This is a genomic window from Stenotrophomonas sp. Iso1 (assembly GCF_027497995.1).
In the GTDB taxonomy this organism is placed as follows: domain Bacteria; phylum Pseudomonadota; class Gammaproteobacteria; order Xanthomonadales; family Xanthomonadaceae; genus Stenotrophomonas.
In genome coordinates, this window is record NZ_JAODBT010000002.1 from 344,914 (window position 1) to 460,256 (window position 115,343).

98 protein-coding genes and 1 pseudogene (2 of these 99 only partly in view) are annotated in these 115,343 nt (G+C 62.5%); 60 read left to right on the forward strand and 39 right to left on the reverse strand.

Annotated elements, in window-relative coordinates; all coding sequences use genetic code 11:
* On the forward strand, positions 1-443 hold the end of the coding sequence (locus tag PAN08_RS10505; protein WP_269791467.1) for an NAD-dependent succinate-semialdehyde dehydrogenase. 925 nt of this gene lie to the left of the window's left edge; only the last 443 of its 1,368 coding nucleotides appear in the window; its start codon lies beyond the left edge, outside the window; the stop codon is at positions 441-443.
* A gap of 149 nt (positions 444-592) precedes the next feature.
* On the opposite strand, the gene PAN08_RS10510 is transcribed toward PAN08_RS10505, so the two are convergent.
* From PAN08_RS10510 to miaB, 9 genes are all read right to left on the reverse strand, one after another.
* Positions 593-1,897, reverse strand: coding sequence for a Xaa-Pro peptidase family protein (locus PAN08_RS10510; RefSeq protein ID WP_269791468.1), 1,305 nt, complete (start codon positions 1,895-1,897; stop codon positions 593-595).
* 45 nt (positions 1,898-1,942) lie between these two features.
* Positions 1,943-2,950 carry a magnesium and cobalt transport protein CorA gene (locus PAN08_RS10515; RefSeq protein WP_269791469.1) on the reverse strand — a complete coding sequence of 336 codons (1,008 nt, stop codon included), beginning with the start codon at positions 2,948-2,950 and terminating at the stop codon, positions 1,943-1,945.
* 15 nt (positions 2,951-2,965) lie between these two features.
* On the reverse strand, positions 2,966-4,141 hold the full coding sequence (locus tag PAN08_RS10520; protein ID WP_269791897.1) for a DUF4105 domain-containing protein: 1,176 nt from the start codon (positions 4,139-4,141) through the stop codon (positions 2,966-2,968).
* Positions 4,142-4,188: 47 nt separating this feature from the next.
* Positions 4,189-5,067, reverse strand: coding sequence for a transporter associated domain-containing protein (locus PAN08_RS10525; RefSeq protein ID WP_269791470.1), 879 nt, complete (start codon positions 5,065-5,067; stop codon positions 4,189-4,191).
* Positions 5,068-5,138: 71 nt separating this feature from the next.
* Positions 5,139-5,720: a hypothetical protein gene (locus tag PAN08_RS10530; RefSeq protein WP_269791898.1), complete on the reverse strand. Its 582-nt coding sequence runs from the start codon at positions 5,718-5,720 to the stop codon at positions 5,139-5,141.
* A 72-nt stretch (positions 5,721-5,792) separates the two neighbouring features.
* Entirely contained in the window at positions 5,793-6,542 is a 750-nt protein-coding gene (locus tag PAN08_RS10535) for a hypothetical protein (protein WP_269791471.1), read from the reverse strand.
* The gene (gene ybeY / locus PAN08_RS10540; RefSeq protein ID WP_269791472.1) at positions 6,532-7,017 is read right to left on the reverse strand and encodes an rRNA maturation RNase YbeY; all 486 of its coding nucleotides are present in this window, start codon (positions 7,015-7,017) and stop codon (positions 6,532-6,534) included. The genes PAN08_RS10535 and ybeY overlap by 11 nt, the downstream gene beginning before the upstream one ends.
* Complete coding sequence (locus PAN08_RS10545; protein ID WP_269791473.1) at positions 7,014-8,000, reverse strand: PhoH family protein; 987 nt, start codon at positions 7,998-8,000, stop codon at positions 7,014-7,016. Before PAN08_RS10545 ends, ybeY begins: the two co-directional genes overlap by 4 nt.
* A 419-nt stretch (positions 8,001-8,419) precedes the next feature.
* Positions 8,420-9,808, reverse strand: a complete 1,389-nt coding sequence (gene miaB, locus PAN08_RS10550; RefSeq protein ID WP_269791899.1) for a tRNA (N6-isopentenyl adenosine(37)-C2)-methylthiotransferase MiaB — start codon at positions 9,806-9,808, stop codon at positions 8,420-8,422.
* Between the two features lie 206 nt (positions 9,809-10,014).
* Here miaB and PAN08_RS10555 point away from each other — a divergent pair, with 206 nt between their 5' ends.
* From PAN08_RS10555 to PAN08_RS10580, 6 genes are all read left to right on the forward strand, one after another.
* Positions 10,015-10,926, forward strand: coding sequence for a transglycosylase SLT domain-containing protein (locus PAN08_RS10555; RefSeq protein ID WP_269791474.1), 912 nt, complete (start codon positions 10,015-10,017; stop codon positions 10,924-10,926).
* A 172-nt stretch (positions 10,927-11,098) separates the two neighbouring features.
* A complete protein-coding gene (petA, locus tag PAN08_RS10560; RefSeq protein ID WP_269791475.1) occupies positions 11,099-11,719 on the forward strand; it encodes a ubiquinol-cytochrome c reductase iron-sulfur subunit in 621 nt (206 codons plus the stop codon).
* Between the two features lie 2 nt (positions 11,720-11,721).
* Positions 11,722-12,981 carry a cytochrome bc complex cytochrome b subunit gene (locus PAN08_RS10565; RefSeq protein ID WP_269791476.1) on the forward strand — a complete coding sequence of 420 codons (1,260 nt, stop codon included), beginning with the start codon at positions 11,722-11,724 and terminating at the stop codon, positions 12,979-12,981.
* Positions 12,982-13,003: 22 nt separating this feature from the next.
* Entirely contained in the window at positions 13,004-13,720 is a 717-nt protein-coding gene (locus tag PAN08_RS10570; protein WP_269791900.1) for a cytochrome c1, read from the forward strand.
* Between the two features lie 138 nt (positions 13,721-13,858).
* Positions 13,859-14,494: a glutathione S-transferase N-terminal domain-containing protein gene (locus tag PAN08_RS10575; protein ID WP_269791477.1), complete on the forward strand. Its 636-nt coding sequence runs from the start codon at positions 13,859-13,861 to the stop codon at positions 14,492-14,494.
* 126 nt (positions 14,495-14,620) lie between these two features.
* Entirely contained in the window at positions 14,621-15,061 is a 441-nt protein-coding gene (locus PAN08_RS10580; RefSeq protein ID WP_269791478.1) for a ClpXP protease specificity-enhancing factor, read from the forward strand.
* A 389-nt stretch (positions 15,062-15,450) separates the two neighbouring features.
* Here PAN08_RS10580 and PAN08_RS10585 read toward each other — a convergent pair whose 3' ends face one another.
* The 4 genes from PAN08_RS10585 to PAN08_RS10600 all read right to left on the reverse strand — a co-directional run bounded on the left by PAN08_RS10585 (position 15,451) and on the right by PAN08_RS10600 (position 18,154).
* The gene (locus tag PAN08_RS10585; protein WP_269791479.1) at positions 15,451-15,801 is read right to left on the reverse strand and encodes a DUF3301 domain-containing protein; all 351 of its coding nucleotides are present in this window, start codon (positions 15,799-15,801) and stop codon (positions 15,451-15,453) included.
* A 118-nt stretch (positions 15,802-15,919) separates the two neighbouring features.
* Positions 15,920-16,912 (reverse strand): DUF2272 domain-containing protein, encoded by a 993-nt coding sequence (locus PAN08_RS10590; protein WP_269791480.1) that lies wholly within the window; start codon positions 16,910-16,912, stop codon positions 15,920-15,922.
* Positions 16,913-17,027: 115 nt separating this feature from the next.
* A complete protein-coding gene (gene nadC / locus PAN08_RS10595) occupies positions 17,028-17,885 on the reverse strand; it encodes a carboxylating nicotinate-nucleotide diphosphorylase (RefSeq protein ID WP_269791481.1) in 858 nt (285 codons plus the stop codon).
* A complete protein-coding gene (locus tag PAN08_RS10600; RefSeq protein WP_269791482.1) occupies positions 17,885-18,154 on the reverse strand; it encodes a Trm112 family protein in 270 nt (89 codons plus the stop codon). Before PAN08_RS10600 ends, nadC begins: the two co-directional genes overlap by 1 nt.
* 59 nt (positions 18,155-18,213) lie before the next feature.
* On the opposite strand from PAN08_RS10600, the gene purE reads away from it, so the two are divergent.
* The 3 genes from purE to PAN08_RS10615 all read left to right on the forward strand — a co-directional run bounded on the left by purE (position 18,214) and on the right by PAN08_RS10615 (position 20,261).
* Positions 18,214-18,717 (forward strand): 5-(carboxyamino)imidazole ribonucleotide mutase, encoded by a 504-nt coding sequence (gene purE / locus PAN08_RS10605; RefSeq protein WP_269791483.1) that lies wholly within the window; start codon positions 18,214-18,216, stop codon positions 18,715-18,717.
* Positions 18,714-19,856, forward strand: coding sequence for a 5-(carboxyamino)imidazole ribonucleotide synthase (locus PAN08_RS10610; RefSeq protein ID WP_269791484.1), 1,143 nt, complete (start codon positions 18,714-18,716; stop codon positions 19,854-19,856). The genes purE and PAN08_RS10610 overlap by 4 nt, the downstream gene beginning before the upstream one ends.
* 69 nt (positions 19,857-19,925) lie before the next feature.
* The gene (locus PAN08_RS10615; protein ID WP_269791485.1) at positions 19,926-20,261 is read left to right on the forward strand and encodes a carboxymuconolactone decarboxylase family protein; all 336 of its coding nucleotides are present in this window, start codon (positions 19,926-19,928) and stop codon (positions 20,259-20,261) included.
* A gap of 84 nt (positions 20,262-20,345) precedes the next feature.
* On the opposite strand, the gene PAN08_RS10620 is transcribed toward PAN08_RS10615, so the two are convergent.
* Entirely contained in the window at positions 20,346-20,924 is a 579-nt protein-coding gene (locus tag PAN08_RS10620) for a superoxide dismutase (RefSeq protein ID WP_269791486.1), read from the reverse strand.
* Between the two features lie 118 nt (positions 20,925-21,042).
* On the opposite strand from PAN08_RS10620, the gene grxD reads away from it, so the two are divergent.
* The 5 genes from grxD (at position 21,043) to ppnN (ending at position 27,712) form a co-directional block, all read left to right on the forward strand.
* The gene (grxD, locus tag PAN08_RS10625) at positions 21,043-21,363 is read left to right on the forward strand and encodes a Grx4 family monothiol glutaredoxin (RefSeq protein WP_057635604.1); all 321 of its coding nucleotides are present in this window, start codon (positions 21,043-21,045) and stop codon (positions 21,361-21,363) included.
* 23 nt (positions 21,364-21,386) lie between these two features.
* Positions 21,387-22,103, forward strand: a complete 717-nt coding sequence (locus tag PAN08_RS10630; protein ID WP_269791487.1) for an SDR family NAD(P)-dependent oxidoreductase — start codon at positions 21,387-21,389, stop codon at positions 22,101-22,103.
* A complete protein-coding gene (locus PAN08_RS10635) occupies positions 22,100-22,693 on the forward strand; it encodes a YhgN family NAAT transporter (RefSeq protein ID WP_269791488.1) in 594 nt (197 codons plus the stop codon). The genes PAN08_RS10630 and PAN08_RS10635 overlap by 4 nt, the downstream gene beginning before the upstream one ends.
* A 240-nt stretch (positions 22,694-22,933) precedes the next feature.
* Complete coding sequence (locus tag PAN08_RS10640) at positions 22,934-26,212, forward strand: TonB-dependent receptor (protein ID WP_269791489.1); 3,279 nt, start codon at positions 22,934-22,936, stop codon at positions 26,210-26,212.
* A 111-nt stretch (positions 26,213-26,323) separates the two neighbouring features.
* Positions 26,324-27,712: a nucleotide 5'-monophosphate nucleosidase PpnN gene (ppnN, locus tag PAN08_RS10645; RefSeq protein ID WP_269791901.1), complete on the forward strand. Its 1,389-nt coding sequence runs from the start codon at positions 26,324-26,326 to the stop codon at positions 27,710-27,712.
* A gap of 222 nt (positions 27,713-27,934) precedes the next feature.
* Here the strand turns inward: ppnN and PAN08_RS10650 are convergent, their stop codons facing one another.
* Positions 27,935-28,954 carry a sensor histidine kinase gene (locus PAN08_RS10650; RefSeq protein WP_269791490.1) on the reverse strand — a complete coding sequence of 340 codons (1,020 nt, stop codon included), beginning with the start codon at positions 28,952-28,954 and terminating at the stop codon, positions 27,935-27,937.
* Between the two features lie 115 nt (positions 28,955-29,069).
* On the opposite strand from PAN08_RS10650, the gene PAN08_RS10655 reads away from it, so the two are divergent.
* The 6 genes from PAN08_RS10655 to PAN08_RS10680 all read left to right on the forward strand — a co-directional run bounded on the left by PAN08_RS10655 (position 29,070) and on the right by PAN08_RS10680 (position 35,645).
* On the forward strand, positions 29,070-29,633 hold the full coding sequence (locus PAN08_RS10655; RefSeq protein WP_269791491.1) for a GspH/FimT family pseudopilin: 564 nt from the start codon (positions 29,070-29,072) through the stop codon (positions 29,631-29,633).
* 1 nt (position 29,634) lies between these two features.
* Entirely contained in the window at positions 29,635-30,084 is a 450-nt protein-coding gene (gene pilV / locus PAN08_RS10660; protein ID WP_269791492.1) for a type IV pilus modification protein PilV, read from the forward strand.
* Complete coding sequence (locus PAN08_RS10665; RefSeq protein ID WP_269791493.1) at positions 30,081-31,100, forward strand: prepilin-type N-terminal cleavage/methylation domain-containing protein; 1,020 nt, start codon at positions 30,081-30,083, stop codon at positions 31,098-31,100. The genes pilV and PAN08_RS10665 overlap by 4 nt, the downstream gene beginning before the upstream one ends.
* Entirely contained in the window at positions 31,097-31,657 is a 561-nt protein-coding gene (locus tag PAN08_RS10670; protein ID WP_269791494.1) for a PilX N-terminal domain-containing pilus assembly protein, read from the forward strand. Before PAN08_RS10665 ends, PAN08_RS10670 begins: the two co-directional genes overlap by 4 nt.
* A gap of 89 nt (positions 31,658-31,746) precedes the next feature.
* Positions 31,747-35,211: a PilC/PilY family type IV pilus protein gene (locus tag PAN08_RS10675; RefSeq protein ID WP_269791495.1), complete on the forward strand. Its 3,465-nt coding sequence runs from the start codon at positions 31,747-31,749 to the stop codon at positions 35,209-35,211.
* Between the two features lie 14 nt (positions 35,212-35,225).
* A complete protein-coding gene (locus tag PAN08_RS10680; protein ID WP_332840100.1) occupies positions 35,226-35,645 on the forward strand; it encodes a type IV pilin protein in 420 nt (139 codons plus the stop codon).
* Between the two features lie 284 nt (positions 35,646-35,929).
* Here PAN08_RS10680 and PAN08_RS10685 read toward each other — a convergent pair whose 3' ends face one another.
* The 3 genes from PAN08_RS10685 to PAN08_RS10695 all read right to left on the reverse strand — a co-directional run bounded on the left by PAN08_RS10685 (position 35,930) and on the right by PAN08_RS10695 (position 40,803).
* Positions 35,930-38,626, reverse strand: a complete 2,697-nt coding sequence (locus PAN08_RS10685; protein ID WP_269791902.1) for a TonB-dependent receptor — start codon at positions 38,624-38,626, stop codon at positions 35,930-35,932.
* 301 nt (positions 38,627-38,927) lie between these two features.
* On the reverse strand, positions 38,928-39,590 hold the full coding sequence (locus tag PAN08_RS10690; protein ID WP_269791497.1) for an energy transducer TonB: 663 nt from the start codon (positions 39,588-39,590) through the stop codon (positions 38,928-38,930).
* Between the two features lie 478 nt (positions 39,591-40,068).
* Positions 40,069-40,803 carry an SIMPL domain-containing protein gene (locus PAN08_RS10695; RefSeq protein ID WP_269791498.1) on the reverse strand — a complete coding sequence of 245 codons (735 nt, stop codon included), beginning with the start codon at positions 40,801-40,803 and terminating at the stop codon, positions 40,069-40,071.
* A gap of 133 nt (positions 40,804-40,936) precedes the next feature.
* On the opposite strand from PAN08_RS10695, the gene PAN08_RS10700 reads away from it, so the two are divergent.
* The 4 genes from PAN08_RS10700 (at position 40,937) to tldD (ending at position 48,475) form a co-directional block, all read left to right on the forward strand.
* The gene (locus PAN08_RS10700) at positions 40,937-41,533 is read left to right on the forward strand and encodes a Maf family nucleotide pyrophosphatase (RefSeq protein ID WP_269791499.1); all 597 of its coding nucleotides are present in this window, start codon (positions 40,937-40,939) and stop codon (positions 41,531-41,533) included.
* Between the two features lie 5 nt (positions 41,534-41,538).
* Complete coding sequence (gene rng, locus PAN08_RS10705) at positions 41,539-43,029, forward strand: ribonuclease G (RefSeq protein ID WP_269791500.1); 1,491 nt, start codon at positions 41,539-41,541, stop codon at positions 43,027-43,029.
* Positions 43,030-43,068: 39 nt separating this feature from the next.
* Positions 43,069-46,893 carry a YhdP family protein gene (locus tag PAN08_RS10710; protein WP_269791501.1) on the forward strand — a complete coding sequence of 1,275 codons (3,825 nt, stop codon included), beginning with the start codon at positions 43,069-43,071 and terminating at the stop codon, positions 46,891-46,893.
* Between the two features lie 136 nt (positions 46,894-47,029).
* Positions 47,030-48,475 carry a metalloprotease TldD gene (tldD, locus tag PAN08_RS10715; RefSeq protein WP_269791502.1) on the forward strand — a complete coding sequence of 482 codons (1,446 nt, stop codon included), beginning with the start codon at positions 47,030-47,032 and terminating at the stop codon, positions 48,473-48,475.
* Positions 48,476-48,605: 130 nt separating this feature from the next.
* On the opposite strand, the gene yjgA is transcribed toward tldD, so the two are convergent.
* Complete coding sequence (gene yjgA / locus PAN08_RS10720) at positions 48,606-49,187, reverse strand: ribosome biogenesis factor YjgA (protein ID WP_269791503.1); 582 nt, start codon at positions 49,185-49,187, stop codon at positions 48,606-48,608.
* Between the two features lie 233 nt (positions 49,188-49,420).
* Between yjgA and pmbA the strand changes: the two genes are divergently transcribed.
* Both pmbA and PAN08_RS10730 read left to right on the forward strand, forming a co-directional pair.
* Complete coding sequence (gene pmbA, locus PAN08_RS10725) at positions 49,421-50,788, forward strand: metalloprotease PmbA (protein ID WP_269791504.1); 1,368 nt, start codon at positions 49,421-49,423, stop codon at positions 50,786-50,788.
* A 107-nt stretch (positions 50,789-50,895) separates the two neighbouring features.
* A complete protein-coding gene (locus tag PAN08_RS10730) occupies positions 50,896-51,267 on the forward strand; it encodes a DUF4870 domain-containing protein (protein ID WP_269791505.1) in 372 nt (123 codons plus the stop codon).
* Positions 51,268-51,362: 95 nt separating this feature from the next.
* On the opposite strand, the gene PAN08_RS10735 is transcribed toward PAN08_RS10730, so the two are convergent.
* From PAN08_RS10735 to PAN08_RS10755, 5 genes are all read right to left on the reverse strand, one after another.
* A complete protein-coding gene (locus PAN08_RS10735) occupies positions 51,363-52,241 on the reverse strand; it encodes a farnesyl diphosphate synthase (protein WP_269791506.1) in 879 nt (292 codons plus the stop codon).
* Entirely contained in the window at positions 52,231-52,491 is a 261-nt protein-coding gene (locus PAN08_RS10740) for an exodeoxyribonuclease VII small subunit (RefSeq protein ID WP_269791507.1), read from the reverse strand. Before PAN08_RS10740 ends, PAN08_RS10735 begins: the two co-directional genes overlap by 11 nt.
* Positions 52,492-52,528: 37 nt before the next feature.
* Positions 52,529-53,821, reverse strand: a complete 1,293-nt coding sequence (tilS, locus tag PAN08_RS10745) for a tRNA lysidine(34) synthetase TilS (protein ID WP_269791508.1) — start codon at positions 53,819-53,821, stop codon at positions 52,529-52,531.
* Positions 53,822-54,074: 253 nt separating this feature from the next.
* A complete protein-coding gene (locus PAN08_RS10750) occupies positions 54,075-54,614 on the reverse strand; it encodes a WG repeat-containing protein (protein WP_269791509.1) in 540 nt (179 codons plus the stop codon).
* Positions 54,611-56,314 carry an alkaline phosphatase gene (locus PAN08_RS10755; RefSeq protein WP_269791510.1) on the reverse strand — a complete coding sequence of 568 codons (1,704 nt, stop codon included), beginning with the start codon at positions 56,312-56,314 and terminating at the stop codon, positions 54,611-54,613. Before PAN08_RS10755 ends, PAN08_RS10750 begins: the two co-directional genes overlap by 4 nt.
* Positions 56,315-56,463: 149 nt before the next feature.
* Between PAN08_RS10755 and PAN08_RS10760 the strand changes: the two genes are divergently transcribed.
* From PAN08_RS10760 to PAN08_RS10790, 7 genes are all read left to right on the forward strand, one after another.
* A complete protein-coding gene (locus PAN08_RS10760) occupies positions 56,464-57,786 on the forward strand; it encodes a dicarboxylate/amino acid:cation symporter (RefSeq protein ID WP_269791511.1) in 1,323 nt (440 codons plus the stop codon).
* Between the two features lie 392 nt (positions 57,787-58,178).
* The gene (locus tag PAN08_RS10765) at positions 58,179-58,715 is read left to right on the forward strand and encodes a hypothetical protein (protein ID WP_269791512.1); all 537 of its coding nucleotides are present in this window, start codon (positions 58,179-58,181) and stop codon (positions 58,713-58,715) included.
* Positions 58,716-58,726: 11 nt separating this feature from the next.
* Positions 58,727-59,350 carry a hypothetical protein gene (locus tag PAN08_RS10770; RefSeq protein ID WP_269791903.1) on the forward strand — a complete coding sequence of 208 codons (624 nt, stop codon included), beginning with the start codon at positions 58,727-58,729 and terminating at the stop codon, positions 59,348-59,350.
* 47 nt (positions 59,351-59,397) lie between these two features.
* A complete protein-coding gene (locus PAN08_RS10775; RefSeq protein ID WP_269791513.1) occupies positions 59,398-60,852 on the forward strand; it encodes an adhesin in 1,455 nt (484 codons plus the stop codon).
* A 150-nt stretch (positions 60,853-61,002) separates the two neighbouring features.
* Positions 61,003-61,704, forward strand: coding sequence for a C39 family peptidase (locus PAN08_RS10780; protein WP_269791514.1), 702 nt, complete (start codon positions 61,003-61,005; stop codon positions 61,702-61,704).
* Between the two features lie 12 nt (positions 61,705-61,716).
* Positions 61,717-62,490: a hypothetical protein gene (locus PAN08_RS10785; RefSeq protein ID WP_269791515.1), complete on the forward strand. Its 774-nt coding sequence runs from the start codon at positions 61,717-61,719 to the stop codon at positions 62,488-62,490.
* 53 nt (positions 62,491-62,543) lie between these two features.
* Complete coding sequence (locus PAN08_RS10790; RefSeq protein ID WP_269791516.1) at positions 62,544-63,869, forward strand: hypothetical protein; 1,326 nt, start codon at positions 62,544-62,546, stop codon at positions 63,867-63,869.
* Between the two features lie 158 nt (positions 63,870-64,027).
* On the opposite strand, the gene PAN08_RS10795 is transcribed toward PAN08_RS10790, so the two are convergent.
* The 3 genes and pseudogenes from PAN08_RS10795 to PAN08_RS10805 all read right to left on the reverse strand — a co-directional run bounded on the left by PAN08_RS10795 (position 64,028) and on the right by PAN08_RS10805 (position 67,006).
* On the reverse strand, positions 64,028-65,368 hold the full coding sequence (locus tag PAN08_RS10795; RefSeq protein WP_269791517.1) for a sigma-54 dependent transcriptional regulator: 1,341 nt from the start codon (positions 65,366-65,368) through the stop codon (positions 64,028-64,030).
* Positions 65,369-65,562: 194 nt separating this feature from the next.
* Complete coding sequence (locus PAN08_RS10800) at positions 65,563-66,309, reverse strand: C40 family peptidase (RefSeq protein ID WP_269791518.1); 747 nt, start codon at positions 66,307-66,309, stop codon at positions 65,563-65,565.
* A 105-nt stretch (positions 66,310-66,414) separates the two neighbouring features.
* Positions 66,415-67,006: pseudogene (locus tag PAN08_RS10805) on the reverse strand (C40 family peptidase).
* A gap of 46 nt (positions 67,007-67,052) precedes the next feature.
* Here PAN08_RS10805 and PAN08_RS10810 point away from each other — a divergent pair.
* The 7 genes from PAN08_RS10810 (at position 67,053) to PAN08_RS10840 (ending at position 73,836) form a co-directional block, all read left to right on the forward strand.
* Positions 67,053-67,532 carry a peptidylprolyl isomerase gene (locus PAN08_RS10810; RefSeq protein WP_269791519.1) on the forward strand — a complete coding sequence of 160 codons (480 nt, stop codon included), beginning with the start codon at positions 67,053-67,055 and terminating at the stop codon, positions 67,530-67,532.
* A 195-nt stretch (positions 67,533-67,727) separates the two neighbouring features.
* Complete coding sequence (locus tag PAN08_RS10815) at positions 67,728-68,924, forward strand: DUF418 domain-containing protein (protein WP_269791520.1); 1,197 nt, start codon at positions 67,728-67,730, stop codon at positions 68,922-68,924.
* A gap of 28 nt (positions 68,925-68,952) precedes the next feature.
* Complete coding sequence (locus tag PAN08_RS10820; RefSeq protein WP_269791521.1) at positions 68,953-70,203, forward strand: FAD-dependent oxidoreductase; 1,251 nt, start codon at positions 68,953-68,955, stop codon at positions 70,201-70,203.
* Positions 70,200-71,552, forward strand: coding sequence for a glutathione-disulfide reductase (gene gorA, locus PAN08_RS10825; protein ID WP_269791522.1), 1,353 nt, complete (start codon positions 70,200-70,202; stop codon positions 71,550-71,552). The genes PAN08_RS10820 and gorA overlap by 4 nt, the downstream gene beginning before the upstream one ends.
* A gap of 299 nt (positions 71,553-71,851) precedes the next feature.
* The gene (locus PAN08_RS10830; RefSeq protein ID WP_269791523.1) at positions 71,852-72,793 is read left to right on the forward strand and encodes a DMT family transporter; all 942 of its coding nucleotides are present in this window, start codon (positions 71,852-71,854) and stop codon (positions 72,791-72,793) included.
* Positions 72,790-73,149 (forward strand): MGMT family protein, encoded by a 360-nt coding sequence (locus tag PAN08_RS10835; protein WP_269791524.1) that lies wholly within the window; start codon positions 72,790-72,792, stop codon positions 73,147-73,149. The genes PAN08_RS10830 and PAN08_RS10835 overlap by 4 nt, the downstream gene beginning before the upstream one ends.
* Positions 73,150-73,191: 42 nt before the next feature.
* Positions 73,192-73,836, forward strand: coding sequence for a rhomboid family intramembrane serine protease (locus PAN08_RS10840; RefSeq protein WP_269791525.1), 645 nt, complete (start codon positions 73,192-73,194; stop codon positions 73,834-73,836).
* Positions 73,837-74,005: 169 nt separating this feature from the next.
* Here PAN08_RS10840 and PAN08_RS10845 read toward each other — a convergent pair whose 3' ends face one another.
* A complete protein-coding gene (locus tag PAN08_RS10845) occupies positions 74,006-76,012 on the reverse strand; it encodes a M13 family metallopeptidase (protein ID WP_269791526.1) in 2,007 nt (668 codons plus the stop codon).
* A gap of 236 nt (positions 76,013-76,248) precedes the next feature.
* A complete protein-coding gene (locus PAN08_RS10850; protein WP_269791904.1) occupies positions 76,249-78,342 on the reverse strand; it encodes a M13-type metalloendopeptidase in 2,094 nt (697 codons plus the stop codon).
* 285 nt (positions 78,343-78,627) lie between these two features.
* Between PAN08_RS10850 and PAN08_RS10855 the strand changes: the two genes are divergently transcribed.
* Entirely contained in the window at positions 78,628-80,229 is a 1,602-nt protein-coding gene (locus PAN08_RS10855; protein WP_269791527.1) for an NAD(P)/FAD-dependent oxidoreductase, read from the forward strand.
* Positions 80,230-80,331: 102 nt separating this feature from the next.
* On the opposite strand, the gene PAN08_RS10860 is transcribed toward PAN08_RS10855, so the two are convergent.
* Positions 80,332-83,208 carry a TonB-dependent receptor gene (locus PAN08_RS10860; protein ID WP_269791528.1) on the reverse strand — a complete coding sequence of 959 codons (2,877 nt, stop codon included), beginning with the start codon at positions 83,206-83,208 and terminating at the stop codon, positions 80,332-80,334.
* Positions 83,209-83,356: 148 nt separating this feature from the next.
* Positions 83,357-85,390 (reverse strand): prolyl oligopeptidase family serine peptidase, encoded by a 2,034-nt coding sequence (locus PAN08_RS10865; protein WP_269791529.1) that lies wholly within the window; start codon positions 85,388-85,390, stop codon positions 83,357-83,359.
* 173 nt (positions 85,391-85,563) lie between these two features.
* Between PAN08_RS10865 and apbC the strand changes: the two genes are divergently transcribed.
* Both apbC and dcd read left to right on the forward strand, forming a co-directional pair.
* Positions 85,564-86,424, forward strand: a complete 861-nt coding sequence (apbC, locus tag PAN08_RS10870; protein WP_269791905.1) for an iron-sulfur cluster carrier protein ApbC — start codon at positions 85,564-85,566, stop codon at positions 86,422-86,424.
* A gap of 163 nt (positions 86,425-86,587) precedes the next feature.
* Entirely contained in the window at positions 86,588-87,160 is a 573-nt protein-coding gene (gene dcd / locus PAN08_RS10875) for a dCTP deaminase (protein ID WP_269791530.1), read from the forward strand.
* A 65-nt stretch (positions 87,161-87,225) separates the two neighbouring features.
* Here the strand turns inward: dcd and PAN08_RS10880 are convergent, their stop codons facing one another.
* From PAN08_RS10880 to PAN08_RS10890, 3 genes are read right to left on the reverse strand one after another with little or no spacing between them, the layout of a single operon-like run.
* Positions 87,226-87,393 (reverse strand): DUF5668 domain-containing protein, encoded by a 168-nt coding sequence (locus PAN08_RS10880; RefSeq protein ID WP_170183049.1) that lies wholly within the window; start codon positions 87,391-87,393, stop codon positions 87,226-87,228.
* A 29-nt stretch (positions 87,394-87,422) separates the two neighbouring features.
* Positions 87,423-87,845, reverse strand: a complete 423-nt coding sequence (locus tag PAN08_RS10885) for an HIT family protein (RefSeq protein WP_269791531.1) — start codon at positions 87,843-87,845, stop codon at positions 87,423-87,425.
* Positions 87,842-88,501, reverse strand: coding sequence for a dienelactone hydrolase family protein (locus tag PAN08_RS10890; RefSeq protein ID WP_269791532.1), 660 nt, complete (start codon positions 88,499-88,501; stop codon positions 87,842-87,844). Before PAN08_RS10890 ends, PAN08_RS10885 begins: the two co-directional genes overlap by 4 nt.
* 383 nt (positions 88,502-88,884) lie before the next feature.
* On the opposite strand from PAN08_RS10890, the gene rimO reads away from it, so the two are divergent.
* Together rimO and PAN08_RS10900 are read left to right on the forward strand one after the other, a co-directional pair.
* The gene (gene rimO / locus PAN08_RS10895) at positions 88,885-90,246 is read left to right on the forward strand and encodes a 30S ribosomal protein S12 methylthiotransferase RimO (protein ID WP_269791533.1); all 1,362 of its coding nucleotides are present in this window, start codon (positions 88,885-88,887) and stop codon (positions 90,244-90,246) included.
* On the forward strand, positions 90,243-91,076 hold the full coding sequence (locus PAN08_RS10900; protein WP_269791534.1) for a DUF3025 domain-containing protein: 834 nt from the start codon (positions 90,243-90,245) through the stop codon (positions 91,074-91,076). Before rimO ends, PAN08_RS10900 begins: the two co-directional genes overlap by 4 nt.
* On the opposite strand, the gene greB is transcribed toward PAN08_RS10900, so the two are convergent.
* Both greB and PAN08_RS10910 read right to left on the reverse strand, forming a co-directional pair.
* Positions 91,077-91,580 (reverse strand): transcription elongation factor GreB, encoded by a 504-nt coding sequence (greB, locus tag PAN08_RS10905; protein WP_269791535.1) that lies wholly within the window; start codon positions 91,578-91,580, stop codon positions 91,077-91,079.
* 4 nt (positions 91,581-91,584) lie between these two features.
* The gene (locus PAN08_RS10910; protein WP_269791536.1) at positions 91,585-93,090 is read right to left on the reverse strand and encodes a helicase HerA-like domain-containing protein; all 1,506 of its coding nucleotides are present in this window, start codon (positions 93,088-93,090) and stop codon (positions 91,585-91,587) included.
* Positions 93,091-93,212: 122 nt separating this feature from the next.
* On the opposite strand from PAN08_RS10910, the gene PAN08_RS10915 reads away from it, so the two are divergent.
* The gene (locus PAN08_RS10915; protein ID WP_269791537.1) at positions 93,213-94,793 is read left to right on the forward strand and encodes a transglycosylase SLT domain-containing protein; all 1,581 of its coding nucleotides are present in this window, start codon (positions 93,213-93,215) and stop codon (positions 94,791-94,793) included.
* Positions 94,794-94,867: 74 nt separating this feature from the next.
* On the opposite strand, the gene asd is transcribed toward PAN08_RS10915, so the two are convergent.
* A complete protein-coding gene (gene asd, locus PAN08_RS10920; protein WP_269791538.1) occupies positions 94,868-95,710 on the reverse strand; it encodes an archaetidylserine decarboxylase in 843 nt (280 codons plus the stop codon).
* Positions 95,707-96,354, reverse strand: coding sequence for an SCO family protein (locus tag PAN08_RS10925; protein WP_269791539.1), 648 nt, complete (start codon positions 96,352-96,354; stop codon positions 95,707-95,709). The genes asd and PAN08_RS10925 overlap by 4 nt, the downstream gene beginning before the upstream one ends.
* Before the next feature lie 224 nt (positions 96,355-96,578).
* Between PAN08_RS10925 and prmB the strand changes: the two genes are divergently transcribed.
* The 13 genes from prmB to PAN08_RS10990 all read left to right on the forward strand — a co-directional run bounded on the left by prmB (position 96,579) and on the right by PAN08_RS10990 (position 115,075).
* Positions 96,579-97,508, forward strand: coding sequence for a 50S ribosomal protein L3 N(5)-glutamine methyltransferase (gene prmB, locus PAN08_RS10930; protein WP_269791540.1), 930 nt, complete (start codon positions 96,579-96,581; stop codon positions 97,506-97,508).
* A gap of 232 nt (positions 97,509-97,740) precedes the next feature.
* Positions 97,741-98,838, forward strand: coding sequence for a chorismate synthase (aroC, locus tag PAN08_RS10935; RefSeq protein ID WP_269791541.1), 1,098 nt, complete (start codon positions 97,741-97,743; stop codon positions 98,836-98,838).
* On the forward strand, positions 98,831-99,883 hold the full coding sequence (locus tag PAN08_RS10940) for a D-glycerate dehydrogenase (protein ID WP_269791542.1): 1,053 nt from the start codon (positions 98,831-98,833) through the stop codon (positions 99,881-99,883). The genes aroC and PAN08_RS10940 overlap by 8 nt, the downstream gene beginning before the upstream one ends.
* A gap of 80 nt (positions 99,884-99,963) precedes the next feature.
* Complete coding sequence (locus tag PAN08_RS10945; protein WP_269791543.1) at positions 99,964-100,989, forward strand: aspartate-semialdehyde dehydrogenase; 1,026 nt, start codon at positions 99,964-99,966, stop codon at positions 100,987-100,989.
* 138 nt (positions 100,990-101,127) lie between these two features.
* Positions 101,128-102,963 (forward strand): FimV/HubP family polar landmark protein, encoded by a 1,836-nt coding sequence (locus tag PAN08_RS10950; protein ID WP_269791544.1) that lies wholly within the window; start codon positions 101,128-101,130, stop codon positions 102,961-102,963.
* Between the two features lie 10 nt (positions 102,964-102,973).
* Complete coding sequence (locus PAN08_RS10955; RefSeq protein WP_269791545.1) at positions 102,974-103,333, forward strand: VOC family protein; 360 nt, start codon at positions 102,974-102,976, stop codon at positions 103,331-103,333.
* Positions 103,334-103,378: 45 nt separating this feature from the next.
* Positions 103,379-104,152: a tRNA pseudouridine(38-40) synthase TruA gene (gene truA / locus PAN08_RS10960; protein ID WP_269791546.1), complete on the forward strand. Its 774-nt coding sequence runs from the start codon at positions 103,379-103,381 to the stop codon at positions 104,150-104,152.
* Complete coding sequence (locus PAN08_RS10965) at positions 104,149-104,820, forward strand: phosphoribosylanthranilate isomerase (protein ID WP_269791547.1); 672 nt, start codon at positions 104,149-104,151, stop codon at positions 104,818-104,820. Before truA ends, PAN08_RS10965 begins: the two co-directional genes overlap by 4 nt.
* A 176-nt stretch (positions 104,821-104,996) precedes the next feature.
* Entirely contained in the window at positions 104,997-105,680 is a 684-nt protein-coding gene (locus PAN08_RS10970) for a hypothetical protein (RefSeq protein ID WP_269791548.1), read from the forward strand.
* Entirely contained in the window at positions 105,680-107,683 is a 2,004-nt protein-coding gene (locus PAN08_RS10975) for a hypothetical protein (protein WP_269791549.1), read from the forward strand. Before PAN08_RS10970 ends, PAN08_RS10975 begins: the two co-directional genes overlap by 1 nt.
* Positions 107,684-107,818: 135 nt before the next feature.
* A complete protein-coding gene (locus PAN08_RS10980; RefSeq protein ID WP_269791550.1) occupies positions 107,819-113,173 on the forward strand; it encodes a DNA repair ATPase in 5,355 nt (1,784 codons plus the stop codon).
* Positions 113,163-113,915 carry a hypothetical protein gene (locus PAN08_RS10985; RefSeq protein ID WP_269791551.1) on the forward strand — a complete coding sequence of 251 codons (753 nt, stop codon included), beginning with the start codon at positions 113,163-113,165 and terminating at the stop codon, positions 113,913-113,915. Before PAN08_RS10980 ends, PAN08_RS10985 begins: the two co-directional genes overlap by 11 nt.
* Positions 113,916-113,980: 65 nt before the next feature.
* The gene (locus tag PAN08_RS10990; protein ID WP_269791552.1) at positions 113,981-115,075 is read left to right on the forward strand and encodes a toxic anion resistance protein; all 1,095 of its coding nucleotides are present in this window, start codon (positions 113,981-113,983) and stop codon (positions 115,073-115,075) included.
* 167 nt (positions 115,076-115,242) lie between these two features.
* Here PAN08_RS10990 and PAN08_RS10995 read toward each other — a convergent pair whose 3' ends face one another.
* A protein-coding gene (locus PAN08_RS10995) for a LysR family transcriptional regulator (RefSeq protein ID WP_269791553.1) crosses the window boundary here: on the reverse strand, positions 115,243-115,343 show its final stretch. 790 nt of this gene lie beyond the right edge of the window; only the last 101 of its 891 coding nucleotides appear in the window; its start codon lies off the right edge, out of view; it ends in the stop codon at positions 115,243-115,245.

Genomic DNA, 115,343 nt, shown 5'->3' on the forward strand with positions numbered 1-115,343 from the left:
ACCTGCGTGATGAACTGCATCGGCAGGTGCAGGAAAGCGTCGCCAAGGGTGCGAAAGTGTTGCTGGGTTGCGAGCCGTTGGCAGGCAGCAATGCTGGCTATCCGGCCTCCATTCTCGACAACGTTGTGCCAGGCATGCCGGCGTACGAACAGGAACTGTTCGGACCGGTGGCGGCGATCCTGCGGGTGAAGGATGAAGCCGAAGCGGTACGAGTGGCCAACGACACCAGTTTTGGCCTTGGTGGCAGCGTATGGAGCAAAGACAGCGCGCGCGGTGAACGTGTCGCTGCTCAGCTGGAATGCGGCGCGGCGTTCGTCAATGCGGTGGTCAAAAGCGATGCGCGGCTACCGTTTGGCGGTACCAAGCGCTCGGGCTTTGGTCGCGAACTGGCCGAGCACGGCATCCATGAGTTCATGAACATCAAGACGATTTACGTGGCTTGATGGGTTGCCCCGTCCCTTGCCCCAGAGGGATAGGGCTCACGCTCACCGCCTGCAATCTTCGCTGCTCTTAAGTGCTTCCGACCGAAGCCCAGCATCGCGATGAATGGTCCCTCAGAAGCGCAGCGTTTCCGCTGCGCTGTGCCGAGCCATCAACCAAACGGCTGATCAATCGACGGGCTTTGCGGCGTCATCAATGCTGCGCCGTCCTCGGTGACGTACAGGATGTCCTCCAGCCGTACGCCGAACTTGTCCGGGATGTAGATGCCCGGTTCGTCGCTGAAGGTCATGCCCGGCTCCAGCAGGTGCGTGTTGCCGCGCACCAGGTAGTCCCACTCATGCATGTCGAGGCCGATGCCGTGGCCCAGGCGATGGCTGAAATAGCGGTAGTCCGGGCCGTAGCCGGCATCGCTGATGACCTTGCGAGCGGCCGCGTCCACCGATTCCATGGTCACGCCGGGGCGGGCGGTCTTCAGTGCGGCGGTCTGCGCCTGTAGCACGATGTCGAAGATGCGGCGGATGTCATCGCTGGGCTGGCCCAGCACCACGGTGCGGGTGATGTCGCTGGTGTAACCGCCGGCGCGGCAGCCGCCGTCAAAGATGATCGGCGTTCCCTCGACCAGATGCTGCGGTTGGTCCGAACCATGCGGTGATGCAGTGTACTTGCCGATGTTGACGCTGGCATCGCCCTGCAGGCCGGTGCGCGCGTAGGCCATGGCAATCAGACCGCTTATGTCCTGCTCGGTCATGCCCGGCTTGAGCGCCTTCCAGACGGCCTCGTACACGGCCAACGTGTTTTCGTTGGCGAGTTTCATCAGCGCCAGTTCGGCGGCGCTTTTAACGCGGCGGCATCCGGCGGTCACCGGCCAGGCGTCAACCGCGCGTGCTTGTGGCAGCGCATCCATGATGCCTTTGGCACGGAAGAACGGAACCGTTTCCTCCATGCCGATCGTGCCGGTGGCATGGCCCATGTCGCGGATGACCTTCGCGACCAATGCATAAGGGTCTTCATCTTCCTGCCAGCCACGGACATCGTTGCCGAGCTTGATCTGCTCCAGCGTGCGGCCACGTTCGAACTCGGGTGTCACGTACACCGGGTCGCCATTGCGCGGCAACAACACGCCGGTGAGGCGCTCGCTGTTCCACCAATGCATGCCGGTGAAATAGGTGAGTGAGCTGCCCGCGCCGATGAACACGACGTCGATGTCGTGCTTGCCCATCAACTGCTGCGCTTTGGCCACACGGGCAACGCGCTCGCTGTTGGTGATCGCTACCACCTGCGATGCCACAGGCTTCAGCGCACGGATCGATTCCGGCAGCGCGGCATCAACGGGAAGCGAAACGGGAGGCGAGGCCGCCTGTGTCAGTTGCGACAACGGCAGTGCGGCGGCACCCAGCACCATCGAATTGCGCAGGAAGTGGCGACGCGTGCTGCTGACAATGGTGTTGCTTCCCATGGAATTCCCTCAACGTCATGGTCGGATGAAACGAACTCGGTGGCGCTACAGCCAGCCGGAGCGCTTGAAGAGCCGGTACAGCACCACGCATATCGCGCCGACGCCGAGCATCAACAGCGGGTAGGCGAAGCGGCCGGCCAGTTCGGGCATATGCGCGAAGTTCATGCCGTACCAGCTGGTGATCAATGTGGGTGCGGCCAACAGCGCCGCCCACGCACCGAGCTGCTTGACGGTTTCGCCCTGTGCCAGCGTCACCAGTGACAGGTTCACGCTCAAGGCGGTGCCCAGCATTTCGCGCAAGGTGTCGATGGCGTCGTTGACGCGCGCTGCATGATCCTGCACATCGCGCAGATACAAACGAACTTCCTCGCTGATCAACTGTGCCTGGGTGCGTTGCAGCTGCGCCAACGAATCCTGCAGCGGTGCCACGGCCAGGCGCATCTTGTTGAGTTCGCGCTTGAGGTCGTACAGGCGGATGACGGTGCGGCGTTTATAGGTGTCGGCGAAGATGTCCTTCTCCAACGTATCCAGCGTGTCGCGGAAGCTGTCGGTGATGGGCGAGTAATTGTCGACCACTGCGTCCAACACCGAGTACAGACAGAACGACGGGCCCATCGCCAACAGCTCCGGTTCCTGCTCAAGCCGGGCACGGACCGGCGCGTAGGACAGCGACGCGCCGTGACGCACCGTTACCAGAAAGCGCGCGCCAAGGAAGGCGTGGGTTTCTCCGTAACGGATGCGTTCGTCCACCACCTGTGCGGTGTGCACCACCACAAACAGCGAGTGCCCGTAGGTTTCGATCTTGGGCCGCTGGTGGGCCTTGCGGGTGTCCTCGATGGCCAGCGGATGCAGGCCAAATTCTTCTTCGACCTTGTCCAGTACGTCATCGCTGGGCTCGTACAGCCCCACCCAGACAAAGCCTTTGGCATCGCTTTGCAGCATGTCGCTGATGCTGTCCAGATCCAGCGCACGGGGCTTGCCGTCTTCGCCGTACCAGGTACAGCTGATGACACAGGCGGGGTTGGTTGGCTGGGGTGTAGTGATGGATTCCATGCCGGGCATCGTGCCTCAGCGTGGACGGGCCGCCAAGCTGCGTTTTGCGAACACCAGCGTCAGCGCCAGATGGATGGGCAACAACAACACGATCCATTGGGTGTTGAACTGTGCCTGCAGCGACAGCCATTGCAGCGGTAGGGACAGCGCGGCCAGCGCCGTCACCAGCCACAACATCACGTTGAACCAACGGCGTGGCTGGCGCCCACGTAGCAGCGTCCACGCACCGGGGACGAGCAGCAACGCCAGTGGGCTAAGCAGCAGCAGATTACGGTTCGCCCATGCCGCGTAGTGCTCGCTGAACCCCCACATATACGTGAGCAACGCGCCAGCGACACCGCAGAACAGCCAGAACGGCAACGCGAAGCCCGCTACCAGACGCGGACGCTGACGCGCGGCGACGATGGCAGCGGCGACTGCCAGCCCGAGCAGCAGCCACGGCCACCAACGGCGCAGGTGTTCTTTGGGTTCCGGCGCGAGGCGCTGCGGCAGCAGCTCCTGCTCGGCTTGCACCAGTGGTCGGCCTTCGCTGTTGCGTGCCTCGCGCAGGCTGTCGGCAAGACGCATCGGTACAAAGGCTTCTTCCCAGCGGGACAGCGGCTGGTCGGTGCTCGGCCCCATGGCAAGGTCGAAGCCCAGCCACATCCACAACGACGGCGAGGCCAGCCGCACCGACTCACTGCGGTAGGTGTTGCCGCGCGAACGGCCGGCCAACTGCGATTGCAGGCTGCCATCCATTGCCTGGTTCAGTGCATCGCGCACCATCGTTGCGCAGTTGGCGGTGAAATAGTCGTAGCGGTAGCGCGCATTCTCAGGCTTGGAACGCTCGGCCAAGCCCTCGGCCAGCGCGCGCGCCTGCGCGTGCGGCAGGTCCAGCCATTGAATGCTGGCGCCACGGCCGGCGTCGCTGTATTGCGCCAGATCCTGCTCCAGTGGCAGCGCCACCAGGTAATACATCATTCGCCCGCGCACGAAGTTGCCGACGAAATCCGGCTCGGACGGATCAAAGAAGCCGAAGTTGTACGAGGTGGCCTGGCCCGTCACCGGGTCGGCCACCACCAGCGCGTCGTGGCCGAAGCGCTCGAAGAAAATCTCACCCGGCTGCATCGTCACCACACCGATGCGCGGAGCAGGCGCTCCGGCATCGGCGGGGACGGGTTGCGCGGCGGCACTGCCGGCGGTCAGCAGCAATAGCAATGCGAACGCGGACAGCAACTGCCGCAGCAACCGGAGAGTGATCAAGCGTCGTCCTGGTCTTCAGAGGGCAATATGGTGACGTGGAACGCCTGCACGCGGCGTGCGTCAGCTCGGGCAACACGGAACACGAAGCGGTCCAGCGCCAGCTCGTCGCCGTTCTCCGGCAGATGGCCGATGGCTTCAGTGATCAGGCCGCCGATGGTGTCGTAGTCGTCATCGGAGAAATCGGCACCGAAACGCTCGTTGAAGTCTCCGATCGTGGTCAGTGCGTCCACCACATAGCGACCATCGGCAAGGATGGCGATCTGCGCGGTGTGGTCTTCGGTCTCATCGTGCTCGTCGTCGATGTCGCCGACGATCTGCTCCAGCACGTCCTCAATGGTGACCACGCCGGCAACGCCGCCGTACTCGTCCACCACGATGGCCATGTGGTTGCGCGAGAGCCGAAACTCCTTGAGCAGCACGTTGAGCTTCTTCGACTCGGGAATCAGCACCGCCGGGCGCAGCAGCTCGCGGATGGTGGCGTGAGTGTTGTCGGCCACCACGCCGCGCAGCAGATCCTTGGCCAGCAGAATGCCGAGGATGTCGTCCTTGTTTTCACCGTGCACCGGGAAGCGCGAATGGCCGGATTCGACCACCTGCTTCATCAGTTCAAGGAAGGGCGACTCCACCTGCAGTGACACCATGTGCGAGCGCGGGATCATCACGTCGCCAACGGTCAGCTCGGCCACCGAAATGGCACCTTCCATCATGCGCAGGGTGTCAGCGGCGATCAGGCCGTCCTGCTGTGCAGTCTGCAGGATCGTCACCAGCTCGTCGCGGGTGTGGGGTTCGTTGGAGAACGCCGAACTCAGGCGCTCCAGCCAACTACGTTTCTTCTCGCCCGTTTCGGGGCTGGTACTACTGTCGTCTTCAGACATCTCTTGGTTTGACGGCACCCGGCAGGCCGGGCGGTGCCGAGAAGTCTAGCAGGATGTTTGCCGCTGGCAGCTCAACGGGCGGGCTTCGCCGGGGCAGGTTTGGCCGCCTCGGCCGGGGCTTCGGGGGAGGGTGCCGCCGGGCTGGTCGGTGCTTCGCCTTCGGCTGGCTGGTCAAGGCTGTAGGTGCAGCCAGCCAGGGTCTTGCCGGGGTGCGATTTGACGTTGGACACGCTCAGGATCACCGACTCGATCAGCGCCTCGCCGGACTTGGCGTCGATGACATCGCGGCTGACCAGCTCGCGCCCGGCCATGAATTTTTCCGGGGCGTCATAACCGACTTCCAGTTCCAGTTCCTTGGCCAGCGGTCGTGGGTCGGGTAGGTCGAACAGGGCAACGATGGTGCCGCCCGCCATGGCGATGTGCTCGGCGCTGCGGCCGAACACGGTAATCGGCGTGTTCAGCATGTACTCGTTCATGAACAGGTTGCCCTGCGGCAACGGGCGCCAGCCAAGGGCGACCGCCTTGAGTGGATCGGCCGCAACCGGCGCCAGCGCCGCGAACTCACTGACACTCTGCCGGCATTCAATCAACGCGGGCAGGTCGATGCTGGACTGGGCCTGGGCGGTGCCGCCGAAAGCGAGCAGCAGGGGCAGGAGAGAAGTAGGGCGCACAAGCGATCCGCGTGAGTTGAACGTGGCCGCCAATGATAGCGGTCGGCCGCTGGCTCAGTGCAGGGAGCGCGGATGCTGTCGGGGGCCGAAGGCACGTTGCAGCAGTTGGCTCACGCCGGACAGGAACGCCAGGATCAGGACCGATCCCAGACTCCAATGCACCACCGTCAACAATCCTTCCAGCCAGTGCAGGGACGGTTGATCAATCCAAGGTTGCAGAGCTTCGTGCAGTTTTGGGGCAAGCAGCAAGAGCACCAGGCTCAGCACGATCAACAGGCGCATCGCGCCGGACGTGGTGCGGAAGAAGGGCAGGGACGAAACTGGCCGGGACAGCAGGCGGAAAGCGATCCAGCGCCACGCGATGGGACCGCTGAGTGCCATTGCAGCTGCGGCGCCAATGAGCAGGGCCATGAGGTTGCCTGTCATCACCGCGCGCTGCAGTTCTGCATCGCGCGAAGCCAATACCCACCACACCGTGACGCAGGTTGCGGTGGCGATGAAAAAGATCACGGTAGCCAGAATGCAGACGACTTCACCGCGCGGCGTATCGAGGCGCGTCTTCAGCGCATGTCGGACGTCTGGCATCAGCCCGACGCCCAACACTACGATGGCACCCAAACCGATGAGCATGCTGACGATGGACACGGCGGGGGCTGGGGAAAGGGAGGCGGTGCTGATCAGGGCGATCAGGGTCAGTGCCAGAAGCAGTAACGTTCGCTTGGGAAGAGTGCTCAATCGCATGATTTTTCCCGTCCCTTGGTTGCGGCCAACTTTACCAATATCTGAACTCGACTCAGCGCTCACCCGCATAAGGATCCGCAATGCCCAGGTCGGCCAGAATTTCGCGTTCCAGCTGTTCCATCGCGTCGGCTTCCTTGTCGTCCTCGTGGTCCCAGCCCAGCAGGTGCAGCACGCCGTGCACGGTGAGGTGGGCGTAGTGGGCGTTGAGCGTCTTGGCCTGTTCTTCGGCCTCGCGTTCGACCACCGGTGCGCAGATCACCAGGTCGCCCAGTAGCGGGAACTTCACGCCCTTGGGCAGGCCTTCTGGCAACTCTGCTGGGAAGCTGAGTACGTTGGTGGCGTAGTCCTTGCCGCGGTAATGGCGGTTGAGTGACTGGCCCTCCTTGGCATCCACCACGCGGATGGCCAGATCGGCCTCGCGGATGCGGCCCTTCAGTGCGGCGGCCACCCATTTGCGGAAGCTCACCGCTGCCGGCAGGCCGGAGCGGGGGAGTGCGTAGCTCACGGCTACATCAAGACGAACGGGGCCCTTGGTCATTCGATTGCTCCAGGTTTGACCTGCTGCAGGTCACGGCGGTCATACGCATTGACGATGCGCGCCACCAGCGGATGGCGGACCACGTCGCGGGCCTCGAAGAAGGTGAAGCTCACGCCTTCCACATCGCGCAACACTTCGATGGCATCGCGCAGGCCGGATTTGATGTGCTTGGGCAGGTCAGTCTGGGTGAGGTCGCCGGTAACCACTGCAGTGGAGCCGAAGCCCAGGCGGGTGAGGAACATCTTCATCTGCTCGATGGTGGTGTTCTGCGCTTCGTCCAGAATCACGAACGCATCGTTTAGCGTGCGCCCGCGCATGTATGCCAGTGGCGCGATTTCGATGACGTTGCGCTCCAGCAGCTTGGCCACTTTTTCCACGCCCATCATTTCGTACAAGGCGTCGTAGAGCGGGCGCAGGTACGGGTCGACCTTCTGGGTCAGGTCGCCGGGCAGAAAGCCCAGCTTCTCGCCGGCTTCAACCGCCGGGCGCACCAGGATCAGGCGCTGCACGCGAGATTCATTCAACGCCTCAATCGCCATTGCCACAGCGAGGAACGTCTTGCCGGTGCCGGCGGGGCCGATACCGAGGTTGATGTCGTGGGTGGCAATCTGGTGCAGATACTTGGATTGGTTGGCGCCACGCCCCCGCACAGTGCCGCGCTTGACCTTGATCGCGATGTCCTGCGCTTCATAGGCGTGGTCGACTACCTGCGCCACGTTGGCCTGGTTCAGCCGCAAGTGAATGCCGTGGTTGTCGAACACGGTGTCCGTGGCCTCGGCATACAACACCTTGATCAGTTTTTCGGCCTCGGCAGCAGTCTTGCCCGGGCCGCTGATCCGGAACACATGGCCACGGTTGGCGATTTCCACGCCCAGCTTGAGTTCGATCTGGCGCAGATGCTCGTCGAACGGGCCGGCCAGGTTGGCCAGTCGCTCGTTGTCGATGGGGTCAAGGGTGAAGTCGCGGTGGGTAGTCGTGGTCATCGTTCAATCGCTGTTGCTGGCGCGGCGCGGCCGCGTTCTGAGCAGGGAAGGGTAGCGCCGTGGGCAGGTATCCACCAGCGTGAGGCCGGGACAGGCAGGTTCTCCACAATCAGTGTGGATGCGAACACGGCGAAGCTGTGGATATCGTGCCGTAGCCCTTGTGCCGCAAGGCTTCAGGCGCATTGGTCAAAAAAGTGCCATGGACAGGTGCGTTGTCCACATCGGATGTGGATCGAACCTGCATGAAGGTGTGGATAACCCTGCGTAGCCCAATGGTGGCGGGGCTTTCGTCTATGTGATGAAAAAATGACCAAGGGGAGGGCCGTCGTATCGATGGCCGGGCTCGGTCTCAGGCTGGGATGCGGTTCCCGCGAGCCAGCCGGCCTTGCGGCCGGCCCTCTCTCATTGTCGTCCGGCGATCAATCCTGGGCGACGATGCGCGCGCGCAGCGAGTTGCTCAGTGCCTCGGTGATGACCACCTCCACGAACTGGCCGATCAGGCGCGGGTTGCCATCGAAGTTCACCGAACGCATGTTCTCGGTCTTGCCGGTCAACTGGTTCGGATCCTTGCGGGACGGGCCTTCGACCAGCACCGTCTGCACCGTGCCGACCATGCGCTCGGAGATGCCCGCGGCATGTTCACTGATACGGGCCTGAAGGCGCGACAACCGGGCGTGCTTGTCGGCATCGCTGAGCGTGTCTTCCAGATCGGCGGCCGGGGTGCCCGGGCGGCGCGAGTAAATGAAAGAGAAGCTCTGGTCGAAGCCCACGTCCTCGATCAGCTTCATGGTCTTGTCGAAGTCGGCATCGGTCTCACCGGGGAAGCCGACGATGAAGTCCGAGCTGATCGAGATGTCCGGGCGCACCGCGCGCAGCTTGCGGATTTTGGCCTTGAATTCCAGCGCGGTGTAGCCGCGCTTCATCGCGCTGAGGATGCGGTCGCTGCCGGCCTGTACCGGCAGGTGCAGGTAGTTGGCCAGTTTCGGCACGTCGCGGTAGGCATCTATCAGCGAATCGCTGAACTCCAGCGGGTGCGAGGTGGTGAAACGGATGCGGCCGATGCCGTCGATTTCGGCCAACGTGCGAATCAGCAGGCCGAGGTCGGCGATCTCGCCGTCGCCATACGGGCCACGGTAGGCATTGACGTTCTGGCCGAGCAGGTTGATCTCACGCACGCCTTGCGAGGCGAGCTGGGCGCATTCGACCACCACGTCCTCGAACGGGCGGCTGACTTCGGTGCCACGGGTATAAGGCACCACGCAGAACGAGCAGTATTTGGAGCAGCCTTCCATGATCGACACAAATGCCGATGCGCCGTCGGCGCGTGGCTCGGGCATGCGGTCGAACTTCTCGATCTCCGGGAAGCTGATGTCCACCTGCGGCTTGTTCTGCTCGCGACGGGCGCGGATCAGCTCCGGTAAACGGTGCAGCGTCTGCGGGCCGAACACCAGGTCCACATAAGGCGCGCGTTTGATGATGGCTTCGCCTTCCTGCGAGGCCACGCAGCCGCCGACACCGATGATGACGTCACGGCCACCGGCCTTCAGCGCCTTCCAGCGGCCGAGCTGGCTGAACACCTTCTCCTGCGCCTTCTCGCGGATGGAGCAGGTGTTGACCAGCACCACGTCGGCTTCTTCGGGGTTGTCGGTCAGCTCCAGCCCCTCGGCCTCGGCCAGCACGTCGGCCATCTTGGTCGAGTCGTACTCGTTCATCTGGCAACCGTGGGTTTTGATGTACAGCTTGCCGCGCACACCGCCGGCAACCTTCGGCTTGACGCCGGGCAGGGGAATCAATTCAGGAGTGGTCATTTCAACAGGCGGCGCGGCAGAGCCGGCCTTGGTCGGCAGGGGAGAGGCTGGCGTCCCGGGCATGGTGCTTATTCCAGACGGGTGGGCGGGCTGGCGACCAGAGGCCGCTAACGAAGCTGGCTATTGTATCGGTCGGGGGCGATGAGCGGCGAAACGGCGGCGTCAAATACTTGGCAAGCCCCGGTGAAGCTGGGAGACTCCCGCCCATGAAGGGGATTTTGGGGATCACCGGCATTCTGATTGCTGCATTGGTCGCCCTGCCGGCCAGTGCCGGCACGCTGTACAAGTGCATTGGCAGCGATGGAATTCCGAATTACGTCAATAAACGCGTCGGCGGCGCCAGCTGCAGCGTGGTCAGCAGCTATCGCCCGTCACCCGGGGCGTCGCATCGTGCGCCCGTGGGTGCGACACCTTCGCCAGCTGTCAGTACACCCGCCAGTTCCGAGGCCCGCCCCACCGCGGTAGCGGCCCAGATTGCCTCACCCGCAATTGCCCCGACACCCGTTCCCACCGCGCCGGCCAGCCGCGCCCAGCGGGTCGTCAGCGGGCAGGTCTACTCTTATATGAAGGACGGCGTGCGCCACTACACCAGCGCCCGTCCTGCGCAGGTGGCCAGCATCGGCAACGTGCGTACCATCAACTACAGCTACATCGAGCGCTGCTTTGCCTGCGGCGTGCAGTCGGGCGTGAACTTCGGTTCGGTGCGGCTCAACACCCAGGCCTACAACACCGAGATCGCCGCTGCCGCTCGTGAGTTTGGTGTGGAAGAGGCCGTGGTCCGCGCCATCATCCATGCCGAGTCAGCCTTCAACCCCACTGCGCTCAGCCGTGCAGGTGCGCAGGGCCTGATGCAGTTGATGCCCGCCACCGCGCGCCGTTTCGGCGTCACTGACGCTTATGACAGCGGCCAGAACATTCGCGGTGGTGTGAAGTACCTGTCCTGGTTGCTGCGCCGTTTCAACGGTGATCTGACCCTTGCTGCAGCCGGGTACAACGCGGGCGAAGGCGCGGTGGATCGGCATGGCGGTGTGCCTCCCTATCGGGAGACCCAGTACTACGTCAGGCGGGTGGCGCAACTGGCCGATCGCTACCGGGGTGAGCAGGCTTCGCGGCAGTAAGCAGGGTGTTCCTGTTGCAACAGGCCGTGACAAATCACGCGGACTGGTGTTTGATCGCGTTGTGCGGGCGTTAAGCGTTCCGCTAAACTCGCGAACGATTTGTTTCATAGCGGGCTGGCCCCCACCAGACTGCTGGCAGCCTTAAGCTACCTAATCAATATCGGAGTGCCGGATGGCAAACGATGGGGTAAACGATCCAGTCAATACCGGCCGTCGTCGGTTCTTGACAGCGACCACCGCGGTGGTCGGAGCAGTTGGCGTCGGCTTCGCAGCAGTACCTTTCATCAAATCGTGGAATCCCAGTGCCCGCGCCAAGCTCGCGGGCGCGCCGGTGACCGCAGACATCAGCGCTCTGCAGGAAGGCCAACGGCTGATCCTGGAATGGCGTGGCCAGCCAATCTGGATCGTCAAACGGTCCAAGGCCATCCTCGACGCGTTGCCAACGTTGGATGGGCGTCTGAAGGATCCCGAATCGGGCAACACGGACCAGCAGCCGGCATACGTGCTCAAAGCCAATCCGGAATATCGCTCGATCAAGCCGGATGTCTCAGTACTGGTCGGCCTGTGTACCCACTTGGGTTGCTCGCCGGAAATGGTCGCCGAAATTCGTCCCGAGCCTTACGACGCGCAATGGAAGGGTGGCTACTTCTGCCCCTGCCACAAGTCGCGCTTCGACATGTCCGGTCGTGTGTTCCAGGACGTGCCAGCGCCGATCAACCTGCTGGTGCCGCCGCACCATTACACGGATGACAACACCATCGTCATCGGCGTCGATCCGCAGGGGGCTGCCTGAGCATGGCCAATATTCTTATCCGCACCGCTACCGGCGTGGCCAATTGGGTCAACGAGCGTGCCCCGGGCCTGATGCCGGTGTATCGCAAGCATGTCAGCGAGTACTACGCGCCGAAGAATTTCAACTTCTGGTACTACTTCGGCTCACTGGCAATGGTGATTCTGGTCAACCAGATTCTCACCGGCATCTTCCTGACGATGCATTTCAAGCCCAGCGCAGCCGAGGCGTTCGCATCGGTTGAATACATCATGCGCGACGTGGAATGGGGCTGGCTGATCCGTTACATGCACAGCACCGGCGCCTCGCTGTTCTTCATCGTGGTGTACCTGCACATGTTCCGCGGGCTCATGTACGGCAGCTACAAGAAGCCACGTGAGCTGGTGTGGATTCTGGGCATGCTGATCTACCTGGTGCTCATGGCCGAAGCCTTCATGGGCTACGTGCTGCCCTGGGGCCAGATGTCGTTCTGGGGTGCCAAGGTCATCATTTCGCTGTTCGGTGCCATTCCGGTGATCGGCAACGGACTGACCGAATGGATCATGGGCGATTACCTGCCCGGCGATGCCACGCTCAACCGCTTCTTTGCACTGCACGTGATCGCACTGCCGCTGGTGTTGCTGCTGCTGGTAGTGCTGCACCTGGGCGCATTGCACGAAGTGGGGTCCAACAACCCGGACGGCGTGGAGATCAAGAAGGGGCCCAAGGGCAACCGCTGGTCGTCGAACGCCCCGGCCGATGGCATCCCGTTCCACCCGTATTACACGGTCAAGGACTTGGTCGGCGTTGGCTTCCTGCTTACGCTCGCCGCTTTCATCATCTTCTTCGCACCGGCCTTTGGTGGCCTGTTCCTGGAGCATGACAACTTCACCGAGGCCAACCGTTTGGTAACGCCGGAGCACATCAAACCGGTCTGGTACTACACGCCGTACTACGCGATGTTGCGTGTGGTACCGAACAAACTCGGTGGCGTGATTGTGATGTTCTCGGCCATCGCCATCCTGTTCCTGGTGCCATGGCTGGACAAGGCCAAGGTCAAGTCGATCCGCTATCGCGGGCCGATCTCCAAGGTGATGCTGGGCATGCTGGTGGTGTGCTTCCTGTGGCTGATGGTGATTGGCTCGGGCCCGGGCACGGCGATCTGGGAAACCTGGGTTGGTCGCGTACTGACCTTCCTGTACTTCGCCTTCTTCATCACCATGCCTGTATGGACCAAACTCGACAGCACCAAGCCGGTACCGGAACGGGTGACGACGCATGACTGACAAGTGGATTGTGCGGCTGGTAATGGCCGTGGCGGTGTTGTTCTGTGCGTCGGCTTCGGCCGCCGAAGGTGGTAGCAAGCTGCAGCAGGCGGGCAACGACCTGGGTGACCAGGCCTCGCTGCAGCGCGGTGCCCAGGCTTACATGAGCTATTGCTCGAGCTGCCATTCGCTGAAGTACCTGCGCTACTCGCGCATGGCCGAGGACCTGGGCCTGAGTGAGGCGCAGGTGATGGAAAACCTCAACTTCACCGGTGCGGCCTTTGGCGAGCAGATCCAGGTGGCGATGCCACATGACGAAGCTACCAAGTGGTTTGGCAAGATGCCCCCCGACCTGAGCTTGATCGCCCGGGTGCGCGGAACCGATTGGATCTACAGTTATCTCAAATCGTTCTATCTGGACGAGTCGCGGCCGCTGGGCTGGAACAACTCCGTGTTCCCCAATGCTTCAATGCCCAACCCACTGTGGGAGCTGCAGGGCATCCAGCACGCCATTCACGGCAAGCCGGAGCAGGAAGGTCTTGAGCCACCGGTGGTGGGCTTCACGATGGGCCAGCCGGGCAATGTTGATGCGCGTGAGTACGACAGGACGGTGCGCGACATCACAAATTTCCTGGAGTATGTCGGTGAACCGGCCGCCTTGAAGCGGCAGAGTCTGGGTGTATGGGTGGTGCTGTTCCTTGCGCTGCTGACCTTCCTGGCTTATTTAGTCAAGGTTGAGTATTGGAAAGACGTTCATTGAGCGGGGCTGGAAGCCGGGTGAACGGGGGCCTTGGCAACCGTGCCTGTCGATTGGCACACTCGCAGGACCGAGGCAACCACAGGCAATGGGCCGGTGGGGCCGCAAGGCTGGCGGATTCCGGCCGTTGGAGAGCCTTTAATGGCGGCGAGTGTGCGTATGCGTAATACCCTGACCCTGTTCTCTGCTACTGACGATGTTCTTTGTCACCGGGTACGGCTGGTGCTGGCAGCCAAGGGCGTGAATTACGACCTGGTGCCGGTTGACGCGCAGAATCCGCCTGAAGATCTGATTGATCTCAATCCGTACCACTCGGTGCCGACGCTGGTTGAGCGCGAGCTGGTGCTGTACGCGGCCTCGGTGGTCAGCGAATACCTGGATGAGCGTTATCCGCACCCGCCGCTGATGCCGGTGGATCCGCTCTCACGTGCGCGTCTGCGCCTGGCGATGCTGCGCATCGAGCACGACTGGGTGCCGCAGGTGCAGGCCATCCAGCTGGGTAACAAGACCCAGGCGGAGGCCGGTCGCAAGCGGTTGAAAGAATTGGTGGCTCAGTCGGTACCGCTGTTCAAGGCCAGTAAGTTCTTTCTCAATCCAGAAATGAGCCTGGCTGACTGTGCGATCGCGCCGATCATCTGGCGCCTGGAATCGCTGGGCATTCCGCTGCCAAAAGATGGCAAGGCCATTGATGATTACGGTAACCGCTTGTTCCGCCACCCTGGCTTCATCCGTAGCCTGACCGACCAGGAAAGGAAGCTGCGCGAGCTGCCGGGCTGACGGAATTTTGTCGCGGTTAACATGGCGGTCAGTGGCATGGAAAAGCATGGATGCCCGCTGTATGTCGGAGCATTGGGCGCCGCCTGAGGGCGGCGTTCGTGCATCAATGCCAAGTACACTTGTCACATGACTGAAGAAATATTCCGTATGAGCAGCCATCGCCCGTACTTGCTGCGGGCATTGGTGGAGTGGATCAACGACAACGGTATGACCCCGCACCTGATGGTCGATGCCGGCGTGCCGGGCGTGCAGGTGCCACCCACTGCGGTCAAGGAAGAGCGCGTTGTGCTCAACATTGCCGAGCGGGCGGTCATGCGCTTGCATATCGACAATGACGCGGTGAGTTTCACTGCGCGCTTTTCTGGAACCAGCTTTCAGGTGCATGTGCCGATTGCGGCTGTGCTGGCCGTGTATGCGCGTGAAACAGGGCAGGGCATGGCATTGCCGGATGATATCCCCGGCACCGAATTGGCTGCCGATGACGATCTGCCACCTGACACCACGCCGCCGGATGCACCCCCGCCGCCGCCGGCAGGTAAGCGCCCGCACCTGCGCGTGGTCAAGTAATCCGCTCACTGCCGCCACCGAAAGGTGGCGGTTCTCGTTGAGCTGGCGTCGCAGCGGAATGGCATAAGCCGTCGGCTTTGGGGGCTATTTGCTCGCGGAGTATTCGCAGTGTGTAGAACACTTGATGGCAGTACGTTGCTACGCCGATAGCTGCAGTAGCTTCGCGGCCTATACCGCCGCGTCGAAACGGTGGCGAGGTAGCTGGCGCGCTGGGCTTGCTGAAGGTATGGCGCAAACCGCGAGGAGCGGAGTTCATCTGTCAGTGGGAACGTTCGGACGCGCAGAGTTCGTTGATCGCGGGGCTACTCCGCGCCGGCCAGGTTTGTGGCCTTCTGGTTCTTCAAGGTGCCTGCGGCACTCATGGGGTCGCTTGCTTCGTAGCTTTTGGATCAAACGTCTTCGGCTTCTTCCGTGCTTTGACGGAGGCGGCCTATCTGGGCAGCCGAGGGGCCCGTGAAGGAGATCAACTGGCCGCCACGCAGGACCAGACGGCCGGTGTGGCGGTCGACGCCGTCGTAGGAGTAGTCGAAGCGGAAGCTGCGCTCGAAGCCCAGCCAGCCACTGGGTAGGCGACGCAAGCGCAGGCCGGTGGCGTGCACGCTCTGATCCAGCCATTGCACGTCGGCAGCGCGGCAGGCGTTGCGGCCAAGTTCGGTAGCGCGGTCAGCGGCGGCGCGGGACCGATCCCACGCGGCAAAACCAATCGCACCGACGATCATCAGAATAAGCAGAGTAGGCATGCCGATACTTTAGGGCATCCCGCCGCGCCTGGCGCAGCATCGTGATCCCTCGCAAGCCGACGAGCTCGCCGCTTCGAGCGCGCCGAGAGCCGTCGGTACTGGTGACGGAGGTGTCCCCTCAGCGCGTGGGCGGGGCCGGCTCGTTCGCTTGTGACGGCAGCGATGAGGTGGGTTGCGGGATGGGTGCCTGCTCAGGGGGTGGGGCAGGAATCGGCGCGGTGGCGGTCAGCTTCAGCAGTGCCGCCCAGTCCTGTCGGTTGAGGTTGCACTCCTCCTCATGGCCAGGTGAGCACCCTTGCTCAGGGGTCGAGGCCGTGGCTTGCGCGTTGTTGGTCTTGGGCAGTTCAAGCAGGCCCGTCCGATCGAGCATGAGTTTGCGCATCACCACCGCATTGGCCACGTTGCCGCCAACCAAGTACAGCGTGCGGTCGCCGCCGACATTGGCGCCGATCACCACTTCGCAATGCGATTTCCAATTGCCTGCGCGGCCGCTGCCCAGTGCCTCAAGCAGCCCTGCGTAGTTCAACGTGCTGCTGCGATTGCGCAAGAAGCAGAGCATGTCACCGGGGGCGGGTTTCTCTGCGCCGGGATCGGCCAGCCGGTAAGGTGAGCCGTTGGCGCCGCCCTGATAAGCGGCGCGGATGTAGTCGATATGGCGCGGCGAGCGATTGAAGCCGGGCACGCTGGCGCGGGTCATCAGCCATGAAATAAAAGCGGCTGACCAGGGATTGTCGATCAGAAAGGCGCGGCAGTCGGTGTCGGTGTAGCGGTTGCCTGCCGGCTGCATGCAACTGGTTGCGCCGGGGATGGCACCCATTGCTGACAATGTGCCGCTTTCGCGCCAATAACCGGCAACGCGCTGCCAGGCGATCAGGCCGTTGTCGGCCAGGTGCTCGGCTTCGGCTTCGGTGACGCCGAGGCTGGCGATGCGGCCATCGCGGTCAATGAAGGGGCGGTACCACAACCGATGTTCATCGCAGGCCGCGCGAACGATGGCCTTGGCGGTCTCACTGACGCCGTAACGCACGGGGATGTCGCAAGCCTCGACCGCGGCAGCGGAAAAAGCAGGGGCGAGCAGCGCAAGGCCGCACAACAGGTATCGGTACGCCACATCTGACTCCGCGGGGGTGCAGGGGAAGTGTTGCAGTTCAAGCCGTGTGGAAGCTGTGAGCGCCAGCTTAGGGAGCCAGCTCTAGAGGGCAGGCAACCAGGCCAACAACAATGGCTCAGCCCGGTGGTGGGCCGAGCTTCAGCGACAGATCAATGGCCTGCACATGTTTGGTCAGCCCACCGATGGAAATGCAGTCCACGCCATCCTCGGCGATGGCGCGCAGGCCGGCCAGATCAACGCTGCCCGACACTTCCAGTGGAATGCGGCCGGCGGTGATGCGTACGGCATCGCGGCGCATGGTGGGGCTGAAGTCGTCGATGAGAATGCGCTCGCAACCGGCGGCGAGGGCCTCTTCAAGCTGCTGCAGGTCTTCCACTTCCACCACCAGCGGCAAGTGCGGCTGTTGCGCGCGCGCGGCCTGCACTGCGGCAGTGAGTGAGCCGGCGGCGCGGATGTGGTTTTCCTTGAGCATCACCGTGTCGAACAGGCCAATGCGGTGGTTGTCGCCACCGCCGCAACGCACCGCGTACTTCTGCGCGAGGCGCAGGCCGGGCAGGGTTTTACGGGTATCGAGGATGCGTGCCTTGGTGCCGGCCACTGCGGCCACATGGCGGGCAGTAATGGTGGCGGTGCCAGACAGGGTCTGCAGGAAATTGAGCGACGTGCGCTCTGCACTGACCAGGCTGCGGTTGCGGCCTTGCAGCGTGGCCAGCACCGTGCCGGCCTTGACGTGGTCGCCTTCCAACACCCGCCAATGGATCTGCACCGCTGGGTCGAGCGCACGGTGCGTGGCATCAAACCAGGGCCGGCCGGCGATCACCGCATCCTGCTTGCACAGCAGGTAGGCGATATCGGCGCTGTCGGGCAGCAGGGCGGCAGTGACGTCGCCGCTGCCGATGTCCTCGGCCAATGCACGGGTGACGTCGGCGTCGATCTGTTCCTGCGGCGGTGCAAGCGGCGGGTGCGGCAGCATTACTTGCCCGGGAAGTCGGTGATCTGCGCGGTGTCGATGGCCTCATCGGCCAGCAGCACGGGGATGCCGTCTTCAACGCGGAATACTTGTTTACGGTCGCGGGTCACCAGGGCCTCGCGCAGTGCTTCGGTCTGGGCGCCGCCGTCGGTGCGGGTGACGAGGCCGCCGGCGATGGCGCGGTTCAACGCTTCCAGGCCAGCGGTTTCCAGCTGGGCCAACGGCTGGCGGGTGTCCGGGGAGACGAGCAGGTCGAGTAGTTTGCGATCCATCAGGTCGTGGTCTTGCGGGGAAGGCGGCTAGAATACGTCTTTGCAGCAGGTGACGGCCAATGACCCTCAACCCCTCCGTGCCGCTTGTCGGCATCGTCATGGGTTCCCGTTCCGATTGGGAAACCATGCAGCACGCTGCCCAGAAGCTTGATGCGCTGGGCGTTCCGTATGAAGTGAAGGTGGTTTCGGCGCATCGCACGCCGGACGTGCTGTTCACCTACGCCGAGCAGGCTGGCCCGCGCGGGTTGCGCGCGATCATCGCCGGTGCCGGTGGTGCCGCCCACTTGCCAGGGATGTTGGCTGCCAAGACTGCCGTGCCGGTACTCGGTGTGCCGGTGCAGTCCAAGGCGTTGAATGGCATGGATTCGTTGCTGTCGATCGTGCAGATGCCGGCCGGTATTCCGGTTGCGACGTTCGCCATCGGCAACGCAGGGGCATCCAATGCAGCGCTGTTTGCTGCGGCGATGCTGGCACCGGAGCAGCCGGCCATCGGCCAGGCGCTTGAAACATTCCGCACGCGCCAGACCGACGACGTGATGGCTGCGGACGACCCGCGCCAATGACCACCGTAGGCATTCTGGGCGGCGGCCAGCTGGCCCGCATGATGGTGTTGGCCGGGGCCCCGCTGGGCCTGCATTTCGTCGTGTTTGACCCTGCGGCTGACGCCTGTGCCGGGCAGGTCGCACCGCTGCAGGTGGACGGCTTTGATGACACCGCTGCGTTGGCCGAATTTGCCGCCAAGGTGGATGTGGTCACCTTCGATTTCGAGAACGTGCCCGCAGCAAGCGCGCGCTGGTTGGCTGAGCACAAGCCGGTGTTTCCGAACCCGGCCGCATTGGCTGTGGCGCAGGACCGCCTGAGCGAAAAGACTTTGTTTCAGGAATTGGGGATCGCACTGCCGCCGTTCGCCGATATTCGCAGTCGCGACGAACTGGCCGCCAAGGTGGGCGAGTTCGGCATGCCGTGCATCCTCAAGACGCGCCGCCTCGGCTACGACGGCAAGGGCCAGTTCCGTATTCGCAGCGAGGCTGATATCGACACGGCGTGGCAGACCTTGGGTGCGCAGGTCGAAAAGACAGGTCTGATCCTTGAAGGATTCGTCGCGTTCGACCGCGAAATCAGTGTTGTCGCCGTGCGTGCTCGCGATGGTGAATTCCGCGCTTGGCCGCTGACGGGCAACTGGCATGTGGACGGCGTGTTGTCGGCCAGCCTTGCGCCGGCTACGGTTTCGTCGGCGCAGCATGAAACCGCTATCAACTACGCGCGCCGCGTTGCTGAGAAGCTGGGCTACGTCGGTGTATTCGCGCTGGAGTTGTTCTGCCGTGGCGATGCGCTGCTCGCCAACGAGATGGCGCCGCGCGTGCATAACTCCGGTCACTGGACCAGCGATGGCGCCGAAACCTCGCAGTTTGAAAATCACCTGCGCGCGGTGCTTGGCCTGCCGTTGGGCGACACCCGCATGCTGGGTCATGCCTGCATGCTGAACTGGATCGGGCAGATGCCCGACGCCGGCCCGGTGCTGAGTGAGTCAGGCGGCCATTGGCATGACTACGGCAAACAGTCGCGGGAAGGTCGCAAGGTGGGCCATGCCAACCTGCGTGATGATTCCGCCACTGCTTTGGCTGATGCGTTGGAACGGGTAGGCACAGCGCTGGCTGTTGAGGCGCAGGTGGTGCCGCTTCTGGAAACGCTGCGCCGCTGAGGCGTGGTCGTTACGTCGCCGTAATATCCTATGGCGTAGCGTCTCCGGCACCACAGACGGAGACGCCTCATGTTGGATTGGAATGAATATCGTCGTGAGCTGAAAGGTCGCATCGGCGAGCTGGGCAAGCTGTCGCCCGATACGCTCAAGGGCTATCTCACTCTCAGTGGAGCTGGCGCGCAGACCGCGCATCTGGACGGCAAAACGCGTGAGCTGATCGCGCTGGCCGTGGCGGTGACCACGCGTTGTGACGGCTGCATCACCACGCACGTGGATGCAGCGCTGAAGCAGGGTGCCAGTCGTGAAGAGATCGCTGAGGCACTGGGTGTTGCAGTGGCGCTCAACGCCGGTGCAGCGATGGTGTATTCGGCGCGCGTACTGGATGCGGTGGCCGCCCATGACTGAGCCGTGTTCATAGAGCGGAGTCACGCTCCGCTGGGGGTTTTTCGGTATTCCCTATGCCGAGCATAGCTCGGCACTCAGCGGCCTTCAGCGCAACTGCGCGCTGGCAAAATCCCAGTTGACCAGTTTCCAGAAGGCCTGCAGATAACGTGCCCGGTCATTCTGGTAGTCGGTGTAGTACGCGTGCTCCCACACATCGCAGACCAGTAACGGCGTGCTGTCGCCGGTCAGTGGGGTATTGGCATTGCGGGTGGTGGTGATGGCCAGCTTGCCGTCCGGGTGCTGCACCAGCCATGCCCAGCCGGAGCCAAACAACGCCATCGCGGCGCGATTGAATTCCTCGCGCAGCTTCTGCACGTCGCCGAACTGCAGGTTGATGCGTTCGGCCAAGGCACCATGCGGCTCGTCGCCGGCGCGTGGATGCAGGCACTGCCAGAAAAACGCATGGTTCCACGCCTGTGCCGCGGCCTCGAAGAGGCTGCCCTGACTGCTGCGGACAATGTCCTCCAGCGACAGTTCGTCCATCTCGGTGCCCGCGATACGGGCATTGACCGCATCCACATAGGCGCGGTGATGGCGGCCATGGTGCAGGTCGAGTGTCTCTGCCGAAATGTGCGGTTGCAGCGCAATGCGGGAGTAAGGAAGTTCAGGCAGTTGTACGGGCATGGTGCATTTCTTTTCGAGGAGAGGGCGCCGGGAGTGGGCCGGCTCGGCTTACAATTGGCGGCCACGGAAAGTCTATCCGACCAGGACAGGCCGTTCTTTCGCAGCAGGGAGAATTCGAATGCCGGTGATGGAGCAAATCCAGGCTGAGGTGGAACAGCATCCCCTCGTCCTGTTCATGAAAGGTACGCCGCAGTACCCTATGTGCGGTTATTCCAGTCGCGCGGTGCAGGCCCTGTTGGCTGCTGGTGCGGTTAATTTGCGTACGGTCAACGTGCTGGAGTTCCCCGAAGTGCGTGCCAATCTGCCGCGCTACTCGAACCTGCCTTCCTTCCCGCAGTTTTATATGCATGGTGAGTTGATCGGCGGTTGCGACATCATTCTGGAACTCCTGGAGTCCGGTGAGCTCAAGCGCATCGTCGCCGAGGCCGGGCAAGCGTGAGTGCGCAGCCACGGAGTGCCGGGATGCCGGAACTGGGTGGCAGGGTGGTGTTGGTAGCAGGTGCGGCGGGTGGTTTGGGGGCTGCGGCCGCCAATGCCTGCGCGGCGGCCGGCGCCACGGTGGTATTGCTGGGGCGCAAGGTCGCCAAGCTCAATCGGGTCTATGACAGCGTCGCCCGGCTCGGGCCGGAGCCGCTGCTGTATCCGCTGGATCTGGAGGGGGCTAGTCCGGACGACTATGCGGCCCTGGCCGAGCGATTGGAGTCCGAGCTGGGGCGGTTGGACGGATTGTTGCACTGCGCCGCCAATTTCCCGGGGCTGACGCCATTTGCGCTCGGTGACCCGGCTGCGTTCGCACGCGCCATCCACGTGAACCTGACCGCCCGTGCCTGGCTGACCCAGGCCTGCCTGCCGCTGTTGCGGCAGCGCGAGGATGCGGCAGTGGTATTTGCGCTGGATGACCCGCAAAGGGTCGGTCAGGCCTACTGGGGAGGCTATGGCGTCGCTCAGTACGGATTGCGGGGCTTGTTGGATTCCCTGCATCACGAACTCGGCAACGGCCCGGTCCGGGTCAGTGGGCTTCAGCCCGGGCCAATGCGCACTGGGCTGCGCGCGCGCGCATTTACCCATGAAGAAGACGCGGTGGCGGTCGATCCGGTCAACTACGCGCAGGCCTGTGTGCAGTTGCTGGCCGCCGACGGCGCGCCGTGGCGGGGAAGGGTGCTGGAACTGCCTGCATGACTGTCCTGTCGGCAGCCTTGATGCTGTTCCTGATCCTGGATCCGCTGGGCAATATTCCCGTTTTCCTGAGCTTGCTCAAGCCGCTGACACCTCGCCGGCAGCGGGTAGTGCTGATCCGCGAGTTGCTGATTGCCCTGGTCGTATTGATGGGTTTCCTGTGGGGCGGGCGTTATGCGCTTGAGCTCATGCACCTGCGGCAGGAGTCGGTGGCCATTGCCGGTGGCATCGTGCTGTTCCTGATCGGTATCCGCATGATCTTTCCCCGGCCGGAAGGTCTGATGGGGGCGGTGCCTGACGGCGAGCCTTTCATCGTGCCGATGGCCATCCCGTTGGTGGCCGGCCCCTCCGGCATGGCAGCGGTCATGCTGATGGGCAGCAACGAGCCCCATCGGCTGGGGGACTGGAGCTTGGCGCTGCTGTTGGCATGGGGTGCCACGGCCGCGATCCTGATGTCGGCGCCCCTGCTTTACAAACTGCTGGGGTCCCGCGCGTTGATAGCCCTGGAGCGGCTGATGGGCATGCTGCTTGTCGCTATTTCCGTGCAGATGCTGCTGGACGGGCTGGCGGCCTACCTCACGTCAATCCATTAAGCGATTGATTCGGCGATTCTTGTCTTGTTGCAGTGCCGCACGACTGTCTTGTTCCAGTCATAAATTGTCATTACCGTGTTAACCTTATCTTAACCGTTGCGGCTGCAACCGCCTCGGTAAGGGACCCCCAGATTCAAGCCGATCAGGCGCCCGGTTGACCCCGGGGCTGAAGGATCGCGTTTTTTCTCAATCGCCAACTCGTTTCGAGGCTACCTACCAATGAATCACCCTCATATCAGGATGTCCAAGCTTGCACTTGGCCTGGTTGTCGCCCTTGCGGCAGCCCCGGCTTTTGCTCAGAACACCTCCGCCGGCATCGGCGGCCAGGTCACCAACAATGGTGGTCAGCCGGTTTCTGGTGCTGAAATCACCATCACCCACGTCGAGTCGGGCACGGTCAGCCGTGCAACCACCGATGCGGCTGGTCGTTACAACGCACGCGGCCTGCGTGTTGGTGGCCCGTACACCATCACCATCAACAAGTCCGGTGAAGGCACCAAGACCGAAGAAGGCGTCTACCTGAGCCTGAGCCAGACCAACACTGTCAACGGCACCCTGGCCGGTGACCTTGCCGCGACCACGCTGGAAGCAGTGCAGGTCATGGCAGTGGGCGGTGGTTCGGACGTGTTCAGCGCCAACAAAATGGGCGCTGGTACCTCGGTGTCGCAGCAGCAGATCGAAGCGCTGCCATCGATCAACCGTAACATCCAGGACTACGTGCGTCTGGATCCGCGCATCAGCCAGAGCGACAAGTCGCGTGGCGAGCTGACCGTTGGTGGCCAGAACCCGCGCTTCAATGCCATCCGCATCGACGGTATCAACACCAGCGACACCTTCGGCCTGGAATCCAACGGTTTCCCGACCATGCGTCAGCCTGTGTCGATGGATGCCATCGAAGCAATCAACATTGACGTGTCCAACTACGACACCACCATCACCGGCGCTACCGGCGCAGTGGTTGATGCCGTGACCAAGTCGGGCACCAATGAATTCCATGGTTCGGTCTACGGTACCTACCGTGACAAGGACATGGTTGGCGATCACCCGGTCACCGATGCCAAGTTCAACGGCTTTGAAGATGAGAAGACCTGGGGCGCGACCTTCGGTGGCCCGATCATCAAGGACAAGCTGTTCTTCTTCGCAAATTACGAGAAGTACGAGCGCAGCCGCGCAGCACAGTCCTACGGTCCGCGTGGCTCCAATGCCACCAACGTGATCGATATCGATCCGAGCTTCATCGCTGAAGCCCAGAAGATCGCCAAGGACGTCTACGGCGTTGACATCGGCACGCTGGACGCACCTGCTGAAACCAAGCAGGAAGTCGAAGAGTACGCCGTCAAGCTGGACTGGAACATCAACGAAGACCACCGCGTCTCGGCTCGCTTCTCCAAGCTGGAACAGGTTGATCCGAACCTGGTCGGCAGCAGCCGCTCCACCTCCTACGGCGGTCACGGCATTTCCGCCGCCGGTCCGGCGCTGGGCCTGAGCAGCCGTTGGTACGACATCAACAAGGAAGTGAAGACCAGCGTCATCCAGTTGTTCAGCGACTGGAACGAAAACTTCTCCACCGAGTTCAAGGTCGGCCGCCGTACCTATGACTCGCTGAGCAGCGTTTACTCGAAGCTGCCGCAGATCATCATTGGTGGTGGCCCGGGCAACTCGGCAGTTGCTCCGCCGTACCTCAATGCCGGTGCTGACGAGTTCCGTCACGGCAATGACATCAGCACCAAGACCACCAACGCCTATGGCGCTGCCAACTGGTACGTCGGTGATCACACGCTGAAGTTCGGTTTTGATTGGGAATCGAACGAAATCTACAACCTGTACGCGCAGAACATCTGGGGCACCTACGGCTTTGCCAACCTGGATGATTTCCGTAACGGGCACTACTGGGTGTACGACCTGAATGCACCGGTCCCGGGCAAGGGCATGGATTCGGTGGCGATGCAGTACAAGCACCGCAACACCGGCCTGTTCGTGCAGGACACCTGGGCGGTGAACTACAACTTGAACCTGATGTTCGGCCTGCGCGTCGATATTCCGGATCTGGATGACGTGCCGGTGCACAACGAGCTGGTGCAGGAAATCTACGGTTACGACAACCGTCAGACCCTGGACAAGGCGCTGGTGCAGCCGCGCTTCGGCTTCAACTACACCTTCGACAGCGATCGTCCGACGCAGCTGCGTGGCGGCCTGGGCCTGTTCCAGGGTGCTGCGGCCAATGTGTGGGTGGGTAACTCCTACCAGAACAGTGGTTTCGGTCTGATTGGTTACAACCAGCGCATCACCTCCGATATGACGCAGGCGCAGCGCGAAGCGATCTGGGCCAACCTGCCGGTCTCGCTGGATCCGAACAGCCCGACCGTACCGTCGCCGGCTTCGGGCTACAGCATGATGGTCAACCTGATGGACAAGGGCATCCGCCAGCCGTCCGTGTGGAAGGCCAACCTGGCGTTTGATCACGAACTGCCGTGGTACGGCATCGTGGGCTCGGTTGAGTTGCTGCACACCAAGGTGAAGGACGCCATCGCGTTCCAGCGTTTGGATCTGGGCAACGTCAATGCCGTGCGCGGCCAGGACGGTCGTGAGATGTATTGGTCCAACGCGTACACCGGTACCGGTGTTCGCGCTGGAAGCAACACCAATGTAGGCGCCATCGCCGACACGATCCCGGGCTACGAGAACGTGACCGGCTGGCACAACGACGGTGTGATTCTGTTGAAGAACACCGACAAGGGCCGCAGCACCCAGTTCACCGCCAGTCTCAGCAAGCCGCTGACTGATGTGTGGGGTTGGTCGCTGGGTTACACCTACACCGACGCTACCGAAGTCAGCCCGCTGACCTCCTCGCGTGCTATCTCCAACTGGAACAACGTCGCCGGTCTCAACCCGAATGACGTCGTCGCCGGTACTTCCAACTACGAGATCAAGAACCGTTTCACCGGTAGCCTGCAGTTCCGCAAGGCGTTCTTCGGTGACAACTACACCACCTTCTCGATGTTCTACGAAGGCCGTTCGGGCCTGCCGTACAGCTGGCGCTTCCGGAACGATGCCAACGGTGATGGCTACAGTAACGACCTGTTCTACGTGCCGGGTGGCCGTGGTGACGTGATGTTCACCGGCGGTGCGGCGATGGAAGATGCCTTCTTCGCATGGTTGGATGGCCAGGAAGGTCTGGCGGCATACCGTGGTGGCGTTGCTCCGCGCAACAGCCAGCGCAATGCCTGGGTCAATACCTTCGACGTGCGCATCAGCCAGGAGCTGCCGACCTTCTTCAAGGGTCACAAGGCTGAGATCTGGTTGGACATCATGAATGTTGGCAACCTGCTGAATAAGGATTGGGGGCAGGTCAGCTATGCCTCGCCGTTCAGCGATCGCGGCGCTGCGTCCTTCGCAGGCATCGATCAGGCTACCGGCAAGTACATCTACAACTTCGATCCGAACGCTGTCACCAAGGTCAACCTGACCGATTGGGAATCGCGTTGGTCGATGCAGGTGGGCTTCCGCTACAAGTTCTGATCGCTTGATTGATCGGATGTAAACCGAAAACGGCCGGGGCAACCCGGCCGTTTTCCTTTTCATGGGGGCAGCGCTAAAGTCGATCGCCAAAGAGAAGGAGTTGAAGTGGAAATTATCAAGAGTGAAGGGGCAGCGAGGGCGCTGCCGGTGCAGGATGCGCGTATCTACCCGCGTGGCGGGCTGGATGTGCTTTCGCGTACCGAAGTGGCACGGCTGCGTGATGCATCCGGTGGCGGTATGCATGAGTTGCTGCGCCGTTGCGCGCTGGCCGTGCTGACCAGCGGTAGCGCCTCGGATGATCCGCGCGCTGCACGCGATCTGTATCCAGATTTCGACGTGCAGGTAACGCAGCAGGATCGTGGTGTTCGCATTGACCTGAGCAATGCGCCCGCGGCGGCCTTCGTCGATGGTGAAATCATCCGCGGTATCGCCGAGTTGTTGTTCTCGGTGGTGCGCGACCTGGCCTACATGGCCATCGAATTGGGCCCGGAATACGCATCGGACCTGGAGACCTCTGACGGCATCACCAATGCGGTGTTCGGTGTGTTGCGCAACGCGCGCATTCTGCAGCCAAGCGACCCGAACCTGGTGGTGTGCTGGGGTGGCCACTCGATCTCGCGTGACGAGTATCTGTACACCAAGCAGGTGGGCTACGAGCTGGGCCTGCGCGGGTTGGACATCTGCACAGGCTGTGGCCCGGGCGCGATGAAGGGCCCGATGAAGGGCGCCACCATTGCGCACGCCAAACAGCGCAAAACCAATACGCGCTATATCGGCATCACTGAGCCGGGCATCATCGCCGCCGAATCCCCGAATCCGATCGTGAATCACCTGGTGATCATGCCGGACATCGAGAAACGCCTGGAGGCGTTTATCCGTCTTGGCCATGGGATCATCGTGTTCCCGGGTGGTGTGGGTACCGCCGAGGAGATCCTGTATCTGCTCGGCATTCTGCTGCGCGAGGAAAACAAGGAGCTGCCGTTCCCGCTGATCCTTAGTGGCCCGGCCATCGCTGCGCCTTACTTCGAGCAGATCGATCGTTTCATTCGCCTGACGCTGGGCGACAAGGCCGCTGAGCGTTACGAGATTGTTGTTGGTGATCCGGTGGGCGTTGCGCGCAAGATGGCGCAGGGTATCAAGCGCGTACGTGAGTTCCGTCTGGCCCAGCGCGATTCGTTCTTCTACAACTGGCAGGTGGAGATTCCGCTGGAGTACCAGCAGCCGTTCGTGCCTACCCATGAAGCAATGGCTGGCCTGAATCTGCACAAGGGGCGTCCGGCGCCGGATCTGGCGGCTGACCTGCGACGTGCGTTCTCCGGCATCGTTGCCGGCAACGTCAAGGAAGAGAGCATGCGCCGCATCGAAGAGTTCGGGCCGTTCAAGATCCACGGCGACACCGAAATGATGCAGGCACTGGACGAATTGCTACGTGCGTTTGTCGAGCAGCGCCGCATGAAGATCTCGGGTGAGTACCACCCGTGCTACCAGGTGGTGGCTTGATCCTCGGCGTCTGAGTACGTCTGAAAGCCTCCTTCGTGCAACGCGAAGGAGGCGGGGCCGCGGAATTGTAAACGTGGTATCTGGCGCGAGATGCTTGCTGCTGGATATCGCCGCGACGAGGGAGTACGGAAGCTTCGGTCTGAAATCAGACGCGCCGTGGTGGCTAGTTGGAACTACTGCTATCCAGTCCAAGGCATGCCTGCAAAAGCTGCCGAATGTTCTTCAGATCGGAAGCGTGACGGTGGCGATATGCCGTCCGTTTTCAATGCGGGTGATGACGTCGCCTTCGCCGTTGGTCATCGCCTGGATGCGGGCCTTGGTGGACTCCAATCCGACCTTGTGGCTGGTGCGCAACGGTCGTGCGCCACCTGACGGCAAGTTGTTTTCGATCGTGATGCTGATTCGCTGCTTGTCCTGCGCCACCGAGATGCGGATTTCACCACCTTCGGGCGATGGCTCAATGCCGTGATGGATGGCGTTCTCGACCAACGGCTGGATGGAAAGCGTTGGCACCTGCAGCTGTGGAAGTGGCGATGGCAGTTCCCAGTGGACGTGCATGCGCTCACCGAAACGCAGCGCTTCGATTTCCAGGTAGCGTTTGGAGAGGGCGATCTCCTCGGCTAGCGGTATCTCCTGCGGGCCCGCCAGTGCGGCGCGAAAGAGGTCGGCCAAGTCCAATAGCAGGCGCTCGGCATCCTCCGGTCGCTGGTGGACGAGCGCTGCGCCGGTATTGAGTGTGTTGAACAGGAAGTGCGGGCGGATGCGGGCCTGCAGGGCCTCCAGCTCGGCTTGTTTGGCGCGGACCGCAAGTTGGCGGGCGCGCCAGTGGTTCTGAAACGCCGCCAGGCCTAGCAAGCCGAAAGTGACGGTGATTCCCGTGAAGCGCAGCAGGGTTGGGAGCCAGTTTTCTGAAGAGATGGGTAGCACGCTTTTGAGTGCCCACCAGCTGGCGGTGCAGACAAGCAGGTTGCAGGCCACCAGCACCAGCAACGTGATGTTTGCGATCCACGTCGGTGGCAGTCGAGACAGCGGGTTGCGCAGCAGATACAGCGCGCCCAGCGTCGACAGGGATATCCACTGCACCATCAGTGACAGGGCGCCGAACAGCACCCACCGGTTGTCGTTGTGCTCCGGTGCCAGTGCAAGAATGATGGCAAGGCCTTCACCGGCCAGGATCGTCCAGGTGATCGCCGGTGCCTTCCATAGGGTGTCCAGCGGCGTGATGGTGGGCTGTTTGGGCATGGGCGGAAGACGGGTTGCCATTGGTCATGGGCGATGTGCCGTCCATCGGCCTGCGGATGACGGACGGGCGGGGCTGGCTTAGCGTGTCAGCTTAGTCAATCTGGGGAGCTTGCGCATGGTCGGGAACATTCCGGCGGGGAGCGTAAGGGCGCTTGGGAAGCGCTACGGCAAGGGCTTTACGCTGGTCGAACTGATGGTCACGGTGGCGGTGGCGGGCATCATCGCGGCCATTGCTGCGCCCAGCTTTAGCAAAATGATCAGCCACAACCGTTTGGTGTCCAGCGGGAATGAAATGATCGCCGGCCTGCAGGTTGCTCGCACCGAAGCGATTACGCGACGAGTGACGACAACCTTCTGCCCCAGCAATGACGGCGCAAGCTGCTCAGGTGCAGTCGGCAATCAATGGATTGTGCTCTCGACCACGGGGGTGTTGCGCTCGGTTGCAGCTAACCCGAAGGTCTCCCTGAAGACCAGCGCCAATGTCGCGAGCGGTAACACGCGCATTACATTCACGCCTTCGGGCTTTGTCCAGGTGGGTGCAAAAAGTAGCGGCACCATCTCGTTGTGCGCAGCGGACCTTTCCGGTCAGAACGCGGTGGACATTTCGGCTGCGGTGGTGCGCATCACCAGCGCCAAGCGTGAGGCGGGCGCGAACTGCTCCGCTCCGGGAGACATCTGATATGAAGAACAACACGCGCATGAATTCGGCGCCAGCCAGGCAGCGCGGCATCGGCATGATTGAGGTGATGGTGGCCGTGCTGATTCTAGCTATTGGTGTGCTGGGTATCGCTGCCTTGCAGGCCATAACTTTGAAGAATACTGGCAGCTCGGCCAGCCGCACCCAAGCAGCCGTGCAGGTGTATTCGATGATGGACATCATCCGGGCTGATCGCGGCAATCTGGCTGCTTACAACACCAACATCTATGTCGCAGGTGAGTTGGACAAAGGCGATCCGGGCAGCATGGAGGGATGGCTAGGCGAGTTGAAGCGGACTGTCGCGCCTGATGCCATGGGTCGGGTGGTCTGCGTTGCAGACAGTATGACCTGCACAGTGGGCGTGCAATGGAACGACACGCGTGCCACTGGTGGTATTGCTACGGAACAGGTTGAGGTGGCCAGTCAGTTATGAAATCCAATATGGGTGCCCATCAGCGGGGCTTTACGCTGATCGAATTGATGGTGGCGCTGTTGCTGGGCCTGCTTGTTGTGGCTGCCGCAGGCAGCATTTTCATGTCGAATCGGCGCGTATATGGCGCCAGCGAAGCGGTGAACCGCATCCAGGAAAACCAGCGCGCTGCGTTTGAGATGATTGCACGCGACATCCGTGAGGCCGGTATGAATCCGTGCTCGCGCTTCAATGCAGCCAATCCGATCACGGTGCAGATCACGGCACCCAATGCGCAATTCTGGGGTCGTTTCGCCAATGGCGTTTTTGGTGGCACCGCAGGTGGGCGCGATTTCGTTGCCTTGTATCTGGCCAATGGTCAGCAGTACCGGGTCACTGAGCATGCGCGGCCGGATAACGCGCTGACCCTGAACTCCGTTGACAATCTGGCAGCAGGTCAGCAGTTGATGGCTTGTAACAGTGACCACGCCATTGCCTTTCAAGCGACGGCTGTTTCCGGTTCAACGGTGGAACACGCAGCTGGCACGAATTGCGGGGCAGGGCTTACGCCGGCACCGGATGCCGGCAAGTGCAGTGAAACGATTTCGGGCCCCGGTTATTGCTTCCATATTGAAGGCGTGCCGAGTGCGGCAGATTCGCTCGCCTGTCCGCGCGGTATTGGCCGCTCCCCCGGCTTTGTGGTGGCACCTTATGAGGCGCGCTGGACGGTAGAAGACAACGGCCGAGGTGGCACCTCGTTGTATCGGGTAGCGCAGAACGGTCGGAGTGAGATCGCCGAAGGCATCACTGACATGGCAGTGCGCTACAAGGTGGGTGATACGGGCGATTATGTGGATGCAGCAGCTGTGGCCGGTGGCAACAATTGGTCGCTGGTGACCGCGATTCACCTGGTGATGACGTTCCAGGCGCCGCGTGGAGCGATGGCAGCCGGTGATGTGAAGGGTGAAGACGGCACTGTGCTGCAACGGACGATGCAGGATTTCATCGTGCTGCGGAACCATCAGGAGGACATCCTATGAAAACGATGAATTCTCTTTCGATGCGGCAGGAACAATCCGGCGCTGCTCTGATCGTGGTGTTGATGTTGCTGATTGTCATCACCTTGCTGGGGTTGGCATCAATGCGTGGGGCGATCATGCAGGAGCGCATGGCGGCCAATACGATTTCCCGTGGGCTTGCCTTCCAAGCGGCAGAAGCGGGCCTGCGCCAAGCGGAAATCGTGGTGCGCGACGCCGCTACGGTGACCTTTCCTGCGTCGGGATGTGATGCCGGTCGCTGCGCGACCCCAAAGCCCGATGAAGAGCCCGCATGGGCCGCCAGTGATTTCTGGAAAGATGGCGGTGGTCAGTACCAGGCCGGCAAAGCGATGATGAGCTACGACGGTGAGGTAAGCATTGAGCCGCGGTTTGTGATCGAGGACTTTGGCACTTCAGTCAGTGGGGGCGGCGCGTCGGATTGCATTGATGTGTCCAAGGCCTGCATCAAGACCACCGAACAGAGCGTTTATCGCATCACCTCACGTGCCGCCACAGTCGCTGGCGCCGAGGTCATTGTCCAATCGTTGTACCGCCGTTGACGGGGCATGCCATGAAAACCAATTCTCATTCCAACCGTGCCTTGGCCGAGCGCATCCGTACTGGCGTATGCACTGCGCTGCTATCGATGATGGCAGCAGCTTCCGCACAGGCGGCTGATACGACCTCGTTCCCCAACTATCCGCTGCTGACCGGCGGTGACTCGATCCCGCCGAACATCATGTTGATTCTTGATGACTCTGGATCGATGGGCTATCTGCGCATGCCCAACGACAGCAGCAGCAACTTGAACGATAGCGTTTCTGATCGGTCGTATATCAACAATACGCTCTACTACAACCCTGACAGAAATTACTATGCATGGCGTACCGCCAGCACCTCGCTTGACGATCGCTTGGCGGCGGCCAATTTCAAGGCTGTTTCCACATCGGGAACGGCCATTAGTGGTTCGCGGGATTTGCGTGATAGCACCGAGTCGTTTTTCTATATTCCCAAGACCGGGGTGGCAAATCCAGGGACGAGCTCGGGCAATTACGACAAGTACCGCATCGCGAGCTCGACTTCTTCGGAGAGCCATGATGGCGGCGTAGTACAGCGCCAGGCGTCTGATTCCAGTCAAATACTTAGTGATCGGATTTCTTCTATAGCCGGCAGTGGCCGTTCCGCGTGCTTTGCCGTGCCTGTATCCGGCTGGGAGGCCGTTGCGTTCAGAATTTCGGGCAGTCAGAACGCTCGTTTGTATGTCTATTCGTCTAGCAACTGTTCCGGGCAAATCGATAGTAGTACCGGCAATGGTGATCCCAAAAATTTGGCGGTGGATGTTACATCGCTGTCGGTGGTCTATTTCCAGGTCCAGAATGGTAGTAGAAATAGCTCGATTTCTAATATCAACTACACCGCAACAGTCTCGCGCAACTGGGTGGATGCCACGCCGCTGCGTACGTCCAAGGACAAAGATGGCAATGTGCAGGGGCCGCGTGCGCAGGCCGACGAACTGCAGAATTTCGCCAATTGGTACCAGTACCACCGGACGCGCAACAAGATGGCCAAGGCGGGCGCATCTGAAGCGTTCGGACGTTTGGGTAAGAACTTTCGCGTAGGTTTTGACACCATCTGGAATCGCGGTGGGAACCTAGGAAATGTGTTGGGTTCAGCCCCGGCATATCCGATTCCTTACCAATCCAACGACGGTCTGTTTGAGGCGGGAAATCGCCAAGACTTCTACAGTCGCCTGCAGGGTGCCAGTGCCAGCGGCAACACCCCGCTGCATGGCGCGTTGCAGCGCTCAGGTCGCTACTTCAGCACTGATGACCCGTGGAAGGACAGCACGGGCAACATGCTGGCTTGTCGCCAGAACTATGCATTGCTTACCACCGACGGTTACTGGAACCAAGCTGATAGCAATGGGGGTTACAACCCCAAAGTGGGGAACGCCGATAAGGGTAGTACCTACGGAGACAATTATGAAGACACGCTGGCTGACGTGGCATATCACTACTGGAAGACCGATCTGAAGCCGGGTCTGGCCAACGACGATACGCTGAAGACTTGGCAGAACATGGTGACGTTTGGCATCTCGATCGGTCTGCAAGGCACGCTGGATCCCACCAAACCGCCGCCGAGCACGTGGCCGGACCCCATCAGGAACTCCGGCGGTCAACGCATTGACGATCTGTGGCATGCCAGCCTCAACGGGCAGGGTAGCTTCGTGGTGGCTACAGACACGGATCGGTTCGCCAATGCATTGGACGAAGCATTGAAGAATATCGCCTCACGCAGCGCATCTGGCTCCAATATTGCGTCCAGCTCAACAAAAACGGAATCAACCACACTGACTTTCGTGGCAGGGTTTACCTCCAATAGCTGGATTGGCGACATGATTGCCAGCCCCTTTAATGCGGCGTTGACCGGCGTTTCGAACACGCCGCTTTGGGCGCTATCCAAGACCTTTGCTGCAGGCGGCGCCAACGCCAATTTTGCACAGCGCACCGTGCTGACCAGCTTTGGCGGAACGGCACAGGTATTCAACAACGGACTGAGCTCGGCCAGCGTGTTTGCGCGTAGCGCAACAGGCACGGCTGCTGCGGTCAGTGCGGCGGACAACATCGACTACCTGCGCGGCGTCCAGAGTAAGGAAGAGGGTCAGAAGGATGGCGTGCTGCGTAAGCGTGCTTACCCGCTCGGCGATATTGTCGATTCCTCACCGGCTTTCGTGGAGGATTCGGGCACCGTATTCGTGGGGGCGAACGACGGGATGCTGCACGCTATCAGCGTGAAGGATGGCAAGATTCTGTTCTCGTACGTGCCGAAGGGTCTGGATTTCGCGGAAATGGCCAAGCTCAGTTCGCCGGACTATGAGCACCATTACTTCGTTGACGGTCAGATGGATGTGATCAGTCGTGCCAATCAAGGCAATGGCAAGAACATCCTGGTAGCGGCATTGGGGCGCGGTGGTCGCGGCGTGTTCGCGCTGGACGTGACCAACCCAACATCGATGGGTACCTCCAACGTGTTGTGGGACCAGACCTTCCAAACGCCGGCGACGGGCGCTGATCCGGATGGCGACATGGGCTATGTGTTCGGCCCGGTTCGCATCCGCAACGGTAACGCGGACAAGACGTATGCACTGGTGCCTAACGGTATCGACAGCCCCAATGGGTCGGCGACGCTGTATGCCTACGAGCTGTCGTCAACTGGTTCGGTGGTGAAGACGCACAAGTTGGTGGCCGGCGGTGGTCCTGGTAATGGTTTGATGTCCACCGGCATGGCGGACCTCAATGGTGATGGCAAGATCGATGTGGTCTACGGCGGTGACCTGAAGGGCAATGTCTGGCGCTGGAACTTCGAGGGCACCAATCCCGGCGCTGCTGTGAAGCTGTTCCAGGCGGTTGATTCAAAGGGTGCGCCGCAGGCAATTACCGGCGGCTTGGGCGTAGGCCGTGACACATCCGGCAAGGTGTTTGTTGGCTTTGGTACGGGCCGCTTCATCTCCAACTCGGATGTTCCCGGTGACGGCATCACCTCGCAGGTGCAGAGCATCTACGGGATCATTGACACGAATTCGACGATCGCTGGCCGCACGGCGCTGGAAGCACGGACCATACCGTTTTCCGGCAAGACCAAAGATGGACAGGATGCCCGTGGCTTTGAGGCCTACTCGGTATTGGGTGGCAGCAAGCAAGGTTGGTATATCGACCTGCCGGTTCCTGAGCGGGTGACCACAGGGCCAACGATCTATGGCTCGGCGATGTATCTGACCTCGGTGATTCCGGCTACCGGCGTGGATTGCAGCGGCGCCAGCGGCACGGGTTTCGTCAATGCCATCAATCTGTTCACAGGTACCAGCCCCAAGAGTGGCGGTTATTTCACCGACGGAACGGGCTTGACCGACAAAGACGGAAATAGTGGCGTCATCGGCTCCGTCGGCGTCAAGGGTGGTATGCCGACCGAAGTAAACGTGACCGACACGCTGGTGACGGTGGGTACCGGTACGGGGCCCACCGACCTGAGCAGTGGTACCGACAGTGAGGGCATCAACACGCCCACTGGTGGCAAACCCAGCCGCATCAGCTGGCGTGAGATCCTGCCGGAATGAATAGGGGAATGAAGATGTCCAATCAAAAAGGTTTCACGCTGATTGAGCTGATGATCGTGGTGGCGATCATCGGCATCCTTGCCGGTATTGCGTACCCCAGCTACGTCGAGCATGTGGTCAAGACGCGGCGTGTGGCCGCTGCGGGTTGCCTGCTGGAAAAAGTGCAGTTCATGGAGCGCTACTACACCAGTCATCCCACCACGGGGTATGAGGACGCCGAGTTGCCGGACAATACGGCATGTGACGCCGAGATTGCCGAGCACTACGATATCGGGGTGGATGGCGCGATCAGTGCAACTAGTTTCAGCCTGACCGCCACGCCGAAGGGGTCGCAGGCCACCAAGGACACCACGTGTGGCACGTTGGGAATCGACCACGCCGGTACGCGTACAGCGAACGGAGCGACGGGAACGATTGCGGCGAAGTGTTTCTGACGCAGGTTGTTGTTTTCATGCGTTGATCTGCGATGACATGAAATGAAGATGGGCCGCCGGTAATTCCGTTGCGGCCCATTTTTTCTGGGGTGAGCAAACAATCATGAGAGAGGTGCATTGCTGTTTCTCTCACAGCAGGGCTCATTCCGCGTTTTCAATTTGTTGCGCGCAGGTTACGCTCGGCTTTCGGCAATCAAGTGATTTGCAAAAAGCCCCTCTCCAGCAAAGGGAAGAGGGGCTTGAAGTGCAACTGGCCTGTGTGGCCGCCGTATACCACTCAGTGATCAGTTGAACGTGTACTTCGCTCCCACCGTGAAGTAGCGGCCGATCGCGCCGCTGTAATGCAGCGGGTTGTAATTGACTGCGCCGTAGGTGAGCGGGTCCAGTGGGGCGATGCGATCGGTCACGTTCTGGATTGAACCGAAGATCTCCAGATCATCGGTGGCGCGCCAGCGGCCGGAAAGGTCGATGGTGTAGAACGCACGCAATTCGCATCCGCGCGGGGCATCGCTGCCGTCGACAAAGTGGTTGGCGCAGCTGTCGCCTTCGAACGCTACGTTGTCCATGCTGCCGATGTAGTTGGCAATGCCGCTGATGCTGAAGCGGTCCATGTCCCAGGTAACACCGAGATTGAAGCGGTCCTTCGGTGTGCCGATGCAGTTGGTGACGTCACAGTTGCCGTGCGTGCCTGCGTACTGGAATACAGAACCGGTGCCGTCATCGCGCTCGAACGAGTTGATGCGCGTCCATTGCAGATCCATCTGCAGCTTGCCGTAGTTGCCCATGTCCACGCGTTGGCGGATGTCGAAGTCAAAGCCGCGCACGGTGGTGGAGGCGGAGTTGATGTAATCCACACTCACCGCCATCAATGTGCCGCTATTGGGAATGCCCGGCAGATCATTGTCGGAACGCACGCCGCGCCCGGCAGCCAACGCCAGGTCGGTGTCGCCCTGGTTGATCTCGTTGGTGCGCTTGATCTGCCAAGCATCAAAGGTAAGCGTGGTGGTCGGGGTTGGGTCAAGCACCAGGCCTACCGTGTAGCTCTTGGACTCCTCGGGTTTCAGGTTGGGATTGGGCGAGGTGATGATGGCCAGGCTGACGGCACAGTCACCTGCGGTCGCGCCCGGTGCGGGCGTCCCATCCGGGCAGCGCACCGGATCGCGTGCGGTACTGAAAGCGGCCAGCCCGCCATCGCCGGCTTCAGCCGGGTTGGGTGCGCGGAAACCTTCTGCATAGGTAGCACGCAGTGCGATCCATTCGGCCGGCGTCCATTTCAGGCCGATTTTAGGCGTGGTGGCGGTGTCGCCGTCTTTGTATTTGTCCACGCGCAGCGCGCCGGAAAGTTCAAACGAGGGCAGCAACGGCGCCACCATTTCCGCGTAGGCCACACCGACTTCCTGCGTGCCGTTGTAGGCCGAATAACCCAGGCCAATGATGTCGCCGATGTCGGTATACGACTGCGGATCCAATCGCGCTTTCTGTCGGCGGAACTCGGCACCCAATGCCAATCCGAGCGGGCCACCGGCTAGATCAACCAGGCTACGGGAGACCTTGAAGTCGAGCATGTCCAGGCTGGTCGATGCGTTGGCATGGATGGTGGGCGAGATGTAGTCGTACAGCGCCTGCGAATTGGCGCCGGCCTGCGCGCCGAGGCGCCACCAGCCCACGGGGCTGTTGGGGTCGGTCAACGCGGTGCGTACGTGGCTGTAGCGCAGGAAGCCCTTGCGTTCGTTCACCAGTTGCGTGGCCGAGTGCAGGTAGGCGGTGTCCACATCCCATTCGCCCCAGCGTCCTTTGACGCCTAGCAGGAAGCGGGTGAACTCGTTGGTGTTGTTGGTGATGCGCGGGCCTACATCGAACGCCGCGTAGCGTAGGCGTGCATCCACGCCGAGCGGATTGTCGGGGTGGTCTGCGCCCAGTACGGTGGCGCCGGGGCCGCTGCTGGCATTGACTGGCCCGCCGGGATAGCCCCAGGAGCCGGATACGCCATTGGGCGTGTTGTAGAACGTGTTCTTCTTCTTGGAATAGCCGAACTCGCCGTATAGCTCGAAGTTGTCCGACAACACAAAAGTGCCGCGTGCGAATAGATTTCCGAATTCCTCGCTGGGGCTCAGGCTTCGGAAATCCTGTGTTTCCCACAAACAGCCTCCGCCGGCATCGGGTGGGCTGATGCGGGAAAACTGTTCGCAGCCGGGCAACGATTGGTATAGGCCGGTTGCGGGGTCACGGATATTGCCGACGGGTGAGTTGCCGCCGACGGTGCCGTTGGCCGTGATGGCGCCGTTGAGCGGGAAGAACTGGCCGCCGGCAACACGCTCATAGCCATAGGGCGAGAGGTCGCCGTTGCCGATCCACTTGCGATTGCGCCGGTCGGAAATGCGGATGCCGTCGGTCTTGCTCACATCCAGGCTGATGAACGCGTTGAAGCCGTCTACGTCCAAGTCACCGGTGCCGGCGGTGAACGATGCTTTGCGTGCATCGCCGTCGCCATCCTCGGACATGCCATAGGACGCCTTGAGCGTGGCACCGGTGAAGTCCCGGCGCAGAATGATGTTGACCACGCCAGCGATTGCATCGGAACCATAGATGGCCGACGCGCCGTCCTTGAGCACCTCAACACGCTCCACCGCATCCATCGGAATGACGCTTAGGTCGGTGAAGACTTTCTGGCCGTCATCCGCCAAACCATATGGCGCCATGCGTCGGCCATTGAGCAGCACCAACGTGGAAGCGGCGCCGAGTCCACGCAGCGACACACCCGAGCCACCGCCCGCAAAGCCGGTGCCAAAACTCTTGGGAATGGAACCGGCGCCGTCACTGGTCAGCGTCTGCAGGTACTCGCCGATGGTGGCCTTGCCGGTGCGATCGATATCTTCGCGCGTGATGACCTGGACCGGCGATGCGGTTTCCATGGAGGCGCGGGGGATGTTGGAACCAGTAACGGTGATCTTGTCCAGCGTAGTCGCTTTTTCCTGCGCCATTGCCAACGGTGCGGCAATGGCCAAGGCGAGTGCGCTGGGAGCCAGTAGCAGTGAACGGGGCGCAAGGGCGCGGCCGGTAAGGCAGCGGCGGGTAACCCGCCATGGAAGTGAGCGTTTCACGGTCTTCTCTCCTGGGGACTGCGGCAGATGAACCGCCCGGAGGCGGTTTTGGAGCATCGACGGCCGCGAATCTAGGTATTCACCAGGTGAGGCAAGAGTGAAAAATCAATTAATAGGGGGGATATTCAGGTCACCCGCAAGGGAGCGTTCAGATAATGCTCCCTTGCGGGCATTCAGCAACTCAGCCCAGTTTGAAATCAACCGGGATCAATCCGTAGGCCTGTACCGGACGGCCTGCGTCGATGGCGGGGTGGAATTTCCAGCGGCGCAGCACTTGATTGCGGGCGGCAGTGTCCAGGCTTCGGTTGCCGCTGCTGCGTTCGATGGTGACTTCCAGGGGAGAACCGTCTTCGCCGACCAACACGCGCAGGGTGACGGTGCCTTGTGCGCCGGCAATCAGGGCATCACGTGGATAAGCCGGTGCAGGGGCACGCTGATAACGCAGTGTCACGCCTTCCAGCGGTGATGATGGCGCGATTGAATCAATGGCCGGAGCGGTGGCGTCTGTGGGCGCGACGTCCACCGGTGCAGTGACGATAGCCTCGGTGGCGAAGATCGGCATCGGTGCGTTGTCGACCGGCGCGGGCAGGGCGGGTTGGCGAGGCGGTGAGGGCGCGCGAGTGACGGGGATGGGATCAGGGCGCGGAGGTGTGGGAACAACCGGCTTTACTTCCGGCACCTGCCAACGGGCTTCGGGTGCAGCGTCTTTGCGCAGGGGGGCTTGGGCCAGCGGTATCAGCAACATGCCAAGCGCCAGGGCGTGCAGGGCGATGGCGGTGCTGTAGGCGAAGATGCGGGACGGTTCGAAATGCAGCGACGTATTGCGGGGTTGCGTGCGGACCATGTTCCACCTCCATGCGTGGGCGTGTGACAGAAGACAACGCGCGATGACGCAGGACGGGGTTGCAGGTTCCGGCCCGCGTGAAGCCAGTGCGCCTGTAAATCCCATTGGCGGCAAGCGGGGGGCGGATTTTGGGTTATCTGCCGGACAGCTTTGGTCGGCTGGCAATGGCAACTCCATCTCGCCTTCGCTGCGTAGAAGTAGAAGGGGAGGGGCGGATCGTGCCGCAACCCCACGCAAGATCGGCACTATGGTTGCCGCGCTTCTGCCCATTTCTATGCCCTGGGCGAGGGGATAGGGGCGTTGCGGTGTGTTGGTTCTCCCCGCGCAGGTATCCCCGTGCTGCGGCAGGAGCGGTGCTGATTGACAGGTCAAGGCCAACGTCAGGCTTCGTGGCGGATGCTGCGTTTTGTAGGTACAGCTTCTTTAAACGACAACGGCGCCCTCCGGCGCCGTTGTCGTTTCGCAAAGAACGCTTGAATCAGCGGCCCAGCTCGAACACCACGTCCAGATTGACCGACAGCGTGGTTTCACCGGGCGACACCGCCGTGTCCATGGCAGCAGCCCCGGCCGACTTCATCATCATCATCGGTGCCGGACGGAAGCCGCCCTGGCTGCCTTCGGAGATGCTGACGATGCGGCGCACGCGCAGGCCCAGCGATTTGGCGTAGGTCTCGGCACGGACCTGGGCCTTCTTCAGGGCAGCCAGACGGGCTTCGTCGTAGACCGGCTCGGGCTGGTCGATTTCAAAGCTGGGGCCGTTGATCTGGTTGGCGCCCTGTGCGGCCAGGCTGTCCAGCACCTTGCCCAGCTTGGTGATGTCGCGCACTTTCAGGCTGACGGTGTTGGTGGCCTGGTAACCGGTGATCTTCGGTGCTTCGTTCTCGGCGTAGCGATATTGCGGGTTGAGATTGATGCCGCTGGTCTGGATATCACGCTCGGCGATACCTGCGGCCTTGATCGCCGCCATCACCTTGTCCATCTGCACGGCGTTCTCGCGCATGGCGGTGTTGCCATCCACGGCTTGGGTGACCACGCCGGCCGACAGGGTGGCGATGTCCGGCACGCGGTGGGCTTCGGCCTGGGCGGAGATGTTCAGCAGCGTGGCGTCGCTGGCGACAACGGTCGGGACGGTTTGAGCGTGGGCGGTCATCGTGGCTCCCAGGGCGAGTGACAGGGACAGCAGCAGCGGGGCAAAGGCGTGATGGCGGCGCATGAGGATCCTCCTTGGATTGGATCGTGAAGTTGAAGTTCGGAGCGATGAACGTGTGGTGAGCCAGCGTGGGGTTGCTGTCACATTCGCGACGCGGTGGATCATTCAGGTAGCTGGCGCAGGTTATGCTTCCGCGATGCTTTATCTTGCCTCCCGCTCCCCCCGTCGAAATGAACTCTTGTCCCGCCTTGGCGTGCCCTTCCGTGTCCTGGACACGGACGTGCCGGAGGTGCGTGGCGTAGGTGAGCCAGCCGAAGCCTACGTGTGCCGGGTGGCATTGGACAAGGCGCGCGCCGGTTTGGCCTTGGTTGCTGATGATCCGCAGGCCGTCGTGCTGGGCTCGGATACCGAAGTGGTGCTGGGCGACCGGGTCTACGGCAAGCCGGCTGACGCGGCCGATGCGGCGGCAATGCTGGCCTCGTTGGCGGGCCGTACGCACCAAGTGATCACGGTGGTGGCGCTGGCAGCAGCAGACCGCCACAGGCTGGAGACGGTGACGTCTGAGGTGACCTTCGCGCCGATGAGCGCGGAACAGATCGCCACCTACGTCGCTACCGGTGAGCCGATGGGCAAGGCGGGCGGCTACGCGATCCAGGGGGGCGCGGAGCGTTTCATCAGCCATCTGGCCGGAAGTTATTCAGGGGTAATGGGCCTGCCATTGCAGCAGACCGCGGCGTTGTTGTCGGCGTTCACTGCGGGGGCGGCAAGCAGTTCCATGGACAAGGGGGAGTGAAGGACGTGTCCGAAGAAATTCTGGTGAATGTCACCCCGCGCGAAACGCGCGTGGCGGTGATCGAAAATGGCATGTTGCAGGAGCTGCACATCGAGCGCGGTTGGCGCCGTGGCGTGGTCGGCAACATCTACAAGGGCAAGGTGCAGCGGGTGATGCCGGGCATGCAGGCCGCGTTCGTTGAAGTGGGGCTGGAGCGCGCGGCGTTCCTGCACGCCAACGATGTGGTGCGGCCAGCCCCGGTGGCCGCCGATATTGATGAAACCGCGCCCGCGCTGCCATTGCCGTCGTCGGTGCCGATTGTCGAGTTGTTGCGCGATGGGCAGGACGTAGTGGTGCAGGTGGTCAAGGACCCGATCAGCACCAAGGGCGCGCGTCTGACCACGCAGATCAGCATTCCCTCGCGATATCTGGTGCTGCTGCCGCAGTCGAAGATGGTTGGAGTGTCGGCACGCATCGAGGACGAGGCCGAACGTGCCCGGCTCAAGTCGCTGGTCACTGAGATATCGGCCCAGCATGGCGGCTACGGCTACATCGTGCGTACCAATGCCGAAGGCCAGCCGGCCGAGGCGCTGGCAGAAGACATTTCGTATCTGTCGCGCGTGTGGAACGTGGTCGAGCGCCGGGGCCGTGAGGCCGCGTCATGCAGCATCATCTATGAAGACCTGAGCCTGCCGCTGCGTTCGGTGCGTGACTTGATCCGCAAGGACGTTGACAAGGTGAAGGTGGACTCCAAGGAGACCTTCATCCAGCTAAAGGCCTTTGTCGCCAAGTACATGCCGGTGCTGGATGAGAAGCTGGAGCTGTACACCGGCGACCGCCCGATCTTCGACATGTTTGGCGTAGAGGATGAAATCGTCCGTGCGTTGAACAAGCAGGTGCCGCTCAAATCCGGCGGCTATCTGGTGATCGACCAGACTGAGGCGATGACCACCATCGATGTGAACACCGGTTCCTTCGTTGGCCAGCGAAACCTGGAAGAAACCGTATTCCGCACCAATCTGGAAGCGGCGCAGACGGTGGCGCGGCAGCTGCGGCTGCGCAATCTGGGCGGCATCATCATCATCGACTTCATCGATATGGATGACCCCGAGCACCGCCGCCAGGTGCTACGCACGCTGGAAAAGGCGCTGGCGCGCGACCATGCCAAAACCACGGTCTACGACTTCTCGCCGCTTGGTCTGGTGGAGATGACCCGCAAGCGCACGGTCGAAAGCCTGGAGCGGCAGTTGTCGGAGACCTGCCCGCAATGCAGTGGGCGCGGCAGCATCAAGACCACCGAGACGGTGACCTACGAAATCTTCCGTGAGATCACCCGTGCCGTGCGTCAGTTCGAGGCCGCGCGTCTGCTGGTGATTGCCTCGTCCAAGGTAGTGGCGCGCATCACCGATGAGGAATCAGCGGCAGTGGCGGAGCTCGAAGAATTTCTTGGCAAGAGCATCCGCTTCCAGGCCGATGACCAGTACCTGCAGGAGCAGTTTGATGTTGTGCTGCTCTGATCGCCGTTCCGCTTCCGTTGTGGAGGGCGGCGTTGGCGAATGACCACGCTGTGGCACCACCGTTTGCGTCATCTCCGACGTCATGTGCTGTTCGCACTGGCGCTCGTATTGGTGGGCGTGGCTCTGCTGGTGGGCACGCTCAGCCAGCTGTTGCCGATGGTGGAATCGCACCCGGACAAGGTCGCCGCCTGGCTGAGTGAGCGCGCCGGTCAGCCGGTCGCTTTCGATCGGTTGGACACGCGCTGGACCCGTCGCGGGCCGCTGCTGCAACTGGACGGCCTGCGCATTGGCAGCGGCGGTGGCGTGCGTGTGGGGCAGGCCGAAGTGCTGGTCGCGCTGTACTCCGGTCTGTTGCCGGGCGCGCCGTTGACCGAACTGCGCCTGCGCGGGTTGGCTCTGACTCTGCAGCGCGCCGATGACGGGCGCTGGTCGGTACGCGGCCTGCCCAATGCCGACAACGGTGGTGATCCGCTCGACACGCTGCGTCGCCTGGGTGAGCTGCAAGTTATTGGCGGCCAGCTGCAGGTGGCCGCACCGTCTATCGGCGTGCAGGCGCGTATCCCGCGCGTCGATCTGCGTCTGCGGGTGGACGGCCAGCGTCTGCGGGTGGGTGCCAAGGGCTGGATCGACACTGCCGCACCGCCGTTGACCGCCGTGTTGGATTTCCAGCGTGACCGCGGCGATGGCCAGGCATGGCTGTCTGCCGAGCCGGCTGACCTTGCCGCGTGGTCCCCCTTGCTTCGCTTTGCTGGCGTGCAACTGCGGCAGGGCAGCGGTGAGCTGAGTGGCTGGGTGCAACTGCACGATCACCGCGTGGTGGCAGTCACCGCCGAAGGCGAGCTTGAGGACGTGCAGCTTTCTGGCGCGCCCCTGCAGACGGCGACCGACGCACCGTCCACCCGTTTCAAAAACCTGCAGTTGCGCGCGCGCTGGAAATCCATCGACGGTGGCTGGCGCGTAGATGCACCGCTGCTGCGTATCACCGAGAGCGGCAATGCGCAGGTGCTTGATGGCCTGTTGCTGGCAGGTGGCAAGCATTTCGCTCTGCAGGGCAAGCAGCTCGATGCTGGCCCGCTGCTGCGGGTAGCGGCTCTGAGCGAACGGCTGGCACCTGACCTGCGCCGTTGGTTGTACCAGTCGCAGCCCAAGCTGCGCTTTGCCGATGTCAGCATCGTCGGTGATGCCGATGGCCCGCTGCGTGCCGATGGCGAATTACTGGATGCCAGCTTCAATGCCGTCGGCAAGAGCCCGGGCCTGAGTGGCCTGCGCGGTCGTTTTGAAGGCGATGCACAGGCGGTGTCGCTGCAACTGCATCCCGATCACGAAGTGCGTTTCGACTGGCCCACCGGCTTTGGTGTGCCGCACGATCTACGTCTGTCCGGTGACCTGATCGGCTGGCGTGAAGGTGCTGGCTGGCAGGTGGGCACGCCGGCGTTGCGCGTGCAGGGCAGTGACTATGCCGCCGATGTGCGCGGCAGCATGTGGTTCCAAGGCGATGGCACGCGGCCGTGGATGAACCTGGCCGCCAAGATTGACGACGTCCCGCTGACTGCGGCCAAGCGCTTCTGGGTGCGATCGAGCATGAGCCAGGCCGCCGTGGACTGGCTGGACGCCGCGCTGGTGGATGGCACCCTGCGCGGCGCCACCGGTCTGGCCGTGGGTGACCTGGACGACTGGCCCTTCAACGACCACGACGGCCGTTTTGAGGCCGGCGGGCATATCACTGGCGGCAGCATCCGCTTCCACAAAGACTGGCCGGTGATGCGGCAGGTGGATGCGGGCATCAACTTCATTGCCAACGGTTTCGAGCTGCAGGGCAGGGGCGAGCTGGCTGGGGTGAAGGTGGACCGAATGCAGGCCGGCATCGCCGACTTCCACGAATCGCAGCTGCGGGTACGCGCGACCACCGTGGACGATGGCAGTCACTTGCTGGCGATGCTGAAGCAGAGCCCGTTGCAGGCCACCTACGGCGAGACGCTGGACAATCTGAGTGTGGCCGGGCCGGCCGGTGTGACCTTCGACCTGCTGCTGCCGTTGCACCGTGAAGAGGGTGCGGGCCGCCTGCAGGGCACGGTGGACTTGCGGGGCGCTCGCCTGGCCGACAAACGCTGGGATCTGCAGTTCGACAACGTGCGGGGCAGCGTGCAATACGGCAGCAATGGCTTCGATGCGCCGGCTTTGCAGGTGCGTCACCAAGAGCGCGACGGCGTACTGGCGCTGCGCGCGGGTGATCCAGTCAAGGATCCCGCGCATGCCTTTGAGGCCGAACTCACGGCCGCGCTGGACGCGGGCAATCTATTGAATCGCACGCCGGAGTTGGGTTGGCTGAAGCCGTATGTTCACGGCACGTCGCACTGGACGGTGGGCGTCACCTTGCCCAAGGTCGCCGCGGGCAGCCGCGTTGCGCCGCCGACCGTGCTCACCCTGCGTTCGGACCTGCAAGGCACGCGCCTGCAGCTGCCGGCACCGTTGAACAAGCCGGCTGGCGACGCGCTGCCCACCACCGTGCAGGCAGCGTTGCCGATGGGCAGTGGTCGCATAGATGTCGCCTTTGGCAAGTTGATGGCCCTGGCTGCGCGCAGCCAGAACGGCAAGACCGGCGTGCAGGTCACGATGGGTAGCGATCGGGTCGATCACGAACCGCCCGCCGATGGGCTGGTGGTAAACGGCCGCACGCCGTCGCTGGATGCGCTGGAGTGGATCAGCCTGGCGCGCGGCGGTGACGATGCCGCTCAGGACAAGGACGGGTTGGCGCTGAAACAGGTGGACGTGCTGGCTGACCAACTGCTGCTGGTCGGCGGACGCTTCCCGCAGACACGCCTGCAGTTGCGGCCCGGTGCCGATGCGGTGGCCGTGCAGCTTGACGGCCCTGCGCTGGCGGGCAACCTGCATATACCGCAGGCCGAGGGCGCCACCGTCAGTGGTCAACTTGAGCGTGTGCATTGGCAGGCTGCCAAAGCAGCAGCCATCGAATCCACCGACACCCCGATGGCACCGGTCAATCCGGCCAATATCCCGCCACTGGCACTGGATATTGAAGACTTGGAGTTCGGCACAGTGAAGCTGGGCCAGACCCGCCTGCGGACCCAGCCATTGGCCGATGGCCTGCGTGTGCAGGAGCTGCAGATCCGCGCGCCCAAGCAGACCATCGACGTGCAGGGCCAGTGGCGTGGCATGGCCGCACAGGCGCGCACCGAAGCCACCGCCAACGTGCAGACCGAGGATCTGGGTGATCTGATGCAGCGGCTGGGCTATGCCGGCCAAGTGCGCAGCGGACAGGGACAAATGCAGTTGCAGGTCAATTGGGACGCCGCGCCGATGGCATTCAGTTTGGCCAGCCTTGAGGGCGGCTTGAGCATGAACCTGCGCAATGGCCAGCTGCTCGAAGTGGAGCCCGGTGCCGGCCGTGTGCTCGGCTTGCTGAGCGTGGCGCAGCTGCCGCGCCGGTTGATGCTGGATTTCCGCGACCTGTTCTCCAAGGGCTTGGCCTTCAATCACGTCGAAGGCGCAGTGCGCTTTGACGGTGGCATGGCCAGCACCGACAAGATCGCCATCGAAGCACCCGCGGCCAACATCACCATTCGCGGCCAGACCGACCTGCGCAGCCAGCAGTTCGACCAGACCATTGACGTCAACCCGCGCTCGGGCAACCTGCTGACCGTGGTCGGCGCCGTGGCCGGTGGCCCGGTGGGCGCGGCAGTGGGCGCGGCGGCCAATGCCGTGCTCGGCAAGCCGCTGGGCGAAATCGGCTCCAAGACCTATAAGGTCACCGGGCCCTGGAAAGACCCCAAGGTGGAAGTGATCGACCGCGATAGCCCGCGCACGCCACCACCGGTAATCACACCGGCGGCCGCGAGCCCCTGAGAAGCTGTGCGCAAGTCCTCTGCATGAGTGGCGTTGCCAGCCAAAGCTTTACTGCGCGCGCTATGTACCGGTGCGTGAACCACCTTTGATTCCCGCTGGCTTGCGAAGCGCAGGCCCGGCCCCCATCTGGAATGCCATGACCGACAACGCCCTCACGCTCGCCGAAACCCGCCTGCTGCTGCCCGCCGGGCTGGACGCAAACCGCCTTGAACGCACGTTTGGCACCTTGTTGGGGCCGGGCATCGACTTCGGCGACCTGTATTTCCAGCATTCGCGTCGCGAGAGCTGGAGTTTGGAAGACGGCATCGTCAAGGACGGCGCCCATTCCATCGAGCAGGGAGTGGGCGTACGCGCCATCTCCGGTGATAAGACCGGTTTTGCCTATTCCGACGATATCCAGCCTGCCGCACTGCTGGCTGCTGCGCAGTCAGCGCGCGCCATTTCCCGCGACGGTGGCGCGCAGGATGTGCGCTCGCTGGTGCGCGGCAGCGGTCGCTCGCTGTATCCCGCGCTGGACCCGGTGGACAGCATTGGTAATGAAACCAAGGTTGAGGTGCTCAAGCGCCTGGACCGTTACCTGCGCGCGGCAGACCCGCGCGTGCAGCAGGTGATGGTGAGCCTGTCTGGTGGTGTGGATACGGTGCTGATCGCGCGCAGCGACGGCGTACTGGCTGCCGACGTGCGGCCGCTGGTGCGTTTGAACGTGCAGGTGATCGTGGAGCAGAACGGCCGGCGCGAGTCCGGTTACTCCGGCGGCGGTGGCCGTTACAGCTACGAAGAATTGTTTGCCGGCGACCGCCCGGAGGGCTTCGCCCGCGAGGCGTTGCGCCAGGCGTTGGTCAATCTGGAGGCGATCCCGGCCCCAGCGGGAATGATGCCGGTGGTACTGGGCCCAGGTTGGCCCGGCGTGCTGCTGCACGAAGCGGTGGGCCACGGCCTGGAAGGCGACTTCAACCGCAAGGGCACCAGCGTCTACGCCGGTCGCATCGGCGAGCGCGTGGCGTCACCGGGCGTCACCATCGTTGATGACGGCACCCTGGACGGCCGCCGTGGTTCGCTCAACATCGACGACGAAGGCACGCCAACCCAGTGCACCACGCTGATCGAGGACGGCATCCTGGTCGGCTACATGCAGGACACACTCAACGCCCGCCTGATGGGTGTAAAACCCACCGGCAACGGCCGCCGTGAATCTTTCGCGCACATGACCATGCCGCGCATGACCAACACCTACATGCGCGCTGGCAACCACGACCCGCAGGAGATGATCCGTTCGGTGAAGAAGGGGTTGTACGCGGTGAATTTCGGCGGCGGGCAGGTGGATATCACCAGTGGCAAATATGTGTTCTCGGCGACTGAGGCTTACCTGATCGAAGACGGCAAGATCACTGCCCCGGTAAAGGGCGCCACGTTGATTGGAAATGGCCCGGAGACGATGCAGAAGGTACGCATGATCGGTAATGATCTGGCACTGGACGAAGGTGTCGGCGTCTGCGGCAAGGACGGGCAGAGCGTGCCGGTCGGCGTAGGCCAGCCGTCGTTGCTGATTGAAGGGATTACCGTGGGCGGTACGCAGGCCTGAGGTGCTGGACTACAGCTCTCATCATGGCGTCCCCATCTGCCCAAAAGGGGCAGATGAGAGGGCGCTTCCCACAATGAAACAGCAAACAATGCGTTGTGCCGTCATCTCAGATGACGGCAGCCGGACAGGATCACTCCTGTTCTTCGTCGTCCGCTTCGTCATCGTCCACGCCGGCGTCAAGCCCGGCGAGTATCGGTACCAGCATCAAGTTGCGCAGCACCTGGTAGATCTCACGGTAAGCACGCGGCGGCTTGTTCTTGGCCTTCTCGGCCAGCGCGTTGCGTACCAGCGTGCGCAGCTCCTGGCGATCGGCTTCGGGATGTTCGTCCAGCAGCTCGGCCAATGCAGCGTCCCCCTCGGCCAGCAGGCGCTCACGCCAGCGTTCCATGCGGTGCATGATGGCTACTTCGCGGCGTGAGGTTTCGCTGTTGGCATCCAGCGCGTTGCGGATGGCCTCCAGGGTTTCATCGTCTTCACGACGCATCTGCTTGGCCAGGAAGGCCAGCTGGCGCTTGCGTGCGCCGTGCGAGGTGATGCGCTTGCTGTACTCAATATGTTCCAGCAGGCCTTCCGGGATCGGCAGCCGGGCCAGCTGGGCTGGGGTCAGGTCCACCAGTTGTTCGCCCAGCGCCAGAATTTCCAGCGCTTCGCGCCGGTTCTGGCTGCGGCTTTCGCCTAAAAATTCACCGGTATCTTGGTCGCGTCCGCGCATCGTACTGCTACCCACTAAACTTCAGTTATTGAAAATCCGGTCACGAATGGCCGGGGTTACGCGAGGATTCGCATCATCCGGTTCCGGTCATATCTGACTGGAACCCTGCGCGGGCCTCGCATCACATTCTTGAGTCCGGCCGAGGTGGCCGGCTCTTCGCAAAGGATCCGCACCCCGCCCGGGCAGGCTACGCCGGGCTGTGTGAAGGGGATTCGGCCAACAAGGATAAAGCATTGAACGCCATTACCACCCACAACCCCGCCACCGACGACAGCCTGCCGCGCCTGGAACAACTGGCCGGCATCTCCCAGCGGCTGTTGGAGAAGGCCCGCGCCATGGGTGCCAGCCAGGCCGAGGTCAGCTGCAGCGAGGAGCGCGGGCTGGATGTGAACGTACGCCTGGGTGAGGTGGAAACCGTGGAATCCACCCACGACCGCGGGATTGCCGTGACCGTGTACTTCGGCCAGCGCAAGGGCAGTGCCAGCACCGCGGACCTGCAGGAATCCAGCCTGGAGGCGACCGTGGCCCAGGCATGCGCCATCGCGCGGCACACCGAGGATGACCCCGCCGCCGGCCTGGCCGACGCCGATCTGATGGCCACCCAGTTCCCGGATATGGACGGTTGGCACCCGTGGGCACTCAGTGCCGATGAGGCGCTGGACCTGGCGTTGGCCTGCGAAGCAGCAGGGCGCTCGGCCGATAGCCGTATCAGCAACTCCGATGGCGCCTCGGCGGCAACCGCGCAGAGCCTGTCGGTGTATGCCAATTCGCACGGTTTCATCGGTCGCGAGCGCAGCAGCCATCACTCCATCGGGTGCGCGCTGATCGCCGGCCAAGGCGATGGCATGCAGCGTGATGGTTGGTACACCAGCGCATTGGCACGTGAAGATCTCGACGACGCAGCACAGGTCGGTCGCATCGCCGCCGAGCGGACGGTGTCGCGTCTGCAGCCGCGCTCATTGCCGACCGGTGAAGTACAGGTGCTGTTTGCCGCTGAAACCGCGCGCTCGCTGATCGGCCACCTGCTGGGCGCGGTATCGGGCGGCGCGTTGTATCGCAGGGCCAGCTTCCTGCTCGACAGTGTCGATACGCAGTTGTTCCCGGAGTGGTTTGCCATTGATGAAATGCCGCTGCTGCCGCGTGGCCTGCGTTCCAGCACCTTCGATGGCGAAGGCGTGGCCACGCGCAACTCGGCATTGATCACCAACGGCGTGCTGCAGCGTTACATCCTGGGCAGTTACTCGGCGCGCCGCCTGGGCTTGAAGACCACGGCCAATGCCGGTGGCGTGCACAACCTGAAAGTGGCGGCCAATGCGGGCGACCGTGCGTCCATGCTGTCGGGTATGGGCAGCGGCTTGCTGGTGACCGAACTGATGGGGCAGGGCGTGAATGGCATCACTGGCGACTACTCACGCGGCGCTGCAGGGTTCTGGGTGGAGAACGGGCAGATCGCCTACCCGGTGGATGGCATCACCATCGCGGGCAACCTCAAGCAGATGTTTGCCGGCATCGAAGCGGTAGGTACCGACGTCGATCGGCGGTCGCATGTTTCGGTTGGTTCGATCCTGGTGGGGAAAATGACGGTTGCCGGTAACGATTGACGCGCATATTAATAGGCGCGGGCTATTCTTATCCCGATTTAGGCGTCATCCTTATGGCGGCTAAACCGCAACAAATCTCAACCCATAACAAGGATCTAGGGGACGCAATGAGCGACTATCAGAACAACCCACCGCCGCCGCCGGCTGGTGCCAACACTTCGGACGACAATTCGCTGGCAATGCTGGTGCACCTGTCGGGCATCTTCTTCAGCTTCATCGTTCCGTTGATCGTGTGGCTGATCAACAAGGACAAGCCGGAAAAGGCGTTCCTCAACGAGAACTCCAAGGAAGCGCTGAACTTCCAGATCACCCTGCTGATTGCTTACTTCGTGAGCGGCGTGCTGATGGTCGTGCTGATTGGTTTCCTGACCTATGCCGTTGCCTGGATTGCCTGCGTGGTGTTCGCCATCATTGCTGGCCTGGCAGCCAACAAGGGCGAAACCTATCGCTATCCGGTTGCCCTTCGCCTGATCAAGTAATCAGCGCGTAGGCAATAAGAAAAGCCCGGGATTTCCCGGGCTTTTTTGTGCGCGCAGACTCTAGGCGCGCAGCATCAACCAGGACGATGCGCAGCTCAGTGCGAGCGGCGCACCGTCAATTCACCCAGCGCGGCCAATGCAGTGGCCGATTCGCCGAACGGGGCCAGCGCCAACTGCATGGTGGCGGCCAGTTCGTCGAGTGTGGTCTTGGCACCGTCCATGCCCAACAGCGAAGGGAAGGTGGACTTGTCCTGCGCCTGGTCTTTGCCTGCGGTCTTGCCGAGCTGCTCGGAACTGGCTTCCACGTCGAGGATGTCGTCGCGTACCTGGAAGGCCAGACCAAGCGTGTCGGCAAATGCGTCCAGCCGCGCAAGTTCGTCGTCGTTGGCGTTGCCGCATAGGGCGCCCATGCGTACCGCCGCACGGATCAGTGCGCCGGTTTTGAGTGCATGCATGCGCTTGAGGTCGGCCAATGGCTGTTGCTGGCCGGTGGCGTCGATGTCCAGGGCCTGGCCACCGCACATGCCGGCCGCACCCGAGGCGCTGGCCAGGGTGCGCAGGCAGGCCAGTGCTAATGCGGCGGGCAACTCAGCCTCGGCCAGTACTTCAAAAGCACGGGTCTGCAAAGCGTCACCGGCAAGAATGGCGGTGGCTTCGTCGAACGCGATATGGGTAGTCGGGCGGCCGCGACGCAGGTCGTCGTCGTCCATTGCCGGCAGGTCGTCGTGCACCAGCGAATAGGCGTGGATCAGTTCGACCGCAATAGCCGCTGCATCCAGGCGGGAATCATCGGCACCGAACAGGTGGCCGGCAGCGTAGACGAGCAACGGACGCATGCGCTTGCCGCCGCCGAGGGCCGCGTAACGCATGGCTTGGTGCAGGCCCTTCGGGGCCACGTCGGGATCGGGCAGAGCGCGTTGCAGTTGCTGTTCGGTGCGTTGCAGCCAGGCGGCAAACAGGGCGTCAGTCGTCATTGCCAACACTGTCGAACGGCTCGGATTTTTCCGGCTGGGCGGGATCGGTGAGTAGGCGCACGCGCAGCTCGGCCTGTTCCAGCGCCTGCTGGCACTGGCGATACAGGCCGACACCGCGTTCATAGGCAGCCAGCGATTGCTCCAGGCTCAGATCACCGGCTTCCATCTTCTCTACCAGCAGCTCCAGCTCATCGAGCGACTGCTCGAAGTGGGCGACCGGCGAGGCTTCGTTGGGGGACTTCTTGGGCATAGGGGGAAGTGTGAGCGGCCAGCGGGAAAGGGTCAATTCACCGGGCCGGCGGTTGCCACCGCAGGTGCGCGTCATGTGCCTGCAACCATTGCTGCAGCAGCGCGGAAATAATGCCGTCACCGGCCGCCAGTACATCGTCGCCATCACATAACAAAGGCAGGTGCGCGCGTAGCCACGGCGGCGTGCTGGAGGCTTGTAGGCGATGTTTGAGCTGGTGGGAGTGCGTGCGCCCGGGTAGTTGAATGCGCTCACCGCCCTGACGTTGGCGCAACGTGAGCGGCGTGTCGAACGCGCTGGCACCGTGCAATGACAGCGTGGCGCCATCGGGTAATTGCGCCGGGCTGCTGCCATCCCACTGCGCCTGCCAGCCGGGCGGCCACTTCGGAAATGAGGTTGCTGCATGCAGATGCCCGCGCCAGCGAATGATCCGTGCGTCGCCCCAGCGGAATTCGGCTTGCTGGTCATCAGCGGCATGCAGGAGGTGTTGCTGGATGCTGCGTACGCCGTTGGCTGGCAGCGGCAGCAGTCCGCAGTGGCGGGCCCAACAGCGCAATACGCGCGATTGGCGGGCGTCGACCAGTTGCTTCAATGCGGTGATGGACAGTGTCTTGTCTGCGCCGAGGCAGGTTTGCAGATCATCGGTGTCCTGCTGCTCAAGCAGGTGCGCGGCATCGGCGGCCAATCCCGCACTGCGGGCCATCGCAGCGGCGGCATGCGGCCAGCGTTCACGCAGCAGCGGCAGAAGCTGCAGCCGCAGGAAATTGCGATCAAAACTGTCGCTGTCGTTGCTGGGGTCGTCGATCCATTGCAGCCGATGATGCTGCGCATAGGTTTCCAGCGTAATGCGGGACACGGGCAATAAAGGGCGCCACAACTGCCCATCGCCGAACGCGCGTAGTTCACGCATGGCGGCCAGGCCATCGATGCCCGATCCGCGCAGTGCACGCAGCAGGAAAGTTTCAGCCTGGTCGTCCTGGTGGTGTGCCAAAGCGAGCCATTCGCCTGCCTGCAGCTGTGCCTTGAAGGCGGCGTGGCGGGCATTGCGAGCCGCCGCTTCCAGTCCGTCGCCAGTGTCGCGCGCAACTTCGACATGCATCACCTTCAACGGAATCTTCCATTGCTGGCAGATGTCGCGGCAGTGCTGTTCCCATGCATCGGCTTGTGGCTGCAGGCCGTGGTGGACGTGCACTGCGCGCAGGCTGCCCGGCGCACGTGCGGGGGCGGTGGCAAGCAGGTGCAGCAGTGCAGTCGAATCCAGTCCACCACTGAAGCCGACCATCACCGGGAGGTCGGTCGCAGCGTCGAGCAGGGAATGTGGAAGCAGGTTCATGGCGGTGCCGAGTATCGGCGCGGGGTGCGGTAACCGCAATTGGTGTGCGGCGGGTGCGTGAGCAGGGATCGTTGTTCACGCGTAGCAAGCGGTGACAGCAGAAGGAACCCAAGAGCGCAGGCCGGGGAAGCGGCCGTGCATCCGGGGCTTTCAGTGGTGCCAGTGATGCGATGCGCAACCGGGATATTTCGAATTCACCGGCTGCGTCGCGCCTACCTTGGGCAGCAGGGCGGCGGTCACCGCAGGCAGGGGGTCATCGTGGGTCTGGCAGGCGCTTGCCTTGGCGGTCAATGCGGAAATGTTGGCCGCCGATCATCGAGGTATGGCCGCTCGCATCGGGTGTGCCGGGGTGACAGTTCTCGCAGACCTGCGCGATTCCCTTCTCGAATGGCCAGCCCCAGCTGAAGCGGGCGCTGAAGGCAGGTTGCAACTGCGTGTCGTAGTAGCCAAGGCGGCCATTGATCACGGAGCGGGTCAGGCCTTCCTGAAAATAGTCCGGGCCATTGTCGTAAAGGATGACCGGCAGATAGCGGCCATCGCGGCGCACGTAGTAGTACTGATCGCCCGCCTGGAGGGAAGCCAGCCCGTCTTCATTGAAATTGAGCTGGGCCAGTGCGTCGGCCGAGATGGTCAGCGTACCCGGTGCGGTCTGTAGGCAGCCCTCCAGCACCACGAAATCCGAGGTATCACGGCGGTGGCAGGCATCGCCTGCGCTGGCGATGCCCGGCAGCAATGCCAGTGACAGCAGGGCTGCCACTGGCCAGCTACCGATAGGCCGGCGTGCGAAGGTCACTGCGCCTTGCGTTCGAACTGCTTGGGTTGCGGCAGTTCAACCGGCACTCCGGCGACATCGCAGGTGCCAAGCGCACACAGGCGGTCACGCAGACGCGGGGTGGCCTGCACGATCAGGTGGTAGATGGTGTTCTGTTCCATCGTGCCGCGTACCGCCGTGCTGCCGGGGCCGCGTGCCCAGATGCCGACATCCTCACCGCCGTGCGATTCGCTCTTGGACGGCACCAAGGCTTCCTGCATGTAGTCCGGGTGCTCGGTGTCGACGTGGGTCAGGTCCGGTCGGCCATTGGCCGCCTCAAAGCTGCTTGGGCCATGCGGGAACTTCTTGGGGCCAGCCGGCTGCTGATTGGTGGCGCCGGTGTAGCCGGGGCCATTGGCGTAGCTGAGCGTGGTGTAGGGCATGCCCATGCCGTCGCGGGCCAAGTCCAGCGCGCCCATGCCGTCTTCGCCGCCCTTGTCCTTGACCTTGCCCAGGATGGCATTGCCACGTGCCGGGTAGCCGACGAAGTTGAGCGTATGCGAGTGGTCGGCGGTGACGATGATCAGCGTGTCGCCGGCCGAGGTGGCGTCCATAGCGGCCTTCACTGCATCGGACATGGCAATGGTGTCGCCCAGTGCACGGGCGGCATTGCCGCTGTGGTTGGCATGGTCGATACGCGCGCCTTCCACCATCAGTACGTAGCCTTCCTTGTGCCGGGACAGGTTGGCGATGGCTGCGCGGGTCAGTTCGGCCAGCGACGGCTCACCGGCACGGTCCTTGGCGCGGTCCTGCTCGTACTGCATGTGGTCCGGCTCGAACAGGCCGAGCAGGGCCGGTGCATTGGCGGCGGCTTTGAGCTGGTCTGCGTTCCAGGCATAGGCGCCCTGCGGATGGGCGGCCTGCCATTCGGCGACCAGATTGCGGCCGTCCAGGCGCAGCCCAACCTTGTCGGCGTACTCCGGGTCCTGCTCGTTGATGGTGGTGAACTGGCCGCGACCGCCGCCCAGTGCGACCAGCGGGCCGCGACCGTAGCGCGAAGTGGAGAGCAACTGCTGGGCGATATCCACGCAGCCAGCAGCCTTGGCCGCCTCGGGCAGGTCGGTGTCGTTTTCCCAGTTGCGCTCGGGCGAGTGCGCGTAGGTCGCTGCCGGGGTGGCGTGGGTCAGGCGCGCGGTGGAAACGATACCGGTGGCCATGTCGGCGCTGTCAGCCAGTTGCAGCCAGGTCAACAACTCCTTGTTGAGGCTGTCGGCGCAGTTGCTGCGGCTGCCGGCGCTGACGCCGATGGCGCCCATGTGCGACTTCACGCCGGTCGTGATGGCCGTCATGGTGCCGGCTGAATCGGGGGTCTGCGAATCGGTGTTATAGGTCTTGCTGAATGCCGTGGCCGGGAAACGCTCCCAGGACAGCAGGTTCTCTTCGCCCGGATTGCCCTGGCGCTGGCCTTCCAGAATGCGTGCGGCGGCCACGGTCGTCAGGCTCATGCCGTCGCCCAGGAACAGAATCACGTTCTTGGCCTTGCCGGCCATGGCGCCATTGGCCGCTGCACGAGCCGCACCATCGCGATACCACCATTGCGGCGTTTCACCTTCCGGGTGGGCCACTTTGGGGACGTCCACGATGATCGCCGAGGCGCTCCCGGAGGACTGGGGCGCGGTGCTGGCGCAGGCGCCGAGTAGCAGAGTGGACAGGGCGGCTGACAGGAACGTGGTTTTTTGCATCTTTGGTGACACCGGCGTGAAGACAGACGGCCATTATGGGCAAGCCCGGAAGGCATGCATATGACACGCAGCTTTTCCCTGCCGGGATCGTGCTGCGGCAAGCCTTGCGCTATCGTGGCACCCTCGATTTTGTTTCCCGGATTCCCTTTATGAACGTGGTATCTGCCTGGCTGCGGATTCCCTTCTGGCAGCGTGTGGTGGGCGGTTTTGTGCTGGGCGCGCTGGCCGGTTGGGTCTTGGGTCCGGCCGCTGAAACCTGGTTTGGCCCGTTGGGCGAGATCTACGTCACCTTGATCAAGATGATCGCGGTGCCACTGGTGTTCTTTGCGGTCATCAACGCCATCAGCTCGTTGCACGGCCAGAAGTCGGTGGCTGCGCTGGGCGGGCGTACCTTCCTGTGGTTCATCATCACTGCCACCCTGGCGGTGGGCATCGGGCTGGCGGTTGGCACGGTGATGCAGCCGGGTACTGGTGGGCTGAAGCTGAGCATGGACAGCGCCTACACCCCGCGCGACGTGCCCTCGGTGGCGCGGGTGTTGATGGATGTGGTGCCGTCGAATGTGTTCTACGCGCTGGCGGGCATCGGCACGCGGGTCAACGCCGCGGGTGAAACCGTGCTGGCGGCTGGACGCGGCTCGATCCTGCCGGTGATCTTCTTCGCTGGCCTGCTTGGCTTTGCCATGGTCAAGCTGGGTGAGAAGGTCACCGAGGCGCGCAAGCTGGTGGGCCAGCTCAGCGAAATCATGATCCAAGTCACCCGCTTCGTGCTGGAGATGACACCGCTGGGTACCTTCGGCCTGATTGCGGGGCTGGTGGGTACTTACGGTTTCGAGAAGCTGCTGCCGCTGGGCAACTTCGTGTTGGCCCTGTACGTGGCGTGCGCATTGCACATCGTCATCGTCTACAGCGGCTTGTTGCTGGCGCACGGGCTTAACCCGATCAAGTTCTTCCGTGGCGCGGCGCCGGGTATGCAAGTGGCGTTTGTGGCCTCGTCAAGCTTTGCGGCGATGCCGGTGGCGATGCGTTCGATTACCGAAAATCTCGGCGTCAACAAGGATTACGCCTCGTTTGCGGTGCCGCTGGGTGCCAGCATCAAAATGGACGGCTGTGGTGCAATTTACCCGGCGCTGTGCGCGGTGTTCATCGCGCAATACACCGGTGTGCCGCTGACCCCGGAGCAATACGTGGTGGTGTTGATCGCCTCGGTGCTGGGCAGCTTCGGTACGGCGGGCGTGCCGGGTACGGCGGTGGTGATGGCCACCGTGGTGTTGAGCGCGGCGAACCTTCCCTTGGAGGCGATTGGTTACCTGTACGCCATCGATCGCATCCTCGACATGATGCGCACCATGACCAACGTGACCGGGCAGATGGTGGTGCCGGTGATCGTGGCCAAGGAAACCGGCCTGCTCGATCAGCAGGTCTATGACGCCGCAGGCACTGTCGGCGTCGGGAGTGGCGATAGCCGCACGTGAGTCTGGCGAAATTGCAGTACATACCAACGAAGGTCGGCTTGCCGGCCTTCGTCTTTTTCTGCTCATCCAATTGAGGATGTGCCTCGCTGAGCGGGGCGTGGTGCCACGCAGAGCAGCACTCAACGATGACGCGGGAGCTGTTTTCTGCACCGATGTAGCAGGGTGTAACAAGGGCCTGTAACACGGTTGATACACCGGCTGGAGAACCGCACTGCAGCGTGCTGTGGTTCCGTGAATGGCGGCCGGTGTGTACCCACGCGCAGCCGGCCAGCTGTGACAGGGATACAGTTGAGCGGGCTGCTCGTCAGGCTAACTGCATTGTTTTAATTGAAGAAAGTGAGTTGGCACGGTTGCTGCTCTTAGTCCCCTCGTCGGATCACCTGGACGAGGCAATGGACAGCAGGATCAGTAATCGCATCACCGGCTTCATCGGCGCTTTGGTGCTGGTGGCGGCCAGCAGCTCGGCAGTACAGGCATCGGGGGCGCGTCAGGGTGTAAAGGCGCAACCGGGCGAGATCGTGTTGCTGCGTGATGTCTCGGCGCGGCCGGCGTATCGCATGCAGCCGCCGGGTATGGCGTTGATTGCCGATCCGTCGCCTCGCAAGGAACTGGCCTCAGCATTGGGCGCCGGTGGCATGGATGAGCTCAGCGATGCGGACTACGCTTCCATGGAGTCCGGTTTGGCAGGTAATTCGGTGGCCGGCCAGCACGGCCAGACCACGGTCGAACGTGTCACCTCCGGCATGGTCGGTGGCACGTTGGGACGCGTTACCGGAGACGGCGGAATGCTGTCCGGTGGCCAGCTCGCACGCAGCATCGGCGGCCCAATGGGCGCGGTGGGCGGTGCGACCCGCGGCATTGGTGATCAGGTGCGTGGCGCATTGGCGCAGTTCCCGCTGGGGCAACCTGCAGGGCCGGGTGGCAAATGAGCCGGCACCTTCTGACACAGATCATCGGGCTGGTCATGGGCGTAGCAATGGCTACGCCGGCGCTGGCGCAATCCAGGGCCGATCCCTATGCGGGCATGTTGTCGTATCTGTCCACTGACGCGCGTATCGACGGCAATGCGCTGGCCGGCGCCAATGGCGCGATTCTGGTCAACCAGGCCGCTGGTGATCTGAACCTGCAGGCCAACCTGCACAGCTTTGCCAGTGGCCAGCATGCCAGCGCAAGCGTGGCCTCAGTGCAGCGGCGCAATTCAGATGTCTTCAACAACCCGATGCAGGCCAGCGCCCGCATCGCAGGCAATGCATTGGCCGGTGCCAGTGGCATTGCATCGATCAATCAGGCCAGTGGCGGCGGCAACTCGGAATTGAACTCCGTGACCGCGACATTGGCCGCACAGGGCATACGCGAGGCAAGTGACGAAGCAATGGCTTCGTCCGCTGCGCTCGCGTCGGCGGGGGAGCAGTCTGCTGCCAATGATCCACGCGCCACACGAAAAGTGGGCGTGGAAGCATCCGCAATGCGCGGGTTTGACGGTGTGCTGCAACTCAATCAGATCGCGGGATCAGGCAATGCAGCGGAGAACAGATTCAGCATCTCCGTGCAGGGCACCCCGTGAGCAACGTTCCATCCACCCGATCCATCAGAAAATCTGAAGAGGGCACCATGAAAGCGAATAAATGGACAGTACTCGCTATGGCGGTCACCGCACTGACAACCAGTGCAGCGGCCAATGCGGCGGACGACCAGAACGTGAGCGCGAACATCGATCACCAGCACAACGTGACCGAAACGCGCAACAACGCCACCAATAACTGGAACGCCAACACCAACGTCAATACCAACGTAAACACCAATGTCGATACCGACATTGACCTGAAGCTGGATGCTGCAGCCAGGCTGCGTTACTCCGACACGCGTAGCAATACCGATACGCGTACCAACACCGAGACCACCAGCACCTGGTCCAGCGACGTCACCGAGAACGTCAACAAGACCTCCAACATCAGTGCCGACGAGCGTAAGGAAAAGAACAACCACGGCGTCGATGTGAATCTTGAAAAGGACATGCGCCTGAGTTCGGATGTCAGCTTCTCCGGTGACCCGACCATCACCGGTGACATCAACCTGGACTCGGCCGCGATTGCCATCATCGACAACCGTCAGTCGATCTCCGACAACCATGCCGAAAACGGCCTGTTGCAGAACGACGCGTCGATTGCCGATGACGTGGGTTCTGATGCCTCGGGCAATCTGGGCTTCAACGTCGCCGCCGGCGACAACAACGCCCAGGACAATGCGGCTGCATTGTCGGCTGCGGATGCTTCTTTCAGCTTCGGCATGGCCGATGCGGAAGTGTTCGTACACCAGAGCGGCATGAACAACACGACCATGAACTACGGTGTGACCAACACCGCAGGGATCGGCGGCAACGCTTTCTCCGGGGCAGCCGGCAACATCGGCGTGAACGTCACCTCGGGCAACAACAACGAGCAGAAGAACGCCCTGGCCGCTTCGGTGGCCACCAGCGCCTATGCAACCTCGAGCATCAGCTCCAACCAGGTGTCCTCGGGTAACGAGGTGAACAACGATGGCTACTACGACTATGTCGTGAACAGCTATGCCATCAACATGAGCGGCAAGGTAGCCGGCACCACCAAGGGCACCGGTACCGGCACCTATAACGGCACCGGCAACTCCTACCAGAAGACCAACTTCTACCCGGATAACTGGGCAGGCGACACGCATCCGGCAGGTGACCAGACAGGCCACTCGGATTGGGACAACCAGACCCAGGGTGCTGTAGCCAACCCGAACAAGCCGGGCGTGGGTGGCATGGCGTGGGATACCGACGAGAAGGGCAACCTGAGCTTCTCGGAAATGGGTACCGCCGATCTGACCGCAAGTTTGAGCGGCCATGTGATCGACGTGGATTGGATCGCGGTTGATGCGACCAATACCGCCAGCCTGTCGGGCAGCGCGTTCTCCAGCGCCTCCGGCAATATCGGCGTCAACGTGTCCTCGGGCACTGGCAACCTGCAGGCCAACAGCCTGGCATTGGCGGTTGCACAGCCCTCCACGGGCGGCGGCGGTGGTGGCGGTGGTGAAACCACTCCGTAACCGGAAACGTCATCCGCTTGGATGATGCTCCAGTCCTGAGCAACAAGCCCGGTCATCCGCCAATGACCGGGTGATTCCGGGAGCCCCTTGTTCCTCTCCCCCGTGGAGCTGGGGCTCCCACCTGCTGATGTTTTGGGAGATGCGATTCTCATGTTTCGCAAGACCGTGATCATGGCTTGTGCATTGCTGATGGCACCGCAGATGGTGCACGCCGGCGACGTCGCCTTCAGTGGCGTGTTGCCCAATGGCGGGCTGTACAACGGCCAGGTAGAGAGCATGCAGGAGCGTCGTTTCCGCAACCTGGTGCGACAGCACACCGATTACAGCTGCGGTGCTGCTGCATTGGCCACCATTCTCAAACATGCCTACCACTTGAACACCGACGAGGCGACGGTGATCGAAGGGATGATGGGCGTGGCTGATCCGGAACTGGTCCACCAGCGTGGCTTTTCGCTGCTGGATATCAAGCGTTACGTCGAGTCGTTGGGCATGCGCGGACGTGGCTATCGCGTCAACGAAGATCGCTTGGCGAGCCTGCGTGTGCCAGGGCTGGTGCTGATGGATGTGCGCGGCTTCCGCCACTTCGTCGTGCTCAAGCAGGTGCGCGACGACATGGCCGAGATCGGCGACCCGATCCTCGGCAACCGGCTGGTGCCACTGAAAGAGTTTCTCGAAGCATGGCCGTCACGCGCGGTGTTTGTGGTGATAGGCAGCGACTTCGACCGCAACACGGCACTACTGCAACCCAGTGAAAAACCAAGCGCGCGAGCGCTGGCCGCACGCCAGGGGCGTGGGCCGATAACCGATGCCGAACTGGTCGACTTCGGGTTTACCCATGCCGACCTGTTCTGAAGGAGCAATGTCATGAACCACTTCAAACCCTGCCTGCTGGTGCTTGCGCTGATACTCGCGCTGCCCGTCCAGGCCGGAGAAAACGAAAGCACAGCACGTCCGGGCAAGGGACTGCATGAAATCCCCGATGCCGAACTCAACTTGATGCGCGGGCGCTACACCGTCGGTGGCAACGCGGTGGCCTGGTTCGGTGTGACCATGATTTCCACCTGGCAGGCCGCCAACGGCCAGAGCCTGCAGGGCGCACTCACGCTGGGCATGGATTTCAGTAAGGGCAATACACCCAAAATCACCTTTACGCCGAGCGTCAACATCACTGCGGCCAATGCACCGCTGCCCGATGCCAGTGGCCGTGCCATTGACGGCAGTGGGTTGCAGAACGTCTCCGGCCTGAGCCAGAGCGTGCAGATTGCTGGCGACGGCAACCGGGCCAGCAACGTCCTGCATTTGAACGTACGCAATGACGGCGTGATCCCGGGGCAGGGGAGTGGAGGCGGAGCAAGCACCGCCACGGCACTGGCGGGCGATGCCAGTGCCACGGCCAGCTTTGACGGCAACACCGCGCAGTTGCAGCTGCGCATGGAAGGCCAAGGGGCGGTGCAGCAGTGGATGCGCAGTGGCAGCGTGGGCCAGAGCATCCAGTTGATGGCCGACGGTCAGCAGGTGGGCAACCGCCTGCAGATCGATCTGGTCAGGCAATCGTTGGGCGGCAACTTGCCGCTGGCACAGAACGTGGCGCAAGCCATCACGCTCAATCGGGGGATTGGCGGGGTGGGTGGCCAGTGAACGGCCCGTGCACGGCACGGGCATCGACATGGACAACGCAGAGGAACACGACAATGAACCGACTGGCGATGGCGGCGCTGGTGAGTCTGGCTGTGGTTTCGCCTTCAGTGGCGGCGCAGGAGGCGAAGGCCAGCAACAGCAGTGATGAAGAAGATGTGCGGGCGTTGGTGACGCAGTTGGAAGCGCTCAAGGCCAGCTACGCGCAGGAAGTGCGGCGGCTGCGCGAACTGGATATGCAGGTGCAGGCGATCCAGGCGCGAGTAGGTGGCAAGACGGCGCAGGCCATGGCCCCGGCACCGGTGCCACCGCAGGCAGCGGCGATCACCGCCGAGGCGGCACAGGCGGCGCAGAAGCCGGCGGGATCCGGCGAAGGCTATGCCAGCAGCGCCGTCGAGGCGCAGGAAGCCAAAGAGGCTGCACGACGCAGCGTGGATGACGTCAAACAACAGCAGTCGGCACTGTTCAACCGTCGCCTTACGCTGGAGAACAGCGTCAGTTACGCGCGCTATGACCGCAAGCAGCTCACGCTCAACGGCTTCCTGGCGCTGGATGCGATCTTCCTGGGCAACATCGCCATCGAGAACGTGGAGTCCGATTCGGTCACCTACAACTTCGCTGCGCGCTGGGGCCTGAATCCACGGCTGACCTTGAACCTGGACGTGCCCTACCTCGCACGCAAAACCATTTATCAGAAGGGGGGCGCCGGCGGCTCGGCCGCCGCCATCGCACAGGAGGAAACCCACGGCACCGGCATTGGTGATGTGACTGCCAGTGCCAACTACAAACTGTTCAGCGAACGTGGCTGGCGTCCGGAAACCGTACTGACCGGCGGCGTCACCGCACCGACGGGCCGCGAACCCTATGGCCTGGACTGGAAGGTGATCGAACGCGACGACGACGACTTCATCCGTTTTGCGGTGCCCGCCAAGCAGCCCACGGGCAACGGCATGTGGCAGGCCAACCTGGGCTTGTCGGCGGTGAAGACGGCGGACCCGGCGATCCTGTTCGCAAACCTGGGTTACATCCATTCGTTCAAGCGCAGCTTTGACGACATTGATGCCAACCCGGACACGACCAATCCGGGTGAGGTGAAGCTGGGCGGCTCGTACTACTTCGGCGCTGGTATCGCCTTCGCCTTCAACGAACGCACCAGCCTGAGCATCTCTTTCAGCGACAAGCTCAGCGCACGTGCGTCTACCCGCTATAAGGACGGCAGGTGGATGAAAGTGATCGGCAGCGACGCAAATGCCGGCACGCTGAATCTTGGCGTGACTTACGCACTCACCTCGAAGGCGACGTTCGTCAGCATGCTCGGCATCGGCCTGACACCGGATGCTCCTGACTTCAGCCTGGCGTTCAAGGTGCCGTACATGCTTTGAGCGCAGTAGTAAGCGTGCGCGCAGAGGATGAAGTGTGAGGGATAGCGGAAGGCAACAACTGCCCCGCTAATGCCGAGCCATGTTCGGCAGGGGCAGTTGCTTTTGCTTTCGTTTCCAAACCTTAGCTTAGCCTCGACACTCCAGCGCAGCGTGGCTTTTCAGCGCAGCGCTTCCAGTGTCAATTGATGCTTGCGACACATTCGATAAATGGTCACGCGCGACACTTTCATCATTCGCGCGCAGGCACTGACGTTGTAGCGGCTCTGCTGCAGGCACGACAGCAAGGTCTCACGTTCGGCATGGGTACGGGCATGGCTCAGTTCCCCATGACTGGCACCATTGCCGTCCTGGCTCAATTCCAGGTCCAGGCAGGTGATCAGTTCGCCCTCGGCGGTGATGGCCGCGCGCTGCACCCGGTTCAATAGTTCGCGCACGTTGCCGGGCCACTGAAAACGTTCCATCGCATGGCGGGCCTCACTGCTGTAACCGCGCGCACGAATACGGTGACGGCTACGAAAATCCGCCAGAAAATGCCGCGACAACAATTCAATATCACCATCGCGGCTGCGCAGCGGCGGCATCGAAAGGCGCAGTACGTTCAAGCGGTAGTACAGGTCGCGGCGGAAGCTGCCCTTGTCCACCGCGCGTTCCAGATCCACGTGGGTCGCGGCGAGGATGCGCACGTCGACATGGATGGGTTGATTGCTGCCGACGCGTTCGATGGTCCCTTCCTGCAGTACTCGCAACAGACTGGTCTGTGCATCCAGCGGCAGGTCGCCGATTTCATCCAGGAACACCGTGCCGTTGTGCGCGGTTTCAAACAGGCCATGACGGCGCGTGGTTGCACCGGTGAAGGCGCCGCGCTCATGGCCGAACAGTTCCGACTGCACCAGGGTGGACGGGATGGCGCCGCAATTCACTGCCTGAAAGGGTTTGTCGTGACGCGAGGACAGGCGGTGCAATGCATGCGCGGCGACTTCCTTGCCGGTGCCGGTTTCGCCGGTGATCAAGACCGGCAGATCGACCGGCGCGAACTTGCGCAAGGTGGCGCGCATCACCAACATCACATCGCTCTCGCCCAGCAGCGTGTCGAGCACATCATCGTGGGCCAGTGCCAACGGGGCATCGCCGAGCGCTTGCAACAGCCGCAGCAGTTCTTTGATATCCGGCGGATGTGGAAACTGCTGCCGACACGCAGCAAGCAACGGGTGCGACAAACGGGTGTCGTCTTCACCCGGGGAGGGAGTGAGGGCAAACAGCGGCATGTGCCGGTGCTCGGCGGTGAGCTGGCTGATGCGTTCAAGCTCGTTGTCTGAGCTGGAACGGAAATCAATCAGGCCGACCACCATATCGCCGCCGCGCATGCCGATGTCGGCGGGCTGTTGGGGTAGAACCGCACGTACTTGCCAGCCATCCGCAGCCAGCATCACTTTTTCTCGCGCCCCCGGTTTTCCGAACCAGATAACACAACGTTTGCTCGAATCAGGTGCTGCGGCCATGCGTGGTCACCTTTGCGTTCGGTGGCAACCATATACCCCTGATTCAGAAGGGTGCAATCACATCCGATTGTGAATTGGCGCACATTTTGACATGGCGCGTATTAAGGTTGATTCGGCCGGGTGACATTGTTCCGCCCACGAAAAAAGCCGCCACCCGAAGGGCGACGGCTTTGGCGGCACTGCCTGCGTCCGGTTTACAGCGGAACGCGGCGTGCCTGCATGAACTTGTCGCTCCAATAGCCGGTGAGCAGGGTATCGGTACGCACGTCTTTGCCGGTGCTCGGGGCGTGCAGGAAACGGCCCTCACCGACGTAGATGCCGACATGGTCGACACGGCCACGTCGGCCGAAGAACACCAGATCGCCAGCGGCCAGGGCCGAGCGGTCGCGGATCAGTTCGGAGCTGGCCTGGCTGGCCATCTCACGGGACACGCGCGGAAGCTCGATGCCCAGTGCAGTGCGGAATACATAACCCACCAGGCCGCTGCAGTCGAAACCGGCATCCGGCGAGGTGCCGCCCCAACGGTACGGCGTGCCCAGCAGAGTCATGGCGCGACGCAGAACCGATTGCACCTTGCCGTCAGCGTCGTTGGCGAGCGCGGCTTCGGTGGCGGCGGAAACGCCCTTGGAGGCGTCATAAGCGGAAATCAGGCGGCTGAGGTCGCCGGCAAACATCGCCGAGCGGTCCATCAGCGGAATGGTGTCGCTGGCGGCCAGGTGCGGCAGCAGGGCAGCCAGCGTCGCGGTTGCGGCGGCGTCAGCCTTGCTGCGCTGCGCCTCGACGCGGACAGGTGCGGACTTACTAGCGGGCTCTGCTTCCGCAGCACTTTGCGCGAAGGCCGGAAGGCTGGCGACGGCCAGTGTCACGGCGCACAACAGGCGGCGGAGGGAGGGTGAAACGGTCTTCGGCTGACCCGGGTAGGACGTGTTTTCAGTCGTCACGCGGCAGTCACAATAAAATTCGATGGGCGATCATGCCCTGCGAAGCGTGGGGATAGGTACAAATTTCGTTAATTATTCGTTATTTTCGGTGACCGAATTCACGGTTTACCGCAAAACACGCTTGGCGCCTGTGTAATGGTTGCGCCAGTAAGGCCCATCTAGGTAATCCAGCCTTACGGTTCCGCCGGTGCTCGGGGCATGCACAAAGCGGCCTTCGCCGACGTAAATCCCGACATGCCAAACGTTGCCCTTGTCGCCAAAAAACACCAGATCGCCAGCGGTCAGGCGGTCGGTGGCGATCTTCGGCCCCTGGATGGCGGCCAGCTCCCGCGAGGTGCGTGGCAGGTTCAGCGCCAGCATGTCCCGGTACACATAAGTGACCAGACCGCTGCAGTCGAAGCCGGATTCTGGCGTGTTGCCGCCATACCGGTAGGGCGTGCCCACCAAGCCTAGTGCCCGCATCAGCACCGACGCGGCAGCGGCCGGGTCGGCCGGCGCTACAGGAGAGTAGGTGTGGCCGGACGGCGGTGCCGACTTGCTGGGGCTGTGCCCGCAGCCAGCCAGGGCAGTGGTAATCAGGAGCGCGGCGGACAACTGCCACGTGCGGGAGTGGAAAACTGGCGTGATGTGCATGGAGCCCGGATAATGCGCCACCTCAGAAGGCCGTCATCATGGCGGCGTCCTCGGCGGCCGGCAAGGCCGCCTCAACGTCTGCCCCGGGCAGCCACCAGACAGAGTTAGGCATGAAGATCGAAAAAGACCGCGTCGTCCGTTTCCACTACACCGTTTCCGAAATCGGCCAGGAGCCGATCGAAAGCTCCAAGGACCGTGATCCGCTGGCGATCCTGATCGGCCACGGCAACATCATCCCGGGCCTGGAAGCGGCCATGATGGACAAGGAAGCCGGTGAGAGCTTCGGCGTTGACGTGAAGTCGACCGAAGCCTACGGCGAGCGCCGCGAGGGCTTGACCCAGCGCGTGCCGAAGAAGCATTTCGGTACCACCCGCCTGGTGCCGGGCAACCAGGTAATCCTGCAGACCAACTTCGGCCCGCGCGCCGTTACGGTCCAAAAGGTTGGCATGACCGTGGTCGACGTTGACCTGAACCACCCGATGGCCGGCAAGGATCTGCATTTCGACGTGGAAATCATCGAAGTGCGCGAAGCCAGCGAAGAAGAAGTGCAGCACGGCCACGTGCACGGTGACGGCGGTCACCAGCACTGATTGCCGCACCGGCAGCGATGCAGCAAACGGCCCGCCTTGTGCGGGCCGTTTGCGTTTGAAGGGAACGACGGTAGCGCGCAGCGATGCCGCGTCGAGGCTGGTTCGGTAGTGTTTCTGCCGGGCATGGCTTGGCGCTGCCGCGATGCGGCGGAGGGCGTGTTTTAATCGCGCACTTGCCGCCAGAGCGTGTCTACCTTGTCCACTCCCGTTTTCCAGCCCGTCACATCGAATGAGCGCATCGCCACGCTGGACATCCTGCGTGGCCTGGCGCTGCTCGGCATCTTGCTGATGAACATCGAGGCCTTTGCTGGGCCGCTGGATATGTCTTTCACCGGCATCGACGCGCATTGGCAAGGGTTGGACCGCTGGGCCGATGGTTTCGTCTACATCTTTGTACAGGGCAAATTTTTCACGCTTTTCTCGTTGCTGTTCGGGGTGGGCTTCGCGGTGATGGCCCAGCGTGCCGAAGCTGCCGGGCGCGACTTCACCCGCTTCTATCTACGCCGCAGCCTGGGCCTATTGTTGATCGGCGTGCTGCATATGGTGCTGCTGTGGGCCGGTGACATCCTGGTGGCCTACGCGCTGTTGTCTTTCGTGTTACTGGCTTTTCGCGAGGCACCGCGCAGCTGGTTGCCGGCATTGGGCACGGCGGCTTATCTGGCCGCTGCCGTTTTGATTCTGTTGCTAGGTGCGGTGATGTCGCTGCTGCCTGACGAAGAAGTTGCCAAGCAGACCAGCACCGCATTGGCTTCGATTGAAGCGCAACGCCAAGCCTATGGACACGGCAGTTACGGCGTGGCGGTGCTGCAGCGGTTGCGCGACTTCGGTACGACGCTGGGCGCATTGCTGGTGGTAGGGCCGCAGGTGCTGGGCATGTTTTTGATTGGCGCGTGGTTTGCACGTAGCGGCGCCATTGCCCATCCGAGCGAGCATCCCCGGCTGTTCAAAACACTGCGTTGGGGGGCATTGCCGTTGGGTCTGGCGCTGATGCTACTCAGCGTTTGGTGGTTGCCTTATATCGCCCCTGGGCGTTTTGACCTGCGTTCGACCGGTACTTACGCCTTGAATGCGGTAGCTGGCCTTTTGATGTGCCTGGGTTATCTGGCGTGGGGCGTGCACTGGAGCGCGCATCTGCGATGGCTGGCGCCCGCAGGGCGGATGGCGTTGAGCAATTACCTGGCTCAATCACTGGTGTGCACGTTGGTGTTCTATGGCTACGGGCTGGGCTGGTTTGAGCAGATGGGACGTGCGTGGCAGCTGCTGTTTGCGGTTGCCTTGTTTGCCCTGCAGGTGCTGCTCAGTCAGTGCTGGCTGAAGTACTTCCGCTTCGGCCCGATGGAGTGGTTGTGGCGTGCGATCACTTACTTGCAGTTGCCACCATTGCGTCGTTAGTCCGTGGGCTGCGGAATAGAATTAGCGGGTGAATTGCCCCCAAGACGACGTCCTGATCATTGGCGCCGGTGCCACCGGCTTGGCCACTGCATTGGCCCTTTCCGAAGCTGGGCGACAAGTGCGCGTGCTGGATGCCGGTCGTCTCGGCGGCGCAACGTCGCACGGTAACTGCGGCACCATTACGCCCAGTCATGCGCCACCCTTGGCCGCGCCCGGCGTGCCAATGCGCGCGCTGCGTTGGATGCTGTCACCGCAGGCGCCGCTGTATATCCCGCCACGTTTTGATCCGGCGCTGTGGCGTTGGCTGGCGCGCTTTGTCGCCCGCTGCAATCAGCATGATTGGTTGCAGAGCACGCAAGGCCGCGCGGCCTTGTTGAACGACTCGCGGCAGCGTTTGAGTGGTTGGGTGCGTCACTACCGGCTCGACTGTGAATTCGCCGAAAAGGGCCTGGATTACGTGTTCCGCGAACAGGCCAACTTCGAACGACACGCGCTTGAATGCGAGGCATTGCAATCATTGGGCATCGCCACGCAGGTGATCGACGGTATCGACTATCTGCGGCAGGAGCCTGCATTCAATGAAGGCATCGTCGGCGCGATCCGCTTCCCCGGGGATGCCAGCCTGCGGCCGGATCGTTACACCGCCGAACTTGGCCGGGTATTGCGTGCGCGCGGCGTGGTGATCGAAGAACACTGTGCGCTGCTGTCGTTTGAACCGCAGGTGCGCGGCGTGCGCGTGCAGACCGCGAAGGGGGAGCGCCGTGCGGCTGAGCTTGTCCTCGCTGCTGGCGCATGGTCGCCGCAGTTGGTGCGCAGTGTGGGCCTGCGCATGCCGATCCAGGCCGGCAAGGGATATTCGATCACCAGCAGTCAGCCGATGCAGGTGCCGAGCCGCCCCGTGGTGTTGAAGGACCGCTCGGTATTCGCGATCGCCTGGAAGGGGCAGATGCGTCTTGGCGGGACGATGGAATTCTCCGGGCACGACAGCCGCATGAATGAAACCCGCCTGCAGGCGTTGGAGCAGGCGGCGCATCTGTATCTGCGCCAGCCGCTGGGCGAGACCAGGCATCAACGCTGGTACGGCTGGCGGCCGATGACATGGGATGACATGCCCATATTGGGGCGTTCGCCCCGGCATGCTCACGTCTGGCTAGCGGCCGGGCATGGCATGCTCGGCATCAGCATGAGCAGTGGGAGTGGACAACTGATGGCTGATTTGATTACCGGGCGGGCACCTGCCATTGATCCTGCGCCCTATCGCGCGGAGCGTTTCCAATGAGTGCCGATGCTTACGATGTCGTGGTGATCGGCGGTGGCTCCGGTGGGTTGGCGGCGGCATTTCGCGCCGCAGGGCACGGTGCCAAAGTCGCGATGCTGGAGCCTTCGCCACTGGGCGGCACCTGCGTCAACGTGGGCTGCGTGCCGAAGAAAGCCATGTGGCTTGCAGCAGATCTTGCCGAGCGGATTGGTCTGGCGTCACGCATGGGCTTTGACGTGCCCGCTGAGCCGGCGCTGGATTGGGCGCAGCTGGTACAACGGCGGCAGGGCTATATCGCCAATATTCATGCCAGCTACCAGAAGCGTCTGGACGAAACCGGCGTGGCCCGCATCAGTCGTCGTGGCCGTCTGCTGGATGCGCATACGGTGGAGTGCGATGACGGTACCCAACTGCGTGCCCAGCACATCATCATCGCCACCGGTGCGCATCCGTTGAAGCCAGGTATTCCAGGCGCGGAACTGGGCGGCGTGTCTGACGACTTCTTTGCCTTGCAGTCGCGCCCGGCGCGCGTGGCGATCATTGGCGGTGGCTACATTGCCGTGGAGCTGGCGGGCGTATTGCGCGCACTGGGCAGCACGGTGGCGTTGCTGGTGCGCGGCCAGCGCCTGCTGGGCCATTTTGATGCGGAGGTGTCCGAGCAATTGGCCGAGAACCTGCGCCTGCAGGGCGTGGAGCTGCATTTCGGCTGTGAAGTAAAAGCGCTGGAGCGCCAGTATGGCCGCGTGCGCGCGGTGCTGCAGAACGGGCCGGAGCATGTTGTATTCGACAACGTATTGTTCGCTACCGGGCGCGCGCCGAACACGCATGCGCTTGGCCTGGAGCAGGTGGGCGTGGTGCTGAGCGAGAAGGGCGCCATTGAGGTGGATGCTTACCAGAACACCTCCGTGCCGAGCGTCTTTGCGGTGGGTGATGTCACTGGCCGGGTGACGTTGACGCCGGTGGCCATCGCTGCGGCACGTCGCTTGATGGATAGGCTGTACGGCGGCCAGGCCGATGCCCGGCTCGACTACGACAACGTGCCCAGCGTGGTATTTGCGCACCCGCCATTCGGCACTGTGGGATTGAGCGAAGAAGAAGCGCGTAAGCGTTTCGACAAAGTGACCACGTATCACAGCCGTTTCCGGCCCATGCTGCAGGCGCTGGGAGATGGTGACGTGCGCACGGTATTCAAAATGGTCTGCGCGGGCGATGACGAAAAAGTGGTGGGCATCCATCTGTTGGGTGAAGGCGCCGACGAGATCCTGCAGGGTTTTGCGGTGGCCATGAAGGCGGGGGTCACCCGCAGGCAGATGGAAGACACCGTGGCGATTCATCCCACTTCGGCCGAAGAAGTGGTGTTGATGCGTTAAGGAGACTTGAGCGAGACGGTGAGAGGGCTGAAGCCGAGCCAAGCAACTATGGCGCTACGGCATCGCCCCTCTTTCCATTCCTGCGCGTCGCGCAAGGATGGAGTTGGCTCATGCAATCGCGGGCAATGCTGCGGTGTCATTTCTCCAGATTCCTTCCTCCCGCAACGCCAAGCGACGGACTGGGGTGGGAGGTTTTCAGCGACTGGCCTTCTTCTCCCCTTACCCATTGCTGCCGCAGGTATTCCCGCTCCCTGCAGCGCATCGCCGATAATACGCACCCCCCGCGATCCCCTTCGCCGATGAACGTTCCACTCCGGCCCACCGGTACAACGCTACCCACCAGCTCCCGTCGCTTGCTGATCAATGGCCTGCTGTTGGCCGGCACGGGCGCCATTGCTGCTTCCGGCAAGGCGGTGATCGTCAAGCTGGCCTATCGTCACGGCGCCGATGCCACTGCATTGCTGGCGCTGCGGATGATGGTCGCGTTCCCGTTCTTCATCGTCATGGGCATGTGGGCGGCGCGACGCGCGCAGCCGTTGTCACGCGGGGATATGGGGCGAGTAGTGCTGCTGGGTTTCAGCGGTTATTACCTCTCCAGCTATCTCGACTTCCTCGGGCTGCAGTACATCAGCGCGACGTTGGAGCGATTGATTCTTTATCTCAGCCCAACCCTTGTGGTGCTGATCGCGCTGGTGATGCTCAAACAACGGCCCACACGCATGCAGGTGGCAGCCTTGCTGGTGAGCTATCTCGGCGTGCTGCTGGCGTTCGGGCACGACATCCAGCTCGATGGCCAGCGCACGCTGACCGGCTCAGCCTTGGTGTTTGCCAGTGCGCTCAGCTACGCGGTCTATCTGTTCGGCAGCGGGCAGGTGGTGGCGCGTATCGGTGCGGTACGGCTGACGGCCTACGCCAGCATGGTGGCCTGTGTGTTGTGCATCGGCCAGTACCTGTTGTTGCAACCGGTGAGTGCGTTGTGGACCTATGCGCCGCAGGTGTATTGGCTGTCGCTGCTCAACGGGACGGTCTGCACCGTGTTGCCGGTGCTTGCGATCATGGTCGGGGTCAAGCGCATTGGCTCGTCGCTGGCAGCGCAGGTGAGTATGCTGGGGCCGGTTTCCACCATTGTGCTGAGCGTATGGCTGCTCGACGAACCGATGGGCCCGTGGCAGAGCGCAGGCACCGTGCTGGTGCTGGCGGGCGTGCTGCTGGTCGGCAGCGGCATAGCGAAGAAGCGGTGAGCGAGATACCGGCTGCCGCTGCTGGCGATCCGACCGCGGGCCATGTCCGCATTCTTGAAACGATCCGCGCCATTCCGCGCGGTCAAGTGTTGGGCTATGGCGAAGTAGCGGCCAAGGCCGGTTTACCGGGCCGCGCGCGGCTGGTGGCGCGGCTGCTGGGCAGCAATGATGACCCGGAGTTGCCGTGGCACCGGGTGCTGCGCTCGGATGGGCGCATCGCCATGCCTGAAGGCTCGCGCGGTTGGCGCGAGCAGAGTCAGCGTCTGCGCGCCGAGGGGGTGGCCGTGGAGAACGGCCGGGTGAAGCGGGCCAAACCGCCACGCACGCTGGATGAAGCGATCTGGGGGCCGGGCTAGCCGCTGCGGCTATCATGGGCAGGAGTTCTCCCGGATGCCGCCATGTTCCCGCGTTTGCCCAAGATCACCCAGACGTTGTTGATTGCCAACGTCGCCCTGTTCCTGCTGCAGCAGTTGCCGCAGACCACAGGCATTTTCAATCTACTGGTGTTGTGGCCGTTGGGCTCGCAGGAAGCCTTCCTGGACTCGCCCGGCTTCGAGCCGTGGCAGTTGCTGACGTACGGCTTCCTGCATGGCGGCTTTGGTCACTTGTTCTTCAACATGCTGGCGCTTTTCATGTTTGGCGCGCCGCTGGAGATGACTTGGGGCGAGAAGCGCTTCCTTACCTATTACATGGTCTGTGTGGTTGGCGCTGGCGTATGCCAATTGGTGGTGGCTTCGCTGTTTGGCGAGTTCAACCCGGTGCTGGGTGCGTCCGGCGGCGTGTTCGGCCTGTTGCTGGCGTTCGGCATGCTGTTCCCGAACCAGCGCGTAATGCTGCTGTTTCCCCCCATCCCGATGAAGGCACGCACCTTCGTCATCGTGTTCGGTGCCATTGAGCTGCTGCTGGGGTTCACCGGCTGGCAGCCCGGCGTGGCGCACTTCGCGCACTTGGGCGGCATGCTGTTCGGCTGGTTGCTGATCCGTTATTGGCGCGGGCAACCGCCGTTCAACAAGCGCGGCCCGCATCTGCGTCGGGTGAAGTAAGCGCAGGTTTTGACGTCTTAGTTGCAGATGACCGAAAACAACAGACAGCAAAAAGGCGCCTTGCGGCGCCTTTTTGCTGTTTGAAGAAAGAGCTTGTTTCTACAGTGCTCAAGCGCCGCTCATGTCGCAGCGCTTACTCACTTCGTAGCCCTCTTCACTCACGCCTGCCTCAACGCCAGATCTTGATCTGATCGGCATCGGTGCGCTGCATCGGCTGGCCCGGCTTGCAGGTGAAGGTTGCGCCGAAGGCCGGCAGATTGGACAGCGGGGCGTTTGCACGCCAGCGGCCCGGTGCACGGACGTCCGAGGCCAGGCGCTGCACGGCATCGTTCGGCGACAGCTGCTGGGCCCACAGTGCGGTCCAGCCCTTGAAGAACGACTGCTTGTCGGCCGCGGAGGCATTGGCCTGGGTGGCGCTGAAAGCTTCCCATGCGATTTCCACGCCGGAGATGTCGGCCATGTTCTCGTCGCGGGTCAGTTCGCCGTTGACCTTGGCATCCTTCACGCCCGGGAAGGCATAGCCGCTGTACTGCGCGGCAACACGGTTGCCCAGCAGCGTCCATGCGCTCTTGTCGGCTGGCGTCCACCAGCTGCGCAGCTCACCCTTGGCGTCGATCATGGCGCCCTTGGCGTCAACGGCGCGGCTGACTTCGTGCGCGACCAAGCCACCGAACGCGCCGAACTTCTCGGCGCTGCTGGCCGACTCGGCGAAGATCGGGCCCTGCAGCGCAGCGGCAGTGACGATCAAACGGTTCTGCGCGATGTCGTAGCTGATAGCTGGCTGCTGCGGCAGCACGTCCCAGCGGCGGTCGGCGTTGCCCTTGCCGATGCGCTTCATTTCCTGCGCGTGGCGCCACGTGGAAGCGATCAGCATGTTGCCGCCGAAGCTGCCACGGCCCATCGGCTGCACGGTGTAATCCAGGTCACGCAGCGGGGTGCCGATTTCGATCTTCATCGCGGCCAGCTTGGCTTCGGCTTCGGCCTGGGCTTCGGGGCTCAGCCAGGTGCTGCGCTTGATCGCGGCAATCTGTGCCTCGCGGATCTGGTCGACCATCACGCCGGCCTGACGGCGCAGGTCACGCGGGAGGTAGGTGTTGGCGTACTCGTGTCCCACCATCGGGCCGGCGGCAATGTTGATGGCGTCGAGCACCACGTCGGTGCGTGCCGGGGCGATGGTCTGACCACGCAGCACGCGGCCACGGAATTCGAACTCGGCATCGCGGTAGGCCTTGGACAGGTACGGCGCCATCGAGTCGCCCACGCGCCAGCGCAGGTAGGCCTTCCACTGGGCTGCCGGCAGGCGCGTGACCATGGCGTTGAGCTGCTGGAACAGCGCCGGGTCAGCCAACGAGACCAGGTCGTCATTGACGCCCTGCGCTTTGAGGAAGGCGTCCAGTTGCAGGCTGCGGTAGCGGCTGAGGTCCTTGGTCGGGACCGGCGCGTAGTTGTTGAACGGATTGTTGATGTCGGCTACCGAATGCGCGCTGCGCGCCAGTTCGGTTTCCAACTGGATGACCAATGCCGACTCGGCGTCGAGTTTGTCGGCCGGGGTGCCGGTCAGGGCGAGAATCTGCTTCACATACGCACGGTAACGGCCCATCAATGCGACGGTATCGGCATCGGTGCGGGTGTAGAACGCCGGGTCGGGCAGGCCGGTGCCGCCCTGCATGAAATAGCCGATGTGGCGATCCAGTGCCCTCAGGTCCACGTCCGGGGCGAAATTGAAAGCCACCGGAATGCCAACCTGGTGCAGCGCTGCGATCGAGGCCGGGATGTCCTTGGCCTTCTTGATTGCATCGATGCGGGTCAGCAGCGGGGCGATCGGCTTGGAGCCATCGGCTTCCACCGCCGCTTCATCCAGGCCGCTGGCCCAGAAGTCGCCGAGCAGCTTCTGCACGTTGCCCTGCGGGCTGTTCATCGAACGGTCCAGCAGCTGGCGCTGCTGATTGCGGGCGTTGTCGGCCAACTGGCTCAGTGCAGTGACCGCACCGGTCTGCGGAACCGGGTTGGCCTTGAGCCAGTTGCCGTTGGTCAGCTCGTAGAAATCGGTGCAGGCCGCGCTTACCGCTGGCGCCCGTGCCGAGGACTTCTTGCGCGCCGCCTGGGCATCGTTCGTGGACAGGACGGCCACCAGGCTGAAAGCCAGGGCGAGGGACAGCGGGCGAAGGGTAGGCATGTAGTGCATATCCGCAGAAGGACAAAGTGGGCGGAGTTTACCAAGCCGATGGGCGCTTGGCGCCGGGGCACGGTCGCGGTTTTGCGGATCAGGCCCCTCGGAGCGACCTTTGTCGTGCGGCTGCGAATACAGGCAGCTTCGCGGCCTGGGCCGCTCCTACAGAAAGCCGGAAAGAGGAAGGCCCGGCAATGCCGGGCCTTCTTGCTTACGCACGCAGCTTTACCGCAGGGCGGCAATTACCAGATGACCACCTGCTTGTCGCCAGCGCGGACCATCGGCGTGCCGGCCTTGCACTGGAATGCAGCAGCGAAGGTCGGCAGGTTTGACGGCGCACCCATGGCACGGAACTGTGCCGGGGCGTGCGGATCGGTTGCAAGGCGGACCTTGGCGTTTTCCGGGGTGTACTTGGTACGCCACACGGTCGCCCAGTTGGCGAAGAAGCGCTGGTCGCGGCTCAGGCCTTCGACCTTCGGGTCTTCCTTGCCGGCGCTGGCCTTCTGCAGGGCGTCGTAAGCGGTCGCCAGGCCACCCAGGTCGGCGATGTTCTCGCCCAGGGTCAGCGAGCCATTGACCTGCTGGTCGCCCACCTTGTACTCGTTGAACTGGTTGACCAGCTTGCCGGTCAGGCCAGCGAAGCCCTTCGAGTCAGCTTCGGTCCACCAGTTTTCGAAGTTGCCGGTCGGTCCGAAACGGCTGCCCTGATCGTCGTAACCATGGGTCATCTCATGGCCGATCACCGCACCGATACCGCCGTAGTTGAGCGCGTCGTCGGCGTTGATGTCGAAGAACGGCGGTTGCAGGATGGCAGCCGGGAACACGATCTCGTTCTGCAGCGGGTTGTAATAGGCGTTGACCATCTGCGGGGTCATGCCCCACTCGGTCTTGTCCACCGGCTGGCCGATCTTGCCCAGCGCCCACTTGTAGTTGAAAGCGTTGGCGGCGCGCACGTTGCCCAGGTAGTCATCGTGGGTGGTGCTCAGGCCGCTCCAGTCGCGCCACTTGTCCGGGTAACCGATCTTCGGGGTGAAGGTTTCCCACTTGGCGATGGCCTTGGCCTTGGTTTCATCACTCATCCACGCCAGGCCCTGGATGCGCTCCTTCAGCGCGTCGGCCAGGTTCTTGACCAGCACTTCCATCTTGGCCTTGGCTTCCGGCGAGAAGGCGACCTTGACGTACATCTGGCCGAACGCTTCGCCGGCATTGTTTTCAACCGTGCCGAGCACCTGCTTCCAGCGCGGCTTGATTTCCTTCTGGCCGTTCAGTTCCTTGCCGTAGAACGCGTAGTTCTCCTGCACGAAAGCGTCGCTCAGGAACGGCGAGGCGCCGTCCACGGTGTGGAAGCGCAGGTAGGCGCGCCATGCAGCCGGGTCGGTGTCGCCCAGCATCTTGCTCACTTCCTCATGGAAGCTCGGGATGGCCAGTGAGAACGACGCCGGTGCCGCGATGCCCTGGGCCTTGAAGAACTCGGTCCAGCTGAAGTTCGGGGTCAGCTTGTCGGCATCGGCCACGGTGACGGGGTTGTAGTACAGCGAAACATCGCGCGAAAGCTCGACGCTGGACTTGGATGCCTTGGCCAGACGGGTTTCAAACTTCACCACGTCATCAGCCTGCTTGGCGGCATCAGCAGCGGCCACGCCCGACAGTTCCAGTACCTTGGCGACGTGCGCCTTGTAGGCGTTGAGCTTGTCGGCCTTGCTGGCATCGGTGTAATAGGTGGTGTCCGGCAAGCCCAGACCGCCCTGACTGGCGTAGGCCATGTTCATGGACGAATTCTTGAAGTCCGCTTCCGGGCCGAAGCCGAACAGCACGTTCTCGCCCTTGGCGGCCGTGCTGCGCAGGTAGTCGGCGATGGCGGCCTTGTCCTGCAGTGCATCGATCGCAGTCAGGTCGCCCTGCAGCGGGGTGATACCCAGCGAGTTGATCTTGGCCTCATCCATACCGGCGGCCCAGAAATCGCCGACGATCTTCTCGATGCCAGTGGCGTTCTTCATCGCAGCGGCCTGCTCGGCCAGCTGGTGCTGCACGGCGACCGAGCGCTCGTCCAGGATGGTGAAGGCGCCCCAGCTGGTACGGTCGGCCGGGATTTCGTTGGCGTTGAGCCACTTGTCGTTTACATAGCCGCCGAAATCGGTACAGGCGTCTTTGCTGGTGTCGAGGTCGGCCGCGGTGAAGGCGTTGTAGGCTGGCAGCTTGGATTCGTCCAGCTTCAGTTCGGTGGCGGCAGCTGCCGGAGCGGTAGCCGGGGCAGCCGGGGTTTCTTCCTTCTTACAGCCGACCAGCGCAGCCGAGACGGCCAGGGTCAGCAGGAGAATTTTTGGGTTACTAACGATCACGGGATTGGCCTCCAGGCCGTTTGCAGTGCACAGGTGTGGCCCCGCAACCAGGGCCGATCGCAGAAGATACGCCTGAAACTGATCGGCAAGGGGTGTCGAAGGTAATGCCCGGCCGGGTGATCCTGCGGCCCGCAGCAAACCTGTTCCCTCCCTTTCACACGGCAAACGGGGAGGGCGGATGAGGGGGTTCCAACCCGCAAAGTCCGTACTTCTCTTCTGCGTTAGCCCGAGGTAAATGCATTCCCATGGCCGGCGTTTCCCCACCAGTGCTATACAACGCCCATGACCCAGACATCAGCCAAGCAGTGGGACGCGATCCTCATCGGTGGAGGCCATAACGGCCTGGTCTGCGCGGCGTATCTCGCCAAGGCGGGCAAGCGGGTACTGGTACTCGAGCGTCGCACGGTAGTGGGCGGCGCAGCGGTGACCGAGGAGTTTCATCCGGGTTTCCGCAACTCCGTGGCGTCTTATACGGTGTCGTTGCTGCAACCCCGGGTGATCGCTGACCTGGAACTTGAGCGTCATGGCCTGCGGGTTGTGTCGCGCCGGATAAACAACTTCCTGCCGCTGCCGAATGGTCAATATCTGCTGGCCGGGGGCGGTCGCACGCAGGCCGAGGTGGCGAAGTTTTCGCAACGCGATGCAGAGCGCCTGCCCGAATATGAGCGACGGCTGGAAATCTTCGCCGACGTGCTCCGCGCCCTGGCGTTGCAGGCACCGCCCAATGTGACGGACGGTAATTGGCTGCGCGCGCTGCCGGAACTGTGGAAGGCCGGCAAGCTGGGCCTGCAATTGCAAACGCTGGACGCGGGGCTGAAGCAGGAATTGTTGGATCTGTTCACCATCTCTGCCGCCGAGTATCTGGATCGCTGGTTCGAGAGCGCAGCGATCAAGGCGCTGTTCGGTTTCGACGGCATCGTCGGCAATTACGCCAGTCCGTATGCGGCAGGCACGGCGTACGTGCTGTTGCATCATGTGTTCGGCGAAAGCAACGGCGTCAAAGGTGCGTGGGGGCACGCCATCGGCGGCATGGGCGCGATCACCCAGGCGATGGCGCGTGCGGCGATGGAAGCGGGTGTGGAAATACGCACCGACGTTGCCGTCAACAAGGTGCTGGTCGAGCAGGGCAAGGCGACCGGTGTCGTCACTGCAACCGGCGACGTGCTGCGTGGCAAGGTCATCGTCGCCAACGTCAATCCCAAACTGTTGTACGAGCGATTGTTGGATGCCGCCGATGTGCCACCGGCAACACTTGAGCGCATGGGGAACTGGCGTTGTGGCTCGGGCACGTTTCGCATGAATGTCGCGCTATCGCGACTGCCTGAGTTCACCGTGTTGCCGGGGCAGGGCGATCACCTCACCGCCGGCATCATCATCGCGCCGAGCCTGGATTACATGGATCGCGCGTACGTGGATGCACGCCAACACGGATGGTCGCGCGAACCGGTGGTCGAAATGCTGATCCCCAGCACGTTGGACGATTCACTCGCACCGCCTGGGCAGCATGTCGCCAGCCTTTTCTGCCAGCACGTTGCCCCGCAGTTGTCCGATGGACGCAGTTGGGATGACCACCGCGAAGAAGTCGCCGATCTGATGATCGCCACCGTCGACAAACATGCGCCGGGCTTTGCGGATTCCGTCCTCGGCCGGCAGATCATGAGTCCGCTCGACCTGGAGCGAACCTTCGGCCTGATCGGTGGCGACATCTTCCACGGCGCGTTGAGCTTGAATCAGATCTTCAGTGCGCGCCCGATGGTGGGCCAGGCCAACTATCGGGGTGCGATTCCCGGCCTCTATTTGTGCGGATCGGGCACGCATCCGGGTGGAGGGGTGACCGGGGCGCCGGGGTTTAATGCGGCGCGGGAAATTCTGATGACGCGTTGAATTTCTTGTGTGGGCAGTTTTTGTTGTAGCTGCTGGTAAATACAAAAAAAAGGGAGGCGACTTTCGTCGCCTCCCTTTCCTAACTAAAACAGCCAGTTTCTATCAGAACTTGTACTTCAGACGCACGAACGGGGTGCGGCCATAGTAGTCGTACTGCGTTGCGAAGGCCGGAATGTTGCCGTAGCGGGTAGCCGACCCGGTGGAAACCTTTGGTGGTTCGGCATCGAACACGTTGGAAACACCAACGAGAATCTGCCAGTCAGCCTGGTCGTAGCTCAACGATGCCGTGTGGTAAATCCCAGTATTCGCCGTGATATCACGGAACGAGTTCGGGCGGCCTTGATAGGTGACTTGTTCCTTCAGATCCTTGTTTTCAGTTTTTCCGATGTACTGCGTCAACCAGTTGTAGGTCCAGTCACCACGCTTCAAGCTGAGTCCCAAATTGGCTACCAGATCAGGACGGCCAATGAAGCCGAGTTGATCAGAATCCGACAAGCCACTGGCTTCTGCGCTATCAAATAGCTGCATGACGTCTTCCAGTGTGTAGGTTACCTGGGTGTCCAGTGCCAGCTTTCCAAAGCCGAACTCCTGTTCCCAATTCAAGGTCATGTCCCAACCACGGGTACGCTGCTTGTTGATGTTGACGTACTGTGCATATACCTCCTTGATCTTGTACGCCTCACCGCCAGTAGCTGGATTGCGAACCATCAAGTCGCAGAACTTGTTCGGAAAGTTGGAAGCACCGTAGCAGCCACCAACGATGTCGCCGGCATCCAGCGCCGAGATCTGGTCACTGACTTCATAGTCGAAGTAATCGATCGCGATGCTGAGGTTGGCGAACGCCGGTGTGAACACCAAACCTGCGCTCTTGGCGCGCGAGGTTTCGGGCTTGAGCTGACCCGCACCACCACTGGTATATACAATAGCGCTGCTGTTGCCTGCTGCGGTGTAGTCGCCGGGAATACCAGCAGCACCGCAGTTGGCTCGGATGTTGTCGTTGGTGCTCTCGTTCCAGCGGATGCACGGATCGATTCCGGTCTGGCCGAGGAAGCCGCTCTGGTTGCCCAGATAAAGCTCGTACAGACCGGGAGCACGATACGACGTGCCGAGAGTGCCGCGAAGGCGCAGGGCCGAGTTGATCTGCCAATTCAGGCCGAGCTTCCAGACATTGTCAGTGCCATCGATCGAGTCATACTGGAACATGCGGCCGGAAGCGTTGAGACTCAGCGATTCGATGCCAGTGACACCCTTGATGAGCGGGACATCAACTTCCAAGAATGCTTCTTTGACCTTGTCGTCACCCTTGGTGACGTTGGCGCTAGATGCTCCCCACATGTTTTGGTTACGGGTTTGTTCGCCCGGCTGATCATCGATTTTGTAGTAGCGATACTCCAGGCCAGCCGCTACGCCAACCGCACCGGCGGGTAGCTCGAAAGCTTCACCACTGAACACGGCGTTGATCGCAGTTTGATCGTAGGTGGTCTTGCCCTTGTCCCAGAGCCCTAAAATGCTGACTAATTCATCAACCTTGGCGCCGCTGAGGTAGCCCGGGTCGAAATAGTTGGCAGCTGGAGTGTCACCACCGTTCGGCTCAGTCAGATCGCCTGTAAGCGAGGTATTGATGCCCAGGTCGTTGTATGTGCCACTGGAGCGGCTGTAGTTGGCGTTAACCTCCCAACCCCAAGTATCGGTGCCCTTAAAGAGACCATCGAGCTTGTTGGCGAAGTAGAAGTAGTCAACCTTTGTTTGATTGATCGACTTGAATGGCATCACCGGCATGGCGTAAGCCACATCGCCACCTGCGGGGCCTTCGACGACCGGGAAGAATTGACGCCACTGGAAGTTATTGGTTTCGCGCTGGTTATAAAGGAACTGAGTTTTCCAGTTGAATGAATCGAAGCCAAAGTCCGTAGCCAGGTAGGCGGACTTACGTTCCTGACGATTCATGATGTGCGCTTGACCCCAGCCGGGGAAGTTCAGCGGCTCTTCGTAATAGGCGACATCATTGTTGGCGTAAGTTTTGTTGTTACGCGGGCGATAGCCCGGGAACGGGCCAATCGTGCTGCCATCCGGCGACGGCACATAGCGCGTGCCGAGGTCGTAATCGTCGATGACGTTGTGCAACATGTTGTTGCAACCGCCGTACGGGGTGTTGCCGTAGATCGAATGGTCTTCGCGGTCAATGCGGTTGCCATCTGCATCCTTGATCAGGTCTTCCGAGCAGTTGAGGAAGTCGCGGTCGCCGCGAGTCATTTCGTTGTGGCGGTACCACTCGACGGCAGCGACGACGCTGCCACGCTCGAAGTTCCAACCATTGGCCAGCGAAGCGGCGAAAACTTCACCGCCACCATGTTGCGGGATGCGCGAAGTAACGGTCAGCTCCGGGCGATCGAAATTCTTCTTGGTGATCAGGTTCACAACGCCTGCAACGGCATCAGAGCCATAAATCGACGATGAGCCGTCCTTCACGATCTCGGCGCGCTGCAGCACGGCGGTCGGAATGACGTTCAGGTCGAATGCGCCAACAGCACCGCGGGTGCCTGCCGGGCCGGGACGCTGGCCATCCAGCAGAACCAGGGTGCGGTTGGCGCCAAGGCCGCGCAGGGAGAATGTCTGTACGCCGGTACCACCGTCGACGACGAAACCGCCGAACTGGTGCGTGATCTGGGTTTCAGCGGCACCAATGGCCGACTTCTGCAGGAATTCACCGACGTTGACCTGGCCCTGGGCGGTGTTGGTCTCTGTTTCAATGGTAAACACCGGCGACGCGGTCTCGTAGTCGGCGCGGCGAATTAGTGATCCTGTGACGGTTACCTTGTCAAGGTCCGTGGCAGCCTTCTTGCTTTCCGAGGAGGTTGTGCTTCCGGTCGTTTCTGATACTGCTTCCTGCGCGAAGACTGGCGCTGCTTGCAGACAGGCAAGAACAGCCAGGGTTAGTGGCAGGCGAATTGGCTTCAGTTGCTCATTGGTTTTGCGCATTGTGTTGAATCCCCTTTTGTTACGCTTAAGTTAAGCGAGTGTAGGTAGCAAGAAACCTAAATGCAATATGAATTTATTTCAAATGAAATAACTTTAATTTATATTTTGTTCATATTTTTGGGTCGCATTCAGGCGGGTGATCTATGGCTTAGAGGCCTCCGGGGCCGCAGTCACTGCGCAGGAAGCTCTCCATCAGTGGGAGGGTTGCTTCGTAGTGGCGCGGGTACCAGGGCATGCTGTGCGGCATGTCGGGGATCAGCTCGAACTTGGCGGGAACCTTGGCTTGCACTGCGTTGTAGAAACTGCGGGCATGGAAGGCCGGGGTACGTACGTCGCGGTCGCCCACGTACAGCAGTACCGGGATGTTCACTTTGTCTGTGTTCTGCATGGGGTCCATGCCCTTGACGGTCTGGCCCTGCAAGATCCGCTGAAGGCGGTTCTCGCTCCACGAGGCGCCAATGCGCGCAAGGTCGGTTACGGGTGCGCCAGCAATTGCGCACTGGAATGGTGATGGGCTGCGCACCGTGGCCGCTGCGGCTGCGAAACCGCCGTAGGAGTAGCCGAAGATTGCGATGCGATCTTTCGCTGCGATGCCCTGTGAGGCCAGCCAGGCGGCGGCATCATCATTGTCATCCTGCATCGTCAGGCCCCACTGCTTATCGCCAGCGATCCAGTGCGCGCGGCCGAAGCCGGTGGTTCCTCGGTACTGCGGACGAATCACCGCATAACCACGCGAGGTGAAGAAGGGGACCCAGCCGGAGGCATCCCAGCCGGTGTAATCCCTTGCCCACGGGCCACCATGGGGGTGGACGAGCGCCGGCAATGCGCCGTCACCCTCTTTCCAGCCGGCCGGGAGGTCGAGGATGGCTGGAATCTTTCTGCCATCGCGCGCGGTGTAGCTGACCCAGCGCTGTTCGCCGATTTGATTGCTGTCCACCCACGGACGTTCGCTACCCAGCGGTGTGACGCTCTTCTTGTCCATCAGAACGTAGTACGAGGCAGGTTGGCTCGCGCTACTGGTGGTGAACAGAACCCTGGACAGGTCGTCGTTGTAGCCGGTGATCGCAACGTACTGCCCCGGGTAGGCCTGTTTCAGGCTGTCGCTGAGCGCCTTCATCTGTGGGTCCACGTACACGGCCTCGCGGTGTGGCCCGTCCACATAGAAACCCAGGACTTGATTGAAGTTGCTCGGACGGGTGCCCAGGATGAGTGCGCTGATGGGGAACTCTGGATGCGCTGCCAACGGCTCTTTGTCGAACTCCTTCTTGGCAGGGTCGTACTGCCAGGCTTGAGTCTGGTCCGAGAACTTGTCGGTGAGTACGTAAAGCTTGCCGGTGGCATCGTCAATGCCCGCGATTTCCATGCTGTAGCGATCGCTGAGTTTTGTGGTCAGTAGGTCATGTTTTTCAAACTGCCCACTGCTCTTGTTCTTGATCAGGATCTGCTGCTCGTACTCCGTCGAACCTGCTGGTTCGATCTGGGTGCGCGTAAGTAGTTCGCCATTGCGCGGGTGGAACAGACCGGGCGAGGAGCGTGTGCCACCTCGAAAGAGCAGTTCGGTCTGGCCGGTCTGCAGGTTGTAAAGGTAGTAGTTGGCCGACAGCGTGGACTGGTTGACCTGGGAAATAATGACTTTGTCTGGCTCCAGCGGCAGCGAGTGAACCAGGGATGCAGTGCCGGCGAGCTCCAGGCAACGTTGGGTTTGTTCGCTTACTCCGAGCTTCCGGGTGTTGTCTGCAAAAGCTTCGTTGAACTTGCCCTGGCTGGAATCAGTCAGGTAGGCCTTGGTGAGGAAGGTTTTGGTGGCGCCGGTCGAGTTGCCCTCGCCGCAGCCTGCTAGTTGCCCGGTGAACTCCTGACGGCCGAGTACGAGTGTCTTGCCGGCCTTCAGGGCGCTGGCCGCGATGAACTTCATGCGGTCGCCGGAGGGCGTGATGGAGGACGGCCCGGCGGCAAGGTTGTCCAGATCCCAGTTGGCCAGCGCGGTATCGCTGTAATTGCTGCCGGGGGCGCTGACGATTGCGACCAGGCGTTTGCCGTCCGAGCTCATCGTTACAGACTGAATGGCGGGAATCTTGGCGAAACTCTCGACCGGCAGTGGCGTGGGCGCGGCCAGTGACGAGGTTGCTGCGAGGAGGAGGCCTGCTGCCAAAGCGAGTTTGGCCGGAATGCGGGATTTCATGCGTGGTGCGTCCTTGACGAGTGAATTGCCTGTGCCGAATTTGTGCATCTTTTGAGTGAAGATGAACGACTGCTGTACTCGCGTCAACAGCATCAGTCGCGCTCGGTGGGCGCAAGGTCGCTGAGATGGTGCTGTGGCACTATCAGCAACGTTTTGTTTTCCAATTCAGAGATATGCAGGTAGATACGTCATCGCCGCGTTTGGCCGCTCATCGTGTGCAAAAAGGGCTTTCCCCCCATCCGCGTATCCGCAATGTCATTGCGGTCGGGTCAGGCAAGGGCGGGGTGGGTAAGTCCACTACCGCCGTGAATCTGGCATTGGCGCTACATAAGCTGGGCGCGCGGGTCGGGGTGTTGGATGCCGACATCTATGGCCCGAGCGTGCCGGTCATGCTGGGCTTGAGTGGCCGTCCCGAAAGCCCGGACAACAAGAGCATCGAGCCGTTGCGGGCGTTCGGGGTGGAGGCCATGTCCATCGGTTTCCTGATCGAACAGGACTCGCCGATGATCTGGCGTGGGCCGATGGCTACCACGGCAATGACCCAGCTGTTCAACGACACGTTGTGGGGCGACCTGGATTTCCTGCTGATCGACCTGCCGCCCGGCACGGGTGATATCCAGTTGACGCTGTCGCAAAAAATTCCGGTGGCTGGTGCGGTCATCGTCACCACGCCGCAGGACATCGCCACGCTGGATGCGCGCAAGGCCTTGAAAATGTTTGAAAAAGTCGAGGTTCCAGTGCTTGGCATCGTCGAGAACATGGCCGTGCACACCTGCTCCAACTGCGGCCACATCGAGCATCTGTTTGGCGAAGGTGGCGGCCAGCGCATGGCTGAGCAGTACGGGGTGCCGTTGCTGGGCTCGCTGCCGCTGGATATCGGCATTCGGGAGCAGGGCGATGCGGGTACGCCGATTGTGGCGTCGGCACCGGATTCGGCCGCGGCACAGGCTTATCTGGCGGCGGCGCGGCGGATGGTCGAGGAGCTGGCCAAGCGGCCACGCGCCAGCATTCCCATTCTGTCGTCGCTGCTCTAACACCGCATCGCGGTAGCTGACATGCGGGCCCCGGCATTCCCGGGGCCTTATATATATGAGTGTCCGGTCCGCTGCGGGGTACGGGTGAGTGGTGGGTCTGGGCTAGAATCGGCCACCCCGACCGCTGCAGCGCGCTGCAGCACCACGTAATCAGGATCATTGAATGAGCATCAAGAGCGACCGTTGGATCCGCCGCATGTCCGAACAGCACGGCATGATCGAGCCGTATGAGCCCGGGCAGATCAAGCAGGTGGACGGCCAGCGCATCGTGAGCTACGGCACCTCCAGCTACGGCTACGACGTGCGTTGCTCGCGTGAGTTCAAGGTGTTCACCAACATCAACTCCACCATCGTCGACCCCAAGCACTTCGACCCGAAGAGCTTCGTGGACATCGAGGCCGACGAGTGCATCATCCCGCCGAACTCGTTCGCGCTGGCCCGCACCGTGGAGTACTTCCGCATCCCGCGCGATACGCTGGTGGTGTGCCTGGGCAAGAGCACCTACGCGCGCTGCGGCATCATCGTCAACGTCACCCCGCTGGAGCCGGAATGGGAAGGCCACGTGACGCTGGAGTTCTCCAACACCACGCCGCTGCCGGCGCGCATCTACGCCAATGAAGGCGTGGCACAGATGCTGTTCTTCCAGGCTGACGCGGATGATGTCTGCGAGACCTCGTACAAGGACCGCGGTGGCAAGTACCAGGGCCAGACCGGCGTGACCTTGCCGCGGACCTGACCAGTGCGGGCAGAATAAAAAAGGGCGCGGAATTCCGCGCCCTTTTCGTTTCCAGTTGGCGGGGCTTACTTGCCGCGCCCGAACAGCATGCCGATGCCTACGGCGACCAGGATGGCCGGCCACCAGGTGGCCAGCATCGTGCCGATGTTGCCGTTGATCCAGCCCAGGTTTTTGGCCAGGAAAAACAGGCCGACGATGATCAGGATCAGGGCGGCGATCAGGTTGGAACGCATCGGCGGGAAGTCCGTTGGTGAGAAGGCGCTTATCGTAGCCGCTGGCGCCAGATTTCGACACGCTGGGCCAGCACGTCCGCATCGAAACGCTGCGCCTTGCCGTTGCCCCAGACCGGGCCGGGCCAGGCAGCATCGCCCTCGTGGCGGCCGATCAGGTGGATATGCAGCTGGCGCACAATGTTGCCTAGCGCGCCGATGTTGATCTTGGTGACATTGGGCTTCTGCTTGAGGTGCTGTGAGATCTGGTTGATCTCAGCCAGCAGCAGGCGCTGCTGGCCGCCGTCCAGGTCGATCCATTCACTGACACCCGCGACGCGCGGAACCAGTACCACCCATGGAAAGCGGTCGTCGTTCATCAGGCGGATCTGGGACAAGGGCCCGTCAGCGATCAGTACGCTGTCGGCGGCAAGGCGAGTATCAAGTTCGAAATCAGACGTCACAGCTTCGGTCATCGCAGGTTCTCGCTGAAGAAGGCCAAGGTGCGTTCGCGCGCCAGCTGGGCGCTGGGAGCGTGGTAGTGCATGCCGACCTCGCGGTTGAAGGCGTGGTCGGCCGGATACACGTATACCGGCAATGTGGGTTGCTTTTCACGGTGCGCTGCAACGGCGGCGGCCGGGATGGAGGCGTCCAGGTCGCCAAAGTGGAAGATTGCCGGGGCTTTGAAGTGGATGTCCAGGAACGGCACATTGCGCGCGCCGTAGTAGCTGGCCGATGGCAGGCCCAGCCGTTGCGCAGCCAGCAGGGCGATGGTGCCACCCCAGCAATAGCCGACGGTGCCGACCTTGCCGTAGCGCGCCAGCTGCTCGGCGGCGGCTTCGACGATGCTGACGGCGCGGTCCACGCCCAGTTCGGTCACCAGCGCCTTGCCGCGGCTGACGCCGTCGGCGTCGTAGTCCAGTTCGAGCCCGGGCGCTAGCGGGTCGAAGAAATTCGGCGCCAGCACGGCGTAGCCTTCGGCGGCGTACTGCTCGGCGACATGGCGGATATGGGCGTTGGCACCGAAAATCTCCTGGATGACAACCAGGCCGGCACGCGGCGTGCCTTCGGGCAGGGCCTGCCAGGCGCGGACCGGGCCGAGGGCGGTGGGCAGGGTGATCCATTGGGGCATGGGAAGGCTCCGTCGTGGGGAAGGGTGCAAGGTATCAATCTCTTCTCCCGCCTGCGGGGGAAGGTGCCCGAAGGGCGGTTGGGGGCTTCTGACTCTGTGAGCTAGAAGCTTCCCCTCACCCCAACCCCCGCTCCGCGCCCGGGTCCTTGCGCCAGCGCAAGGGCGCTCGATGGGCAGCGAACCGGTGGTTCGCAAGCACTGGCCCTCTCACCCCGCAGGCGGAGGAGGGGCTTATGAGTCTGTCCGGCGATGGGGGCTTGGAGATCAATATCTTGCTTAGCCCCGTTAAGCCAGTTGCAGGGCGTGACGGCCGGGGGCCGGTATAATCGCGGGCTCTCCGGCCCTGTGGTCATTCCGGCCCCGGCCTTCAGAATTTTGTGAACATGTCCCAGCTGAACCCCAAAGTCGGCTTCGTCAGCCTTGGCTGCCCGAAGGCTCTTGTCGATTCCGAGCGCATCCTCACCCAGTTGCGGGTGGAGGGCTATGACATCGTGCCGTCCTACGATTCGGCCGATGTGGTGGTGGTCAACACCTGTGGCTTCATTGATTCGGCGGTGGCCGAGTCGCTGGATGCCATTGGTGAGGCGATGAGCGAGAACGGCAAGGTCATCGTCACCGGTTGCCTGGGCAAGAAGGGGGACATGATCCGTGAGCACTACCCGGATGTGCTGTCGGTATCCGGCCCGCAGGACTACACCAGCGTGATGGACGCGGTGCATGCCGCGCTGCCGCCCAAGCACAATCCGTTCGTGGATCTGGTGCCGGACTACGGCATCAAGCTGACCCCGCGCCATTACGCCTATCTGAAGATTTCTGAAGGCTGCAATCACCGTTGCAGCTTCTGCATCATTCCGTCGATGCGTGGCGATCTTGTTTCGCGCCCGGTCGATGAGGTGTTGCGTGAGGCCGAGCGTCTGGTGAAGGGCGGCGTGCGCGAATTGCTGGTGGTGTCGCAGGACACCTCGGCCTACGGCGTGGACCGCAAGTATGCGCCGGGCACCTGGCGCGGCAAGGAATACGCCACGCGCATGAAGGCGCTGTGCGAAGGCCTGTCCGAGCTGGACGCGTGGACGCGTCTGCATTACGTCTACCCGTATCCGCACGTCGACGACGTGGTGCCGCTGATGGCCGAAGGCAAAATCCTGCCGTACCTGGACATCCCGTTCCAGCACGCCAGCCCGCGCATCCTCAAGCTGATGAAGCGCCCGGGCGCGGTCGACAAGACGCTGGAGCGCGTGCTGCGCTGGCGTGAGATCAGCCCGGACATCACTGTGCGCTCGACCTTCATCGTCGGCTTCCCTGGCGAGACCGACGCCGAGTTCGAACAGTTGCTCGACTTCCTGGACGTGGCCCAGCTCGACCGCGTGGGCGCATTCGCGTACTCGCCGGTCGATGGCGCCACCGCCAATGACCTGCCAGACCCGGTGCCGGAAGAAGTGAAGCAGGAGCGTCTGGCACGTTTCATGGAAAAGCAGGCGGCCATTTCTGCGGCCAAGCTTGAATCCAAGATCGGCACCGTGCAGCAGTGCTTGGTCGATGTGATCGAAGACGGCATCGCCGTGGCCCGTTCCAAGGCCGATGCGCCGGAAATCGACGGGCTGGTGCATATCCAGAACGCTACGGAAGCCAAGCTGCGTATCGGTGATTTCGTCAATGTCGAGATCACGGAAAGCGACGAACACGATCTTTTTGGCGACGCCATCATCGAGGCGGCCGGCAATCCGTTCGACCTCAAGGTGCTGTGACCGAATCAGCATCTGAATCCGGTGCCGGCACTGCCCGGCGCCGCTTCATTGCGCCACCGCGCGAGCAGGTGGACGCCGCCTGCTTCCAGCATCCGTTGTTTGCGGAATTTTCTGCGTGGTACACGTTGATGGCCAGCGATGCTTGGCCCGATATCGACGTGCTCAATGCGCGTATGCCGTTGCCGGGGCGCTGTTTCGTCACGCAGGACGCGGCGTTGCTGGAAGACGGCCTGCACTACGAAAGCCGCATCTTGCAGGGGCGCATCGCCACACGCCTGCAGAACTGGCATGACCTGTTCAATGCCATGGTGTGGGCACGGCATTCGGCTATCAAACACGCACTCAATGCACAGCAATGCACGCACATCGCACGCATGGGGCAGAGCGCACGTAATGCCGGGCAGCAGGCGTTGACCCAATTCGACGAAACCGGCCTGATTGTGCGGGTGCGCGATGCGACTCTTTTGGATGCCTGGGATGCGCATGACTGGTCAGCGTTGATGCATGCGAATGCAGCGCGGTGGCGCAGCGGCGATATCGCCATCGCGGGTGTCATCGGCCACGCGCTGATGGAACAGATGCTGGTGCCAGGGCGGTTGCTGGTCGGCAAATGCCTGGTGGTGCAGGGCGAAGATGAGGCCGCCTGCATTACGCGTGTTGCCGAAGCGATCCTTGAAGGTGAAGTGCTTGCGGCACCTGCGGAACTGCGCCCGTTGCCGTTAGCCGGCATACCCGGTTGGCATTCGCAGCAGGACACGCATTTCTACGCGCAGGCGGACTACTTCCGCCCGTTGCGCGAAGGCCGCGTGTACCCGCGGCCCTTGCGTTGATCAGCCTTCGTAACTGACGTCGATCAGCACGAAGCGGGTGACGCCGCTTGGCAGTTCGACCGCAAACTCATCGTCGATACGCTTCTTAAGCAGGGCACGCGCCAACGGCGAGTCGATGCTGATGTAGCCGGTGGGCGCGTCGGTCTCGTCCGGGCCAACGATGCGGTAGGTGTGGCTTTCGCCGGAGGCTACGTTTTCCAGTTCCACCGTCGCGCCGAAGAACACGGCCTCTGGATCGCTGGGCGTGGTGTCGATCACGCGCAGGGCTTCCAGCCGCTTGCTCAGGTAACGCACGCGGCGGTCGATTTCGCCCAATTGCTTCTTGCGATAGGTGTATTCGGCGTTCTCGGAGCGGTCGCCTTCGGCCGCCGCCGCCGCCAATGCCTTGACCACTTCCGGCCGCCGCTGGCGCCATAGTTCGTCCAGCTCCGTCTTCAAACGGGCATGGCCTTGCGGCGTGATCAGCGCAGTGCTCTTTTCTGCCGGGGGGCGCCAACGACCCATGGGCTCAGCGCTTGCCGCCAAAAATGCCGCCGAGGATGCCGCGCACGATCTGATTGCCCAGCTTGGTGCCCACGGTACGCGTGGTCTGTTTGGCCATGGTTTCGATCATGCCCTGGCGACGCTTGGTGCCGAAGATCGCGTCCTTGATGCTCTGCCCAAAGCCACCTTCCTGAGTGTCGTCCTGCTCGCGGGTGCGCGCCTTTGGTGTGTCGGCTTTCTCAACGGTTTTTTCAGCGCGTTGGGCCAGCAGCTCGGCGGCTGATTCACGGTTCACGGCGGTGTCATAGCGGGTGCCAACCGAGCTGCCGGCACGCACCTGAGCACGCTCGGTATCGGTGATCGAGCCCATGCGGCAACGCGGCGGTGCGATCAGTGTTTTCTGTACTGGCGAGGGAATGCCCTTGTCCTGCAGCGTGGAGACCAGCGCTTCGCCGGTGCCCAGTTGCGAGAGCGTGGCAACCACGTCGAGTTTTGGATTGGGGACGAAGGTCTCGCCGGCGGTCTTCACTGCCTTCTGGTCACGCGGGGTGAAGGCGCGCAGCGCGTGTTGCACGCGGTTGCCGAGTTGGCCAAGGATGTTGGCGGGCACGTCGTCCGGGAACTGCGAGCAGAAGTACACGCCCACGCCCTTGGAGCGGATCAGGCGCACCACCTGCTCGATGCGCTGCACCAGTGCTGGGGGAGCGTCGTCGAACAGCAGGTGGGCTTCGTCGAAGATGAAGACCAGTTTGGGCTTTTCCAGGTCGCCCACTTCCGGCAGCTGCTCGAACAGTTCCGACAGCAGCCACAGCAGGAAGGTGGAATACAGGCGCGGCTTGAGGATCAGCTGCGCGGCGGCAAGGATGCCGATCACGCCGCGGCCGTCATGGTTGACGCGCATGATGTCGGCCAGTTCCAGCGCCGGCTCACCGAAGAAGGCTTCGCCGCCGTCCTGCGACAGGCGCAGCAGCGAGCGTTGGATGGCGGCCACCGACTGCGCGCTGACCAGCCCGTATTCGGTGGAGATGTCCTTGCGTTCCTCGGCCACCAGATTGAGCAGGGCGCGCAGGTCGTCCAGGTCGAGCAACAGCAGGCCACGGTCATCGGCCAGCTTGAACACGATGTCGAGCACGCCGGACTGGGTGTCGTTCAATTCAAGAATGCGCGAGAGCAGGGTGGGGCCCATCTCGCTGACGGTCGTGCGTACCGGGTGCCCGAGCTTGCCGTAGAGATCCCAGAACACCACCGGACTGGCGGCAGCGGCATAGTCCGTCACGCCGATGTCGGCCGCGCGCTGGGCCAGCTTCTCGCCACCGTCGCCGGCGACCGCAAGGCCGGCGACATCGCCCTTCACGTCGGCCAGGAACACCGGCACACCCAGGCGCGAGAACCCTTCGGCCAGCGTCATCAGGGTCACCGTCTTGCCGGTGCCGGTTGCGCCAGCCACCAGGCCATGGCGGTTGCCGAAACGCGGGAGCAGGGTGACGGCGATGTCGTCGGTGACGCCTTTGCCGAGCAGGATCGGGTCCATGGAGGCACTCATTGATGAATGAAGGGGGATTCTAACGGCCGACTGTATCGGTGCGGTGGCATTGTTGCCCCCGGACAAGTCCGGCGGCTACCCTGCTGGACCTTTCGCCTGCAGTGTCGCTGATGCCTGTTTCCCTGTTCTCGGTTCGTCCCTTGCCGCTGCTGGTGGCTGCCACGTTGTTGACCGTGATGCCGGCCGCGCACGCTCTTTCTGCCCGCGACAAGGCCAAGGTAGATGCCATCGAGGCGCGCATGACCGCCGCAGAGAAGCGCTACAACGATGCGCTGGTGCTGGTAACCAACGCCGATCCCAAGGGAACCCCGGAGGCCGACGCGGCGCTGGAGGACATGGAGGACGTGCTCACTGCCTGCATCGCGCAGAAGGGCTGCCAGGTCAGTGGCCTGCTCACCACCTACAAGCGTCTGCTCAAAAAGCAGTCCGATGGCACCGCTGAGGAAGCCGACGAGGATGTCGGGCCGCTGGAAGCCGACCCGGACCATATCGCGCCGCTGGTCGCCAATGTGCCCGAAGCCGCGCGTGCGGCAGCATTGCTGAACGATCATCGGCATGCGTTCGATGAGATGGTCGAATACAACCCGGCCATCCAGGCCGGCATCCGTCGCTGGCTCACCGACATGCGCCCGTCGCTGCTGACCAGCTACGAGAACTACATGAACCTGCGCGCGGTGATGTGGCCCGAGTGGGAAAAGAACGCGCTGCCCGAAGCGCTGTTGTTCGGCATCATGGCCAAGGAATCCAATGGTCGCGTGCATGCGTCTTCGCGCGTGGGCGCAGCGGGCCTGATGCAGTTCATGCCGGCCACCGGCCGCCGTTTCGGTCTGGGCCCGGACGGCACCGGTTTCGATACACGCTTCGACCCGCGCAGCGCCGCTGAGGCCAGTGCGGCCTATATGAATGAGCGCATGCGTGGGCTCAATAAGAACATCGAATACGCCTTGGCGGCCTACAACGGCGGCGAAGGCCGTGCTGCTCGCATCTATCGCGAGGCCGGTGGGCAGAGCTTCTGGACGGATTCGGCCTACAACCAGTTCCCCGGCGAAACCAAGGACTACGTGCCGATGGTGATCGCTGCCGCGTGGATATTCCTGCACCCGCAGCAGTACGGCGTGGAGTTCCCCAAGATCAGTGCGCAGCCGGCGACGATCCGTCTGGCCAAATCCACCACCATTTATGAGCTGACCATCTGCCTGGGCAGTAACGGCACCCGCGATGGCTACATGCGTGCGCTGCGCAACCTCAACCCGCGTTACGAGGCCGACGGCTGGATTCCGGCTGGCACCACGATCAATGCCACCACCCGCATTGCCGGTCTGTACAACCGCTATTGCGTGAGTGGTCCACGTGCAGACCTTGCGCGCGCGCTGATCACCGCCGATATCAATACGGCGATCAAACGCCCGTCGGCGGCGGCGTTTACCGGCAGTGTGGCAGTGGGTGACGTGCAGGCCCTGCAAGCGGCGCAGGCCGCGCCGCCAGTGGCAACGCCGGCACCGCGTCCCGCGCCCGCACCGGCTCGTCGTGCCGCGCGCAGCTACACCGTGGTACGGGGCGACACCTTGGGCAGCATCGCCAATCGTTTCCAGTGCGGTGTTCCCGCACTGGCGCGAGCCAATGGCCTGCGTGCACCTGCCTATGCGCTCAAGCCCGGGCAGAGCCTGAAGCTGGAAGGCTGCCGCCGCTGAGTGCGGTTGACGCTGGAATGAGAAAGGGCGCCGTAAGGCGCCCTTTCTCATTGACGAGGCAGGTCGTTGAACGCCTACAGGAGCTTTGCCAGCGGCTGGCCCAACTGCACGGGGCTTTCGGCCTTCAAAGAAGGATCAAACTCCGCTACGCCCGGCGGCAGCAGCACGATCACCGTGGAGCCATAGTTGAAGCGCGCCATCTCGGCGAAGCGCTCCAGCGTGATGCCCTTGCCGCGCCAATCCTTGCGGGTGATGCGGTCGCCATAGGCGGGGATTTCCTCGCCACTCCACACCGTCTCCACGCCGCTGACCAGCAGCGCGCCGACCATCACCTGCACCATCGGCCCGAAGTCGGTATCGAAATGGCAGACCAGGCGTTCGTTGCGGGCGAACAGGCCCGGCACGTTGGCCACCGCATCGGTGCCAACGCTGAAAAGGCGGCCGGGTACATGCACGGTTTCGCGCAGGGTACCGGTCCAGGCCATGTGCACGCGGTGGTAATCACGCGGAGACAGATAGACCGTTGCGAACAGGCCGTTGTTGAACGGCTCGGCGTCGGCGACATCGCCCAGCAGCTCGGCGGCGGTGAACGACTGGCCCTTGGCCTGGAAGATGCGGCCATCGGCAATCGGCCCGAGCTGGCTGATGCGGCCGTCGGCGGGCATGGTCAGCGTGCGCGGATCGGCTGCGGCCACGCGTGCACCCGTCTTCAGGGCGCGAGTGAAGAACGCATTGAAGCTGGGGTAGCTGCGCGGGTCCGGGTTGGCCGCTTCGGCCAGATTGACGTTGAACTTCGCGCTTACCGTGTCGATCAGCCAGCGCGAGATCCGCGGGTTTTGCGAATAGGCCAGTGAGCGCGCCATGGAGGACAGCAGGCGGTGGGGCAGGACGTAGCTGAGCGTTGTTACCAGACTCATGGTGCGGTGTTCTCGGTGAGCTTGATCAGGTCGCTGGCGATGGCCTGCGGGTTGAATGGGGGGCGCATCAGCCCGGCCAGGCGGCCCTGCGGATCGAGCACGGCAATGCTGGCTGAGTGATCCATGCTGTAGTCGCCCGGATTCTCTTCAAAATGTTTGCCCGGCACCTTCTGGAACAGCATGCCCAGCGAGGTGGCAAAGCGCTCCAGTGACGGCACGTCGGCGGTCGCGGCAATCGTGTCCTTGTGGAAGGCGTGGGCGTATTCGCCCAGCCGTGCCGGGGTATCGCGCTCCGGGTCCACTGACACGAACACCACCCGTGGCCGCAGGCTGTCGGGGATGGACTGCCACTGTTTCTGGGCCTGCGCCAGCTCGGTCAACGTGGTCGGGCAGACGTCCGGGCAGGAGGTGAAGCCCAGAAACACGAGGGTCCAATGGCCGCGCAACTCGCCGGGGATCAGGCGGGTGCCGTCGGACTGGGCCAGATCGAACTCCGGCAACGTACGTGGCGTTCCGTAGAAGATGATCGAGCTGCTGTCGCGGGTGCCTTGGCTGGTGGGGCCAAACACCTTTTGGGCCAAGACCAGGCCGAGGCCGGCGGCCAGGGCGATGGCGAGGATGATGCCGGTATTGCGGTTGAACATGGGCCGTTGCTTCCGTTCAAGAGGGTGCCGCCGCAGGCGCTGGGCCGCTGGCGGAGCACGCGAGTGTAGGGGATTGACGGCTTCCGCCGCCGCGCGGGGACGCGGTTTTGGCAGTCGATTCGGTGCCGGTTGGCGGCTATCGCCGAAGTTTCCGCTGCAACTGGGCGCTCAATATACCGGGCAGGCGCCTATAATCGCAGACCATTCAAGTATTTCCGTATGCCATGACTGCTCAAGCGGCCGCTGAACTTCACACGATCATCGATCTGATCCGTTACGGCGCCAGCCGTTTCAATGCCGCGGGCCTGACCTTCGGCCACAGCTACGACAACGCCCTGGACGAATCCACCCAGCTGGTGTTGTACAGCCTGCATTTGCCACCGGACCTCGGCCCGGCCTATGGCAGTGCGCGCGTGCTGCTGGAAGAACGCGAGCGCGTGCTGGCCTTGTTCGAGCGCCGCATCAGCGAGCGCCTGCCGGCCGCTTATCTGACCGGTGAGGCGTGGTTTGCAGGGCTCAGCTTCAAGAGCGATGCCCGCGCACTGGTGCCGCGTTCGCCGATTGCCGAGCTGATCCTCAACGGATTTGAGCCGTGGCTGGCGGGCCGCGATGTCGCCCGCGCGCTGGACCTGTGCACCGGTTCGGGCTGCATCGCCATCGCCATGGGCCATTACTACCCCAACTGGCAGGTAGACGGCAGCGACGTCAATGACGCCGCGCTGTCGTTGGCGGTCGAGAACAAGGAGCGGCTGCTTGCCCACAACGTTGAACTGGTCAAGAGCGATCTGTTCAATGGCTTGCAGGGCCGTGTGTATGAGCTGATCGTCACCAATCCGCCGTACGTCACCAATGACGAGACCGACGCGCTGCCGCAGGAGTACTCGCACGAGCCGGACCTGGCGCTGCGTGCCGGCGACGATGGCCTGGACCTGGTGCTGAAGATTTTGCGCGATGCGCCGAACCATCTGACCGAAGAAGGCCTCCTGATCTGCGAAGTGGGCGAATCCGAACAGCACCTGATCAAGCTGCTGCCGGAAGTCGACTTTGCCTGGATCGAGTTCAAGGTTGGGCAGATGGGCATCTTCGCGGTGGAAGCCAGCGAACTGCGTGCTCACCATGCGCGGATTGCCGAGTTGGCAGCGGCGCGGGCGTAAGAGTCTTGCTGGCAGGAGCATTGTCCGCTTCTGCCAGCATCCCCGCGAAGGCGGGGGGCTCTGGCCTCGGCTCCATCTGCCTGGCATGAGGTGAGGCGAGGGCAATGACATGAAAAAGACCGATTCCCGCCTGCGCGGGTAGTCAGCAATAGAGCAACGGTGACAAAGCCATTGCAGCAGATGCGGTGAACGCGGCAAAGCAAACGCAAAACAGCGAGAGCAAAACAGCAACGTGAATACATTCGGACAACTTTTTCGTGTCACTACCTTTGGCGAATCCCACGGGCCGGCCATCGGCTGTGTGATAGATGGTTGTCCCCCGGGGCTGGAAATCACGCCAGAAGAATTCGCGCATGACCTGCAGCGTCGCGCCACCGGCAAGAGTCGCCATACCTCGGCACGGCGTGAGGCGGACGAAGTTGAGATCCTGTCCGGCGTGTATGAGGGCAAGACCACCGGTACGCCGATTGCGCTGCTGATTCGCAATACCGACCAGCGCAGCAAGGATTACAGCAACATCGCGCAACAGTTCCGTCCGGGCCATGCTGATTACAGCTATTGGCAGAAGTACGGCATCCGCGATCCGCGTGGTGGTGGCCGTTCTTCGGCGCGCGAAACCACCATGCGCGTGGCCGCCGGCGTCATCGCCAAGAAGTGGCTGCAGCAGCGCTACGGCGTGACCGTGCGCGGTTACCTATCTCAGCTGGGCGAAATCACTCCGCTCGGCTTCGACTGGAGCGCGGTCGAGGAAAACCCTTTCTTCTGGCCCGATGCCGCACAGGTGCCGGCGCTGGAGGCGTACATGGATGCGCTGCGCAAATCCGGAGACTCGGTTGGTGCGCGCGTGAGTGTGGTCGCCGATGGCGTGCCGCCGGGATGGGGTGAGCCTATCTACGGTAAGCTTGATGGTGATATCGCCGCTGCGCTGATGAGCATCAATGCGGTCAAGGGTGTGGAAATCGGCGACGGTTTCGCCAGTGCCTCGCAGAAGGGCACCGAGCACCGTGATCTGATTTCTCCGCAGGGTTTCCAGTCCAACCATGCCGGCGGCATCTTGGGGGGTATTTCCACCGGGCAGCAGGTTGTTGCGTCGATGGTGCTCAAGCCCACCTCCAGCCTGCGTCTGCCGGGTGCAACGGTAGATACGTCTGGCAACGCCGTCGATGTCATCACCACCGGCCGCCACGACCCGTGCGTGGGCATCCGCGCCACGCCTATCGCCGAAGCAATGTTGGCGATGGTGCTGGTGGATCAGGCGCTGCGTCACCGTGCGCAATGTGGCGATGTTGGCGAAATGGCACCACGCATCCCCGGTAATCTCGATGGCTGATCAGCGGCCGCGTGTCTGGGTTTCGCAGCCATTGTTCGACGACACCGTCGCGCAGCTGGCAGCGTACTGCGACGTGGTTGCCACGGATGATGTCAGCGCGCACGACGGTGCCGCGATTGCTGCGCATCTGGCGGAGGTGGATGGTGCGCTGGTTACGCTCAACGACCGTATTGGCGCGGCTGAAATTGCTGCCGCCTCACAGTTGAAGGTTATCGCCAATGTCGGCGTTGGTTACAACAATCTCGACGTTCCGGCGTTGAGTGCAGCAGGCATCATCGCTACCAACACACCCGATGTCCTCACTGAAACCACCGCCGACCTTGGCTTCTCGCTGCTGATGGCAGCGGCACGGCGCATTGTTGAATCCGACCGCTGGCTGCGAGAAGGCAACTGGGGCCAGTGGTCGTTCACCACCATGCTCGGTGCCGATCTGCATGGCAGCACGCTGGGCATTCTCGGCATGGGCCGGATCGGTCAGGCCATTGCGCGCCGCGGTCACCACGGCTTCGGCATGAAGGTGCTGTATCACAACCGTTCGCGGTTGCCGCAGGGCTTGGAGCAGGAAGTCGGCGCAGATTATGTCGGCTTCGATGAACTGCTGTCGCGCGTCGATCATCTGGTACTGGTGCTGCCGTACACCGCGCAGAACCACCACATCATCAATGCCGCCGCGCTGGCGAAGATGAAGCCCACGGCCACGCTGGTGAACATCGCCCGTGGTGGCATCGTCGATGAGCTGGCACTGGTTGATGCACTGGCCAATGGCCGGTTGGCGTCAGCCGGGCTGGATGTTTACGAGAACGAACCGGTCGTGCGCCCGGAGCTGCTGGCTCTGCGCAATATCGTGCTGACCCCGCATATCGGCAGTGCATCGCTGGCCACGCGCCGGGCGATGGTGCAGGTGGCGGTGGACAACCTGCTGGCCGGGTTGGGCCTGGGGCCGGACGCCGGCCGTCCTGGCAATGCAATCAATACCGACCTGCTGACCAGCGGCAACGCCCGCAGCGCTACTGCCGGCGGCAAAATCGACAGCAAAAAACGGTAGGGAGCCTCCGTGGCTGTCCGCCGGAGGTTCCCCGAACCTGGCTCGACGTGTGTCCCCCCAATCCTTTACGAGTGCACCCCATGAGCAATGAAGCCCGTCGTTTCCACGTAGCCGTTGTTGGCGCCACTGGCGCTGTCGGCCAGACCATGTTGTCGATCCTGGCTGAGCGCAATTTCCCGATCAGCAAGTTGACCCTGCTCGCTTCGGAGCGTTCGGCCGGTCAGAAGGTCGATTTCGAAGGCGAGAAGATCACCATCCAGGACCTGGCCACGTTTGACCCATCAGGCGTCGAGATCGCGCTGTTCTCGGCAGGTGGTGGCATTTCCAAGGAGTTCGCGCCCAAGTTCGCCGCTGCCGGCGCCGTGGTGATCGACAACTCCTCCACCTTTCGCTACGACGACGACGTGCCGCTGGTGGTGTCCGAGGTCAACCCGGAAGCGGCGAAGAACCGCCCGCGCGGCATCATCGCGAACCCGAACTGCTCGACCATGCAGCTGATGCCGGTGCTGGCACCGATCCACCGCGAGTACGGCATCGAGCGCATCAACATCGCCACGTATCAGTCGGTGTCCGGCGCCGGCCAGAGCGGCATGGAAGAGCTGGGCAAGCAGACCGCGCAGCTGCTGGGCTTCCAGGAGATCGAGCCGACCAAGTTCCCGGTGCAGATTGCCTTCAACCTGATTCCACACATTGATGAGTTCCTCGACAACGGCTTCACCAAGGAAGAAATGAAGCTGGTGTGGGAAACCCGCAAGATCCTTGGTGACGACACCATCCTGGTGAACCCGACCGCCGTGCGTGTGCCGGTGTTCTACGGTCACTCCGAGGCGGTCAACATCGAGACCAAAAAGAAGATCACCACCGAGCAGGCGCGCGAGCTGTTGGCTGCAGCGCCGGGGGTGAAGGTGGTGGACGAGCGCAAGGCCGGCGGTTACCCGACCCCGGTTACTCATGCCTCGGGCACCGACCCGGTCTACGTGGGCCGCATCCGTGAGGACATCTCGCACCCGCGTGGTCTCAACATGTGGGTGGTGGCTGACAACATCCGCAAGGGCGCCGCACTCAACGCGGTGCAGGTGGCCGAACTGGTCGCCAACGGCGGCTGAGGTGGCAGACAACGCCGGCGCAATGCCGGCGTTGTTACGAGAGTACGAACAGCGCGGTACTAGAAAGGCGGTACAGCCGTTATATTTGCCGGCATGAAACTTCCGGGCAAAGGCGCGATGCGCTCCATACAAGGCGTGATGGTTCTCATCCTGGCGCTGTTCAGTAGCGCTGCGATGGCCTTGGGGCTAGGCAACATCCGTGTGTTGTCCAAGCCCGGTCAGCCTTTGGTGGCCGAGATCCCCGTCATTACCAGCGACTCGAGCGAGTTGGACAACGCCCGCGCAACGCTGGCCGCACCGGCCACGTTCGAGCGTGTCGGTCTGCCGCCGCCGGATGGGCTGGTGAGCGAACTGCAGTTCCAGTTTGCGCAGGACCGTGAAGGCCGTGCGGTCATCCGCGTGACCAGCGCCACCCCGGTGCAGGTGCCGTCGGTGGGTTTCCTGATCGAAGTGGACTGGGGGCAGGGCCGTCTGGTCCGTGAGTACTCGGCACTGGTTGCCGCGCCGGAAACCGCCACAGCGGTTGCCGAGCCGGTGATCGAAGCCCCCGCTGCCGCGCCGTCCGACCTGATCGTCCGCGAGCCGGAGCCGCTTCCGCAGGCACCGGCAGCATTGCCGCAACCGGTTGCCGTGCCGACGCCAGCACCTCTAACACCGTCTGCTCCCGTCCAGGCAGCAAGGCCGCCAATGGCACCTGTGTCGCGCCCAGCGGGTGAGTTGGCGCCGGTGCAGCGCGGGCAGAGCCTGTCGCAGATTGCCGGCGCGCTTACCCGCGAGAACGGCTACTCGTTGAACCAGAACATGGTCGCGCTGATGCGCGCCAACCCGGAGGCGTTCATTCGCGGGAACGTCAATCTGCTCAAGCAGGGCGCGGTGCTGCGTACGCCGGCCGAGGAAGAGCTGGCACGGGTGAATGCCGCAGAAGCCCGCACCATCGTGCGCGAGCAGACCGCGCAATGGCGGCAGGCGCGTGCCCCGATCCCGCAGCCGGCCATTGCCGATGCGGCGGTGGTGGCACGGCCGGCTACCAACAATCATGCCGCCGCAGCGCCGAGTGGTGCGCGGTTGGAGATCGCCCCGGCTGTCGCCGGTGGTCAACAGACTGCAGGAATGACGACCGGACTCGATGCCGGCGGCGAGGGTGACATGCTGGCGAACGAACAACTGCAACAGGCGCGGGAAGACCTCGCCACGCGCGATGTGGAAATGCAGGAGCTGCGTGACCGCGTCGCCGAGTTGGAGAAGCTGCAGAAGCAGCAGCAGTCGTTGATCGCGATGAAGGATTCGGATCTGGCTGCTGCCCAGCAGCGTCTGGCCGAGAGTAACAAGCAGGACGCTGCGGCTTCACTGGGCTGGTTGTGGCTGGGCCTGGCGCTGCTGGTACTGGCTGTCGTGGCCTGGGCGCTGTCGCGTCGTCGCAAGCCATCGCCGTTGAAGACCGCCTCGCGTGAGGGCTTCAATGCCGACACGCTTGCCGCTGCCTTGCCGGCAGGCGCCGTTGCGTTCGACCATGGCAATGACGGCGCGCGCGACGCCGATCTCGAAGCATCGGCTGCCTTCGCTACAGATGCACGGAAGGACGAGGGTGAGGATGTCGTGACACTGCCGCCGCACGATGCAGACATGCCGCTCTGGGCAAAGCCCGAAGCAGCGGTTGCCGGTGAACCATTGCCGCCTGTCGAAAGCAAGCCGGCTTTGATGTTTGAAGCCTCGCGTGGATACGCCCGCCCGCAGGAGCTGCCCTCGGTTTCCGAACCGGCTGCCGCAGATGAAGCACGCTGGTTGGCCGGTGATATGGCTGCAGTCGCGCCGTTGAATCCGGCCCCGGCGGGCCGTGAACGGCTGGAGCTGGCCATTGCCTATTTGGATCTGGGTGATGCGGAAACCGCGCGCACGCTGCTCAATGAGGTTGCGCTCGGTAGCGATCCGCTGGCGCGAACCGAAGCGCTTGAACTGTTGAATCGACTGGGTTGAGGGGCCTGTGATGAAGCGCGAACGTGGTATTGATTATGTGGAATTTGCGTCGCGCGACCCGGCTGCCAGCCGCCGTTTTTTCGAGCAGGTGTTTGGATGGACGTTCGAGGACTACGGCCCGGATTACACCGCCTTTGACGATGGCCTGCTACAGGGTGGCTTCTTCCGCGCAACGCCGGTGACATCCGAAACGGGTGCGGCTTTGTTGGTGCTCTATGCCGCGCAGCTGGCGCCGGTGCAGGCAGCGGTGGAAGCCCATGGCGGCACCCTCGCAAAAGCGATTTTCACCTTCCCCGGAGGCCGTCGCTTCCAGTTCATCGAGCCCGGTGGCAATGAGCTGGCTGTGTGGTCCGAGCGCGACAGCGACTGAGTGACCTGCCGTGTTCTACGGCGCCCGAAAACAAGAGGTTTGAAGATGCGTTACGCGCTGGGCGTGGAATATGACGGCAGCGAGTTCAAGGGCTGGCAGCAGCTCGGTGAAAGCGGCTGCGTGAGTGTGCAGGCAACCCTGCAGGAGGCGTTGTCGTCGGTAGCCAATGCGCCGATCAGTGTGGTCTGTGCAGGCCGCACCGATGCCGGCGTGCATGGCGAATGCCAGGTAGTGCACTTCGACAGTGACGTGGAGCGCTCGCCGCGCAGCTGGGTGCTGGGCACCACTACGCGCTTGCCGCCTTCGATCTGCGTGCGCTGGTGTGTGCCGGCCGCCGATGAGTTCCATGCGCGGTTCTCGGCAAAGGCGCGGCGTTATCGCTACCGTCTGTTGAACCGGCAGGTGCGCCCGGCGCTGTACCGGCAGACGCTGAGCTGGGAGCGTCGCCCGTTGGATGCCGATGCCATGCATCGTGCGGCGCAGGCCCTGCTGGGTGAGAACGATTTTGGTGCCTTCCGCAGTTCGCAATGCCAGGCACTGCATGCACGCCGTGAGCTGCAGGCGATCTCAGTAAGCCGCCAGGGCGAAGTGGTCGAAGTGCAGGTGCAAGCCAATGCGTTCCTGCACCACATGGTGCGCAACATCGTCGGCTCGCTGCTGATGGTGGGGTCTGGCGAGAAGCCGGAGGCGTGGGTTGGTGAACTACTGGCCGGGCGCGACCGTAATCTGGCCGGGCCCACTGCGCCACCGCAGGGCTTGGTGTTTGTCGGGCCGCTGTATCCTGATGTTTGGCAATTGCCGGCGGAGGTAACGCTATGAGCCGTACCTTGTTCCGTACCCGCATCAAGTTCTGTGGCATGACCCGCGCCGGCGATATCCGCCTGGCCACTGAGCTGGGTGTGGACGCCATTGGCTTCATCTTTGCCAAGGGCAGCGTGCGCCGAGTGGCACCGTCCGAAGCACGGGCGATGCGCCAGGCCATTGCGCCGATGGTCGATGTAGTGGCGCTGTTCCAGCACAACAACCGCGAGGAAATTCGCGAAGTATTGCGTGCAGTACGGCCGACATTGCTGCAGTTTCACGGCGACGAGGATGATGCGTTCTGCCGCAGCTTCAACATGCCGTACCTGAAGGCCATTGCCATGGGGGGCGGCGCTGAAGTCACCGTGCGCGGTCTTCAGCAGATGTACCCGCATGCGGCCGGTTTTCTATTCGACAGTCATGCGCAGGGTGGCAGTGGTGGAACCGGGGTGGCCTTTGACTGGTCACGGATCCCGGCCGGTGTGCATCGCCCGTACCTGCTGGCCGGGGGCATTCGTCCGGAAAATGTGCATGACGCCATCCTTGCCACCCAGCCTTGGGGCGTGGATGTCTCCAGTGGCATCGAGTCGGCGCCGGGTCTCAAGGACGGTTACAAGATGCGCCAGTTCGTCGAGGAAGTGCGTCGTGCCGATGCCGCCGCTGACGAAACTGAATCCGCAGGCTGACATCACAAACTCGCCATGCCGCTTGGCAACTCTGCCACGGGAACACGCCTGCGTAGAGGCAATCCCTTATGATGTGGCAAGGGCGAATGCACGGATGCCTGCGGGAACTGCCCGCGTCTTTCCTTGAAGGAAGGGAGCGGGCCGCACGGTAGCCGAGTGCCACAGGGAAAGGGTACATGGCGGAATTTCTGGACGTAGTACTGTCATATCCGACGCTGCCGTACAGCGTCGTGCTTTGCTTTGCGGTGATTTACTGGACGCTGGCGGCGACCGGCATCGTTGATGAAGGCGGCATTGGCAGCGGCGATGGTGCCGATTTTCATTCCGCTGATGGCGGTGCTACTGGCCTGGCGGCGATGTTCGCGCGCCTGGGCCTCGGCGGCGCACCCACCATGCTGGTGGTGCTGTTGCTTGCTTTCTTCGGTTGGACGATCACGTATCTGGTCCAGCTTTTCTTTCTTCAGTCATTGCCCACGCCGTTGCGATGGGGCATCGGCACCGCTGTGGCCATCGCTGCGTTGATTCCCGGCGCGGTGGTTTCCTCGTGGGTGCTGCGACCGATCCGCCGGCTGCTGATGAAGCTCCGCCCGGTGGAGCAGGAATCCATACTCGGCAAGGCCGGGTTGGTGACTTCACCGGATGTCACCGCCGAACGCGGCTATGCGCAGTTCGATGATGGCGGTGCAGGTTTGATCCTGCAGGTGCGCAGCCGTGATGGCCGTCGCTACATGCGCGGCGACCAGGTACGCCTGGTCGACTATCTGCGCGAACACAATCACTACCTGGTAGTCGGCGATGCCGAACTGCCAGCGTTGGACGTTTCCATTCCTCAAGTTTCAGGCGACAAGGAGATCCACTGATGAGTCTAGCTGCTCTGGCCCCGTTCGTTATCGGCGTAGGCATCCTGCTGGTGTTTTTCCTGGGGCTGGCAGGCCTGTTCAAGGCGTTCTACAAAAAGGTTGACCAGGGCACCGCCCTGATCGTTAACGACATGAGCTCGATGCCCAAGGTGCATTTCACCGGCGCGTTGATCATCCCGGTGCTGTACCGCGCCGAGCACATGCGCATCAGCCTGATCACCCTGCAGGTGGATCGTCGTGGCAAGGAAGGTTTGATCTGTCGCGACAACATGCGTGCCGACATCACCGTGGCGTTCTACCTGCGCGTGAACGAAACGCAGGCCGACGTGCTGCGCGTGGCCAAAGCCATTGGTGCTGATCGTGCATCGGACAAGAACGCAGTGGACGAACTGTTCAATGCCAAATTCTCCGAAGCGCTGAAGACGGTCGGCAAGAAGTTCGACTTCACTCAGCTGTTCGAGAAACGCCAGGAATTCCGCGACGAAATCATCGCGGTGATCGGCAACGACTTGAACGGCTATGCGTTGGAAGACGTGGCCATTGATTACCTGGAGCAGACGCCGAAGTCGCTGCTGGACCCGAGCAATATTCTCGACGCTGAAGGCATCCGCAAGATCACCGAGCTGACCGCCGCGCAGAACGTAATTACCAATGACCTGGCGCAGAACGAGCGTCTGGCCATCACCAAGAAGAACGTGGAAGCCAAGGAAGCCACGCTTGCGCTGGAGCGCCAGCAGGCAGAGGCCGAGGCACGGCAGAAGCGCGAGGTCGACACCATTCGCGCACGCGAACAAGCTGAAACGTTGAAAGTGCAGGAAGAACAGCGTCAGCTCTCGGAAAACGCCCGCATCGAAGCGCAGCAGCTGATCGATATCCGTGAGCAGAACCGCATGCGCGAAGTGGAAGTGGCCGAGCAGAACCGCCAGCGTGCCGTTGCCATCGAGGTTGAGCGCGTGACCCGTGCCCGTCAGCTGGAGCAGGTCACTACCGACCGTGAAGTGCAGTTGCAGGGCGTGGAGCGCGACAAGGTGGTTGAGCAGGGCAAGATGGATGTGGCCAACATCACCCGCGAACGCATCTCCATCGACAAGACCGTGGCGCAGGAAGAAGAGCGCATCAAGGAAGTGCGCCAGGTGTCCGAGGCTGATCGCTTGAAGCAGGTCACCATCCTTGAAGCCGAGGCAAAGGCACAGGAATCGCTGCTCAAGCAGGTCAAGGAAGCCGAGGCCAGTGAAGCTGCTGCCAAGCACAAGGCAGTGGAAATCACCACGCTGGCGCAGGCGGAATTTGATGCAGCCGGTAAGCAGGCAGAGGCCAAGAAGGCACTGGCTGACGGCGTCCGCGCCGAACGCGCTGCGCCGGGTCTGGCTGATGCGCAGGTCAAGGAAGCAGGTGCGCTGGCCATCGAGAAGGTCGGCATTGCCGAGGCGCGCGTGGTTGATGCCATGGCCGATGCCAACTTCAAGCAGGGCAGTGCGGAAGTCAGGGTGCTGGCTGAGCAACTGGCCGCGCAAGCGCTGGGCGAAGAGCAGATGGGCCGTGCCAAGGCAACGGCGACCGAGACGCAGGGCCTGGCCGAAGCCTCGGTGATCGAGAAGAAGCTGTCCGCTGAGGCCGAAGGCCTGACCCGCAAGTTCCTGGCGATTGATTCGCTGGGCGACACCGCACGCGGTCATGAAGAGTTCCGCATGACGCTCGAAACGAGCCTGAAGCAGGCCATGGCGACACTGGATGCCGGCAAGGAAGTATCCAAGGAGAATGCCGAGATCGTCGCCAGTGCGTTGCGCAGTGCCGATATCGATTTGGTCGGCGGCGACGGCGGTATGTTCGAGAATCTGGTCAAGGCGGTGTCGCTGGGGCGGTCCATTGAAGGCCTTACAGACAAGAGCCCGATCGTGCAGGACCTGATGCAGCGCTACCTCGGGGTGGACATGGCTGCGCGCGGTAAGCCGGTCAAGCAGATCGCTAGTGACGTTTCGGCCACCGAGCCGGATGCAGGCTGAGTGAGCACGCGCCTGGGCAGTGCATCGCCTGGGCGCGCAATCGAGAGCGCCGGGTATGGTCCCGGTGCTGGCGTGGATGATGGCGCTCGCTCTGCAGGCTGATTGGCCGCGCGGCGCCATGGCAGGGAATAACCGATGGCCGATACAAACCAGGACTCCGCAGTTTCGACCGACGTCGGCTCCATTGCTGATCAGGCGGTGGCGCAGGGCGGTGCTTACGAGGTGCTGCGCAAGCGCTTGAGCGACCAAGGCACGCGCCTGCGGCAGGTCGTCGAGGCGATGAACCAGCGGCGTCTGCAGGAGTTCGGCGACAGCCGCATGGAAGTGGCGGGGCGCTTCCGTATCCGCACCGAAAACAACTGCGTGGGTCGGGACATCGTGCAGGTCGGTGATGACCTGCTGCTGTTCGGCTACAACGTGTTCATTGGCCTGAAGACGCAGACGCTCGTCGAGGATGTGTTTGGCCTGTACCGCATGGTGGAGGGCGCTGAAGGTTACGACGTCACTCCGGTGGATCTGAAAAGCAGCTTCCTTGCCCAGCTGGGCTTCGTACACGACTTCACCGAGCTTTACGCCTACTACAAGCACGCGCGGTTGCTGCAGTTGATCGTCCGTGACGGCAAATTACTGGCGGCTTTCCAGATTGGCGAGCGCAGCAGTGATGTGCGGGTTTTCCGTTGGTCGCTGTCATCAAGCGGCGAGCTGAGCTATATCGACGCACGCGGTGAGCGCGACATCGCGCTGCCGCCGCCATTTGATTTTGAGTGGACCCGTGCCAGTCGCGACATGCTGGTGACCGGGCGTTTCCCGCACCTGAACATCCTCGACACGATCTTTGTAGAGACCACCGGTGGCGACCTGACCATCAAGGTGGAGAACAACACCGAAACCGGGCAGGGTGTTTACAGTGAGCCGGTTGAAGACAGCACCCAGTCGGTGGACGATGCGGACATCGAGTTCACCCGAGTAGGTTCGTTGATCCTGCTCAAGGTGCAGCCGTATCGCGAGGACGTGTGCCGCGGGCTGATCTACAACACGCTGACCGGCAAGGTGGTGCGCAATGACGCCATCGTCCAGGCCTGCGTACAGCTGCCTGATGACCACGGCATCATTTTTCCTGGCGGTTATTACCTGCAAAGCGGTGAGCACAAGGCCTTTGATGCCTCGATGCAGGGCATGCGTTACAAGCGATCGATCCGCTCGCCCAACGGCGAGGACATGCTGTACATCTTCTACGAGCGCGAGGCCGGAAAATCGGCGCTGTTCGTCTACAACAGCATCCAGCGGGCGTTGCAGAACCCGGTGTTCGGGTTGGGGTACGCATTCCTGCGCGACGGCCGAATGGTGCTGTTCAATGCCGAGAACGAGGAGCCGACCCGCATCCACCCGATGCAGGTTTGGCAGACACCTTTCAGTAGCGATGAATTTGCCGCGCATCGGCCGGCCGGCACCAGTTTCATGGCGCGCATTGGCAATGCTGAATTGGTTCGCGGTATTTCCAATTTGCTGGATATGGGGCGTGAAATCGACAGCCGCGAGGTGTCGTTGCAACGCTACGAGCTGCTGACCCACAACGCACGGCGCTTGTTCGATACGCACCATTGGCTGGATGACGCCAATTGCGAAGGCGCGGCCACGCTGTTGCGCGAGATCAGTGCGACGGGCGAGTCGATGCTCGACGAGTACGAAAAAGTCGAAAGCATCCGCAAGCAGTCGGCGCAGGCGATGGCTGAAGTCACAAGCCAGCACAAATCGTTGCTGGGCCGCGTACAGCCGCAGAACTGGACGAAGATCAGTGAGTTCGTGGAGGCCCTGGGCGAAGTCGGAAAGCTGCGCGGGCGGCTGCTGACCGTACGTGATTTCCGCTATGTGGATGTCGCTGCGATTGATGCAATGAACGCTTCACTGCAGGATGCGCACGACCGCGTTGGCGTGGTGACAGGCGAGTTTCTGGGCAGTGACAAGGCCTTGTTGCCATTCGGCGAGCGCCTGCAAGAGCTGGACAATGTCGCCCAACAGGCGCAAACGGCCAAGCAGCTCGTCACGCAGATCGAGCAGATGCAGGCGATGTCCGGGGAACTGGACATGCTTTCGGAATTGATGGCCAGCCTGAAGGTGGACGACGCCGCGCAACGCACGCGCGTAGTGGAGGCTATTTCCGGCATCTACGCCAAACTCAACCAGGCACGTGCACGTGCGGATCAGCGCCGTCGTTCGCTGGGTTCGGCCGAAGCCGTGGCACAGTTTGGTGCTCAGTTCTCGTTGTTCAGCCAGGCCATCACCAGCGCTCTAGGCTTGGCGACGGACCCCGAGCGTGCCGACGAGCAGTTATCGCGATTGATGGTGCAGCTGGAAGAACTGGAGAGCCAGTTCGGCGAGCATGAGCAGTTTCTCGGCGACATCCTCAATAAGCGCGAAGAGTTGCTGGATACCTTCGAGTCGCACAAGCAGACCCTGTTGGATGCCCGCCAGCGCAAAGCGCAGTCGGTGTTGGATGCGGCCAACCGGATTCTTGATGGCTTGGCAAAGCGCACCGAACGCTTCACCACGGTGGACGAGCTCAATGCGTTCTTTGCCGGCGACCCGCTGATCCTGAAGTTGCGCGAGCTGGCCGGTCGCCTGCGTGAGTACCGGGACAGCGTGAAGGCCGACGATGTCGAGGCGCGCCTGAAGGGCGTGCGTGACCAGGCGGTGCGTGCGTTGCGCGACCGCACGGACTTGTTCGAAGGCGGCGGCAATGTGATCCGCCTGGGACGCCACCGTTTCAGCGTCAATACGCAGCCACTGGACTTGACCATCCTGCCGCGTGGCGATGGGTTATCGGTGCATCTGACCGGTACGGATTACTACGAATCCATTGTTGATCCGGAACTGGAAGCGCTGCGCGATTATTGGCCGGTGACGCTGGATTCGGAATCGCCCACGCTTTACCGCGGTGAGTACCTGGCTGGCCTGATCCTGGATGCGGCCATCTTCGGCCGTGACGGATTGAGCGTTGAGCTGCTGTTGCGTGACACCGCGCAGGCCGACGGACTGGGTAAGCGTGTGCGCGACTTCGCGGCGCCACGCTACCGCGAAGGTTATGAAAAAGGCATTCACGACCACGACGCCACGTTGATTCTGCAAGCGCTTCTGCCGCTGTATCAGTCCGCAGGTGCCTTGGTGCATTCGCCTTCCGCACGCGCGTTGGCGTTGATGTTCTGGTCACGCGAGGGCAAGCGTGAGGATGTCGCGCAATGGGTTGAGCGTGCGGCCGGTGCATTCGCCATCGCCCGCATGTTTGCTTCACGCGATGGTCTTGACGCATTGCGTGATGAGATTGCCGAGGCTTTGGTGGCCTTCCGGACAGAGAACGCGCTGTCGTTCGATACCGCGGCTGCCGCGACTGGCGCGGAGTACCTGCTCGCTGAGTTGGCTGCGGGCGAACCCACGTTTGGTTTCAGTGGCTACGCGCGGCAGTTGGTTAATGGCCTGCGTGAGCAATTGCAGGCGGCGGGGCAGAGTGAAGCGTTTGATCGTTCTCTGCAGAAGCTGGCCTCGCGCCCGTCGCTGCAATGGGCACAAGCCGAGCATTGGTTACAGGCGATGTGCGGGCAGCCGCAGTTCGCCGCGTTGGCTGGCTACGTGCCCGAAGCGGTTGCGATGTTGCTGGCTGAGCGCAGCCTGCGCAGCCAAGTGCGCGAGGTGACCTTGATTGCCGATGCAGCGGGATTGCTGGGCGAGCACCCGCGCATTCGCGAAGGTCATCTGCCGCTGGCGGTCGATGATTTTCTGGGACGCTGGCAGGCGCATCGTCATCAGTTCCAACCCGGTTTCGAGCGCTACCAGGCGCTGCGTCACCGCATCAGTGCACGCGAGCGCGAAGCCTTGCGGCTGACCGAATTCCAGGCGCGCCCGCTCAGCTCCTTCGTCCGTAATAAGCTGATCAATGACGTCTACCTTCCGATCATTGGCGACAACCTCGCCAAACAGATGGGCACGGTGGGCGAGAACAAGCGCAGCGACCTGATGGGCCTGCTGATGATGATCAGCCCGCCCGGCTACGGCAAAACCACGTTGATGGAGTACGTGGCCAACCGGCTGGGATTGGTTTTCATGAAGATCAATGGGCCGGCGCTGGGGCACGAAGTGCGCTCGCTGGATCCCGAGCAGGCCCCGGATGCCACCTCGCGCCAGGAGTTGCTCAAGCTTAATCTCGCGTTGGAAATGGGCAACAACACGATGCTGTATGTCGACGACATTCAGCACACGCATCCCGAATTTCTGCAGAAGTTCATCTCGTTGTGCGACGGCACCCGTCGCATTGAAGGCGTGTGGAAGGGCCGCACTCGCACCTACGACCTGCGCGGTAAAAAGTTCTGTGTGGTGATGGCAGGCAACCCGTATACCGAGTCCGGCGAAGTGTTCAAGGTGCCGGACATGCTGGCCAACCGTGCTGACATCTACAACCTGGGCGACGTGCTTGGTGGCATGGAAGAGGCATTCAAGCTCAGCTACATCGAGAACAGTCTCACCTCCAGTCAGGTTTTGGCGCCGATGGCCACGCGTGATCTAGCCGATCTTTACGTGCTGGTGGACAAGGCCAACGGCAAGGAGGTTTCGACCAACGCACTGAGCCATGCCTACAGCGGCGCAGAGATCAACGAGATCGTCGCCACACTGGAGCGGGTGATGCAGGTGCGGGAGGTGGTCTACCGGGTCAACCAGCAATACATCGCCAGTGCCGCTCAGTCGGACAAGTACCGGGTTGAGCCTTCGTTCCGGTTGCAGGGCAGCTATCGCAACATGAACAAGCTGTCGGAGAAGATCTCACCCGTGATGAATGCTGCCGAGCTGCAGCAGCTGGTGTCCGATCACTACCTGGGCGAGTCGCAGCTGCTCACCAGTGGCTCGGAAGAAAACCTGCTCAAGCTCGCCGAGCTGCGCGGGGTCATGGACTCGGCACAGTTGGCACGCTGGGAGCAGATCAAACGCGATTTCATGCGCGACAAGGCAATGGGCGGCGACGATGCCGACACCGGCGCGCGGGTCGTGGCGCAGCTGGCTGATATCGCCAGCGGCTTGCAGGGCCTGCGTGCGGATGAGGCACCCGTGGCTGCACCGGTTGCCGCGACGGTGGAAGCGCCGTGGGAGCAGATTGTGGCGTTGCTGCAGTCGGTGGCCGAGCGGCCGGCACCCGTGGTCGCTCCGACCGAAGCGCCGCTCGCGCCGCCGCCGGCGCAGGATTTTGAGCCGCTGCTACGCGCATTGGCCGATTCCCAGCAGCGCCAGGGTCAGGTCGGCGACGCGTTGACGCAGCTTGCGGTGCAACTGCGTGACTGGCTGGCCAAGGAGCCGACAACCGATAAGCCGGCGCCTCGCGTTCGCCGTGCGCGCAGCCCTGAGGAAAAAGCGCTGGACGAAGCCTTGATGCGCCACTTCTATGGCGGGCAGGTGGTAGTGCCGGGGCAACAAGGCAGTCAAAAGAACGAAGCGTCTGATGAGTCATGACGATTCCCGCGTGATCGCGTTGCCGCCACCGCCTACTCCGGCGGTGGTATTGGACGATCCGTTGGCGGTTGCCAGCTACGGCGCGGGCTTGCTGGCCATGGTCGAACAGCGTGCATCAGCTGCTGGCGACGGTCATGCCGCTGCACGGCTGGTTGCCGAAATGGACAATATCCATCAGGCCATGCGCGCGCACGATACTGGAGCCATTCGCCGCAGCGTTGGGTTGTTGGGACGGCTGCTGGGCCGCGATGTGGAGGTGCAAGCACAGGCTGAGCGCCTTGCCGGGCAATTGGATATCTGTCTGCTGCGGGCCGACGGCATCGTCACGGAGGTGCAGGGCGCGTTGCCCGTGCACCAGCAGCAAGCAGTGCTCGCCGCTGAAGCGGTCAGCGCGATTGATGCCTGGGCCGAAGCGGGCGAGCGAGTGCTGCAGGATGCCGTGGCACAGGCCGGCGCGGCGGACAGCACGTTGACGGTGGCGGCCTTGCAGCGGCGACTTCACCATTTGCGCGGGGTCGCCCGGTTGCGGGCACTGGAAGCATCGCAGCTACAGTTGCTGCATGCGCAGAGTGTCGAGCTGCTGGAGCGCTATCAGCGCATCCGTGATGTATTGCTGCCGTTATGGCGCCAACAGGTGCTGGCTACCAAGGCGGCGGGAATGTCGGCGCGGTTGGTCACGGCGGCAGACACCCAGACACGGATACTGGCAGAGGTCGAGGCGATGCAGGCTAGACTTCGCTGACACGCTTCAAGCATGTTCCATGACTCGCGCGCCGCGCCGCGCATCTTCCTCAAGGAGAGTTGCAGATGACGCAGGACAATATCCCGGTGCCAGTCGAATCCTCAGCCACGTTGGATGGCACCGCGCTGGTCGCATTGGGCCTGACCGAAGCCGACCGTCCGCGCATCGCGCAGATCACACGCACGCTGGACGACATCAGCCCGGGCAACCTGCATGTATTTGGCCGTGAGGCTGCAGGCAAAAGTGCGGCGTTCTCCACGCAGTTGCTGGAGCATGTGCGCAACCGCGACCTGGACGCATCGGGCGACAAGCTGGGCGAGGTCGTGCGCATTGCCCGTTCGCTGAAGCTGGATGGCCTCAATGAGCGCTCCAAGGTGCCGGTGATCGGCGGCCTGATCGACCGCATGCGCGCCTCCAAGGGTGAGCTGGTGCAGAAGTTCAGCGACACCAATCAGCAGATCGAACAGTTGATGCGCGATGTGGGGACGCAGCAGGCCACGATGGGGCAGCGCGTGGGTGAATTCGACCGCATGCATGCCATCGTCCGCGACGAACGGCAGAGCCTTGGGCTCCATGTGGCAGCCGGAAAACAGCGGTTGGCTGAGCTCAATGCTGAGTTGCGGGCATTGATTGGCCTTGAAGATCCGGAGTCACGTATCCGTCGTGGCGAGATCGACAATGCCATCCGTCTGCTCGATAAGCGCGTGGGCGATCTGACCGTGATGCAGCATGCGGCTGATCAGTCATTGCCGATGATCCGGCTGATCCAGGCCAATGCGATCCAGCTGATCGAGAAGTTCAATGCGGTGCGCGACATCACCATTCCCTCATGGAAGCGCCAGTTCGCCATCCAACTCTCGTTGGGCGAGCAGAAGAATGCGGTGGAGCTGTCCAATGCCATCGACGATGCGACCAATGAGTTGATGCGGCGCAATGCTGACTTGATGCGCCAGACCTCGGTGGAAACTGCCAAGGCCAATCAGCGTGCAGTAATCGATGTGGCTACGTTGCGGCATGTGCATGAGCAGCTGATAGCTACCGTCGAGGAAGTGCGCACCATTCATCGCGAGGGCATGCAGCAACGGCAGCAGGCCGAAGTTGAACTGGCGCGCCTGCGTGAAGATGTACAGCAGCGGCTGGCTGCACCGACGCAGGGCTAAGCACGGAGCACCACCGCCGCGAATCGGTTGGAGTGGTCTTGGGCTCCGAAGCGTGCCAAGGCCCGGGCGCGGCATGGCCCTGCGATCCAACGATGCCTGGAGACGGTTTTCGGGTGGGACGGATGGGTAGCCGACTTTGCGGCCAAGGTCGCACCTACGGCGCGAATTCAGGCCAGTTGGCGTTGCAGCCAGTCCGCCAGTTCCTGTGCACGAGGATCATCCCGATTGCTGGCAGTGCACAGTGCCCAGCAACCCTCTGTATCGACAA

Coding starts and splice junctions, on each gene's coding strand:
- PAN08_RS10510 (WP_269791468.1), bottom strand. CDS start 1,897: ATGGGAAGCAACACCATTGTCAGCAGCACGCGTCGCCACTTCCTGCGC.
- PAN08_RS10515 (WP_269791469.1), bottom strand. CDS start 2,950: ATGGAATCCATCACTACACCCCAGCCAACCAACCCCGCCTGTGTCATC.
- PAN08_RS10525 (WP_269791470.1), bottom strand. CDS start 5,067: ATGTCTGAAGACGACAGTAGTACCAGCCCCGAAACGGGCGAGAAGAAA.
- ybeY (WP_269791472.1), bottom strand. CDS start 7,017: ATGACCAAGGGCCCCGTTCGTCTTGATGTAGCCGTGAGCTACGCACTC.
- PAN08_RS10545 (WP_269791473.1), bottom strand. CDS start 8,000: ATGACCACGACTACCCACCGCGACTTCACCCTTGACCCCATCGACAAC.
- miaB (WP_269791899.1), bottom strand. CDS start 9,808: ATGACCACTCCTGAATTGATTCCCCTGCCCGGCGTCAAGCCGAAGGTT.
- PAN08_RS10555 (WP_269791474.1), top strand. CDS start 10,015: ATGAAGGGGATTTTGGGGATCACCGGCATTCTGATTGCTGCATTGGTC.
- petA (WP_269791475.1), top strand. CDS start 11,099: ATGGCAAACGATGGGGTAAACGATCCAGTCAATACCGGCCGTCGTCGG.
- PAN08_RS10565 (WP_269791476.1), top strand. CDS start 11,722: ATGGCCAATATTCTTATCCGCACCGCTACCGGCGTGGCCAATTGGGTC.
- PAN08_RS10570 (WP_269791900.1), top strand. CDS start 13,004: ATGGCCGTGGCGGTGTTGTTCTGTGCGTCGGCTTCGGCCGCCGAAGGT.
- PAN08_RS10575 (WP_269791477.1), top strand. CDS start 13,859: ATGGCGGCGAGTGTGCGTATGCGTAATACCCTGACCCTGTTCTCTGCT.
- PAN08_RS10580 (WP_269791478.1), top strand. CDS start 14,621: ATGACTGAAGAAATATTCCGTATGAGCAGCCATCGCCCGTACTTGCTG.
- PAN08_RS10585 (WP_269791479.1), bottom strand. CDS start 15,801: ATGCCTACTCTGCTTATTCTGATGATCGTCGGTGCGATTGGTTTTGCC.
- nadC (WP_269791481.1), bottom strand. CDS start 17,885: ATGCTGCCGCACCCGCCGCTTGCACCGCCGCAGGAACAGATCGACGCC.
- PAN08_RS10600 (WP_269791482.1), bottom strand. CDS start 18,154: ATGGATCGCAAACTACTCGACCTGCTCGTCTCCCCGGACACCCGCCAG.
- purE (WP_269791483.1), top strand. CDS start 18,214: ATGACCCTCAACCCCTCCGTGCCGCTTGTCGGCATCGTCATGGGTTCC.
- PAN08_RS10610 (WP_269791484.1), top strand. CDS start 18,714: ATGACCACCGTAGGCATTCTGGGCGGCGGCCAGCTGGCCCGCATGATG.
- PAN08_RS10615 (WP_269791485.1), top strand. CDS start 19,926: ATGTTGGATTGGAATGAATATCGTCGTGAGCTGAAAGGTCGCATCGGC.
- PAN08_RS10620 (WP_269791486.1), bottom strand. CDS start 20,924: ATGCCCGTACAACTGCCTGAACTTCCTTACTCCCGCATTGCGCTGCAA.
- grxD (WP_057635604.1), top strand. CDS start 21,043: ATGCCGGTGATGGAGCAAATCCAGGCTGAGGTGGAACAGCATCCCCTC.
- PAN08_RS10630 (WP_269791487.1), top strand. CDS start 21,387: ATGCCGGAACTGGGTGGCAGGGTGGTGTTGGTAGCAGGTGCGGCGGGT.
- PAN08_RS10635 (WP_269791488.1), top strand. CDS start 22,100: ATGACTGTCCTGTCGGCAGCCTTGATGCTGTTCCTGATCCTGGATCCG.
- PAN08_RS10640 (WP_269791489.1), top strand. CDS start 22,934: ATGTCCAAGCTTGCACTTGGCCTGGTTGTCGCCCTTGCGGCAGCCCCG.
- PAN08_RS10650 (WP_269791490.1), bottom strand. CDS start 28,954: ATGCCCAAACAGCCCACCATCACGCCGCTGGACACCCTATGGAAGGCA.
- PAN08_RS10655 (WP_269791491.1), top strand. CDS start 29,070: ATGGTCGGGAACATTCCGGCGGGGAGCGTAAGGGCGCTTGGGAAGCGC.
- pilV (WP_269791492.1), top strand. CDS start 29,635: ATGAAGAACAACACGCGCATGAATTCGGCGCCAGCCAGGCAGCGCGGC.
- PAN08_RS10665 (WP_269791493.1), top strand. CDS start 30,081: ATGAAATCCAATATGGGTGCCCATCAGCGGGGCTTTACGCTGATCGAA.
- PAN08_RS10670 (WP_269791494.1), top strand. CDS start 31,097: ATGAAAACGATGAATTCTCTTTCGATGCGGCAGGAACAATCCGGCGCT.
- PAN08_RS10675 (WP_269791495.1), top strand. CDS start 31,747: ATGGCAGCAGCTTCCGCACAGGCGGCTGATACGACCTCGTTCCCCAAC.
- PAN08_RS10680 (WP_332840100.1), top strand. CDS start 35,226: ATGTCCAATCAAAAAGGTTTCACGCTGATTGAGCTGATGATCGTGGTG.
- PAN08_RS10685 (WP_269791902.1), bottom strand. CDS start 38,626: ATGGCGCAGGAAAAAGCGACTACGCTGGACAAGATCACCGTTACTGGT.
- PAN08_RS10690 (WP_269791497.1), bottom strand. CDS start 39,590: ATGGTCCGCACGCAACCCCGCAATACGTCGCTGCATTTCGAACCGTCC.
- PAN08_RS10695 (WP_269791498.1), bottom strand. CDS start 40,803: ATGCGCCGCCATCACGCCTTTGCCCCGCTGCTGCTGTCCCTGTCACTC.
- PAN08_RS10700 (WP_269791499.1), top strand. CDS start 40,937: ATGCTTTATCTTGCCTCCCGCTCCCCCCGTCGAAATGAACTCTTGTCC.
- PAN08_RS10710 (WP_269791501.1), top strand. CDS start 43,069: ATGACCACGCTGTGGCACCACCGTTTGCGTCATCTCCGACGTCATGTG.
- tldD (WP_269791502.1), top strand. CDS start 47,030: ATGACCGACAACGCCCTCACGCTCGCCGAAACCCGCCTGCTGCTGCCC.
- yjgA (WP_269791503.1), bottom strand. CDS start 49,187: ATGCGCGGACGCGACCAAGATACCGGTGAATTTTTAGGCGAAAGCCGC.
- PAN08_RS10730 (WP_269791505.1), top strand. CDS start 50,896: ATGAGCGACTATCAGAACAACCCACCGCCGCCGCCGGCTGGTGCCAAC.
- PAN08_RS10735 (WP_269791506.1), bottom strand. CDS start 52,241: ATGACGACTGACGCCCTGTTTGCCGCCTGGCTGCAACGCACCGAACAG.
- PAN08_RS10740 (WP_269791507.1), bottom strand. CDS start 52,491: ATGCCCAAGAAGTCCCCCAACGAAGCCTCGCCGGTCGCCCACTTCGAG.
- tilS (WP_269791508.1), bottom strand. CDS start 53,821: ATGAACCTGCTTCCACATTCCCTGCTCGACGCTGCGACCGACCTCCCG.
- PAN08_RS10755 (WP_269791510.1), bottom strand. CDS start 56,314: ATGCAAAAAACCACGTTCCTGTCAGCCGCCCTGTCCACTCTGCTACTC.
- PAN08_RS10760 (WP_269791511.1), top strand. CDS start 56,464: ATGAACGTGGTATCTGCCTGGCTGCGGATTCCCTTCTGGCAGCGTGTG.
- PAN08_RS10765 (WP_269791512.1), top strand. CDS start 58,179: ATGGACAGCAGGATCAGTAATCGCATCACCGGCTTCATCGGCGCTTTG.
- PAN08_RS10775 (WP_269791513.1), top strand. CDS start 59,398: ATGAAAGCGAATAAATGGACAGTACTCGCTATGGCGGTCACCGCACTG.
- PAN08_RS10780 (WP_269791514.1), top strand. CDS start 61,003: ATGTTTCGCAAGACCGTGATCATGGCTTGTGCATTGCTGATGGCACCG.
- PAN08_RS10785 (WP_269791515.1), top strand. CDS start 61,717: ATGAACCACTTCAAACCCTGCCTGCTGGTGCTTGCGCTGATACTCGCG.
- PAN08_RS10790 (WP_269791516.1), top strand. CDS start 62,544: ATGAACCGACTGGCGATGGCGGCGCTGGTGAGTCTGGCTGTGGTTTCG.
- PAN08_RS10795 (WP_269791517.1), bottom strand. CDS start 65,368: ATGGCCGCAGCACCTGATTCGAGCAAACGTTGTGTTATCTGGTTCGGA.
- PAN08_RS10810 (WP_269791519.1), top strand. CDS start 67,053: ATGAAGATCGAAAAAGACCGCGTCGTCCGTTTCCACTACACCGTTTCC.
- gorA (WP_269791522.1), top strand. CDS start 70,200: ATGAGTGCCGATGCTTACGATGTCGTGGTGATCGGCGGTGGCTCCGGT.
- PAN08_RS10830 (WP_269791523.1), top strand. CDS start 71,852: ATGAACGTTCCACTCCGGCCCACCGGTACAACGCTACCCACCAGCTCC.
- PAN08_RS10840 (WP_269791525.1), top strand. CDS start 73,192: ATGTTCCCGCGTTTGCCCAAGATCACCCAGACGTTGTTGATTGCCAAC.
- PAN08_RS10845 (WP_269791526.1), bottom strand. CDS start 76,012: ATGCCTACCCTTCGCCCGCTGTCCCTCGCCCTGGCTTTCAGCCTGGTG.
- PAN08_RS10855 (WP_269791527.1), top strand. CDS start 78,628: ATGACCCAGACATCAGCCAAGCAGTGGGACGCGATCCTCATCGGTGGA.
- PAN08_RS10860 (WP_269791528.1), bottom strand. CDS start 83,208: ATGCGCAAAACCAATGAGCAACTGAAGCCAATTCGCCTGCCACTAACC.
- PAN08_RS10865 (WP_269791529.1), bottom strand. CDS start 85,390: ATGAAATCCCGCATTCCGGCCAAACTCGCTTTGGCAGCAGGCCTCCTC.
- apbC (WP_269791905.1), top strand. CDS start 85,564: ATGCAGGTAGATACGTCATCGCCGCGTTTGGCCGCTCATCGTGTGCAA.
- dcd (WP_269791530.1), top strand. CDS start 86,588: ATGAGCATCAAGAGCGACCGTTGGATCCGCCGCATGTCCGAACAGCAC.
- PAN08_RS10880 (WP_170183049.1), bottom strand. CDS start 87,393: ATGCGTTCCAACCTGATCGCCGCCCTGATCCTGATCATCGTCGGCCTG.
- PAN08_RS10885 (WP_269791531.1), bottom strand. CDS start 87,845: ATGACCGAAGCTGTGACGTCTGATTTCGAACTTGATACTCGCCTTGCC.
- PAN08_RS10890 (WP_269791532.1), bottom strand. CDS start 88,501: ATGCCCCAATGGATCACCCTGCCCACCGCCCTCGGCCCGGTCCGCGCC.
- rimO (WP_269791533.1), top strand. CDS start 88,885: ATGTCCCAGCTGAACCCCAAAGTCGGCTTCGTCAGCCTTGGCTGCCCG.
- greB (WP_269791535.1), bottom strand. CDS start 91,580: ATGGGTCGTTGGCGCCCCCCGGCAGAAAAGAGCACTGCGCTGATCACG.
- PAN08_RS10910 (WP_269791536.1), bottom strand. CDS start 93,090: ATGGACCCGATCCTGCTCGGCAAAGGCGTCACCGACGACATCGCCGTC.
- PAN08_RS10915 (WP_269791537.1), top strand. CDS start 93,213: ATGCCTGTTTCCCTGTTCTCGGTTCGTCCCTTGCCGCTGCTGGTGGCT.
- asd (WP_269791538.1), bottom strand. CDS start 95,710: ATGAGTCTGGTAACAACGCTCAGCTACGTCCTGCCCCACCGCCTGCTG.
- PAN08_RS10925 (WP_269791539.1), bottom strand. CDS start 96,354: ATGTTCAACCGCAATACCGGCATCATCCTCGCCATCGCCCTGGCCGCC.
- prmB (WP_269791540.1), top strand. CDS start 96,579: ATGACTGCTCAAGCGGCCGCTGAACTTCACACGATCATCGATCTGATC.
- PAN08_RS10940 (WP_269791542.1), top strand. CDS start 98,831: ATGGCTGATCAGCGGCCGCGTGTCTGGGTTTCGCAGCCATTGTTCGAC.
- PAN08_RS10945 (WP_269791543.1), top strand. CDS start 99,964: ATGAGCAATGAAGCCCGTCGTTTCCACGTAGCCGTTGTTGGCGCCACT.
- PAN08_RS10950 (WP_269791544.1), top strand. CDS start 101,128: ATGGTTCTCATCCTGGCGCTGTTCAGTAGCGCTGCGATGGCCTTGGGG.
- PAN08_RS10955 (WP_269791545.1), top strand. CDS start 102,974: ATGAAGCGCGAACGTGGTATTGATTATGTGGAATTTGCGTCGCGCGAC.
- truA (WP_269791546.1), top strand. CDS start 103,379: ATGCGTTACGCGCTGGGCGTGGAATATGACGGCAGCGAGTTCAAGGGC.
- PAN08_RS10965 (WP_269791547.1), top strand. CDS start 104,149: ATGAGCCGTACCTTGTTCCGTACCCGCATCAAGTTCTGTGGCATGACC.
- PAN08_RS10970 (WP_269791548.1), top strand. CDS start 104,997: ATGGCGGAATTTCTGGACGTAGTACTGTCATATCCGACGCTGCCGTAC.
- PAN08_RS10975 (WP_269791549.1), top strand. CDS start 105,680: ATGAGTCTAGCTGCTCTGGCCCCGTTCGTTATCGGCGTAGGCATCCTG.
- PAN08_RS10980 (WP_269791550.1), top strand. CDS start 107,819: ATGGCCGATACAAACCAGGACTCCGCAGTTTCGACCGACGTCGGCTCC.
- PAN08_RS10985 (WP_269791551.1), top strand. CDS start 113,163: ATGAGTCATGACGATTCCCGCGTGATCGCGTTGCCGCCACCGCCTACT.
- PAN08_RS10990 (WP_269791552.1), top strand. CDS start 113,981: ATGACGCAGGACAATATCCCGGTGCCAGTCGAATCCTCAGCCACGTTG.